This is a genomic window from Hydrogenophaga sp. IBVHS2, from assembly GCF_002127215.1.
Lineage (GTDB): Bacteria > Pseudomonadota > Gammaproteobacteria > Burkholderiales > Burkholderiaceae_C > Hydrogenophaga.
On sequence record NZ_NFUT01000001.1, the window covers coordinates 887783 to 983094 of the forward strand.

The window sequence follows — 95312 nt, forward strand, 5'->3', positions numbered from 1 at the left end:
GCCCGGTGAGATCACGGCCGGCAGGGTGCCCCACATCCCCGGACGGATGACCGTCCAGGTCGACGTGCCGCCGGTGGGATCGTGGTCGTACGCCGCCTGTTACTGGGGCCTGGCGTTGAGCAACCTCCTGACGCGTCATCGCCTGCAGGCCAGGGTGCCGCCGGTGTTCGAGGCACGGTTCGACCCCGGCGCCGACGACGGCCCTCGCTGGTGCGAGGCCCTGGGGCTCGATGACGAAGCCGTCGCGGCGCCGTTCGTGTACGCACAGTCGGTCGGCACCGTGCTGTACATGCGGGCATTCGCTGCGCTGGGCCTGAATCTGCGCCACCTTGTTCACCTCGATCACGCCTCCTGGATGGGTGCGACCGCTCGGGGACGACAGACCGTGGCCAGCGAGCTGGTCGATCTGGTGGCGCTGGGGCCGGACAAGCTGGTGCTGTCGATGGCCTCGGACGTGCGCGACGCAGCCGGCCGGTCGACCCTGAAGGTGCGCGACCGGTTCCTGGTGCGCGGGTACGGCGCGGCGCAAGTGGCCCACCTGCCGCTGGACCCCGATCTGGCGCGCGCCATACGCCTGAGGGCGCGGCGCCAGCCGGCCCTCGACACCGCCCGAGCCCAGGTCCTGCCGGTGGCGATCGCCCGCGATGCCGGCCGGCGCTACGCCCGCGTATCGGGCGATGCCGGCCCGGTGCACACCTCGTTTCTCGGAGCGCGCCTTTTCGGGTACCCGATGCCGATCCTGCAGGGCATGGCCACGCGCAACCTGGTGCTGGGGCGCCTGGCCTCGATCGGGGTGAACACCCGCCAGATCGAGCTCCAGCTGTGCCGGCCGGTGCTCTGCGGCCAGACGGCCAGGCTGGTGCGCGACGGCCCCCAGGTCGAACTGCTGGACCGCCACGGCGCGCTGCTGGCGGCCGGCCTGATCGGGACGGCGCCGGTCTGATCAGCCCTGGGCCGCCGCCTCGATCTGCTCGCTAAGCTCCAGCCAGCGCAGCTCCAGCCCGTCGAGCTCTTCCTGCACCGCCTTGAGCCGTCGGCCGGCTTCGGCGATGTCGCCGGGGCTCAAGGGTTGGGTCAGGCGTTCTTCGAGGGCGGTTTTCTCGGCGGTGAGCCGGGCCATGCGCTGATCGACCTGATCGAGTTCCTTGCGCAGCGGCTTGGTCCGGTCGGGCTGGCGCGAGGGCTTGACCGCGGCGGCCTGCTGCACCCGCTGCGCTTCGCGGGTGGCTTCCCGGCTGGCCTCGCGCTGGGCTTCGCGCGACTGTTTGGCCACATCCAGCAGGTAACGCTGGTAGTCATCGAGGTCGCCATCGAAGGGCGCGATGCCGCCGCGCGAGACCAGCCAGAACTCGTCGCACACCGCGCGCAGCAGGGCCCGGTCGTGGCTGACCAGCATCACCGTGCCTTCGAACTCGTTGAGCGCCATCGACAGCGCCTCGCGGGTGGCCAGGTCGAGGTGGTTGGTGGGTTCGTCCAGCAGCAGCAGGTTGGGACGCTGCCAGACGATCATGCACAGCACCAGCCGGGCCTTTTCGCCACCGCTCATGGTGCCCACCGCCTGCTTGACCTGGTCGCCGGTGAAGTTGAATCCGCCCAGGAAGCTGCGCAGGTCCTGCTCGCGGGTGGGCTGGCCCACCAGGGTGCCTGCGGCCATGCTGTCCTTGACCAGGCGGATCATGTGTTCCAGCGGGGTGTCGGCCGGACGCAGCACGTCGAGTTCCTGCTGCGCGAAGTAACCGATGTTCAGCCCCTTGCCTTCGGTGATCTGCCCGGCCAGCGGCGCCAGCGTGCGGGCAATGGTCTTGACCACGGTCGACTTGCCCTGGCCGTTGGCGCCCAGGATGCCGATGCGCTGCCCAGCCAGCACCGAGCGGCTGACATCCCGCACGATGGTGACGGGATCTCCGCCATCGGTGGCCGCGGGGTAGCCGAAGTCCACGTCGGCCAGCGCCAGCATGGGGTTGGGCAGGTTCTGCGGTTCGGCGAATTCGAAGTTGAAGTCGGCTTCGGCCAGCACCGGGCCGATCTTCTCCATGCGCTCCAGGGCCTTGACCCGGCTCTGCGCCTGCTTGGCCTTGCTGGCCTTGGCCTTGAAGCGGTCGATGAACTTCTGCAGGTGGGCCATCTTCTCCTGCTGTCGGGCGTAGGCCGCCTGCTGCAGGGCCATCTGCTCGGCCCGCATGTCCTCGAAGCGGCTGTAGTTGCCGCCGTAGCGGTTGAGCTTCGCGTGCTCGATGTGGACCGTGACGTTGGTGACCGCGTCCAGGAACTCGCGGTCGTGGCTGATCACCAGCATGGTGCCGGTGTAGCGCTGCAGCCAGGCCTCCAGCCAGACCAGGGCATCCAGATCCAGGTGGTTGGTCGGTTCGTCGAGCAGCAGCAGGTCGCTCGGGCACATGAGCGCGCGGGCCAGTTGCAGCCGCATGCGCCAGCCGCCCGAGAAGCTGTTGACCGGGCGCTCCAGCTCGTCGGTGCGGAAGCCCAGGCCCAGGATCAGGGCCTGCGCGCGGGCGGCGGCGTCGTGCTCGCCGGCGTCGTGCAGGGCCATGTAGGCGTGGGCCATGCGCTCGCCGTCGCCGCTGTCCTCGGCCGCCTGCACCTCGCGCCGGGCTTCGAGCAGCGGCGTGTCGCCTTCGATGACGAAGGTGGTGGCGCTCTGGTCGGTCTCGGGCATGTCCTGGGCCACCTGGGCCATGCGCCATTGGGCCGGCACGTTGAACTCGCCCTTGTCTTCGTGCAGCTGGCCATCGAGCAGGCGGAACAGGCTCGATTTGCCGGCCCCGTTGCGTCCGACCAGGCCGACCTTCTCGCCGGGGTTGATGGTGACGCTGGCCCCGTCGAGCAACACCTTGGCACCGCGTCGCAGCACCACATCGCGCAAGGTGATCATGCGGTCAGTGCCTCGCGGGTGATCAGCAGCACCTGGTCATCGCCGGCACTCACCGGCAGCCAGACCACTTCCAGGCCGGGGAAGGCGCACTCGAAATGCGCGCGCTCGTTGCCGATCTCCAGCACCAGCACGCCGTCGGGCGACAGGCAGGCCGGAGCGTCGGACAGCAACCGGCGGATGAAGTCCATGCCGTCCGCGCCGCCGGCCAGCGCCAGTTCGGGCTCGGCCCGGTATTCGGCCGGCAGGACGGCCATGCTCCGGGCGTTCACATAGGGCGGGTTGCACAGGATCAGGTCCCACGGGCCGGGGCAGGCGGCCAGGCCGTCGGATTCCAGCAGGGTGATGCGGTCCTGCAGTCCGTGGCGATCCACGTTCAGGCGGGCCACGGCCAGCGCATCGGCCGACAGGTCGGCCCCGCACACTTCGATGTCGGGCCAGGCCATGGCGGCCAGCACCGCCAGGCTGCCGTTGCCGGTGCACAGATCCAGCACCCGGTGGGTGCGGTCGCTCAACCAGGGGTCGATGCTGCCGTCGGCGATCAGCTCGGCAATGAAGCTGCGCGGCACGATGCTGCGCCGGTCGATGTGGAACGGCACGCCCTGCAGCCAGGCCTCGCCGGTGAGGTAGGCGGCCGGTTCGCGGGTGTCGATGCGGCGGTGGATGAGGGCCAGGGCACGTTCCACGGCGGCAGGGTCAAGCGTGCCGGCATGCACGTCGGGGTCGGTGTCGAGCGGCAGACCCAGCGACCACAGCACCAGCCAGGCCGCTTCATCGCGGGCATTGGTGGTGCCGTGTCCGTAGGACAAAGCGGCGGCATCGAGGCGCGCGGTGGCCTCGGTCAGCAATTGGTTCAGGTTCACGGGCGGTGCGGCGTCAGGTGCCGGGGGCGGCATGGAGCCGCTCCAGGGTGCGCCGGTAGATGTTCTTGAGGGGTTCGATGTCGGCCACGGCCACGTGCTCGTCCACCTTGTGGATGGTGGCGTTGGGCGGGCCCAGCTCGATCACCTGCGGACAGACGCGGGCGATGAAGCGCCCGTCGCTGGTGCCGCCGGTGGTGGAGAGCTCGGTGGCGAGGCCGGTCTCGTCGGCGATGGCGGCCCGCACCGCATCCACCAGCGTGCCGGGCGGGGTCAGGAAGGGCAGGCCGCCGATGGTCCAGGCGAGGTCGAAGTCCTGTCCCGGGTGCAGGCCGTGGCGTGCCAGCGTGTCCAGCACCCGCTGCTGCAGGCCTTCGGCCGTGGACTCGGTCGAGAACCGGAAGTTGAAGTCGATGACCACCGTGCCGGGGATCACGTTGCTCGCCCCGGTGCCGCCGTGGATGTTGCTGATCTGCCAGCTGGTGGGCGGGAAGAAGGCGTTACCCTCGTCCCACCGGGTGGCGGCCAGCTCGGCCAGCACCGGAGCGGCCATGTGGATCGGGTTGCGGGCCAGGTGCGGGTAGGCAATGTGGCCCTGGATGCCCTTGACGGTGAGCTTGCCGCTCATGGTGCCGCGCCGGCCGTTCTTGATCATGTCGCCGGTGCGTTCGACCGACGTGGGCTCGCCCACGATGCACCAGTCCAGCCGTTCGCCGCGCGCCCGGAGCCGCCGGCAGACCTCGACCGTGCCGTCCACCGCAGGGCCTTCCTCGTCGCTGGTGAGCAGGAAGGCGATGTCGATGGCGGGCTGCGGCTGTGCGGCCAGGAATTCTTCGCAGGCCACCACCATGGCCGCCAGCGAGGCTTTCATGTCGCTCGCGCCACGGCCGTACAGGCGACCGTCGCGGTGGGTGGGTGTGAACGGGTCGCTGGCCCAGGCATTCACCGGGCCGGTGGGCACCACATCGGTATGGCCCGCGAACACCAGGGTGGGCTGCGCCCCGCTGCCCCGGCGCGCCCAGAGGTTGCTCACCCGGAAGTCGTCCGGGCCGCTGTCGATGCGTTCGAGCCGGAAGCCCAGCGCCCCCAGCCGTTCACCGATGAGGTCGAGGCAGCCTTCGTCGCGGGGGGTGACCGAAGGGCGGGCGATGAGGGCTTCGGTGAGCAGCAGGGTGTCGGACATGGATCGGTCAGAACTTCACGTCGAGCGTGAATTCGGTGAAGGTGGCCTGGTCTTCATCCTCCTGCGTGTCCACATGCAGGTCGCCGGCCCGGCTGGCCTCGAAGTCGTTCTGCAGGCGCCACAGCAGGTTGTTGGGCGAATCGGCGTGCGAGAGGCCCTCGGCCCGGCTGACGATGCCCTCGTGGATGAGGCGGGCGATGTCCTGCTCGAAGGTCTGGGAGCCCTCCGCCAGCGACTTCTCCATGGCCTCGCGCACCCCACCGAAATCCCCCTTGTGCACCAGATCGGCCACCAGGGCGGTGTTGAGCATGACCTCCATGGCGGGCACCCGCGAACCGGTCTCGGTGCGCAGCAGACGCTGCGACACCACCGCGCGCAGCGCCGAGGAGAGGTCGCTGAGCAGGGTGGGGCGCACCTCGGCTGGGTAGAAGCTCAGGATCCGGTTGAGCGCGTGGTAGCTGTTGTTGGCATGCAGCGTGGCCAGGCAGAGGTGACCGGACTGGGCGTAGGCAATGGCGGCCGACATGGTGTCGCGGTCGCGGATCTCGCCGATGAGGATGACGTCAGGGGCCTGGCGCAGCGCGTTCTTGAGTGCCACCTGCAGCGAGGCGGTGTCCGAACCGATCTCGCGCTGGTTCACCACCGACTTCTTGTTGGCGTAGGTGTACTCGATCGGGTCCTCGATGGTGAGGATGTGGCCGGTCGCGTTCTCGTTGCGGTGGTCCAGCATGGCCGCCAGCGTGGTGCTCTTGCCGGCGCCGGTGGAGCCCACCATCAGGATCAGCCCCCGTTTTTCCATGACCAGGTCGGCCAGGATGGGCGAGACATTGATGTCGTTCAGACGCGGGATGTTGCTGGGCACGAAGCGGATCACCACCGAGTAGGTGGCCCGCTGGCGGAAGGCGCTGATGCGGAAGTTGCCCAGGCCATCGAGCGTGACGCCCATGTTGAGCTCGCCGGTCTCGACCAGCTCTTCCATGCGGGTGGGCGAGACGATCTCCGACAGGAGGTTGCGGGGCGCATCCAGCGGCAGCACCTGGCTGTTGATCGGGATGGTCTGGCCGTGGATCTTGATCATGGCCGGCGCATACGACGTGAGGTACACGTCGGATGCCTTCTTCTCGGCCATCAGGCGCAGGATGCGCTCCATCGTTCCACTGCTCATGACCGTCCTCTCGTTCTGTGCCAGGGCGTGTGTCGGTTGCTGCGGATCAGTCGCGCAGCAGGTCGTTCAGGCTGGTCTTGGCCCGGGTCTGGGCGTCGACCCGCTTGACGATGATGGCGGCGTACAGGCTGTACTTGCCACCGTCCTTGGGCAGGCTGCCGCTGATGACCACCGAGCCGGCCGGCACGCGGCCGTAGCTCACCTCGCCGGTGGCGCGGTCGTAGATGGGGGTGCTCTGGCCGATGTACACGCCCATGGAAATGACCGAGTTCTCCTCGACGATCACGCCTTCGACCACCTCGGAGCGGGCGCCGATGAAGCAGTTGTCCTCGATGATGGTCGGGTTGGCCTGCAGCGGCTCGAGCACGCCGCCCAGGCCGACGCCGCCGGAGAGGTGCACGTTCTTGCCGACCTGGGCACAGCTGCCCACGGTGGCCCAGGTGTCGACCATGGTGCCTTCGTCCACGTAGGCGCCGATGTTCACGTACGAGGGCATCAGGATGGCGCCTTTGGCGATGTAGCTGCCGCGACGGGCCACGGCCGGCGGCACCACGCGCACGCCGGTGGCCTTCATCTGTTCGGGATCGAGGTGGGCGAACTTGGTCTGTACCTTGTCGAAGAAGCCCAGATCGCCGGCGCGCATCACGGCGTTGTCCTTGAGGCGGAACGACAGCAGCACCGCCTTCTTGATCCACTGGTGGGTGGTCCACTGGCCCACCCCTTCGCGGGTGGCCACGCGCAGCCGGCCCTTGTTGAGTTCGGCGATCACATGCTCCACCGCATCCAGCACCTCTTTCGGGGCCGAGGCCGGGGACAGGGTGGCGCGCTGTTCCCAGGCGTTGTCGATGAGGGTCTGGAGCTGTTGGGTCATGGTGATTCCGGGGATTGAGGAAAAAGGAGGGCGCTTCAGGCGTGGCGCCGGGTGAATTCAACGATGCGGCGGGCCGCTTCCAGGCATTCGGCGGCTTCGGCCACCAGGGCCATGCGCACACGGCCGGTGCCCGGATTGAAGCCCAGCGCCGTGCGCGCCAGGTAGCTGCCGGGCAGCACCGTCACATTGTATTGAGCGAGCAGTTCGCGGGCGAAGGCCTCGTCCGCACACAGCCCGGGCACGGCTGTGGCCCAGCGCTCGGGCACGCCGGCCCACAGGTAGAACGACGCATCCGGCAGGGCCACGTCCAGCACCTCGGCCAGCAGGGGCGTGACCTGGGCGAACTTTTCGCGGTACTGACGGCGGTTGTCTTCCACGTGGGCCTCGTCGTTCCAGGCCGCCACGCTGGCGGCCTGCACCACCGGGCTCATGGCCCCGCCGTGGTAGGTGCGGTAGAGCAGGAAGGGCTTGATGAGGGCGGCATCGCCGGCCACGAAGCCGCTGCGCAGGCCCGGCACGTTGCTGCGCTTGGACAGGCTGGTGAAGGCGACCAGCCGGCGGAAGTCGGTGCGGCCCAGCCGGTGCGCGGCCTCCAGCCCGCCCAGGGGAGGCTCGTCGCGGAAGTAGATCTCGCTGTAGCACTCGTCCGACGCGATCACGAAGCCATGGCGGTCGCTGAGTGCGAACAGGCGCTCCCATTCCGACAGTGGCATGACCGCACCGGCCGGGTTGCCGGGCGAGCACACGTACACCAGCTGGGTCCGGGCCCAGGTGGCCTCGGGCACCCGGTCCCAGTCGGCCGCGAAGTTGCGTGCCGGATCGCTGGGCACATAGAACGGCTCGGCGCCGCTGAGGTAGGCCGCGCCCTCGTAGATCTGATAGAACGGGTTGGGGAAGACCACCGTGGCGCCTGCCTGCGTGGGGTCCACCACGGTCTGCGCGAATGCAAACAGCGCCTCGCGCGAGCCGTTGACCGGCAGCACCTGGGTGGCGGGGTCCAGCGTCACGCCGTAGCGGCGCTGCACCCAGGCGGCGCACGCCGCCCGCAGGGTCGGCTCGCCGGCGGTGGCCGGGTAGCTCGACAGCCCCTTGTCGAGCGCGCCGGCCAGGGCCTGCTTGAGGAAGTCGGGGGCCGGGTGGCGGGGTTCGCCGATGCCCAGGCTGATGGGACTGATGCCCGCCGGGGGAACGACACCGGCAAACAGGGCCCGCAGCCGCTCGAAGGGGTAGGGCTGCAGGCGGGACAACGTGGGATTCATGGGCCCGGATTATCGGGCCTCGGGCAAGACCCCGTTTAGCCGCGGCGTGCGGCGGCCGCGCGTGCGTTGAGTGCGCGGCTCATGGCACGCATCTGGCGGTGCCGCAGGTACTGGAAACCCTGGTCGAGGGACAGCATCACGGTCATGAGCACAGTGGTCACGATCACCAGCGACGGCAGGCGGAAGGAGCTGATGAAGTCATCGCCCTGCGGGATGGCCGATCGGGTGTCGGTGGTGCACACGAACTCGGCGGCCGCCATGCCGGTGTAGTGCATGGCGCACACCGCCACACCCATGGCCAGGGCAGCCAGCACGCGGCGGGACAGGGTCGGGGTGTTGAAGGCCAGCCACAGGGCCACGGTGGACGCCACCACGGCGATCAGCACCGACAGCGCCACCAGGGCCACGTCCCAGCTGATGAAGCCGTAGATCTTCAGGCCGAACATGCCCAGGTAGTGCATGACCACCACGCTCAGGCCCAGACCCGTGCCGGCCAGGACCAGGCGCGGCAGGCTGTCCGGGTTGTGGGCGGCGTATCGCACCGCCAGCGAGGCGGCCACCACGACCACCGCCAGCGACACGAAGGTCTCGGTCATGGCGTAGCTGCTGCCCACGTCCATCTGCAGGGCCAGCATGCCGATGAAGTGCATCGACCACACGCCGATGCCGCCCAGGGCCACGCCGACCGTGATCAGGTTGCTCAGGCTGATGCGCCCGTTGCGGGCCTTGACGCGGCTGGCGGCGGTCAGTGCCACAAAGGAGCCGATCACGGCGAACAGGAAGGACAGGGCGACGAGGCCGAGGTCGAATTGGGTGGTGACGGGGGTGTTCATGGTGAAACTTGCAGTATTTGGTTGAACTGTTTGGTTCAGGAAAAGACTGTTGATGCACCAATTATGTGACCACATGTAATGCGAAGGGGCCTCGTGCCCCGGAATACGGGGGTGACTGGACGGTTATTGGCCAGAAGGGTGCAATCCGTCACGCCAGCAGCATGACCGGCAGGCCCACCACCCGGCAGTTATGATTTCCGGCTGCCGTCCTTACCCCCGCTGCCGTGCGCCTCAATTCCATCAAGCTGTCCGGCTTCAAGTCGTTTGCCGAACCCACCAACTTCATGCTGCCCGGGCAGCTGGTCGGCGTCGTGGGCCCGAACGGTTGCGGCAAGTCCAACATCATGGACGCCGTGCGCTGGGTGCTCGGCGAGTCCAAGGCGTCGGAGCTGCGCGGCGAGTCCATGCAGGACGTCATCTTCAACGGCACCAACAACCGCAAGCCGGCCAGCCGGGCCAGCGTCGAGCTGGTGTTCGACAACAGCGACCACCGCGCCGGCGGCCAGTGGGGCCAGTTCGCCGAGATCGCGGTCAAGCGGGTCCTGACCCGCGACGGCAACAGCAGCTACTACATCAACAACCAGCCGGTGCGCCGGCGCGACGTGCAGGACGTGTTCCTGGGCACCGGCCTGGGCCCCAGGGCCTACGCCATCATCGGCCAGGGCACCATCAGCCGGATCATCGAGAGCAAGCCCGAGGAGCTGCGCCTGTTCCTGGAAGAAGCGGCCGGCGTGTCCAAGTACAAGGAACGTCGCCGCGAGACGGCCAACCGCCTGAACGACACGCGCGAGAACCTCACCCGGGTTGAAGACATCCTGCGGGAGCTCAACGCCAACCTCGAGAAGCTGGAGAAGCAGGCCGAGGTGGCAGCCCGCTACCACACGCTGCAGGACAGCGCCACGCTCAAGCAGCACCAGCTGTGGTTCCTCAAGCGCAGCGAGGCCGAGTCCGACCAGGCCCGCGTGCGCACCGACGCCGCCCAGGCCGCCACCGATCTGGAATCCCGCACGGCCGATCTGCGCCGCATCGAGTCCGAGCTGGAAACCATCCGCCAGGCGCACTACGCCGCGGGCGATCAGGTCAATCAGGCCCAGGGCAAGCTCTACGAGGCCAGCGCCGAGGTCGGCAAGCTCGAGGCCGAGATCCGCTTCGTGGTCGAAGGTCGCCAGCGTGTCGAGCAGCGGCTGCAACAGCTCAAGGAGCAGCTGGGCGCCTGGGGCACCCGCAGCGACGACGCACAGGCCGAGCTGGAGCAGATCGCCGAGCAGCTGGTGGCGGCCGAAGAACAGTCGATGGTGCTGGCCGCCCAGGGCGAAGACCAGTCGGGCGCCTTGCCGGCGCTGGAGGATGCCTTGCGCGCTGCCCAGGCCCGCGCCAACGAACAGCGGGCCAGCGTGGCCCAGGTGCAGCAGCAGATCCAGGTGCTGGCGGCCGAACAGCGCAGCATCGAGGAGCAGAGCCGGGGCCTGAACCAGCGCCGGGAGCGCCTGCTGGGCGACCGCAACGCACTGGCCGCACCCGACGAGGCACGCCTCAGCGGCCTGACCGCCCAGCACGAAGAAGCCCGCGAACTGGCCGAGATGGCTGCGGCCCGGTTGCAGGAACTGCAGGACAGCGTGCCGCAGCTCGATGACGAACGCCGCGCCGCGCAGCAGACCGTCAATACCGAATCGTCGAAACTGGCCGACCTGAGCGCCCGGCTGGAGGCCCTGCGGGCCCTGCAGGACAAGGTCCGCACCGACGGCAAGCTCAAGCCCTGGCTGGCCAAGCATGGCCTGGACACCCTGCAGGCGCTGTGGAGCCGCATCCACATCGAGACCGGCTGGGAAAACGCCCTGGAGGCGGCCCTGCGCGAGCGCCTGGCCGCACTCGAGGTGTCGCGGCTCGACATGGTGCGGGCCTTTGCCACCGATGCACCGCCGACGCGGCTGGCCTTCTACCACCCGCCCGCCGCGGCCGCGTCTGCCGCGGCGCCGGCAGGCTTCAAGCCCCTGGCGGCCCTGCTGCGGCTCAACGATGCCGGCCAGCAGGCCCTGCTGGCGGACTGGCTGCACGGCGCCTGGGTGGCCGACTCGCTGGAAGAGGCGCTGGCCCGCCGCAGCAAGCTGCAGCCCGGTCAGACCCTGTATGTGGCCAGCGGCCACGCGGTCACGGCCCACAGCGTGAGCTTCTACGCGCCCGACAACGAACAGGCCGGCCTGCTGGCCCGCGCGCAGGAAATCGAGAACCTGGACAAGGCGCTCAAGGCCCAGCAGCTCATCGCCGAGCAGGCCCGAGCCGCCCTGGTGCGGGCAGAAGCCGCCTACAGCGATGCCTCGCAGCGCCTGGTGGCGGCCCGCCGCGAGGCCGCCGAGACCCAGAACCGCGCCCACGAGCTGCAGGTCGAGACGCTGAGGCTGAGCCAGCTGGCCGAGCAGACCCGGTCCCGCAGCGAGCAGATCGGCCGCGACCTGGCCGAGGTCGACGCCGCGCTGGACGACCTGCAGGAGCGCCGGGTGACCGCCGAGGCGCGCTTCGAGGAACTGGACATGCAGCTGGCCGACAGCCAGGAGCGCCACGCCCAGCTCGACGACAAGGTGATCGAGGCCGAGCGGGCCTTGAACCAGGCCCGCGAGCAGCAGCGCTCGCTCGAACGCAGCGCCCAGGAAGCCGCTTTCGCCCTGCGCAGCCTGCAGGCCCGGCAGGCCGAGCTGCAACGCTCGCTGGAGACGGCGGCCAGCCAGGCCCGGTCGCTGGCCGACGAGGAGCAGCGCGCCCGCGACGAGCTCTCGCGGCTGACCGACGCTGCGGCCCAGGCCGGCCTGCAGAACGCGCTGCAGGCCAAACAGGAGCGCGAACAGGCGCTCTCCGCCCTGCGCAGCCAGTACGACGACCTCACGCTCAAGCTGCGTGCCAGCGACGAGCGTCGCCTGCAGCTCGAGCGCGAGCTGGAGCCGCTGCGCAACCGCATCACCGATTTCCAGCTCAAGGAACAGGCCGCCCGGCTCGGGGTGGAGCAGTACAGCCAGCTGCTGCAGGAAGCGCAGGCCGATCTGGCGGCTGTCGGGCAGAGCATCACCGAGGGCAATGTGCGCCTGGCCGGTCTGCAGGGCGAGATCGACCGCCTGCACCGCGAGATCCAGGCATTGGGCGCGGTCAACCTGGCGGCGCTGGACGAACTGACCGCCGCCCGCGAGCGCAAGACCTTCCTGGACGCGCAGTCGGCCGACCTGGTGGAGGCCATGACCACGCTCGAGGACGCCATCCGCAAGATCGACAACGAGACCCGCGACCTGCTGGGCAGCACCTTCGAGACCGTCAATGGCCATTTCGGCAAGATGTTCCCGGAGCTGTTCGGCGGCGGCAATGCCCGCCTGGTCATGACCGGCGAGGAGATCCTGGACGCCGGCGTGCAGGTGATGGCCCAGCCGCCGGGCAAGAAGAACCAGACCATCCACCTGCTGTCGGGCGGCGAGAAGGCGCTGACCGCGATCGCCCTGGTGTTCGCGATCTTCCAGCTCAACCCGGCCCCGTTCTGCCTGCTCGACGAGGTCGATGCCCCGCTGGACGATGCCAACACCGAACGTTATGCACGGCTGGTCACGGCCATGTCCGGCGATACCCAGTTCCTGTTCATCAGCCACAACAAGATCGCCATGGAGATGGCGCAGCAGCTCATCGGCGTGACCATGCAGGAACAAGGCGTCTCCCGCATCGTGGCGGTGGACATGGAGTCCGCCGCGGGCATGCTGCAGGCCAGCTGACACACACCCCCATGAGCAATCTTCAAATCGGACTGGCGATCATCGGAGGCCTGGTGCTGGCGGCCGTGGTCGCCTACAACGCCTGGATCACCCGCCAGAACGCGCCCCGGACCGCCCGCGAACGGCCGGCGCCCTTGCCCGTGGCCGATGCGGCCGATCCGGTGGCCGATGTCGGCGAACGCCTGGCCGATCCGCTGGCCGGGCGCATCGACCCGGTGCTCGACGCCGACCTGGCCGACACCGTGCCGGCGGCCCTGGCCGATGCCCTGCCGGATGCCGCTGCGCCGCTGCGCCGCGAACCGGTGGCAGCGGAGCGTCGCCCCGGGCTGGATGCGCTGATCGATGTCATTGCCCCCATCACGCCCGAGGCGGAGGTGTCGGGCGACGCGGTGCTGGCTGCCCTGCCGGCCACGCGCCGGGTCGGCAGCAAGCCGTTCGCGGTGGAGGGGCTGTCGGCCACCGGTGACTGGGAGCCACCCCGTCCCGGCCAACGCTACCGGCAGCTGCAGGCCGGTGTGCAGCTGGCCAACCGGGCCGGGGCGCTCAACGACATCGAGTTCTCCGAGTTCGTGGTCAAGACGCAGGCCTTTGCCGATGTGCTGTCGGCCGCCGTCGAGTTTCCCGACATGCGCGCCGAGGTGGCCCGCGCCCGCGAGCTCGACGCCTTCGCCGGTGACCACGATGCCCAGCTCGGCTTCACGCTGCGCGCGCGCCGGGCTGCCTGGAGTCCGGGTTATGTGGCCCAGAACGCTGCACGCCAGGGATTCGTGGCCGGCGCGTTGCCCGGTCGGATGGTGCTGGCCGGGAGCCAGGCCGGACAGGCCCCGGTGCTCAGCCTGACCTTCGACCCCCAGGCCGCCATGGCCGACGACCCCGAGCAGAGTGCCCTGCGCGAGGTGACCCTGTCGCTGGAAGTGACCCATGTGCCGCGCAGCGAACAGCCCTTCGTGCAGTTGCGCCAGGCGGCCAGGGCGCTGGCACAGGCCATGGACGGCGTGGTCACCGACGATGCCGGTCAGCCCCTGAGCGACGAGGCCATGGACCGCATCGGCGCCGACCTGGAGGCCCTGTACGACGCGCTGGACGCCCGCGACCTGTCGGCCGGCTCGCCCCAGGCCCGCCGCCTGTTCTCCTGACCCCATGACCACGCCCGACCTGTTTGCCGACGAACCTGCTGCCGGCGGTGGCAGCGCGCCGTCCGATCCCCAGGCCCGCCGCGCCGCCGAACTGCGGCAGCAACTGCACCACCATGCCTGGCGCTACTACACGCTGGACGATCCCGAGATCCCGGACGCCGAATACGACCGCCTGTTCCGCGAGCTGCAGGCCATCGAGGCCGAGCGCCCGGAGCTGCTCACGCCCGACTCACCGACCCAGCGCGTGGGCGGCGCCATCCTCAAGGAGCTGCTGCCGGTGCGGCATGCGGTGCCCATGCTCAGCATCCGCACCGAGACCGACACCGAAGCCAGCGGTGCCGAAGCCTTCGATGCCCGCGTGCGGCGCGAGCTGGAGCTGGGCGAGGGTGATCCGCCGGTGCGTTATGTGGCCGAGCTCAAGTTCGATGGTCTGGCCATGAGCCTGCGGTACGAGGATGGCGTGCTGGTGCGTGCCGCCACCCGGGGCGACGGCGAGACCGGCGAGGACGTCACCCACAACGTGCGCACCATCGGACAGATCCCGCTGCGGCTGCCGGCCGGCGTGCCGGCCGTGCTCGAGGTGCGCGGCGAGGTCTACATGGCCCGGGCCGATTTCGACGCCCTCAACGAACGCCAGCGCGAGAAGATCGCTGCCGGCGCCAAGGGCGAGAAGACCTTCGTCAACCCGCGCAATGCGGCGGCCGGTGCCGTGCGCCAGCTCGATTCCGCCATGGCGGCGCAGCGACCCCTGAGCTTCTTCGCCTATGGGTGGGGCGAGGTGAGCGACCCGGCCGCGCTGGGCAGCAGCCAGTTCGCCGTGCTCATGCAGCTCAAGGCCTGGGGTTTTCCGGTGGCGGTCCAGACCGCGCAGTGCCTGGGGGCCGCCGAGCTGGTGGCCTTCCACCGGCGCATCGGCGAGCAGCGCGATGCGCTGCCCTTCGACATCGACGGCGTGGTCTACAAGGTGGACGACCTGGCCCTGCAGCAGCGGCTGGGCTTCGTCACCCGCGAGCCGCGCTGGGCGGTGGCCCACAAGTACCCCGCCCAGGAGCAGGTGACCACCGTGCTGGCCATCGACGTGCAGGTGGGCCGCACCGGCAAGCTCACGCCGGTGGCCAAGCTGGCGCCGGTGTTCGTGGGCGGCGTGACGGTCACCAACGCCACACTGCACAACGAACTGGAGGCCCGCCGCAAGGACGTGCGGGTGGGCGACGCCGTGGTGGTGCGCCGCGCCGGCGACGTGATCCCCGAGGTGGTGTCGGTGCTGGTCGAACGCCGCCATGGCGAACCCGAGCCCTTCACCATGCCGGCCTGCTGTCCGGTGTGCGGGAGCGCGGCGGTGCGCGAGGAGGGCGAGGCCGACCACCGCTGCACCGGCGGCCTGTTCTGCGCCGCCCAGCGCAAGCAGGCCATCCTGCATTACGCGCAACGGCGGGCGGTGGACATCGAGGGCCTGGGCGACAAGCTGGTGGAGCAGCTGGTGGATGCCGGCCTCATCAACACCTTGCCCGATCTGTACAAGCTGGGCTTCACCGCGCTGGCCGCGCTGGAGCGCATGGCCGAGAAGTCGGCGCAGAACGTGCTCGATGCGCTGGAAAAGAGCAAGCAGACCACGCTGCCGCGCTTCCTGTTCGGCCTGGGCATCCGCCATGTGGGCGAGGCCACCGCCAAGGACCTCGCCCGGCACTTCGGCGGCATCGACCGCCTCATGGACGCCAGCGTGGACGAGCTGCTGCAGGTCAACGACGTGGGGCCGGTGGTGGCGCAGAGCATCCGCACCTTCTTCGACCAGCCGCACAACCGCGAGGTGGTGGAGCAGCTGCGCGCGGCCGGCGTGAGCTGGCCCGAAGGCGAGGGCGCGCAGAACACGCCGCAGCCGCTGCTGGGCAAGACCTTCGTGCTGACCGGTACCTTCCCCACGCTCAAGCGTGACGATGCCAAGGCCATGCTGGAGGCCGCCGGTGCCAAGGTGGCCGGTTCGGTCAGCAAGAAGACCGACTACGTGGTGGCCGGCGAAGACGCCGGCAGCAAGCTGGACAAGGCCCGCGAACTGGGCGTGGCGGTCATCGACGAGGCCGGCATGCTGGCCCTGTTGCAGTCCACCGAATCCACCCCGGGAGCCACGGCATGACCGTCCGCACCATCCTGAAAATGGGCGACCCGCGCCTGCTGCGGCATGCCCGGCCGGTCGAGCGCTTCGACACGCCCGAACTGCATGCCCTGGTGCAGGACCTGCTGGACACCATGGCCGATGCCAACGGCGCCGGTCTGGCCGCTCCGCAGATCGGCGTGGACCTGCAGGTGGTCATCTTTGGCTCGGATCAGCCCAATCCGCGTTACCCGGATGCGCCGCCGGTGCCCCGCACGGTACTGGTCAATCCGGTCATCACGCCGCTGTCGGACCAGGAAGAAGAAGGGTGGGAGGGTTGCCTGTCCGTGCCTGGCATGCGTGGCGTGGTGCCGCGCTGGCGGCGCATCCGCTACACCGGCTCCGACGCGCAGGGGCGCCGCATCGACCGGGTGGCCGAGGGATTTCATGCCCGGGTGGTGCAGCACGAATGCGACCACCTGTGGGGCACGCTGTACCCGATGCGCATCCGCGATTTCAGCCGGTTCGGGTTCACCGAGGTCCTGTTCCCGGGTCTGGACGACCGGGACGACGACTGACCCCGCCCCAGCACTGCTGCCGGACATCATGGGTTCGTGAGGATCTTCAGGCAAGGTGCCGGGACCAACCCGGACCTCAACCGCCTGGATACCACCTTGCAATCCGCATCCCGACCCGCCCGCTCCCCGGCATCGTCCGCCGCGTCCTTTCCTGCCTCCTGGACCGGCTTGGCCTTCTCGTCCGATTCCCGAACCCCGGCCCCCGAACCGGTGCTGATCCGGCAGGTCCGTTCTGCATCCCCCGGGATGCCGCCTGACGGGCACCACAGCCTGAGGCGCTGGCTCTCTGAAGTGCGCTTGCTGGATGCGCACGGGCAGGAGATCCAGGAACATCTGCTGGAGATGACCGCCAGCCGGCAGCTGCCCAACCAGATCGCGTACCTGAAGCAGCTGCCGGCACTCCATGGTGTTCGGGACCTGGGTCCGGCGGTCATCCGTCACAACCGGGAGCAGGTGGCACAGGAGGGGTGGCTGATGCACGAGGCTCGGCAGCTGCAGGCCGAATGGGAACGCCGCGTGGGCCGGCTGACGCCCAAGGTCCTGCTGCAGCAGGCCCGAACCGAGTGGGATGAGCTGGCGCACGACGCCCAGGCCGACGATGCCGAGCGCCTGAACCGGGGTGAGGACGTCGTCGGCTGTCTGGTCGAACTGGTCGATGCACTCCACCACGATCAGCCGGTGCCCGACGTCTGCTCGTGGGTGGTGAGCCGGGTCCATGACCTTGATCAGGAACGCAGGCGTCTGTCGTTCGATGACCCGCCGTTGTCACCCCGCACCTGATGCTGAGCGGCACACCCTTGGCCACCGCCGTGGCCTGCGGAGCATCAACCCGCCAGTGCTTCCAGCAGCTCGGTCTCGATCTCGATCTGGCGCTTGTTGACCTGCAGCGGCGCTCCGCTGATGAGGAAGGTGTCTTCCACCCGCTCGCCCAGGGTGGTGATCTTGGCCAGCTGCACGCTGATGTCGTGCCGGGCCAGCACCCGGGTGATGCCGTAGAGCAGGCCGGCGCGGTCGCTGGCCGAGATGGACAGCAGCCAGCGCTGGGCCTTTTCGTCCGGCCGCAGGTCCACGCGCGGTGTGACCGGAAAGTTCTTCACCCGGCGCGACAGGCGCCCCAGCGTGGGCGGCGGCAGCGGACCGCGTTCGTCGATCACCTGGGCGAGCCGGTTTTCCACCATGGCGGTCAGCTCCCGGTAGTGGTCGGCCAGTTCGGGCACAACCACCTGGAAGGTGTCCAGGGCGTGGCCGGTCTGGGTGGTGTGCACCCGGGCATCCAGGATGCTGAAGTGCGCCATGTCGAAATAGCCGCAGATCCGGGCGAACAGGTCGGGCTGGTCGGGGGCGTACACCAGCACCTGCAGGCCCTCGCCCTCGGGCGAGAGCCGCGCCCGCACGATGCTGCGCTGGCGGGCCTCGTCGGTCTGACGCTCCGGCCGGGCCAGTTCGCGGGTCAGCATGCGCGTGTGCCAGGCGATGTCGTCGGCCTCGTGGCGCATGAAGTAGCTCACCTCCAGCGTGTCCCACAGGCTCTTGTGGGCGTTGTGGGGCAGGGCGTGCAGGGCCAGCATCTGCAGGGCCTCGCGCTTGCGGCCTTCCACCTCGGCGCCGGCATCGGGCGCGCGGCCGCCCAGGGCCCTCAGCGTGTAGCGGTACAGGTCTTCCAGCAGCTTGCCCTTCCAGGCGTTCCACACCTTGGGACTGGTGCCCCGGATGTCGGCCACCGTGAGCAGGTACAGGGCGGTGAGGTAGCGCTCGTTGCCCACGCGGCGCGCGAAGGCATTGATCACGTCCGGGTCGCTCAGGTCTTCCTTCTGGGCCAGCCGGCTCATGGTGAGGTGCTCGTTCACCAGGAACTCGATCAGCCGGGCATCCTCGCGCTCGATGCCGTGCTGGCGGCAGAAGGTGCGCACGTCCTTGGCACCCAGCTCGGAATGGTCGCCACCCCGACCCTTGGCGATGTCGTGGAACAGCGCGGCGGCGTACAGGATCCAGGGTTTGTCCCAGCCGGCGGCCAGCTGCGAGCAGAACGGGTATTCGTGCGAGTGCTCGGCAATGAAGAAGCGCCGCACGTTGCGCAGCACCATCAGGATGTGCTGGTCCACCGTGTACACATGGAACAGGTCGTGCTGCATCTGCCCGACGATGTTCCGGAACACCCAGAGGTAGCGGCCCAGCACCGAGGTCTGGTTCATCAGCCGCATGGCATGGGTGATGCCCTGCGGCTCCTGCAGGATGCGGCGGAACTGCTCGCGGTTGACCGGGTCGGCCCGGAACTTGCCGTTCATGACCGACCGGGCGTTGTACAGCGCGCGCAGCGTGCGGGCCGACAGGCCCTTCACGCCCACCGTGGTCTGGTAGATGTGGAAGGTCTCCAGGATGGCGTGCGGCTGCTGCAGGTAGAGGTGGTCGCTGGCCACCTCCAGCATGCCGCCCTTCTCGAAGAAGCGGTCGTTGATCGGGCGCAGCCGCTGCACGCCGGTGTCGCTGCTGGCCAGTCGCTCCTCGATGTTGAGCAGCAGGATCTGGTTGAGCTGGGTCACGGCCTTGGCGGCCCAGTAGTAGCGCTTCATGAGCGCCTCGCTGGCCCGGCGCAGGCTGCGTGGACGGACCTCGCCCGGCGGCGGGGTCTGGTTGCTGTAGCCGAACGATTCGGCAACCGTGGTCTGCAGGTCGAACACCAGCCGGTCTTCCCGGCGGCGGGCCAGCAGGTGCAGCCGGGCGCGGATGAGGCCGAGCAAGGCCTCGTTGGCCTTGATCTGGCGCGCCTCCAGCGGTGTGGCCAGGCCCTTGCGCGCCAGTTCGTCCCAGCTGCGGCCCAGACCGGCCGCCTTGGCCACCCACAGGATGATCTGCAGGTCACGCAGGCCGCCGGGCGATTCCTTGCAGTTGGGCTCCAGCGAATAGGGCGTGTTCTCGAACTTGTGGTGGCGCTGGCGCATTTCCAGCGTCTTGGCCACGAAGAAGGCCTTGGGATCCATGGCCTCGCCCAGGCGCTGCACCAGGGTGCGAAAGGCCTTCCGGCTGCCGGCGATCGGCCGGCATTCGAGCAGCGAGGTCTGGACCGTCACGTCCTTGCCGGCCTCGGCGATGCAGTCGTCCAGGGTCCGCACGCTCGACCCGATCTCCAGACCCACATCCCAGCAGGAGCCGATGAAGGCTTCCAGCCGGGCCTTCAGGGCCGGGTCCTGTTCGGGCTGGCAGCCCTCGGGGAGCAGCACCAGCACATCGATGTCGGAGTAGGGGAACAGCTCGCCCCGGCCGTAGCCGCCCACGGCGACCAGGGCGGTGTCGACCGAGAACCCCGCGTGCTCCCAGAGCTGGGTGAGGGTGCGGTCGGTCAGGTCGGCCAGCTGGCGCAGTGCCCGGCGCACCCCCCGGGTGGACGAGCCCTGCACGCCCAGCTGGGCAAACAGGGCGGCCTTGTCGTCACGGTAGCGCTGCCGCAGCTCCGCCAGCGGTGCCATGGGCGGGGCTCCGGTCAGGCGGCCGCCGCAGCGGCTTCGCCGACGAAGGCAGGCGCAGCCGGGCTGCCGGCGGACAGGGTCAGCACCTCGTAGCCGGTGGGGGTGACTAGCACCGTGTGTTCCCACTGGGCCGACAGCGAACGGTCGCGGGTGACGATGGTCCAGCCGTCACCGGCCTCCTTGATGTCGCGCTTGCCGGCATTGATCATGGGCTCGATGGTGAAGGTCATGCCCGGCTTGAGCTCTTCCATGGTGCCCGGTCGGCCGTAGTGCAGCACCTGGGGCTCTTCATGGAAGCGCTGGCCGATGCCGTGGCCGCAGAACTCGCGCACCACCGAGAAGCCGTTGGATTCGGCATAGGTCTGGATGGCGTGGCCGATGTCGCCCAGCCGGATGCCGGGGCGCACCAGCACGATGCCCTTCCACATGGCTTCGAAGGTCACCTGGCACAGGCGGCGGGCCTGCACGCTGGCGGCGGCCTCACCCCCCACCAGGTACATGCGGCTGTTGTCGCCGAACCAGCCGTCCTTGATGACGGTCACGTCGACGTTGAGGATGTCCCCCTTCTTCAGCGGTTTGTCGTTCGGGATGCCGTGGCACACCACATGGTTGATGGAGGTGCACAGGTGGCCGGGGTAGGGCGGGTAGCCCGGCGGCTGGTAACCGATGGTGGCCGAGACCGTGCCCTGCTGCTTCATGTACTCGGCGGCCAGCCGGTCGATCTCCAGGGTGGTGACACCCGGCTGGATCAGCGGGGTGAGGTAGTCCAGAACCTCGGAGGCCAGCCGGCAGGCGGTGCGCATGCCGGCGACGCCGGCCTCGTCTTTGATGGTGATGCTCATGGGGCCGGATTATCCCACCGGCACCCGTATTTGCAGGCGCTGCAGCGGGTGGCCCGGAGGGTGCGACGGGTAAAATCCCGGGTTTTCCGCCCACCCGGTGGGTCAACGCACCTCAGGCTCCCAACGTGTCCCTGCACCTGCGCTTTTTTGACGGCGGCAATGCCGTCAGCGACTTCAAAGTCCAGCAACTCCTGCCCCGTCTGCAGGCCGTCTCCGACAAGATCACCCACCTCAGTGCCCGCTTCGTGCACCTGGCCAGCTTCGACGCCGAGCCGGATGCCGCCCTGGAGCAGCGCCTGGCCGAGCTGCTGACCTACGGCGAGCCGGTCACCGAGGCCCACCAGGCCCTGGCCGCGCAGGATGCCCCGGCGCTTCTGGTGATGCCACGCCTGGGCACGGTGTCGCCCTGGGCTTCCAAGGCCACCGACATCGCCCGCAACTGCGGCCTGGTGCTGCACCGGGTGGAGCGGCTGGTGGAGTTCCGCATCGGCCTGAAAAGCGGCCTGCTGGGCAAGGCCAGCCTCAAGCCGGAGCAGCTGCAGGCGGTGGCCGCCGTGCTGCACGACCGCATGACCGAGACCGTGGTGCTGCAGCGCGATCAGGCCCGTGCCCTGTTCACCGAACTCCAGGCGGCCCCCATGGAGCATGTGGACGTGCTGGGCGGCGGGCGCGCCGCACTGGTGCAGGCCAACACCGCCTGGGGCCTGGCCCTGGCCGAAGACGAGATCGACTACCTGGTGACGGCTTTCCAGGGCCTGGGCCGCAACCCGACCGACGTCGAGCTCATGATGTTCGCGCAAGCCAACTCCGAGCACTGCCGCCACAAGATCTTCAACGCCCAGTTCACCATCGACGGCACGCCGCAGGACAAGAGCCTGTTCGGCATGATCCGCCACACCCACCAGACCAGCCCGCAGCACACGGTGGTGGCCTATTCGGACAACGCCTCGGTCATGGAAGGCCACCCGGTGCAGCGCCTGGTGGCCCGGTTCGATGGCCAGCAGCTGCCGCGCTACCAGCTGGAGGCGGCCACCCACCATGTGCTGATGAAGGTGGAGACCCACAACCACCCGACCGCCATCTCGCCCTTTCCGGGCGCGTCCACCGGCGCTGGCGGCGAGATCCGCGACGAAGGCGCCACCGGCCGGGGCTCGCGCCCCAAGGCCGGCCTGACCGGTTTCACGGTGAGCCGCCTGTGGGGCGGCCTGAGCGACCAGCCCGGCGGCAAGCCGGAACACATTGCCAGCCCGCTGCAGATCATGACCGAGGGTCCGCTGGGCGGCGCCGCCTTCAACAACGAATTCGGCCGGCCCAACCTGCTGGGCTACTTCCGCGAGTACGAGCAGCAGGTCGACGGCGTGCAGCGCGGCTACCACAAGCCCATCATGATCGCCGGGGGTCTGGGCAGCATCGACGCCACCCAGACCCGCAAGATCGAATTCCCGGCCGGCACCCTGCTGGTGCAGCTCGGCGGTCCCGGCATGAAGATCGGCATGGGCGGCGGTGCGGCCAGCTCCATGGCCACCGGCACCAACGCGGCCGACCTGGACTTCGACTCGGTGCAGCGCGGCAACCCCGAGATCGAGCGCCGGGCGCAGGAGGTCATCAACCACTGCTGGCAGCAGGGCGAGCGCAACCCCATCCTGGCCATCCACGACGTGGGTGCCGGCGGCCTGTCGAATGCCTTCCCCGAGATCACCAACGACGCCGGGCGCGGAGCCCGCTTCGACCTGCGCGCGGTGCCGCTGGAGGAAAGCGGTCTGGCACCGAAGGAAATCTGGTGCAACGAGAGCCAGGAGCGCTATGTGCTGGCCATCGCACCGGAGTCGCTGGAGACCTTCCGCGCCTTCTGCGAGCGCGAGCGCTGCCCGTTCGCGGTGGTGGGTGTGGCCACCGAGGAACGCGAACTGAAGCTGGTGGACGAGGGCGCCGAGAGTCCCGTCGACATGCCCATGGCCGTGCTGCTGGGCAAGCCGCCGAAGATGCACCGCGATGTGAAGACCGTGGTCCGCCAGTCGCCGCCGCTGGACCTGACCGACATCGACCTGCAGAAGGCCGTCATCGACGTGCTGAGCCACCCGACCGTGGCCTCCAAACGTTTCCTGGTGACCATCGGCGACCGCACCGTGGGTGGCCTGAGCCACCGCGACCAGATGGTCGGCCCCTGGCAGGTGCCGGTGGCCGACTGCGCCGTGACCCTGGCCGACCACACCGGTTTTGCCGGCGAGGCCATGAGCATGGGGGAGCGCACCCCGCTGGCCGCCACCAGCCCGGCCGCCAGCGGCCGCATGGCGGTGGCCGAGGCCATCACCAACCTGCTGGCTGCGCCCATCGAACTGCCGCGCGTCAAGCTCTCGGCCAACTGGATGGCGGCCTGCGGCGAACCGGGCGAAGACGCCGCGCTGTACGAGACCGTCAAGGCCGTGGGCATGGAACTGTGCCCGGCGCTCGGCGTGTCCATCCCGGTGGGCAAGGACAGCCTGTCCATGCGCACCCAGTGGCAGGCCGACGGCCAGACCCGCAAGGTGACTGCACCGGTCAGCCTGATCGTCAGCGCCTTCGCCAGCCTGCCCGACGTGCGCGGCACCCTCACGCCCCAGCTGGACCGCGACACCGAGGACACCACCCTGGTGCTGGTCGACCTGGGCAAGGGCCGCCACCGCATGGGCGGCAGCATCCTGGCCCAGACCCTGAGCCATCCCGGCGGCGAGGTGCCCGACCTGGACAGCCCGCAGGACCTGATCGCGCTGGTGGATGCCGTCAACACCCTGCGTTCGCAGGGCCGTGTGCTGGCCTACCACGACCGCAGCGACGGCGGTCTGTTGGCCGCGGTGGCCGAAATGGCCTTCGCCGGCCAGGTGGGCGTGGCCCTGAATGTGGACCTGCTGGTCACCGAAGGCGACGGCATCAGCGACAGCCGCGCCGAAGTGGGTGATGCCAAGAACTGGAGCAAGCAGGTCAGCGCCCGCCGCGAGGAGCTGACCCTGCGCGCCCTGTTCAACGAGGAACTGGGCGTGGTGCTGCAGGTGCGCACCGCCGAACGCAACGAGGTCATGCAGGTGCTGCGTGAGCACGGTCTGTCGAAGTTCAGCCACTTCATCGGCAAGACCCGCCCGGCCAGCTCGCCGATGGACGCCGGCAAGGGCGAACTGCAGATCTGGCGCGACACCAAGGCGGTGTTCAGTGCCCGCATCAGCGACCTGCAGCAGGTCTGGGACAGCGTGAGCTGGAAGATCAACCAGCAGCGCGACAACCCGGCCTGCGCCGACGCCGAACACGCCGCCGCCGGTGACCCGACCGACCCCGGCCTGCACAGCCACCTCAGCTTCGACCCGGCCGAGGACGTGGCCGCGCCGTTCCTGAACCGGGCGCGTCCGCGCGTGGCCATCCTGCGGGAGCAGGGCGTCAACTCCCATGTGGAGATGGCCCATGCCTTCACCCTGGCCGGCTTCGACGCCTTCGACGTGCACATGACCGACCTGCAGTCCGGCCGCGCGAAGCTGGCCGACTTCCAGGGCGTGGTGGCCTGCGGCGGCTTCAGCTACGGCGACACGCTGGGCGCCGGCATCGGTTGGGCCCGCTCCATCACCTTCAATGCGGCGCTGGCCGACCAGTTCAAGGCCTTCTTCGCCCGCACCGACACCTTCGGCCTGGGCGTGTGCAACGGCTGCCAGATGTTTGCCGAACTGGCCGACATCATTCCCGGCGCACAGGCCTGGCCGCGCTTCACCACCAACCAGAGCGAGCGTTTCGAGGCGCGCCTGTCGCTGGTGGCGGTGCTCGATTCGCCCAGCCTGTTCCTGCAGGGCATGGCCGGCACCCGCCTGCCGATCGCGGTGGCGCATGGCGAGGGCTATGCCAACTTCCGCCACCGGGGCAACGCCGCCGAGGTGATCGGCGCCATGCGCTTCGTGGACCACACCGGGGCGGCCACCGAGCGCTACCCCTTCAACCCCAACGGCAGCCCGGGCGGCCTGACCGCCGTGACCACGGCCGACGGCCGCTTCACGGCCATGATGCCGCACCCCGAGCGGGTGTTCCGCAACATCCAGATGAGCTGGACCGACCAGGACCCGTCGGCCTACAGCGGCTGGATGCGCCTGTGGCGCAACGCCCGCCGCTGGGTGGGTTGACCCTCACACGGAGACACCATGGCCGGAACCAGTCTGCTCGCCCTGATCGACGACATCGCCACCTTGCTGGACGATGTCTCGGTCATGACCAAGGTGGCGGCCAAGAAGACCGCCGGCGTGCTGGGCGACGACCTGGCGCTCAATGCCCAGCAGGTCACCGGCGTCCACGCCGACCGTGAACTGCCGGTGGTCTGGGCGGTGGCCAAGGGCTCGGCGGTGAACAAGATGATCCTGGTGCCGGCGGCGCTGCTCATCAGCGCGTTCCTGCCGTGGCTCATCACGCCGCTGCTCATGCTGGGCGGCCTGTTCCTGTGCTTCGAGGGCGCCGAGAAGCTGCTGCACAAGTTCTTTGCCGGGTCATCGGACGCTGACGCGAAGCACCGCGCCGAACTGATTCAGGCCGTGCAGGACGAAAAGGTCGATCTGGTGGCCTTCGAGAAGGACAAGATCAAGGGCGCGGTGCGCACCGACTTCATCCTGTCGGCGGAAATCATCGTCATCTCCCTGGGCGCCGTGGCCACGGCCGGCATGGCCCAGCGGTTGGGCGTGCTGGTGGCCATCTCGGTGCTGATGACCGTGGGCGTGTACGGCCTGGTGGCCGGCATCGTCAAGCTCGACGACCTGGGCCTGTACCTGCACCGGCAGGCAGCGGCCTGGCAGCAGGCGCTGGGGCGGGGCATCCTGGCCTTCGCCCCCTGGCTCATGAAGGCCCTGTCGGTGCTGGGCACGGCCGCCATGTTCCTGGTGGGCGGCGGCATCCTGGTGCACGGCGTGCCGGCCGTGGGCCATGCCATCGAGGCCTTGGCGGCGGGGCTGGGTGCCTGGGGCGGCCTCCTGTCCAGCCTGGCCGGTGGCCTGGTGGGCCTGGCCTGCGGCGCAGTGGTGGCCGGCGTGGTGTCGATGGTGGCCCGCCTGCGCAAGCCCGCGGCTGGCGCCTGATCCATGGCGCAGCGGCCAACGGCACCGTCCGAGCACTGGCTGCGGGACGTCGGCACCGACTCGGTGGCGGTGCTCGACATTCCGGGGCTGGTGGAGCGGGCCCGGGTCTTCGATGTGGACATCACCCTGCTGGTGGACGCGCCCGCCACGCCGGGCGGTGCCTGGCACGAGCTGTCGGTGGAGTTCGACGGCCAGCGCCAGTGGTCGCGCCGCATCGACACCCGCAACCCGGGACAGACCGACGGCCTGGAGTACCACCAGCAGGTGCGCCTGGCCCCGGAGCAGGCGCTTCGGGTCAGGGCGCAGGCCCGCGTGCACGGTGCCCGGATTCGCCAGCTGCTGATCGAGGCCCGGGAAGACCGCTGACCTGTCCTCCGATCAGGCCGTCGTGACCGGCCGGGTCTTGTAGAAGCGGATGGGGCTGGTGGCCGTCTGCTGGGCGATGTCCCGCACGCTCTGGGCCACGCCGGGCTTGAGCTTGCCCACCACATGCATCTCGCAGGGCTTGCAGTCGAAGCGCAGCGTGAGCTTCTCGTTGCCATGGGTGATGGTCATGGGCTCGGCCTTGACCGTACCCTGCACGCCGGTCACGCCCTTGGCCTGCTTGGGGCACAGGCTCAGGCTGAAGCGCACGCAGTGCTTGGTGATCATCAGGCTCACTTCGCCGGTTTCCTCGTGGCTCTCGTAGGCCGAGGCGATCACCTTCACGCCGTGGCGGGCATAGAAGTCGCGCGCCTTGTGGTTGTAGACGTTGGCCAGATACGTGAGGGTGTCTTCCGGGTAGGGCACGGGCGGCTCCACCGGTACCGCGCGCGGCAGACGCGTCCAGGCGGCGGCGCGCGCAGCCTCCAGCGCAGCCACCGCGTCGCGGCGCAGCGGGTTGAGCATTGACGCCGGCACGAACCAGGGCTGCGTCAGGTCCAGCGCGATGTCGATGGGCTCGAAGATGGTCTCGCCCATGCGGCCCAGGGCCTCGCGCAGCTTGCCGTCGGCCTGTGCGGCATCCCGCGCCGGCTCCAGGGCGGCCTGCAGCGTGGCCGAGCCGGTGTGGCCGTCCTCGTCGGTCAGGTCCAGCACCAGGCCGCCCGGCACCTCCGAGAGCTTCATCCACACGCCGATGCGGCGATCGGCCGACTTGCGGTCGAGCGTGCGCACCCATTCCATGTCGCGGTTGCGGTTGATCACCGTGCCGCGCTTGAGGTGGCGCAGGCCCGCCAGCTCATCCTTGGGAAACACCCGCCAGCGGCCCTGTGCGCCGGCGGCGTCGGCGCGGTTGATCTGCAGGCCCACCAGTTCCTTGTGCAGGTCCAGATAGCACAGGCCGTCGCCGTTGTGGATGACGGTGGCCGGGTCGTCGGTCTGGATCTCGACCCAGCGGTCGCCCACCTGGGTCACCCAGCCGATGGGGCGGCCCGGGTTCTTGGGCGTGTCGAAGGCGCCGATGTCCTCCTTGCGGCCCTGCACGAAGTAATCGGTGAACTCGCGGTTGAAGTTCTGGTCCGGGTCGGGCGTGAAGCTGAAGCTGCAGCGGCCGCTGGAGGCACGGGCCAGCTCGGGGCGTTCGTCGAGGATCTCGTCGAACAGTCGGCGGTAGTGGGCGGTGATGTTCTTCACGTAGCCCAAGTCCTTGTAACGGCCCTCGATCTTGAAGCTGCGGGCGCCGGCCTCGATGAGGTCGCGCAGGTTGTCGCTCTGGTTGTTGTCCTTCATGGACAGCACATGCTTGTCGTGCGCCACGATGCGGCCCTGGCTGTCCTTGACCTCGTAGGGCAGGCGGCAGGCCTGGGAGCAGTCGCCCCGGTTGGCGCTGCGGCCGGTGTGGGCGTGGCTCACATAGCACTGGCCGCTGTAGGCCACGCACAGGGCGCCGTGGATGAAGAACTCCAGCGTGCAGCGCTCGGGGTCGGTGGCGGCGCGGATGGCCGCGATCTGCGGCAGCGTGAGTTCGCGGGCCAGCACGATCTGCGACAGCCCGGCGTCCTGCAGGAAGCGGGCCTTTTCGGGGGTGCGGATGTCGGTCTGGGTGCTGGCGTGCAGCTGGATCGGGGGCAGGTCGATCTCCAGCAGGCCCATGTCCTGGATGATGAGCGCGTCCACCCCGGCATCGAACAGCTGCCAGGCCAGTTGTCGGGCCGGCTCCAGCTCGTCGTCGCGCAGGATGGTGTTCATCGTCACGAAGATCCGGCTGCCGAAGCGGTGGGCATGGCGCACCAGGCGGGCGATGTCCTGCACGCTGTTGTCGGCCGAGGTCCGGGCACCGAAGGACGGGCCGCCAATGTAGACCGCGTCGGCGCCGTGGTTCACGGCCTCGATGCCGATGTCGGCATCGCGGGCCGGGGAGAGCAGTTCGATCTGGTGGGGCAGCATGGGCAGAATCGGAAGGTCGCGGCCGGCAGACGGCCGAAGATAACCCGATATTGTCCCGGAGAAGCCCCATGACCGCATCCCCCACCTTCGTTCTGGTCCATGGCGCCTGGCACGGCGCCTGGTGCTGGCGCCGGGTGCTGCCCCTGCTCAGGCAGGCCGGCGCCGAGGCCCATGCGGTCACCCTCACCGGCGTGGGCGAGCGGGCCCACCTCTTGACCCCGGCGGTCGACCTGCACACCCACATCCAGGACGTGATCGGCCTGATCGATGCCGAGGAGCTGAGCGATGTGGTGCTGGTGGGCCACAGCTACGCCGGCATGGTCATCACCGGCGTGGCCGACCGGCTGCAGCAGCAACGACCCGGCGCGCTGGCCCGGCTGGTCTATCTGGATGCGTCGGTGCCCGACCCCGGCACCGCCTGGAGCACGCCGCACAGCCCGGACACCCGCCAGGCCCGCAGCGCGGCGGCCGCGGCCAGCGGCGGCCTGAGCTTTCCGCCGCCGGACGCCTCGGTGTTCGGCCTGGACGGGGCCGACCGCGACTGGGTCAACCGCCGTCAGACGCCCCAGCCCTTTGCGCTGTACCACCAGCCGCTGCAGTTCGATGCCGCCCGGGTGGCGGGCCTGCCGCGCACCTTCATCGACTGTACCGCACCGGCGCTGCCCACCATCGCGCCGGCCCGCCTCAAGGTGCGGCAGGAGCCCGGCTGGCAGGTGCTGGAAATGCAAACGGGGCACGACCCGATGGTCAGTGCCCCGCTGGAACTGGCGCACCTGCTGATGCAGGTCGCGGCGGCCTGAGCCGTCTTACTGGATCTTGGCCTTCTCGCGCAGGCCTTGCTGGAACGCGTTGAGCTTCTGGCCCTGCAGCTGCTGGACGATCTGCGGCTTGACCTCGTCGAGCTTGGGCAGCTCGGCGTCGCGGATGTCGTCGACGCGGATCACGTGCCAGCCGAACTGGGTCTGCACCGGAGCGTCCGACAGCTGGCCCTTGCCCAGCTTGAGCATGGCCTGCGAGAACTCGGGCACATAGCTGGCGGCCGGGGCCCAGTCGAGGTCGCCACCGTTGGCGCCGGATCCCGGGTCCTTGGACTGCTTCTTGGCGATGTCTTCGAACTTGGCACCGCCCTTGATGGAGGCGATGATGGCCTTGGCCTCGTCTTCCTTCTCGACCAGGATGTGGCGGGCACGGAATTCCTTGCCGCTGTTGGCCGCCACGAACTTGTCGTACTCGGCCTTGACGTCGGCGTCGGTCACCGGGTTCTTCTTCTGGAAGTCGGCGAACAGCGCGCGGATCATGAGCGTCTGACGGGCCAGCTCCATCTGGGTCTTGAACTCGTCGGTGCCGGCGATGCCGCGCTTCTGGGCTTCCTGCATGAAGATCTCGCGCAGGATGACCTCTTCCTTGAGCTGGGCGCGCACGGTGTCGTCGACCGGGCGGCCGGCAGCGGCCACCTGGGCGGCCAGGGCGTCGATGCGGGAGGTCGGCACCGGCTTGCCGTTGACGATGGCGACGTTCTGGGCTGCAGCCCACGGTGCGGTGGAGATCAGCACGGCCGCGGTCAGGGCCGACAGGGACAGTTTCATGGAGTTCCTAGGGGGTTGAAATCTCGATGGCCAGCGCGTGCAGGCCCGCGTCTGTGAAGTCGCGCAGGGCATCATACACAAGGCGATGACGCGCCACGCGGGTGCGGCCGACGAACGCCGGCGCGTCGATCCGCACCCGGAAATGGGTGCCCTGGCCGCGTCCGTTGGAGCCCGCATGCCCGGCATGTGCGGCGCTCTCGTCCAGCACTTCCACATGGGTCGGATGCAGGGTCTGGCGCAAACGTTCCTCGATGGCGGCGGCGGTGATGTCCTGCATCATGATTTGCCTGCCGTTTCATCCTTGAGGTGGCGGGCGATGTAAATGCCCTGACCCACGATGAACACCACCGGGAAGATGTAGCCCCAGAGCTTGAAGTTCACCCAGTCCTCGGTGCTGTAGTAGGCCGCCACCCAGCCGTTGATGGCCGCCATGAACAGGAAGTAGCCGACCCAGGCCACGGTGAGCCGCGCCCACACGGTTGCAGGCAGGCTCAGCTGGCTGCCCAGCAGGATCTGCAGGAAGTTCTTCTTCCAGATCCACAGGGCAGCGGCCAGCACCACGGCCATGCTGGCGTACAGCACGGTGGGCTTCCACTTGATGAAGCGCTCGTCCTGCAGGAACAGGGTGAGCGCACCGAACACCAGCACCAGCACCAGCGTGACCTTGTGCAGCGTCTGCAGCTTGCGGTCGAGCAGCCATATCAGGCCGGTTTGCAGCACGGTGGCGGCCATCAGCACGGCGGTGGCCACGTAGATGCCCTGCCACTTGTAGGCGGCCACGAACAGACCGATCGGGAAAAAGTCGATGAGAAAGCGCATGGGCGGATTATCGGCCGCGCGGCATACCCTTCCCGCGCCGGGGAACTGGCGGGCCGGTCGCCGGCTCCATCGGCCATCTGTATGGAGGACCCCATGAACACCCAGGAACAGCAAGCCATCCTGACCATCGCCCTGCTGGCGGCCTTCGCCGACGGCCAGAAGGCCGACAGCGAGCGCGAGGCCATCCGCCAGATCGCCGACTCGCTGGGCCACGAACCGGGGGGTGGCGGTCTGGCCCGCCTGTATCAGGATGTTTTGCTGAAGCGGGCCACCGTGGCCGGCGCCGTGGCGGGACTGTCCGACCCGGCCCACCGCCAGCTGGCCTACGAGATGGCGGTGTGCGTCTGCGAGGCCGATGGCCAGCGCAGCGCGGCCGAGGCCACCTTCCTGTCCGACCTCAAGGCCCGGCTGGTGCCGGCCGCCGAAGCGGTGGCGCCGTTCGAGCGGCAGGAGGCCGAGCTGGTGCAGGCCACGCGCGAGCTGGTGCCGGCGGCGGCGCCGGCAGCCGCTGCGGCCGGCGCCGCCGCAGTGACCCCGGTGGTCTCGGTCGACCCTGCCCGCGACGCCGCACTGGACAAGACCATCCTCAACCATGCGCTGCTGGCCGGCGCCCTGGAGCTGCTGCCGCAGTCCTGGGCGTCCATGGCCATCATCCCGGTGCAGATCAAGCTGGTGCATGCCATCGGCGTGGCCCACGGCGTGACGCTGGACCAGGGGCACATCAAGGAATTCCTGGCCGCTGCCGGGGTGGGCATGACCTCGCAGTACCTGGAACAGTTCGGCCGCAAGCTGCTGGGCGGCCTGCTGGGCAAGGCGGCGGGGCGGACCGCCGGACGCGTCGGCGGGGCGGCCACCGGCATGGCCATGTCGTTTGCCACCACCTATGCACTGGGCCAGGTGGCCCGGCGCTACTACGCCGGGGGGCGGACCATGAACACCGCCGTGCTGCGGGACACCTTCCAGAACCTGCTGGGTCCGGCCCGCGACCTGCAGACCCGCTACCTGCCCCAGATCCGCGAGAAGGCGGCCACGCTGGATGCCGGGCAGATCATGAACCTGGTGCGCAACCCGGTGCGCTGACGTCAGCCCTCGGCGGTATCAGCCTTTGGGCTGGTGATCGATCGACGCCGAGTTCATGCAGTAGCGCAGACCGGTGGGTGCCGGGCCGTCCTCGAACACGTGCCCCAGGTGGGCGCCGCACTGGCTGCACACGGTTTCCACCCGCACCATGCCGTGGCTGCGGTCCACCCGCTCGGTGATGGCGCCGGGTATGGCCTTCCAGAAGCTCGGCCAGCCGCAGCCGGCGTCGAACTTGGTGCCGGCGTCGAACAGGTGGTTGCCGCAGCAGATGCAGTGGTAGCTGCCGTCGGCCCAGATCTGCTCGTACTTGCCGGTGAAAGGCCGCTCGGTGTAGGCCCGGCGCGTGATCTCGAAGGCCCCGGGCTCGGCGCCCTTGGCGGCCAGCAGTTCGCGCCATTCGGCATCGGATTTCTGGATGGGGAAGTCGGGGGTGTCCGGGTGTGTCATGGCAAGCCTCAGGGGTTGATCAGGATGAGCAGCTGATTTCGATGCCGGCGGCCCAGTCCGGGGGCAGGGCGGCCAGATCGTCTTCGCCTGATCGTTCGTCGAACGGCGCCTGCAAAGCTTTCAGCAGGCGCTGCACTTCGGAGAAATCGCCCTCGCGGGCACGGCGGATCGCGATTTCGGCCAGGTGGTTGCGCAGCACGATGCGCGGGTTGGTGCGCTGCATCTGCGCCCGCGTGGCGGCGGCATCGAAGCCGGGCTGGGCCTGCAGGCGCTCACGCCACCGTGCGGCCCAGGCATCGAAGGCTTCGCGCTGCAGGAACAGGTCGCGCACCGGCTCCAGCGGGCCGTCGGCGGCATCGCTCAGGCGGCGGAACAGCACGGTGAAGTCCACCGCGTCCCGGGCCATGAGCTGCATCAGGTCCTCGACCAGCACCTCGTCGCCGGGCTGCACGGTGTTCAGGCCCAGCTTGGCGCCCATGCGGCGCTGCAGGGCGGCCAGGAACAGCGTCTTGTAGGGCTCCAGGGCGTCCAGCGCCTGCTGCTGGTCGTCCATCAGCGGCAGCAGCGCCTGGCCCAGGCAGAACAGGTTCCAGTAGGCGATGTTGGGCTGGCGGTGGTGGGCGTAGCGGCCGCCGGTGTCGCTGTGGTTGCAGATGTGGCCCGGGTTGAAGGCATCCAGGAACTGGAAGGGCCCGTAGTCGATGGTCAGGCCCAGGATGCTCATGTTGTCGGTGTTCATGACCCCGTGGCAGAAGCCCACCGCCTGCCACTGGGCCAGCAGCTCGGCCGTGCGCGCGCTCACCGCCTCCAGCAGGGCCGCGTACGGGTTGCCGCCGGCTTCGCGGCAGGCCGGGTGGTGGTGGTCGATGACGAAATCGGCCAGTCGGCGCAGTTCGTCGATGCGGCCGGCCGCCGCGAAGTGCTCGAAATGCCCGAAGCGGACGAAGCTGGGCGCCACGCGGGTGACCACGGCAGCGGTCTCGACCGTCTCGCGCACCACCGGGGCGGGCGATGCGGTCAGGGCCAGCGCCCGGGTGGTGGGAATGCCCAGGCCGTGCATGGCCTCGCTGCACAGGAATTCGCGGATGGAGCTGCGCAGCACGGCGCGTCCGTCGCCCATGCGGGAATACGGCGTCAGGCCGGCGCCCTTGAGCTGGAGCTCCTGCGGGCCGGACGGGGTGTCGATCTCGCCCAGCCAGATGGCGCGACCGTCGCCCAGCTGCCCGGCCCAGTGACCGAACTGGTGGCCGCTGTACACCGTGGCGATCGGCCGGCTGCCGGGGAGCAGGCGGTTGCCGGTGAAGACCTCGGCCGCCTCGGCGCCGGCCATCCAGTCGGCCGGCAGGCCCAGTTCCTCGGCAAGTCCCGCCGACCAGGCGACCCATTGCGGATCGGGCAGCGGCGTGGGCGGGTTGTCGGTGAAGAAGGCCTCGCCCAGGTCGGCAAAGCGGTTGCGCCAGACCAGGGTCGGCGAGCGGGTGGGGACAGTCAGGCTCATCCCCCGGATTGTGCGACCCGGGGCCAGACACGCCGGTGACAGGGTTTCCCCGCCCCTGCGTGGAAGCGGCTGGCTGCACGGTAGGATCGCGGCAGCTCCCCGGGGTACCGGGCGACTTTCCCATACCGACACCAACAGGAGACTCCCCATGCTGGGACAAATGCAAAGCCAGCCGCTGCTGATTTCGGCCCTGATCGTCCATGCCGAACGCCACCATGCCAGCGGCGAGATCATTTCGCGCCGGGTCGAAGGCGACATCCACCGCAGCAGCTGGGGCCAGGTGGCCCGCCGGGCCCGCCAGGTGGCGCGGGCCATCGACGCCACCGGCCTGCCGTTCGGTTCCCGCGTGGCCACGCTGGCCTGGAACGGCTACCGCCACCTGGAGCTGTACTTCGGCGTCAGCGGCACCGGCCGGGTGCTGCACACCCTCAACCCGCGCCTGCACCCGGAGCAGCTGGTGTGGATCGTCAACCATGCCGAGGACAGCGCCCTGTGCTTCGACATGACCTTCCTGCCGCTGGTGCAGGCGGTGGCGGCCAAGTGCCCCACGGTCAAGCACTGGGTGGCCCTGTGCGATGCCGACAAGCTGCCGGCCGACAGCGGCATTCCCGGCCTGACGAGCTACGAGGCCTGGATCGGCGGCCACAGCGACGCCGCCTACAACTGGCCCGAGTTCGACGAGAACAGCGCATCGAGCATGTGCTACACCAGCGGCACCACCGGCAACCCCAAGGCCGCGCTGTATTCGCACCGCTCCACGCTGCTGCACGCCTACGGCGCGGCGCTGCCCGATGCGCTGGGCTGCTCGGCCCGCGACAGCATCCTGCCGGTGGTGCCCATGTTCCACGTCAACGCCTGGGGCCTGCCGTACTCGGCCGCCGCCGTGGGCTGCAAGCTGGTGTTCCCCGGTCCGGCGCTGGACGGCAAGTCGGTGTACGAGCTGATCGAGAACGAGAAGGTCACCATGGCCGCCGGTGTGCCCACCGTGTGGCAGATGCTGCTGGGCCACATGCAGCAGAACAACCTGCGTTTCTCGACCCTCAAGCGCACCGTGATCGGTGGCTCGGCCTGCCCGCCGGCCATGATCAATGCCTTCAACGACACCTATGGCGTCGAGGTGCTGCACGCCTGGGGCATGACCGAGATGTCGCCGCTGGGCACGGTCTGCACCCTCAAGAACGCCCAGACCCAGCTCCCGCCCGAGGAGCAGCTCAAGGTGCGCCTGAAGCAGGGCCGTGCGGTGTACGGCGTGGACATGAAGATCGTCGACGACGAAGGCCGCGAGCTCCCCTGGGATGGTAAGAGCTTCGGCGACCTGCTGGTGCGCGGCCCCTGGATCATTGCCAGCTACTACAAGGGCGAGGGCGGCGACCCGCTGCGCTACGACGAGCACGGCAAGGGCTGGTTCCCCACCGGCGACGTGGCCACCATCGACCCGGACGGCTTCATGCAGATCACCGACCGCAGCAAGGACGTGATCAAGTCCGGCGGCGAGTGGATCAGCTCCATCGACGTGGAGAACATCGCCATGGCCCACCCGGCCGTGGCCATGGCCGCCTGCATCGGCATGAAGCACCCCAAGTGGGACGAGCGCCCCATCGTGGTGGTGGTGAAGAAGCCCGGTGCCAGCGTCACTCGCGAGGAACTGCTGGCCTTCTACGAGGGCAAGACCGCCAAGTGGCAGATCCCCGATGACGTGGTGTTCGTCGATGCCATCCCGCTGGGTGCGACCGGCAAGATGCAGAAGATGACGCTGCGCCAGCAGCTCAAGGACTACGCGCTGCCCACGGCCTGATCCGTCGGCATGCAGCCAGCCTCCGCCCGCACCGAGCCGGAGTCCGCCGGGCGACGCCGCTGGCTGGCGGCGGCCGCCCTGGGTGCGGCCGGCGTGGCCTTGCCGGGCTGCGTGCGCAGCGCCGACGTGGTGCGGCTGGCCTACATCGATCCCCTGTCAGGGCCGGCCGCCGACGTGGGCCGCAACGGCCTGCGCACCTGGCAGTTCCTGGCCGCGCGCCTCAATGAGCAGGAGAACCCCGCCGGTCTGCGGTTCGAGGTGGCGGGATTCGACAACAAGGGATCGCCCCAGGAATCGCTGCATGCCCTGCGCGCGGCCATCGACCAGGGCTTCCGGGTGGTGCTGCAGGGCAATGGATCGGGCGTGGCGGCCACCCTGGTCGCCGCCATCGAACGCCACAACGAGCGTTTTCCCCAGCGGGACGTGCTGCTGCTCAACTACGCGGCCATGGACCCGGCGCTCACCCGCGAGCGCTGCAGCTTCTGGCATTTCCGCATCGACGCGGACACCGCCATGAAGACCCAGGCGCTGGTCACCTTCCTGGCCCAGGACACGCCGTGGCGCCGGGTGGCGCTGCTCAACCAGAACTATGCCCATGGTCAGCAGGTGTCGAGCTGGTTCCGTCGCAAGGCCGAGGAGACGGGGGACGGCCTGAGGGTGGTGTCCGACCAGCTGCACCCGGCCTTCATCCTGCGGGACTTCGCGCCCTGGGTGCGGCAGCTGCGCGACTCCGGCGCGCAGGTGCTGGTCACCGGCAACTGGGGCGTGGACCTGCGGCGGCTCTTCGACAGCCTCGAGGCCGAGGGCATCGACCTGCCGGTGTTCGGCTACTACACCCACCTGCCCGGCATCGCCTCCCGGCTGGTTGCCTACGGGCGGCCGATGCCGGTGTTCCAGGTGGGGTCGAGTCACACCAACCAGCCTGGACGGCTGGGCCTGCTCATGGAGGCATTCGCCAGGCAACACGAGGAGGATCTCGTGGTGAGTTCGGCCTACGACGGGCTGGTCATGCTGGCCCGGGCCATGGCCCGGGTGGGCCGAAGCTCGGCCACCGATCTGGCCCGGGAGATGAGCGGCATGCAGTTCGACGGGTTCGACGGTCCGGTGGTCCTGCGATCGGCGGACCATCAGCTGCAGAAGGGCCTCTACATCAACCGCTGGCAACGCACCGACGCGGTGCACCCGCGGGGTGCCGACGGCACCGACCACACCTTCGCACCGGTGCGCCATTTCGACGGCGTCGCCGTGAGCCAGCCGGCCCAGTGCGGCATGGTCCGCCGCTAACCGGGCAGACCGCGGAACACCGGTTGCACCCACCGCAGTCTCCAGAGTGATAGAGGGTAGGGGCATTCCCTGAGGCTCCTGCCACGTGGCCGGGATACCCTGCCGGCTCCACCCCACAACGACAGGAGACACCCCATGCATTTCGCTCTGAAGACCGTCGCTGCCGCAGGCATTGCCCTGACCATGGCCAGCGCTTTTGCCCAGAAGGGCGAGACGGTGAAGATCGCGCTGATCGACCCGCAGACCGGCCTCATGGGCCCGGTGGGTCTGAACCAGCTTCGCAGCTGGCAGTTCTTCGCCGAGAAGTTCAGCCAGTCCAACCCGGCGGGCGTCAAGTTCGAGGTGGTGGGGTTCGACAACAAGCTCAGCCCGGCCGAGAGCCTGAACAACTTCAAGGCTGCGCTGGACCAGGGCGTGCGCTACATCGCCCAGGGCAACGGCTCGTCGGTGGCCGGCGCGCTGGTCGACGCCGTCAACAAGCACAACGAGCGCAACCCGGGCAAGGAGGTGGTGTTCCTGAACTACGCGGCGGTGGACCCCGACCTCACCAACAGCAAGTGCAGCTACTGGCACTTCCGCTTTGACGCCGACACCTCCATGAAGATGGAGGCCATGACCACCTTCATGAAGGACCAGCCGGACGTCAAGAAGGTCTACCTGCTCAACCAGAACTATTCGCACGGCCAGCAGGTGGCCAAGTTCGCCAAGGAGAACCTCGCCCGCAAGCGCCCCGACATCCAGATCGTGGGTGAAGACCTGCACCCGCTGGCCCAGGTGCGCGATTTCGCGCCCTACATCGCCAAGATCAAGGCCTCGGGTGCCGACACCGTGATCACCGGCAACTGGGGCTCCGACCTGGCGCTCATGGTCAAGGCCGCCAACGAAGGTGGCTACAACGGCAAGTTCTTCACCTACTACACCGGCGTGACCGGCACGCCGTCGGCGCTGGGCACCGGTGGCGAAGGCCGCGTGTACCAGGTCTCCTACCAGCACTACAACATGGGCGGCCAGATGGGTCAGTGGACGGCCGAGTTCCAGAAGCGCTACAAGGACGACATGTACACCGGCGCCATCCCGCTGGCCTATCAGGCGGTGAGCGAGGCCATGGCCAAGGCCAAGTCGACCGATCCGGTGAAGGTGGCGGCCGCCATGGAAGGCCTGAAGTTCAAGGGCTTCAACGGCGAGGTGGAAGTGCGCAAGCTCGACCACCAGCTGCAGCAGCCGCTGTTCATGACGGTGTGGTCCAAGACCGACGCCAAGAACCCGTACAGCCCCGAGAACACCGGCATGACGCTCAAGCCGGTGAAGGAATTCCCGTCCTTCATCGCCAGCACGCCGACCAGCTGCCAGATGAAGCGGCCCTGAAACTGAGCCCACCCCCGCCGCGCTGCGCGCGACCCCCTCGAGGGGGCGGCGCGAGCGGGCCGGCGGAGCCGGTCCCGCCGCGCCCTGGGGTCTGACACCTTGCTCCGGCAAGATGGTGGGTGATCCCGCTGTCTTGCCCATCCTTTTCTCCCCCACCTCTTTCTGCCTGAAAGGCTTCCATGGAGTTCTTCATCATCTCCATGCTCAACGGCGTCAGCTATGGGCTGCTGCTGTTCATGCTCAGCTCCGGGCTGACGCTGATCTTCAGCATGATGGGCGTGCTCAACTTCGCGCACGCCAGCTTCTACATGGTGGGGGCCTATCTGGGCTTCACGCTGTCCAAATGGGTGGGCTTCTGGCCGGCGCTCATCGTGGCGCCGCTGGTGGTGGGCGCCCTGGGGGCGCTGTTCGAGCGGCTGACGCTGCGCAAGGTGCACAAGTTCGGGCATGTGCCCGAACTGCTGGTGACCTTCGGCCTGTCCTACATCATCCTGGAGCTGGTGCAGCTGATCTGGGGCCGCACCGCGGTGGAGTTCCCGCCGCCGGACATCCTCAAGGGGCCGGCCTTCACCCTGGCCCACCTGGCCGACGATTCGCTGCGCCTCTTCTGGGGCCAGGCGCCGATGGAGGTCTGCGCAGCGGCCGGCACCATCTGCTCGCCGTTCCCGGCCACGCGCGGCTTCATGATGCTGGTGGCCCTGCTGATGCTGGTGGCCCTGTGGCTGCTGCTCACCCGCACCCGCATCGGCCTGGTGATCCAGGCCGCACTCACCCACCCCGAGACGGTGGAGACCCTGGGCCACAACGTGCCGCGGGTCTTCATGCTCGTGTTCGGTGCCGGCACCGGTCTGGCCGGCCTGGCCGGCGTGATCGGCGGCAGCACCTTCGTCACCGAGCCGGCCATGGCGGCCACCGTGGGCTCGGTCATCTTCGTGGTGGTGGTGGTCGGCGGCATGGGCTCGCTCTCGGGTGCGTTCCTGGCCTCGCTGCTCATCGGCATCATCCAGACCTTTGCCGTGGCCATGGACCATTCCCTGGTCAGCGTGGCCCAGCAGCTGGGCCTGCAGCTGTCGGAGGGCCTGCGCAACAACTCGGTGCTCAAGCTGACCCTGTCGCAGGTGGCCCCGATCCTGCCGTACCTGTTCCTGGTGCTCATCCTCATCTTCCGGCCCAAGGGCCTTCTCGGCACCCGTGAAGGCTGAACTCCCATGAACACGACCGTTCGCCCGGCCCCGGGCTTCAACCGCAACCGCTGGATCATCTGGTCCTCGTTCGCCCTGCTGCTGGCGGTGGCGCCGCTGCTGTTCAGCAGCAACCTGTCCATGACCATGCTGTCGCAGATGGGCATCGCCATCATCGCCTGCCTGTCCTACAATATCCTGCTCGGGCAGGGCGGCATGCTGAGCTTCGGTCATGCCGTCTACACCGGCCTGGGCTCCTACATGGCCATGCATGCGCTCAATGCGGCGGCGGGCGGCCAGCTGGCCATTCCGGTGTCCATGATCCCGCTGGTGGGCGGCGTGGCCGGGTTGTTCTTTGCCATGCTGTTCGGCTACGTGACCACCAAGAAGGCCGGCACGCCGTTTGCCATGATCACCCTGGGCATGGCCGAGCTGGTGTTCGCCATGTCGCTCATGTTCTCCGAGTTCTTCGGGGGCGAGGCCGGCGTGTCGGGCAACCGGGTGGTGGGCGAAGCGTTCTTCGGCATCACCTTCGGGCCGCCGCGTCAGGTGTATTACCTGATCGCCGTCTACACCTTCATCTGCGTGGGCCTGATGTACGCCTTCACCCGCACGCCGCTGGGCCGCATCCTGAACGCGGTGCGCGACAACCCCGAGCGGGTGGAGTTCATCGGCTACAACACCCAGAAGGTGCGCTACCTGGCCTTCATGATCGCCGGCTTCTTTGCCGGCGTGGCGGGCGGTCTGGCCACGCTCAACTTCGAGATCGTCACCGCCGAGGTGGTGGGTGCGGCGCGCTCCGGTGCCTACCTGCTGTTCACCTTCCTGGGCGGGGCCACCTTCTTCTTCGGCCCCATCATCGGCGGGGTGCTGATGGTGCTGGCGTCCGTCCTGCTGTCCGAGCTGACCAAGGCCTGGCTGCTGTACCTGGGCCTGATCTTCCTGTTCATGGTGATGTACGCCCCGGGCGGCGTGGCCAGCCTCATCATGATGAATGTGCGGGTGGCCGCCCACGGCCTTCTGGGCCGGCTGTGGAGCAGCTATGTGGTGCTGGGTGTGCTGGGCCTGCTGATGCTGGCCGGCTTCGGCGCACTGGTGGAGATGATGTACCACCTGCAGCTCAATGCCGGCACCGGCACCGCGCTGAGCTACCTGGGCCTGCAGCTGGATGCAGGCAGCGCCGCCAGCTGGATCGCTTCCACCGCCGTGGCCCTGGTGGCCCTCGGCCTGTTCGAGTGGGTGCGCCGCCGCTTCCTCAAGGTCTGGAACGAGGTGCAGGTCATCATCGAGCAACGAACCGCCCCGAAGGAGGGCGCATGAACACGGCAACCACCCCGGCGGGCAATGTCCCGGCCATCGAACTGCGCGACCTGCGCAAGAGCTTCGGCAAGACCGACATCATCCGCGGCGCCAATCTGGTGGTGCAGCCCGGCGAGCGGGTGGCCATCATCGGCCCCAACGGCGCCGGCAAGTCCACGCTGTTCAACCTGATCTCGGGCCGGTTCGGGCCCAGCAGCGGCGAGATTCTGCTCAACGGCCAGCGCATCGACGGCATGATGCCGTTCGAGATCAACCGCATGGGCCTGTCACGCAGCTTCCAGATCACCAACATCTTTCCCAAGCTCAGCGTGTTCGAGAACCTGCGCTGCGGCGTGCTCTGGAGCCTGGGCTACCGCTACACGCTGTTCCGCTTCCTGGCCGGCCTGCACGATGCCAACGAACGCGCCGAACAGCTCATGCGCGACATCCGCCTGGACCGCAAGCGCGATGTGCTGGCCATGAACCTCACCTATGCCGAGCAGCGCGCGCTGGAGATCGGCATCACGATCGCCGGCGGTGCACAGGTGATCCTGCTGGACGAACCCACCGCCGGCATGAGCAAGAGCGAGACGGCGCGCTTCATCGAGCTCATCCGCGAGGTCACGGTGGGCAAGACGCTGCTCACGGTGGAGCACGACATGGGCGTGGTGTTCGGTCTGGCCGACCGGATTGCGGTGGTGGTGTACGGCGAGGTGATCGCCTGCGACACGCCCGATGCGGTGCGCGCCAACCCGCGCGTGCAGGAGGCCTATCTCGGCTCGGTGCTGGCCGACCAACAGGCCGCCGGCCACTGAACGGAGACACCCATGCTCGACATCCAGGACCTTCACGCCTACTACGGCAAGAGCCACGTGCTGCACGGCGTCACCCTGACGGTGAAGCCCGGCGAGATCGTGGCCCTGCTGGGCCGCAACGGCTCGGGTCGCTCCACCACGGCCAAGGCCATCATGGGCCTGGTGGAATGCCAGGGCCGCATCCGCTTCAAGAACCAGGACATCCTGGGCAAAAAACCGTTCGAGATCGCCCACCTCGGCCTGGGCCATGTGCCCGAGAACCGCGACATCTTCCCCAAGCTCACGGTGCACCAGAACCTGCTGCTGGGCCAGAAAGGCAAGGGCACCGGCTCGCGCTGGGGCTTCGACGACATGTACGCCATGTTCCCGCGCCTGAAGGAGCGGCAGCACACCGAGGCCGGCGTGCTCTCGGGCGGCGAGCAGCAGATGCTCACCCTGTGCCGCACCCTCATGGGCGACCCCGACCTCATCATCATCGACGAGCCCACCGAAGGCCTGGCGCCCAAGATCGTGGAGCTGGTGGCCGAATACCTGCAGCGCCTCAAGGCCCGGGGCATCTCGGTGCTGCTGATCGAGCAGAAGCTGACCATCGCCATGAGCATCTCGGACAGGGCGCTGGTCATGGGCCATGGCAGCATCGTGTTCGAGGGCACGCCCGAGGACCTGCGCAACGACCCGGTCACCCGAAAAGAATGGCTTGAGGTCTGACCCGCCCGCGACAGGACCGGGTTGCGTTAGACGGTTTCGTTTCTAAAATCGCACGACCGTTCGTTTTTACCGGTTTCGCTTTCCACACAGAGGAGCTTCCATGACCGCTCAGTACCAGGTCCACGGCGACGTGGCCGTCATCACGCTGAACAACCCGCCGGTCAACGGCCTGGGTCTGTCGACCCGCCAGGGCATCACCGACGGGCTGGCCCGTGCCGAGGCCGATGCGGCCGTCAAGGCGGTGGTCATCACCGGCGCCGGCAAGGCCTTCTCGGGCGGCGCCGACATCCGCGAGTTCGGCACGCCCAAGGCGCTGGCCGAGCCCAACCTGCTGTCGGTGATCCTGGCGGTGGAGAACAGCCGCAAGCCGGTGGTGGCGGCCCTGCACAGCGTGGCCATGGGCGGTGGTCTGGAGCTGGCGCTCGGCGCCCACTACCGCATCGCCGCTCCTGGCTGCAATGTGGCCCTGCCCGAGGTCAAGCTGGGCCTGATCCCGGGTGCCGGCGGCACCCAGCGCCTGCCGCGCGCGGTGGGGGTGGAGGTGGCCCTGAACATGATCGTCAGCGGCGAGCCGGTCAAGAGCGAGATGCTGGCCCAGATCCCGGGCCAGAAACTCTTCGACAAGCTGGCCGCATCGGCCGAATCGCTGATGGACGAGGCCCTGGCCCTGGCCCGTGAGGTGGCCGCGCGCCACGCCGACGGCAGCCCGCTGCCGCTGGTGCGCAACCTGCCCTGCAAGCACAAGGACGGTGACGCCTACTTCCAGTTCGCCCGCAACATGGTCAAGGGCATGGCCAAGAACTTCCCGGCCCCGGGCAAGTGCGTGGACGCGGTGGAAGCCGCCACGCAGAAGAAGTTCAATGACGGCATGGCCTTCGAGCGCGAGATCTTCATCAACCTGATGTGGACGCCCGAGTGCCGCGCGCTGCGCCACCTGTTCACCGCCGAACGCGCCGCCAGCAAGATCCCCGACGTGGCCGACGACACGCCGCAGCGCAAGATCGAGAAGGTGGCCGTCATCGGCGCCGGCACCATGGGTGGCGGCATCTCCATGAACTTCCTCAATGCCGGCATCCCGGTCACCATCCTGGAGACCAAACAGGAGGCCCTGGACCGCGGCGTGGGTGTCATGCGCGGCAACTACGAGGCGCAGGTGAAGAAGGGCAAGCTCAAGCAGGACAAGCTCGATGCCCGCATGGCGCTGCTCAAGACCACGCTGGACTACAAGGACATCGGCGACGCCGACCTGGTGATCGAGGCCGTGTTCGAGGACATGGGCGTCAAGGAAGCCGTGTTCAAGAAGCTGGATGAGGTCATGAAGCCCGGTGCCATCCTGGCCTCCAACACCTCCACGCTGGACGTGAACCAGATCGCCGCCTTCACGAAGCGCCCGCAGGACGTGGTGGGTCTGCACTTCTTCAGCCCGGCCAACGTCATGAAGCTGCTGGAGGTGGTGCGTGGCGAGAAGACCGCCAAGGACGTGATGGCCACCGTCATGACCGTGGCCAAGAAGATCAAGAAGACCGCCGTGGTCTCCGGCGTGTGCGACGGCTTCATCGGCAACCGCATGATCGAGCAGTACGGCCGCCAGGGCGGCTTCCTGCTGGACGAGGGCTGCACCCCGGCCCAGGTCGACCGCGCGATCGAGAAGTTCGGCTTTGCCATGGGCCCCTTCCGCATGGGCGACCTGGCCGGCAACGACATCGGCTGGGCGATCCGCAAGCGCCGCTATGTGGAGAAGCCGGACATGAAGTACAGCAAGACCGCCGACCTGCTGTGCGAGAAGGGCCGCTTCGGCCAGAAGGTGGGCAAGGGCTGGTACGACTATGTGTCGGGCAAGCGCGACGCCATTCCCAACGCCGAGGTGGAGCAGATGATCGCCGACCACCGCGCCGCACTCGGCATCAAGCCGCGCAAGATCTCCGACGAAGAAATCGTGCAGCGCCTGGTGTTCTCGCTGGTCAACGAGGCCGCCCACATCCTGGAAGAGGGCATTGCCAACAAGGCCAGCGACATCGATGTGGTCTACATCTTCGGCTACGGCTTCCCGGTGCACCGCGGCGGTCCGCTGAAGTACGCCGACGAGGTGGGCCTGTTCAACGTGGTCCAGGCCATGAAGCGCTTCCAGCAGAACCCGCTGGACGACGCGAAGTTCTGGGAGCCGGCCCCGCTGATCAAGCGCCTGGTGGCCGAGGGGAAAAATTTCAACGGCGCGAACTGAAGCCCGGAACCGAATCAGGAGATTTCACATGAGCAACGCCGTCATTGTTTCCACCGCCCGCACCCCCCTGGCCAAGAGCTGGAAGGGCGCCTTCAACATGACCCATGGCGCCACCCTGGGTGGCCATGCGGTGCGCCATGCCATCGAGCGCGCCGGCATCGACCCCGGCGCGGTCGAGGACGTCATCATGGGCTGCGCCAACCCCGAAGGCGCCACTGGCGCCAACATCGCGCGCCAGATCGCCCTGATGGCCGACCTGCCCATCACCGTCTCGGGCATGACCGTCAACCGCTTCTGCTCGTCCGGCCTGCAGACCATCGCCCTGGCAGCGCAACGCGTGATCGCCGGTGAAGGCGACGTGTATGTAGCCGGTGGCGTGGAGAGCATCTCCTGCGTGCAGCAGGAAATGAACCAGCACATGCTGCGCGACCTGGCGCTGGACAAGAAGAAGCCCGCCATCTACTGGAACATGCTGCAGACCGCCGAGCAGGTGGCCCAGCGCTACGGCATCGGCCGTGACGTGATGGACGAGTACGGCGCCGCCAGCCAGCAAAAAGCCTGCAAGGCCCAGGCCGACGGCCTGTTCGACGCCGAGATCGCCCCCATCACCGTGACCGCCGGCGTGGCCGACAAGGTCATGGGCCTGATGACCAAACAGGTCACGGTCAGCAAGGACGAGGGCACCCGCGAAGGCACCACCAAGGAAGGCATTGCCGGCATCAAGCCCGCCATTCCGGGCGGTGTGGTGTCGGCCGGCAACGCCAGCCAGTTCAGCGACGGCGCCGGCGCCTGCGTGGTGGTGAGCGAGCAGTACGCCAGCAGCCACAACCTCAAGCCCCTGGGCCGTTTCCTGGGCTTTGCGGTGGCCGGATGCGAGCCCGACGAGATGGGCATCGGCCCGGTGTTCGCCGTGCCCAAGGTGCTGAAAAAGCTGGGCTTGACGGTCAATGACATCGATCTGTGGGAGCTCAACGAAGCCTTCGCGGTCCAGGTGATTTACTGCCGCGACAAGCTGGGCATTCCGGCCGACCGCCTGAACGTCAACGGCGGCGCCATCGCCCTGGGTCACCCCTACGGTGTGTCGGGCCAGCGCCTGACCGGCCATGCCCTCATCGAAGGCAAGCGCCGTGGCGCCAAGCGGGTCTGCGTGACCATGTGCATCGGCGGCGGCATGGGTGCTGCCGGCGTGTTCGAAGTGCTCTGATCCGGTTTGCCGCCTGCCCGCCATGAGCCTGCGTCCCACTGTCGACTTCCTGCTGCACGACTGGCTCAAGGTCGGTTCGCTGCAGCAGCGCGAGCGTTTTGCCGACCACAGCCGCGAGACCTTCGACGCGGTGCTCGACACCTGCGAGCGCATCGCCCGCGAGAAGTACGCGCCGTTCAACCGGCTGGTGGACACCCAGGAGCCGCACTTCGACGGCGAGCGGGTGATCCTGCCGCAGGCCACGCATGACGCCCAGCGCGCCTACGCCGAGAGCGGCATGCTGAGCGCGGCGCAGGACTACGAGGTGGGCGGCATGCAGCTGCCCTACACGGTGGAGGCGGCTGCCAACGCCTTCTTTGCCATGGCATCGGTCAGCATCGGCAGCGGCATGCTGACCACCGGCAACGCCAACCTGCTGATGGCGCACGGCACCGGGCTGCAGAAGCAGGTGTTTGCGCTCAACGAGTTCAACGGCCGCTTCAGCGGCACCATGTGCCTGAGCGAGCCGCAGGCCGGCTCCAGCCTGAGCGACGTGGCCACGCGCGCCGTGCCCGACGGCGAGGGCTTCGAGACCGATCCGCTGGGCCCGCGCTACCGGCTCAAGGGCAACAAGATGTGGATCAGCGCCGGCGAGCACGAGCTGACCGAAAACATCATCCACCTGGTGCTGGCCAAGATCCCCGGGCCGGACGGGCAGCTGCCGCCGGGGGTCAAGGGCATCTCGCTGTTCATCGTGCCCAAGAAGCTGGTGGGCACCGACGGCCAGCTCACCGGCGCGCGCAACGACGTGGCGCTGGCCGGCCTCAACCACAAATGCGGCTGGCGCGGCACCACCAACACGCTGCTGAACTTCGGTGAAGGCAAATACCCGGTGGCATCGCCCGGCTCGGCGCAACCGGCGCCGGGCGCCATCGGTTACCTGGTGGGCCGGCCCGGCGAGGGCCTGCGCTGCATGTTCCACATGATGAACGAGGCCCGCATCGGCGTGGGCATGGCGGCCACCATGCTGGGCATGGCGGGCTACCACGCCAGCCTAGACTACGCCAAGAACCGGCCGCAGGGCCGGCCCATGGGGCCGGGTGGCAAGGACCCGGCCCAGCCGCAGATCCGCATCATCGAGCACGCCGATGTGAAGCGCATGCTGCTGGCCCAGAAGAGCTATTGCGAAGGCGCGCTGGCCCTGGAGCTGTACTGCGCCCGGCTGGTCGACGAGCAGCACACCGGCACGCCGCAGGCGGCCGACGAGGCCCGCCTGCTGCTCGAAGTGCTGACCCCCATTGCCAAGAGCTGGCCCAGCGAATGGTGCCTGGAGGCCAACAGCCTGGCCATCCAGGTGCACGGCGGCTACGGCTACACCCGCGACTTCCCGGTGGAGCAGTACTGGCGCGACAACCGCCTGAACATGATCCACGAAGGCACCCACGGCATCCAGGGCATGGACCTGCTGGGTCGCAAGGTGCTGATGGAAAACGGCCGCGGCCTGCAGCTGCTGGCCGGTCGCATCAATGCCACCATCGAACGCGCCATCCAGGTGCCGGAACTGGCGGTGCACGCCAACGCCCTGGGCCAGGCGCTGGCGCAGGTGGGCGCCGCCACCAAGGCCGCCTGGGCCACCGGCAACCCCAGCGATGCGCTGGCCAACGCCGTGCCCTATCTGCAGGCCTTCGGTCACACGGTGCTGGCGTGGATCTGGCTGGACGTCGCACTCACCGCACAGTCCGCACCCGACGGTGCCGCCCGCACCGGCCGGCTGGCCGCCATGCGTTTCTTCTTCCATTACGAGCTGCCCAAGATCGGCGCCTGGCTGCAGGTGGTGAGCAGCCGCGACCAGACCTGTGCGGCCCTGCCCGAGGAGGCCTTCTGATGCTGCGCCACATCGTGATGTGGACGCTGAAAGAAGAGGCCGAAGGCGCCGACCGCGCCACCAATGTGCAGCGCGCCCGCGAGCTGCTGCTGGGCTGCGCGGCCATCACGCCGGGCATCCTGCAGTTCTCGGTGGGCACTGCGACACCGGGCATGGACTGCACCGCCGACCTGGTGCTCGACAGCAGCTTCACCGATGCTGCTGCGCTGGCGGCCTACCAGAACCACCCGACCCACGTGGCGATCAAGCCGTTCATGAAGGCGGTGGTTCAGAGCCGCCACTGCATGGACTTCCACGTGCCCGACACCAACAACTGAAGGAGGAGACCCCATGACCCGCAACGTTCACCAGCTGTTCGACCTCAAGGGCCGCACCGCGCTCATCACCGGCGGCTCGCGCGGCCTGGGCCTGCAGATGGCCCATGCCCTGGGCGAGGCCGGCGCGCGCGTGCTGATCAGCTCGCGCAAGGCCGAGGACCTGGAAGCCGCCACCGCCGAGCTGCAGGCCGCCGGCATCGATGCCCGCTGGGTGGCCGCCGACTGCTCGAAGGAAGACGACATCCGCCGCCTGGCCAGCGAGACCGCCCAGCGACTGGGCGATGTGGACATCCTGGTCAACAACGCGGGTGCCGCCTGGGGCGCCCCGGCCGAAGACCACCCGGTCGAGGCCTGGGACAAGGTCATGAACCTGAACGTGCGCAGCTATTTCATCCTGAGCCAGCTCGTGGCCAAGGCCAGCATGATTCCGCGGCGCACCGGCAGCATCATCAACACCGCGTCGATTGCCGGCCTGGGCGGCAACCCGCGCGACATGAAGACCATCGCCTACAACACCTCCAAGGGCGCGGTGATCAACTTCACCCGCGCGCTGGCGGCGGAGTGGGGCGCCCACGGCATCCGCGTGAACGCCATCTGCCCGGGTTTCTTCCCCAGCAAGATGACCGCCGGCACCCTCAAGGCCATGGGCGAGGAACGCCTGGCCGCCCACGCCCCGCTGGGCCGCCTGGGCGACGACGAAGACCTCAAGGGCCTGACCCTGCTGTACGCCAGCGACGCCGGCAAGCACATCACCGGCCAGTGGCTGGCGGTGGATGGCGGTGTGAGCATCATCACGGGCGGGTGATCGTTTGGAATTCTCTGTCCGCATTCCCTTCGTCGAGCTGCTCGGCTTCGAGCTGCGCCGCATGGACGGTGGCGAGGCCGAGATCGCTTTCGATCCGGCCGCCGACCACCTGAATTCCTTCGACGTGATCCACGGCGGCGCCAGCATGACGCTGCTCGATGTGGTCATGGCGCATGCGGCCCGGTCGGTGCAGCCCGACATGGGCGCCGTCACCATCGAGATGAAGACCAGCTTCATGCGCGCCGCCCAGGGCCCGGTGGTGGCCAAGGGCCGGCTGCTGCACCGCACCGCCACCATGGCCTTCACCGAAGGCCAGGTGTTCAACGCCGCCGGGCAGCTGTGCTGCCACGCCACCGGCACCTTCAAGTTCGTGCCGCGCCTGCCCACCGGGCCGGCCAGCACGAAGGAACTCAACCGGGTGAAGACCGACTGACCCGGTCTGCCCATTTCACGCTCACCGGAGAACCCCCATGCCTGCCAACCGCCAGATCCTGCTCGACAACCGCCCCCAGGGTGAAGCCACCGTCTCCAACTTCAGGCTGGTCACCACCGACACGCCGGCCCTGGCCGACGGCCAGGTGCTGGTGCGCCACCACTTCCTCAGCCTGGACCCCTACATGCGCGGCCGCATGAACGACAGCAAGAGCTACGCCGCGTCGCAGCCGCTGGGCGAGGTCATGATCGGCGGCACCGTGGGCGAGGTGGTCGAATCGAAGCACCCGAAGTACAAGGTGGGCGACCAGGTGGTCGGCATGGGCGGCTGGCAGGAGTACAGCGTGGTCGATGCCAACCAGCCTGGCGCGCTGCGCAAGGTGGACACCACCCATGTGCCCCTGAGCCACTACCTGGGCGCGGTCGGCATGCCCGGCGTGACCGCCTGGTACGGCCTGGTGAAGATCATCGAACCCAAGGCCGGCGAGACGGTGGTGGTGAGTGCGGCCACCGGTGCCGTGGGCAGCGCCTTCGCCGCCCTGGCCAAGGCCCGTGGCTGCCGCGTGGTCGGCATTGCCGGCGGCCCGGACAAATGCGCCTATGCCGTCAACGAACTGCACTTCGACGCCTGCATCGACTACAAGCTGCACAAGGACATGTACTCGCTGGCCAAGGCCCTGAAAGAGGCCTGCCCGAACGGCATCGACGGCTACTTCGAGAACGTGGGCGGCATGGTGCTCGATGCCGTGCTGCTGCGCATGAACGCCTTCGGCCGCATCGCCGTGTGCGGCATGATCGCCGGCTACGACGGTGCGCCCCTGCCCATGGCCAACCCGGCCCTGATCCTGGTCAACCGCCTGAAGGTGCAGGGCTTCATCGTCAGCGAGCACATGGAAGTCTGGCCCGAGGCCCTGACCGAACTCGGCACCCTGGTGGCCACCGGCAAGCTCCGCCCGCGCGAGACCGTGGCCCAGGGCATCGAATCGGCACCGGAAGCCTTCATGGGCCTGCTGCGCGGCCGCAATTTCGGCAAGCAGCTGGTCAAGCTGATCTGAGGTCGGCGGTGTCGGCCACGCACGAGGTCTTCAACCAGCCTGCGCCGCTGCAGGATGTGAACCTGTTCGACATCCAGCGGCCGCTGCAGTCGGCCCTGCGGCTGCACGCGCCCGACCTTGATGTGGCCCCGCTGCGCGCGCTGGGCCTGCTCGCCGGCAGTGCGGACATGCAGCAGCACGCCCGGCTGGCCAACACCCACCCGCCGCAGCTGCACACCCACAGCCGCTTCGGCCACCGCATCGACGAGGTGGAATTCCACCCCTCGTACCACGCGCTCATGGCGGCCGCCACCGGCGCCGGCCTGCACGGCAGCGCCTTCGGCGCCGAGGCCCAGGCCACCGGCCATGCCCACCTGCGGCGAGCCGCCGGTTTCATGCTGTTCACCGAGCTAGAACCCTCCATCCTGTGCCCCGTCTCGATGACCTATGCGGTCACGCCGGCGCTGCAGTCCAACGCGGCGGTTTATGCCGACTGGGGACCGGGACTGACCTCGCGGGCCTACGACCCGGTGCTCAAGCCCTGGCATGCCAAGGCCGGCCTGACCATGGGCATGGGCATGACCGAGAAGCAGGGCGGCTCGGACGTGCGGGCCAACACCACCCGGGCCGAACCCGACGGATCGGACGCCTGGGGCGAGCGCTGGCGCATCACCGGCCACAAGTGGTTCTTCTCGGCCCCGATGTGCGACGCCTTCCTGGTGCTGGCGCAGACGCCGGGCGGGCTGTCCTGCTTCTTCCTGCCCCGGGTGCTCCCCGAATGGGCCGGGGGCGGCCTGAATGCGCTGCGCATCCAGCGCCTCAAGGACAAGCTGGGCAACCAGGCCAACGCCAGCTCCGAGGTGGAGTTCGTGGGTGCCACCGCCTGGCTGGTGGGCGAGGAGGGCCGGGGCATCCCGCAGATCCTGGCCATGGGCACGCTGACCCGGCTCGACTGCGCGCTGGGCACCGCCGGCCTGATGCGCCAGGCGCTCAGCCTGGCCCTGCACCACACCACCCAGCGCAAGGCCTTCGGCAAGTTCCTGATCGACCAGCCGCTCATGCAGAACGTACTGGCCGACCTGGCGCTCGAATCCGAGGCCGCCACCGCCCTGGCCCTGCGGCTGGCCCACAGCTTCGACCGGCCCCACGACCCGCATGAGCAGGTGATGTCCCGGCTGCTCACGCCGGTGGCCAAGTTCTGGGTCTGCAAGCGCGGCAGCCACTTCGCGCAGGAGGCCATGGAATGCCTGGGCGGCAACGGCTATGTGGAGGAGGGTGGGCAGGGCGTCATGGCCCGCATCTACCGCGAGATGCCGCTCAACTCCATCTGGGAAGGCGCCGGCAACATCATGGCGCTCGATCTGCTGCGCGCCCTGCGCAAGGCCGATGCGGCCGCCGCACTGGCCCATGAACTGGCGCCGGCCCGCGGCATGCACCCGGCGCTCGACCGGCTGGCCGCCCAGCTGCCGCTGCGGGTGGAGGCCATGGCCACCGAGATGGAGGCCCGCCGGCTGGCGCAGGACGTGGCCCTGGCGGTGCAGGCCGCGCTGCTGGCGCGCACCGCGCCGCTGGCGGTGTTTGCGGCCTTCTGCGATTCGCGCATCGGCGGTCACTGGGGCTACAGCTTCGGCTCGCTGAACGCCGCCACCGATTTCGGGGCGATCATCGATCGCGCCCGCCCACACTGACATTCACGCCGGAGAGCACCATGGCCGACCTGATCCTGCACCACTACCCCACGTCCCCGTTCTCCGAAAAGGTGCGCCTCATCCTCGGCCACAAGGGGCTGGCCTGGAAGAGCGTGCACATTCCGCGCATCATGCCCAAGCCGGACGTGCTGGCACTCACCGGCGGCTACCGCCGCACGCCCTTCCTGCAGATCGGCGCCGACATCTGGTGCGACACCGCGCTCATCGCCGAGGTGCTGGACCATCACCAGCCCGAGCCGCCGCTGTACCCGGCCCATGCCCGGGGCCTGTCCCGCGTGCTGGCGCAGTGGGCTGATGGCACCCTGTTCTGGGCCGCCATGGGCCACAACCTCAGCCCCAAGGGCGCTGCCGCCCTGTTCGCCGGTCAGCCGCCCGAGGCGGCGGCCGCCTTTGCCGCCGACCGGGGTGCCATGCGCACCAACATGACCGTGCTGCGCCCGGCCGACGCCACCTCGGCCTACCGCAGCTACCTGCGGCGGCTCTCCAGCATGCTGGACGACCAGCCCTTCCTGCTGGGCGAAATCCCCTGCATTGCCGACTTCGCCGCCTACCACCCGCTGTGGTTCAGCCGGGTGGTCAACCCGGCCATGGCCGGCGTGCTGGAGGCCACCCCCGACGTGCTGGAGTGGATGGACCGCATGGCCGCCATCGGCCATGGTCGGTCCGAGGCCCTGTCGTCGGCCGACGCCATCGCGGTGGCCCGCAGCAGCCAGCCGGCCGCCCTGTCCGACGAGGTCTTCCAGGACGACCACGGCATCGCCCTGGGCAGCCGGGTGACGGTGGCGCCCGAGGCCTTCGGCACCGAGCCCACCGAGGGCATCCTGCGGGCCGCCACCCGCACCCGGTACACGCTGGAACGCACCGACGAGCGCGCCGGCACGCTGCATGTGCATTTCCCGCGCGTGGGCTTCGTGCTGAGGGAAGTCAAGGCTTGAGCCGTCCCGACCCCACCGGCCTGCACTGGCGCTGCCTGCCCTTCGGTGCCCTGCAGCCAGCCACGCTCTACGGCATGCTGCGGCTGCGCAGCGAGGTGTTCGTGGTGGAGCAGCGCTGCCTCTTCCAGGACATGGACGGGGCGGATGCCGACTGCATGCACCTGCTGGGCGAACAACCCGCCCACGGCGCCGGCACGCCGACCCTGCACGCCTATGCCCGCCTGGTGCCGGCCGGCCTGAAGTTCACCGAAGCCAGCATCGGCCGGGTCGTGAGCGACCCCGCGCTGCGGGGCACCGGCCTGGGCCATGTGCTGATGGCGCAAGCGGTGCAGACGCTGATGGCGCTGTGGGGGCCCCAGCCCATCCGCATCGGTGCCCAGGCCCACCTGCAAGGCTTCTACCGCCGCCACGGCTTCGAGACCGCCGGCCCGATCTACGACGAAGACGGCATCGACCATGTCGAGATGCTGCGCCCCTGACCCCCACAACCCAGAAGGAGACATTCCATGATTCAGGACTTTGCGGGCCGCACGGCCGTGCTCACCGGCGCCGGTTCCGGTTTCGGCCTTGAATGCGCCCGCATCGGCGCGCAGCGCGGCATGAAGCTGGTGCTGGTGGACGTGCAGCAGGACGCGCTGGACCGCGCCGCCGCCGAACTCACGGCCGCCGGTGCCGAGGTCATGGCGCGCCGGGTCGATGTGTCCAGCGCCGACGAGATGGAGGCCCTGGCCAACGACGTGGTCGCCCGTTTCGGCGCGCCGCATTTCGTGTTCAACAACGCGGGTGTCGGTTCGGGCGGCCTCATCTGGGAAAACTCGGTGCGCGACTGGGAGTGGGTGCTGGGCGTGAACCTGTGGGGCGTGGTGCATGGTGTGCGCCTGTTCACCCCGCACATGCTGGCCGCCGCCGAGGCCGATCCCGCATGGCGTGGCCACATCGTCAACACCGCGAGCATGGCCGGCCTGCTCACCCCGCCCAACATGGGCATCTACAACGTGAGCAAGCACGCGGTGGTGAGCCTGACCGAAACCCTCTACCAGGACCTGCGCCTGGTCACCGATCAGGTCGGCGCCAGCGTGCTCTGCCCGTACTTCGTGCCCACCGGCATCAGCCAGAGCCACCGCAACCGGCCCGGCGACATGGCCACCGAGAAACCCACCCGCAGCCAGCTCATCGGCCAGGCCATGAGCGACAAGGCGGTGAGCTCGGGCAAGGTGACGGCCGCCGAGGTGGCCGCCCTGGTGTTCGACGCCATCGCCGCCGACCGCTTCTACATCTTCAGCCACCCCCGCGCGCTGGGCAACGTGCGCACGCGCATGGAAGGCATCGTCAACGCCACCAATCCGGTCGATCCGTTCCTGGAGCGGCCCGAGATCGGCGAGCAGCTGCGGGCCGCCTTGCGCAAGGGCTGACGCCCCGCCGCGCGGTCAGGGGCCGGTGGTCTGACCGCGCCAGCGCGGCGGCACCAGATCGCTCAATGGCGTGGGCTCGCGCTGCCACGGGCTGGTGGCCGATGCCCGCGCCGTGCCCACACCGGCGGTGCCGGGTTCGATCTGGCTGAGCTGGCGCATCCAGGTGAAGTCGACCTGGCCTTCGGCCGTGGGGCGGGAGTAGATCAGCGCCAGCATCTGGCGCGCGGCGGTGTTGCCCTGGGCCTCGGCCTGCCGGTACAGACGGATCGCTTCGCTGTAATTGGCCGGCACGCCATTGCCCTGGTGGAAGCGGCGGGCCAGCGCATAGGCCTCGTCGGCGCCCACCGTGCGGCCCGGCAGCACGATGGTGTTGTCCATGCCGAGCAGGGTGACGCCGTTGCCCGGCTGGGCCGGCTCGGCCGCCACGGTCGGCGCGGGACCGGCGCGCAACCGGTCCTCCAGCACGCGGACATTGGCGGCTGCAGCCGGCAGGATCGGGGCAAGCGCCTTCAGGCCTGCCAGGGCGTCGCTCTCGCGGCCGGCTCCGGCCTGCTCGAGCGCGATTTCCAGGCGCGCGTGCGAATTGCCGGCGCGCGCGGCGCGCTGCAGCAGATCGCGGGAGACGGCTTCGGCCTGCGCGCCGGCCGCACCGTCCAGCACGGGCGCACGCTGGCGCAGCAGCCACTCCAGATGGGCCGCACGGCCCGGGTCGGTGCGGCGGAGGATCGCGATGGCCTCGCGGGCCTGCTGGGGATCGGCCGTGCTGCCGCAGCCGTCGATGGCGCACCAGGCCACGGCGGCCGGGGCGAGCCGGGCGCCCAGTTGACGGGCCCGCTCGAACCAGAAGCGGGCCTGTGCGTCGTCGCGCGGCAGCGTGGCGCCGTGCAGGGACAGCAGCCCGAGCAGCCAGGCCGCCTCGGCGGCGTCGGCCCGGGACTTGCCCCGAAGGCTGGCCACCGGTTGCGATGCCTGGGCCTGCACGCGCGCCAGCTCGGCACTCTGGTCCGGACGTGATCCGGGCACAGGGCTGGCCAGCGCCGGTTCGCTCACCGGAGCCGGGTCGAACACGGGCGCTCCGGCGGCCCGGGTCTGGGCCAGCGTGGTGGTGCAGCCCCAGGCCAGCACGACCGCCAGCAGCGCCCCCGGCGCCCGGGCGTGACGGACCGGCGCGTCGGCGCTCATCGGGTGGGCGCTGCAGCGGCGGGTGCAGCCGGGGCAGGGGCGGGAGCAGGGGCCGCAGCCGGGGCAGGTGCCGCAGCCGGGGCAGGTGCCGGACGGCGCGGACCGACGGTCCAGTTCACCCGACCCAGGCTCACTGCCTCGGCCCCCACGGCGTCGGTGTAGGCCTTGGCCACGGCATCCAGACCACGAACCTCGGGCATGGGCTTGAGGGCAGCGCCCTGCAGCGGTGCCGGCAGCCGGGCCATCACGTCCTCGCCGGTGGCGGCGCAGAGCACGCCTTCCTGGCCCGGCGCGGTGGTCGCCAGCACGAAGCCGGGGTTGGGGCTCATCCAGTCCGGGATGCGCACCGCCTGGTTGCCGGGCACCACGGCCTGGGTGGCGATCGGGTTGGGGATCAGGCGCATCACGTTGCCGGCCGAGTCCGACAGGTAGCACGACAGGTGGGACGCCTGTGAAACCGTGGCCGACAGGAAGACCTGCTCACCCACCTCGAACACGGTGCGGCCGAGCAGCACGTTCTCGATCTGCAGGTCGATGCTGCGGGTCGGCGTGCGCTGGCCGTAGGCCAGCCCGGAAGAGGGCACCGGCTGGTCGGGACCTTCTGCCGGCTGGACCGGGGTGGGGTCCTGGCTCATCCAGCCGTAACGGGTGAGCTGGCCGTTGGCGTCCAGGGCCACGAAGTCGCGCAGCACCCGCTCGTAGGTGGGGAAGTTCACCGTGCCGGTCACGACCATGCGCTGGTCGGCCTGGAAGCGGGCCAGGGCGCGGCGGAAGGCCAGGCTGTTGACCGGCGGGGTGGCGTCGCCCCCCGGCAGGTAGCCCTTGGCCACCAGCGATCGGCGCACCAGACCCTGGTGGACCTTGTCGCCGCCCTCGTCGTACCAGTCGCGCAGCTGGCGCTGGAAGTCGGGGTGGTTCTGTTCCAGGGTGAGGCACTGCCAGTAGGGCACACGGGCCCACTTGCCCACCAGCTCGATCATGGCCAGCTCGACCAGGGTGCGGATGGCCGCACCCGTGCCCTGGGCGTAATCGCGCCCGACGTTGAACTGCAGGCCGTAGTCGCCGATGCGGCCGGCCACGTCCAGGCCCTGGCCGCCGGTGCCGATGATCACCTCGTTGGCCGAGTCCATGCCGGGAATGAGCGTGCGCGAGCGGAAATCGCCCAGGTGCAGCTCCAGGCCCACCACGGTGACGTTGCGATCGCGGCTGTAGCCGGTTTCCAGGCGGGAGCCCGAGGTGCCGGCATCGAAGCGGTTGCTCAGCACGTTCTGGTCGACGAAGGCCACGGCCCCCGAGATGTAGAGCGAGGGTCGCTGCAGCTGGATCTGGTTGTTGTTGAGCAGGATGGTGGTGAGGTTCTGCACCGTGTCCTGCCGGGCGATGTCGACCTCGTAGTCGACATAGCGGAAGGCATTGCTCAGGCGCGACATCTGCGAGAGCGCCGTGATGATCATCTCCTTGGTGGCCACCGGCACGCGCAGGGAGGCATCGGGGATGAGCTTGCTGGTCACCAGGGTGGTGGTGATGTTGGCCTCGCGCAGCATCTGGTCCATGCACATCAGCGAGTCCGAGAAACTGGAGACCGAGCGCACCGGGCGCACGGTGGGCCGGGAGGCGGCGTTGCCGTAGCTCTGGTACTGGGCGTCCTTGCGCGGGTCCATGGGGGTTGCGCAGCCGGCGAGCACCAGCACGGTCGACAGGCAGGCCATGCCGAGCCAGCGGCTCAGGGGTTGGCGGGGAGCGGGCGAGGCAGGGGCGGTCATGGCTGGCTCAGTTGCAGATGTTCACCAGGTCGCCACGCAGCACGACGATCTGGTCCTGGGCTGGGGCGCCAAAGCGGTTGGCGGCGTTGGTGGTCTGCGTGGCGATTTCCTGGGTGCAGGAGCGACGGAAACCATCGGTGGTGGCGGTGGTGACCACGTCGGCGTCGGTGTAGATGCCGTCGGTGTTGGCCGAGTAGGCCTTGGCGGTGTACCGCGACACCTTGGCCCGCATCCAGGCGGGCATCTGGGAGGATTGATCCAGGCCGGTCGATCTGGGCTGGTTGTTCAGCGGCAGGCCGGTGGGCGCCACCCGCTTGGTCAGCACCAGGGGGTCCTCGCCGGGGGCCGACTGGGCCCAGGCCGATGCGCCCAGGGCGCACAAAAGACCGACGGCCAGCGCGCGCAGCGGGGCGGCCGGCCGGCAGGAGAAAAGGGTGGCTGGGGCCATGGTGGATCGCGGCATGACTTTCTCCAGATCGACGGTGATTGCGCGAAACAAAACCCACCGGGCCGCTGCCGTCGGCAGCCGCACCGGTGGGTCGGACCGATCAGCGGCAGGTCGAGCAGCTGGTGTTGGTCGACACGTTCTGCACGGCGGTGGCGCCGAAGGCAGCCTTGTTGATCAGGGCCGACTTGGAAGCGGCCACGATCTGCAGGGAAGCGGCGTCGATTTCCACGTTGCCGACGTTGGAGGCCAGGTTCTGGCGGGCTTCGCCACCCAGGGCGGCGTTCATCACCAGGCTGCGCTCGGCGGCCACCAGCTGCAGCTGCTTGCCGCCCACGTCGACGTTGCCGGCGTTGGTGGCGATGTTCTGCACGGCGGTGCCGGCGACAGCGGCGTTGATCACGGCGGTGTTCACCAGCACCGTGGCCTGGATGGAGGGATCGTTGATTTCCGGACCCTGGCTGCTCGAGGAGTTGCTCGGCGGGGTGGCGAAGGCGGCGCTGGCGCTGAAGGCGAGGGCGATGAGGGCGATCTTTTTCATGGTGACTCCTGGGTTGGTCTGTTCAAGGACCGGTCCGGGCACCATGCCCGTCCGGCAGGCCTTTTGGCATTCCGCCCCGGTGCGGTATCGCGTTCGGTGCGGGGCTGTCTGGCCTGGGAAGAAGTGTGACTTTTTGTTCAAATGTGTCCAATCGTTGCGGCCGCGTAGTCAGATCGAACTAGCTTGCCGCCGTTCCTATGGATACTTCGGTACGCATCCACGCCCGCTGGCGGTTGCAGAAACGCTATTCAATCAATAGCTGAATCGGCGACTTTGGCGAGTAGTTACTGGATGTAACTTTGCAATCCGTTTGAAACATTCTTCTGCAAAATACATGCTTCGGTACGAAAAAGCCCCCCTGAATACGGGCAAACTCGATCGAAATTAATCCCAACGTACGCATGACCCGTGCGCGATGGACTACCGAAGCGCAGAACGACACGAGGAGACCCGCCATGCATCCCGCCGACGAAGCCGTCCCTGCCGCCACCCTTCCCGCCACGCCCTCGGCGCCCTGGCCCGGCCATCTGGTGGGGCAGTCGGAGCGCCCGGTGCGGGTGCTCCTGGTGGACGACGACGCCCACCTGCGCCGGGTGGTGGCCGGCGAGCTGCTGGCCGACCACCGCATCGAGCTGGTGGGGCAGGCCCAGAGCCTGCGGGAGGCGCGGTTGATGGCCTCCCGCCATGCCTTCGATGTGCTGCTGGTCGACCTGAACCTGGGCGACGGCAGCGGTTTCAGCCTGATCGAGCAGGTCCGGCACAAGAACCCGATGGTGGAGGTGGTGGTGATCTCCGCGCTGGCGGACGACCAGCATGCGCTGCACGCCTTTGAACTCGGTGCCATGGGCTACCTCATCAAGCACGACTGCTTCGGCAACTTTGCCCAGGCCGTGCTGCAGGTGGTCAATGGCGGCGCTGCCATCACGCCGGCGCTGGCCCGACGCCTCATCCAGCGGCTGGATGCCAGGCCGGCGGGCGTGTCCGGACAGCTGGCGGCCTGCGAATCGCTGTCGGATCGGGAGCGCGAGGTGCTCAAGATGGTGGCCGCCGGCTACACCAACCCCGAGATCGGCGAGCGTCTGGCCATCAGCGGGCTCACGGTCAATGCGCACATCCGCAACATCAACCGCAAGCTGCAGGTGCGGTCCCGGGCACAGGCCGTGAGCCGTGCCATGGAGCGTGGACTGCTCTGATGGCACTGCGTTTGCCCAAGCCTGCCGGCAGCGGCTGGCCAGGCGCGCAGACCTGGTTGCTGGCCTTCACCGGCCTGCTGGTGGTGCTGACCGGGCTGCGGGTGGTGCACTGGCGCTGGACGACGACGCTGCGCAACGTCGAGGAGGTGGCGCTGGACCTTGCGCTGGCCTTCACCGTCATTGCCTGCCTGTCGTTCGGCACCTTCACCCGGGGGCTGGAGCGTTGGGCGCCGGCCGAAGACCGGCCCGATGTGCGCCGGCGCACCATGGACCGGAGTTTTGCGGCGCTGCTGCTGGTGGTGCTGTCCTTCAGCCTGCTGCTGCGCTGGTGGCCCGTCGACCCACCCGTGCCGGCCCGGGTGGTCACCGCCGTGGCCTACCAGCTGCTGCAGCTGGCGGCGTGCCTGTTCCTGCTCCTGTCCACCCGGCTGTTGTTGCCGGGCGCGGTCGGCATCGCCGTGGGCCACTGGGTGCTGGGCAGCCTGCTCGCCGTGCTCGGTCTGCTCGATCCGTCCATCCACGACAACAGCCTGGCCGCCTGGCGTCTGGTCAATGCCGTGCTGCTGGGTCTGCAGTTCGGGCTGCTGGCGCGGCACGTGTTCCGGCATTTCGACCTGTCGGGCGGGCTGGTGCTGGTGGTGGGGCTGATCGGCCTGGGCGTGGCGCTGAACGATCTGCTGCACCCGGATCTGCTGCTGCTCAGGATCGGCCTGACCCATTGCATGCTCGGCGGCTGCATGGGCATGTTGTGGATGTTCGCCACCGGCCGGGTGCGGCTGCCGGCGTCGACGCCGCCTGCAGCACCGGCACCGGTGGGTGAGGCACTGGTCGATCAGGAACGCAAGCGGCTGGCCCGCGAACTGCATGATGGGGTCGGGGCCCATCTCGTCAACATCCTCTCAGGACTGGACCGGTCACGGCCCGAGCAGCAGGCATTGGCCCATGCGCTGGAGGAGTGCCTGTTCGAGGTGAAGAACGTGGTGGACGTGATGGACGCATCGAACGAGTCGGTGATCGACGGGCTGGCCCAGCTTCGCTGGCGTCTGCGCCCCACGCTGGAGCGTCTGGGTGTCGAGCTGGGCTGGTCGGTCGACATCGACGGCCCCCTGTCCGAGGTGCGCGGCGAGGTGCGCCACGAGGTGCTCCGCATTGCCCACGAGGCGCTGGCCAACGCCATCAAGCACGCCGGTGCGCGCCGGATCGAGCTGGCTTGCCGCTTCGACGGTGTGGCCCGTGCGCTGATGCTGGAGGTCCGGGACGACGGGCGCGGGTTTGTCACCACCCGATCCGTGCTGCGCGGCAAGGGCGTGAGCGGCATGCGCCGACGCGCGGCGGGCATCGGTGGGCGCCTGCGCCTGGCCGCCGATCCGGGCGCCGGCACCCGGGTCGTGCTGACCGTTCCGATGGCGAAGCCGCTGGCGACCTGAGTTCCTATCTTCTTGTTACAAGCGGGGCCCTTCGGGGCCCTTTTTTTTCGTTCTTGTAGTACCTGGGTGGTAGGGCAATTACATAACGTTACAAAAGCAACAAATACAGATGTTCAGAGATGATTTGCTTCAACTGACGCGGCTTAAGCCTTGATTCATTGAAGTTTTTGATTCGTACCAACGTATGCATGCGTGGAAAACGTCACTCGAACGGGGGGGGTCTGAGTAGTCATTGGGTAACAAATCACGGTATTGCCGTAGGCCTTGAGTAGTAACGACACTGCGGCCCAACGCGAAACAAATAGACACAGAACCCCTTCGCGTGCGTCCAGCCCGTGACCGAACTTACCCAGGAGCCCGCCATGTCCTTCCATCTGAACCTTGACGACATCACCCGCATCCTTTCGCACATCCAGATCGCCGAGCGGCATGTGCAGTCCAACTACGGTGCTCTGACCGATGCACAGGGCAACCCGCTGGGCAACCTGGTGCCGTTCGGACTGCGCACCGTCAGCGGCCAGTACAACAACCTGGTCAACACGATGTACGGCTCGTCGGACCAGATCATGCCGCGCCTGCTGCGTCCGGATTTCGACGTGGCCGAGATGTCCCCGGGCCGTACGCTGCCCAACGGCACCTACATCCCGCCGGCCCAGACTTCGTACGCACAGACCGCTGGCAGCGTGTACGACTCCCAGCCCCGGATCATCAGCAACCTGATCTCCGACCAGACCGACAACAACCCGGCCGCCATCATCGCGGCCTTCACCGCGCTGGGGTCCACCGATCCGTACGGCGACGCCCAGAAGTACATGGACGCCCGTGACGCTGCAGCCGATGCCGCCGCAGCCCTGCGCACCCTGCAGCAGTCGGGTGGTGCGAACGTGGACCTGGTCGCTCTCCAGGCCGCAGCCGCCGAGGCCGCCACGGCCGCCGCCCAGGCCCAGGCTGCCGCCGACACGGCCCGTGCCACCGCCAACCAGCTGGCTGCAGCCGCCGCTGCCGAAGGCACCGACCTGGCCAGCGCCCAGGCCCGCGTGAATGCGGCACGCACCGCCGAAGCCAACGCCGACGCCGCCTCGGATGCCGCCTTCAACGCCGACCGCACCGCCGACCTCAACGCAGCCACCAAGCTGACCGCCTACAACACCGCCAACACCACGCGGACCACCACGCTGGAGGCCTACATCGATGCGGCACTGGAGGTGGGCGGTCTGCGGGCCGACATCACCGCTCAGCAGCGCCAGATCGATTCGCTGCCGCTGGGCGATTCGCGCCGCCAGCCCCTGGAGGACCACCTGGCCGACCTGCAGGAGGCCCTGGCGATTGCCGAGGGCGTCCTGGCTGCCGCCACCGCCGCGTTCGGTGCCGCTTCCGCCGCCGCCCAGACCGCCTACGCCGATCTGGTCACCGCCCAGGCCAACGCCGCCGCCACCCAGGCCGCCCTGGATGCGGCGCTGGCCACCGAGAGCGCCGCCAAGGCCGAACTGGCAGCGGCCGAGGCCGCCTTGCTGACCGCCCAGTCGGACCAGAGCGCTGCCCAGACGGCAGCCACCCAGGCCGACGCCACCGCGGACGCCCTGGAAGCCACCGCCGCCACGCAACAGAGCGCTGCTGCCGCCGCCCAGACCGCCCTGACCAACGCCGAGAACGCGGTGGAAGGCAGCGCGGATGCACTGGCTGCCGCCCAGGCCCTGGCCGCCAGCACCCAGGCGGCCTTCGAAGCCCTGCCGGGCCAGCTCGGCCTGGACTTCGACGTGGTGCAGAACAACACCGTGTTCAGCGACGAAGCACCGATCCTCATCCCCAACGTCATGCCCGATCTGGGCGACACCGCGCCGTACAACAGCTTCCTGACCCTGTTCGGCCAGTTCTTCGACCACGGTCTGGACCTGACCACCAAGGGCGGCAGCGGCACGGTGTACATCCCGATCCAGCCGGACGATCCGCTGTATGTGCCGGGCAGCCCGACCAACTTCATGGTGCTGACCCGCGCCACCAACCAGCCTGGCGCGGACGGCATCCTGGGCACCGCCGACGACATCCGTGAACACACCAACGAGACCACGCCCTGGATCGACCTGAACCAGGTCTACACCTCGCACGAGTCGCACCAGGTGTTCCTGCGCGAATACACCCGCGTGCCGGACGGCAATGGCGGCTTCAAGACCGTCGCCACCGGCCACATGCTCGAAGGCCAGAACGGTGGCCCGCCGACCTGGGCCGACATCAAGGCCCAGGCCAAGGAGATGCTGGGCATCACCCTGACCGACATGGATGTGCACCGTGTGCCGCTGGTGGCGGCCGACCTGTACGGCAACCTGATCCTGGGTGCCAACGGCTACGCCCAGCTGGTGACCACGGTCGACAACGCCAACGACCAGCGTGGCACCACCCAGGGCCTGACGCTGATCAGCGGCACCGCCGACAACCCGGTGGCGGCTTCGCTGGCCATCGGTGCCGGCCGTGCGTTCCTGAACGACATCGCGCACAACGCCACCCCGTCGGGTCCGATCGATCACGACCGTGATCCGACCACGGCCATGGTGGCCGTCACCGCCGACACCGACTCCGTGGCCGGCAACACCATCGTTCCGAACCGGTTCGGTTTCAACCTGACCTACGACAACGAACTGCTCGACGCCCACTATGTGGTGGGTGACGGCCGCGGCAACGAGAACATCGGCCTGACCGCCGTGCACCACGTGTTCCACAGCGAGCACAACCTGCGCGTGGACCAGATCAAGGAAGAGATCCTGCACAGCAAGGACCTGGCCTTCATCAACCAGTGGCTGCATGTGGCCGTGACCGAGGTGCCCACCGACCCGGCCGGTCTGCTGTGGAACGGCGACCGCCTGTTCCAGGCCGCCCGCTTCAGCACCGAGATGGTCTACCAGCACCTGGTGTTCGAGGAATTCGCGCGCCTGGTCTCGCCGGACGTGGACCCCTTCCTGTTCTCCAACACGGTCGACATCGACCCGGCCATCATGGCCGAGTTCGCCCACGTGGTGTACCGCTTCGGCCACTCCATGCTCAACGAGTCGGTCGACCGCATCGCGGCCAACGGTCAGACCACCGACCACATCGGCCTGATCGATGCCTTCCTCAACCCGATCGAGTACCAGGCCAGCGGCGCCGACTCCGACGTGGCGGCCGGCGCCATCCTGCGCGGCATGACCCGCCAGGTGGGCAACGAGATCGACGAGTTCCTGACCGAGGCGCTGCGCAACAACCTGGTGGGTCTGCCGCTGGACCTGGGCGCGATCAACATCGCCCGCGGCCGCGATACCGGCGTGCCTTCCCTCAACGAAGCCCGTCGCCAGTTCTTCGAGGCCACCAACGACTCCATCCTCAAGCCCTACGACAGCTGGTACGACTTCGCCACCAACATCAAGCACCCGGCGTCCATCATCAACTTCATCGCGGCCTACGGCACGCACGCCAGCATCCTGGCCGAGACCACGGTCGAAGGCAAACGCGACGCGGCCACCAAGATCGTCATGGGTGGTCCTGGTGCACCGGCCGACCGCCTGGACTTCCTGAATGCCACCGGCGCGTATGCCGGCGGCAGCCTGGGCGGTCTGAACAATGTGGACTTCTGGATCGGCGGTCTGGCCGAGAAGAAGATCGCCTTCGGCGGCCTGCTGGGCACCACCTTCAACTTCGTGTTCGAAGTGCAGATGGAAAAGCTGCAGGACGGTGACCGCTTCTACTACCTCAGCCGCACCCAGGGCATGAACCTGCTCAACCAGCTGGAGGCCGATTCGTTCGCCGAGCTGGTGATGCGCAACACCGACCTGGGCAACCCCAACGCCACCGCGCTGCCCAGCTCGCTGTTCCTGACGCCCGACTACATCCTGGAACTCAACAAGAAGATCCAGAAGGGGGACGATCCGACCCACACCGATCCGATCCTGCAAGCAGCAGGCAAGCTGGTCATCCGCCAGGACCTGGACGGCGACGGCGTCGACGAGAACCTGCGCTACATGGGTGGTGACCACATCGTCATCGGCGGCACCGACAAGGACAACATCATCATCGCCGGCGAAGGCGACGACACCGTCTGGGGCAAGGGCGGCAACGACCGCATCGAAGGCGGCAAGGGTGTGGACCACCTGTTCGGCGGTGACGGCGACGACATCATCACCGACAGCGGCACCGATTCGGGTGCGGCCGACGTGATCCACGGTGACGCCGGCAACGACGTCATCAACGGCGGCAACGGCCTGGACCTGATCTTTGGCGGCAGCGGCCAGGACTTCATTTTCGGCGGCGTGGACAGCAAGACCTACACCGCCGGCGAGGGCAACGACTTCGTGCGCGGCGCCGACGGCCTGAACTTCATTGCCGGCAACGAGGGCGACGACTGGCTGGAGGGCGGCGACAGCTTCGACACCCTGGCCGGCGAGAACTCGGAGCTGTTCTTCAACAGCCCCATCATCGGCCACGACGTGCTCAACGGCCGTGGCAACGACAACGACTACGACGCCGAGTCGGGCGACGACATCATGTTCCAGGGCCTGGGTATCCAGCGCAACAACGGCATGGCCGGCTTCGACTGGGCCATCCACAAGGGCGAGGCGCAGGGCGCCGACTCCGATCTGGGCATTCCGATCTTCGTCAACCAGCAGGCCAACATCCTGCGCGACCGTTTCGACCTGGTCGAAGGCCTGTCGGGCTGGAAGCACAACGACAAGCTGACCGGCCGTGACGTGGTCATCGGCGCCTACGACGAGGAAGCGCAGGCGGCCGCGCAGTTCGACCCGACGTCCAAGTTCGAGTCGTATTCCAACGCGCTGCTGGAAGAGGGCGTGGCCCGCGTGGCGGGTCTGGGCGAACTGGTGGCCCACCTGGGTCGCGCCACCTTCACCGTGGCCGGCAAGACCCACACCGCCGTGGTGTTCGACGAGGCCGCGCTGCAGCGCAACGGCGACGGCACCGTCCGCACCATGTTCGACACGTCGGCCGACATCCTGCTGGGTGGTGGCGGTGACGACACCATCCAGGGCAATGCCGGCAACGACATCATCGACGGCGACCGCTGGCTCAACGTGCGCATCGGCATCAAGGACGCCAATGGCAACCTGATGGCCTGGACCGACGACATGTCCGGCAAGGTGTACGCCGCCTCGGTGGACCCGCAGAACGCTGCCGCCGCGACCCCGCTGTACAACGGCCGCACGCTCGACAGCCTGATGTTCGACCGCACCCTCAACCCGGGTCAGCTGTTCATCATCCGCGAGGTGCTCGACGGCGATGCCGGCAACACCGGTGTGGACACCGCCGTGTTCAGGGGCAACTTTGCCGAGTACGACATCGAATACAACGACGACGGCTCGGCCACCGTGACCCATGCCCGCCCGAACGTGGACCTGCGCTTCGACGACGGCACCGACCGCGTGTTCAACGTGGAGTTCCTGCAGTTCGCCGACCGCCGCGTCAGCACCGCTGCCGTGGACATCATCGGTACCGGTGGCCCCGACGTGCTGATCGGTGACGGCCGTGCCGACCGCATCTTCGGTCTGGCTGGCGCCGACACGCTGCAGGGCCTGGGTGGCAACGACTACCTCGACGGCGGTGCCGGCAACGACATCCTGCAGGGTGGTGCGGGCAACGACACCATGCTGGGTGGCACCGGCAACGACGTGTACGTCGGCGTGGACGCCGGCGACACCATCACCGAGCTGGCCGGGCAGGGCACCGACCGGGTGGAGACCGCACTGTCGGCCTACACCCTGGCGGCCAACGTGGAGAACCTGACCTACACCGGCACCGGCAACTTCGCCGGCACCGGCAACGTGCTGAACAACGCCATCATCGGTGGCGCCGGCAACGATGTGCTGGACGGTGGCCTGGGCAACGACACCATGACCGGTGGTGCCGGCAACGACACCTACCGCCTCGACGTGGCCACCGACCGGGTGGTGGAGCTGGCCGGCGGCGGCACCGACACCGTCATCTACAGCGGCAGCACCAACTACACGCTGGCGGCCAACGTGGAGAACCTGGTGTACACCGGCACGGGGCCGGTCGTGCTGACCGGCAACGTCCTGGCCAACGAGATCACCGGCGGTGCCGGCGACGACGACATCCTGGGCGGTGGCGGCAACGACACCCTCAAGGGTGGCGCCGGCAGCGACGAGCTCAACGGTGGCCTGGGTGACGACCGCCTGGATGGCGGCACCGGCAACGATGCGCTGACCGGTGCGGCCGGCAACGATGTGTTCGTGTTCGGCAACAACTTCGGCAGCGACGTTGTCCAGGGCTTCGATGCCATCGCCACCGACGGCCAGGACCTGATCGACCTGACCGCCTTCGGGATTGCAGCCGATCAGTTCAGCAACCGGGTGACCATCCAGGCCATTGGCACCAGCGTCACCCAGGTGACGGTGTCCGACGGTGTGGATGCCAGCGGCAACGCGATGGTGGGTGGCCAGATCATGCTGATCGGGGCTCGCTCCACCAACGTGACCGCCGAAGACTTCCTGCTGTAACCACGAGGTCCGACGCCATGGCATCCACCCCGACCCCCGGCAGCCGGCCGAGCGAAGGCCGTTGGTCCGGCTTCCGCCTGCCCAACGACGAGATCGGCCAGACCCTGCGCGAGTTTCGCCAGGCCTTCCGCAACGTGGGCATCTTCAGCGCCATCATCAACCTGATGATGCTGGTGCCGTCGCTGTACATGCTCCAGGTCTATGACCGGGTGCTGGCCAGCGGCAACCAGACCACGCTGCTGATGCTCACGCTGATGGTGGTCGGTGCCTTCGTGCTCATGCACGGGCTGGAGCTGATCCGCAGCTTCCTGATGATCCGGGTGGGTGCGCAGCTCGACCTCAAGCTCAACCAGCGGGTCTACACCGCCTCGTTCGAGCAGAACCTCAAGCGGGCCGGGGGCAACGCCGGCCAGGCGCTCAACGACCTGACCACGGTGCGCCAGTTCGTCACCGGCAACGGGCTGTTCGCCTTTTTCGATGCCCCCTGGTTCCCGGTGTACCTGGCCGTGATCTTCATGTTCGACTGGATCCTGGGCGCGTTCGCCGTGGCCGGCACGGCAGTGCTGATCGCGCTGGCCTGGGCCAACGAGGTGGTGTCGCGCAAGCCCCTGGGCGAGGCCAACTCGCTGTCGGTGGCCTCCGGCAACCTGGCCACCAACAACCTGCGCAACGCCGAGGTCATCGAGGCCATGGGCATGCTGCCCAACCTCATGACCCGCTGGCACCGCATGCACCGCCGCTTCCTGAAGCTGCAGGGCGAGGCCAGCGAGAAGTCGGGCATGGTCTCGGCGCTCAGCAAGTTCGCGCGCATCACGCTGCAGTCGCTGATCCTGGGTCTGGGTGCGCTGCTGGCCCTGGAGAACCGCATCACCCCCGGCATGATGATCGTGGGCTCCATCCTCATGGGCCGCGCGCTGGCCCCGGTGGACCAGCTGATCAACATCTGGAAGGGCTGGTCGGCCACCCAGAGCGCCTACCGCCGCCTGGCCGAGCTGCTGAGCAACAACCCGCCCCGCGTGCGCGGCATGGCGCTGCCCCGGCCGCAGGGTCACCTGTCGCTGGAAGCGGTGACCGCCATGCCTCCCGGCTCGCCGGTACCGGCCCTGCGCAACGTGAACCTGCAACTGCCCGCCGGCGAGGTGCTGGGCGTGATCGGACCCAGCGGCTCGGGCAAGTCCACCCTGGCGCGGCTGCTGGTGGGCGTGTGGCCCGCCACCGCCGGCAAGGTGCGGCTGGACGGTTCCGACGTATACCAGTGGAACAAGGACGAACTGGGCCCGCACCTGGGCTACCTGCCGCAGGACATCGAACTGTTCGGCGGCACGGTGAGCGAGAACATCGCGCGCTTCGGCATGGTCGACGCCGAGAAGGTGATCGCAGCCGCCAAGCTGGCCGGCGTGCACGACATGATCCTGCATTTCCCGCAGGGCTACGACACGGTGCTGGGTGACGGTGGTGCCGGGCTGTCGGGCGGCCAGAAGCAGCGCATCGGCCTGGCCCGCGCGCTGTACGACGACCCGTCGCTCATCGTGCTGGACGAGCCCAACTCCAACCTGGACGACAGCGGCGAACAGGCCTTGCTGGGTGCCATCCAGCAGCTGCGCCAGCGCGGCCGCACCATCGTGGTGGTGTCCCACCGCACCAGCATCCTGCAGGTCACCACCCGCCTGCTGCTGCTGCGCCAGGGCACAGTGCAGGCTTTCGGCCCGACCCGCGCCGTACTGGCCGAACTGGCCAAGGCGGCCCAGCCCCAGCTCGGCGCACAGGCCGCCGCAGCGGGCAAGCCCCAAGGCGCTGCGCCGGCCGCGGCCAGCGTCCCCGCCGCTCCCGCCGCTGCTGCCGCCGCCGTCGAAGCTTCGTCCGAAGCCGCCAAGCCCAAGGCCCCGCGGGCCCGCAAGCCCAAGGCGGTCATGCCCGCCGACGGTTCTGCGCCGGCGCCGGTGCGCAAGCCGCGTGCCCGCAAGGCGGCGGCTGCCGAGCCGGCCGCTCCGACCGCCGAGTCCCCATCCGAATCCGCTGCCGAATCCTCGGTGGCCTGACCCCCCGTTACCCGCCCCGACCCTTCCGTCCTCCGGAGTCCGCCATGACCACCCATCCCAAATCCGCCTACAACGTCGATCTGGACGTGTCCGATTACATGCCCCTGAAGACCGATTCGGTCAAGCACACCCGGCTGGGCTGGTGGATCGTGCTGGCCGGGCTCGGCAGCTTCATGGTCTGGGCCGTGATGGCGCCGCTGGACAAGGGCGTTCCGGTCACCGGCTCGGTCACCGTGGCCGGCAACAAGAAGGCGGTGCAGCACCAGACCGGCGGCACGGTCGAGGCCATCCTGGTGCGCGAAGGCGACGAGGTGAAGGCGGGTCAGCCGCTGGTCCGCATGAACGCGGTGCAGGCCGGCGCCAATGCAGCGGTCATCCGGGTGCAGTACCACACCGCCCGCAGCACCGAGGCCCGTCTGCTGGCCGAGCGCGACGGCAAGGCCGCCATCAGCTTCCCGGCCGATGTGGAAGCCGCCCGGGTCGACCCCCGCGTGGCAGCGACCATGGCCGTGCAGCAGCAGCTGTTCGCCTCGCGCCGCTCCTCGCTGCAGGCCGAACTGGCCGCGCTGGACGAGCAGGTGGCCGGCATCGAGGCCTACAACAAGGGCCTGACCGAAGCGCGCCTGGGCAAGCAGGAACAGCTCAAGTTCATGAAGGAGCAGCTCGACGGCATGCGTGAGCTCGCCCGCGACGGCTTCATCCCGCGCAACCGCCTGCTGGACCTGGAGCGCACCTACGCGCAGCTGGCGTCGTCGATGTCGGAAGACCTGGGCAACATCGCCCGCGGCCAGCGCCAGATGAGCGAGCTCAAGCTGCGCCGCCTGCAACGCGCGCAGGAGTTCCAGATGGAAGTCCGCACCCAGCTGGCCGAAGTGCAGAAAGAAGCCGAGGCCCTGCGCAACCAGCTGGCCGGCCTGGACTACGAGCTGGCCAACGCCGTGGTCAAGGCGCCGGTGGACGGCACGGTGGCCGAGGTGAGCATCTTCACCGAAGGCGGCGTGGTCGCCCCCGGCTTCCGCATGATGGACGTGGTGCCGGCCAACGAGCCGCTGATCGTGGAAGGCCGGCTGCCGGTGCACCTGGTGGATTCGGTGCAACCCGGTCTGCCGGTGGAGCTGATCTTCTCGGCCTTCAACCAGAACACCACCCCGCGCATTCCCGGCGTGGTGACCCAGGTGTCGGCCGACAAGCTGGTGGACGAGAAGACCGGCATGCCCTACTACCGCATGCGCGGCGAGGTGACGGCCGAGGGCCGTGCCGAGCTGGCCAGGCTGCCGGTGCGTCCCGGCATGCCGGTGGAGCTGTTCGTCAAGACGGGCGAGCGCACCCTGGCCAACTACCTGCTCCGTCCGATCAAGGACAACTTCAAGATGGCGCTGACCGAAGAATGATCGCCATCCGCGTCGCGTCTGCAAACCGGGATTCACACAACAACGAGGGAGGCCGCATGGGCAAGGGCCGTTGGAACGAGAAGGCACAGGGCATGGTGGTGCCGGCATTGGCGGTGGGGCTGACCCTGGCGCTGGCCCTGTTCATGAGCGGGGCGGCGAGGGCAGCGGAGCCGGCCCTGGACCTGATGAAGGCCTACGAGGCCGCCCGCAAGAACGACCCTGCCTACAAGGGCGCTGTGGCCGAACGCGATGCCGGGCGGGAATTCGAGGAGATCGGCCGGGCCCGGCTGCTGCCCAGCGTCAATGCCGTGAGCACCTCCAACCGCAACAACGCCAAGGTGACCACCGCCGGCGGCCCCACCCAGGACCGGGGCCAGTACAGCAGCAGCAGCACCAGCCTGCAGCTGCGCCAGCCGCTGTACAACCGGGAAGCCTGGGCGTCGAGCGCCCAGGGACAGGCCCGCACGGCCGCCAGCGATGCGGCCTTCCGGGCCCGCGATCAGGAACTGATCGTGCGCGTGTTCGATGCCTATGCCAAGGCGGTCGTGGCCCAGGAGCAGGTGGAGCTGGTGCAGGCCCAGCTCAAGGCACTGGACGAGCAGCTGCGGGCCAACGAACAGCGGTTCACCCGGGGTGAAGGCACCCGCACCGACGTGCTGGAGACCGGTGCCAAGCGGGCGCTGGTGCAGGCCCGGCTGATCGAGGCCCAGGACGCCGACCAGAATGCCCGCAACGCCCTGCAGGCGGTCATCGGCATGCCGGTGCAGCGCGTGGGCCGGCTCAAGGTGGCTGGTCGGGCCGCCGCCGCCGAGATGGAGCCGCTGGACGCCTGGCGTTCCCGTGTGACCGATACCAACGGCGAGATCGAGAGCCTGCGCCAGGCGGTGGAGGTGGCCCGGCAGGAACTGCGGCGGGCCGAAGGCGGTCATCACCCCAAGCTGGATCTGGTGATGTCCACCGGGCGCACGCAATCCGACACCACCGCCACCTTCCAGCAGACCACCCGCAACCGCAGCGTGGGCCTGGAACTGACGGTGCCCATCTATGCCGGGGGCGCGATCTCGGCCCAGGCCCGCCAGGCCGCAGCGCAACTCACCAAGGCCGAGGCCGACCTCGAGGCCCGCACCGGCGAGCTGATGGTCGAACTGCACCGGCAGTACGCCCTGCAGCGCAACAGCACCAGCCGCATTGCCGCGCTGCAGTCGGCGGTGGAGAGCAGCTCGGTGCTGATCGAGGCCACCCGCAAGAGCGTGGTCGGCGGCGAGCGGACCAACATCGATGTGCTCGATGCCCAGGAGCGTCTGGCCCAGGCCGAACGCGACCTGATCGAGGCCCGCAACCAGCAGCTGCTGGCCGGTCTGCGGCTGCGCAGCCTGGCCGGTGTGCTGCAGGAAGCCGACCTGCAGGTGGTGGCGCGGGAGTTCGACGCCGCCAAGTAATACTTTTCAAGGAAAAACCCGGAAAAATCCGTGCGGTTTTCCGCTGATTGATGACTTCTGTGTTCTGGTTCTGACATATCTCGTTACAGACGCTGGCATTTTCAGACACTTCGAGATACCTTCACGGGTACCCGTTCAGATCAGGTTCATTTAAGGAACTTTCTGGGCGTCCAGCAGCCGTCGCGCATCCCCGTGGCGGCTTGTTCGGGGAGACATCCTGTGAAGAGCGCCACGCCTGTCCGCGACACCATCGACAACCTGTTCGGACTGACCACCCGGTCGAGCCAGCCACCCGAAACCCGCCACTCGCATGCGTCGATGTGGCCGGACTTCCTCACCACCGAGCCGGGCCGGCTGGTGCGTGTGATCCTGATCGACGACGACCCCCACATCCGCTGCGTCATCGCCGGCGAGCTGGTGTCGGACATGCGCATCGATCTGGTCGGTCAGGCCGACTGTGCCCGCAGCGGCAAGCGGCTGATCTCCAGCACCGAATTCGACGTGATGATCGTCGACCTCAACCTGGGCGACGGCTCCGGGTTCGAGCTGATCGAGCACATGAAGCGGGTGCGCAACCATGCCGAGGCGATCGTGGTGTCCATCATGGACGACGAACAACGCGCCATCCGGGCGTTCGAGCTGGGCGCCACGGGCTACCTGGTGAAGAACTCCTGGTTCGGCAGCTTTGCGCAGGCGGTGCTTCAGGTGTGCAACGGCGGGGCGTCCATCACGCCCAACCTGGCGCGTCGCCTGCTGCAGAAGTTCGAGACCCCGGCCTCCGGCGCCGGCATGGCGGCCCGCGCTCCGGCACCGTCGAGTGCGGCGGGCGGCCCGTCCGGCCACACCCTGTCCGAGCGCGAATGCGAAGTGCTCCGCCTGGTGGCCCTGGGCCACACCAGCCCCGAGATCGCCCAGCAGCTCACCTTGAGCGTGCAGACGGTCAACACGCACATCCGCAACATCTACCGCAAGCTGCAGGTGAAGTCGCGGGCGCAGGCGGTGTCGATGGCCGCTCACCAGCGCATCATCTGAATGCCCCGGCCGTCCCGGCCGCCCCGCACCTTGCCCTGAACAACCCATGGACCCGGTCGCTCACCAGTTCGGACCCCTGGCCGGACTGGTGGCCATTTTCCTGACCGTGTCGGTGCTGGCGGTCGCGGGCCGTCAGCGCGAGCAGCGCGGGCTCGACCTCGTCATGGCGCTGGGCTTGCTGGCCTGGATGGTTTTCCTGGTGTGGCAACCCCGCTTTGCGCCGACGCCGCCGGGGCCGGTGGACGAGTTCGTCGAGCACATGGGATTCCAGCTCTGTGTGTCGGCCGCCTGCGGCCTGGCCCTGACCGGCGCCCGGGTCCAGGGCCATCTGCCCTGGCTGGTCTGGACCTACCAGCTGGTGGGCGGGGGCGGCATCCTGCTCATCTGGACCATCAGCGGGTTGCCGTACTGGTTCGATTTCTGGGAGGCCACCAACTGGATCGTGGTGGGCGGGGTGCTGGCCGTGCTGGCCCAGCACTGGGCCCGCCGGCGCGAGCAGCGCACCATGGGCATCCTGCTGCTGTCGGTGGTGCTGCTGGTGTACGGGCTGCTGGCCGATGTCTGGCACCACCCCACCTCGCGGGTGGCCATCGCCGGCATGTTCATCTACCCCGCGGCACTGGTCGGCCTGTGGTCGCTGGTGTCCGCACAGGTGCGGTCCGACATGGCCGTGCACCGCGACGGTCAGCGTGAACTGCAGCGCCAGCGCATCGCCCAGGACGTGCACGATGGCGTCGGGTCGCAGCTGGTGGCCATCCTGTCCTCGCTCGACCTGCGCCAGCCCGACCAGAAGGCGCTGGCCATCGCGCTGGAGCAGTGCCTGCTCGACCTGAAGATCACGGTGGACAGCCTGCAGCAGGAGACCCCCAGCCTGCTTGACGGACTCGCCATGCTGCGCTACCGCATCCAGCCCAGCCTGACCCGGCTGGGCGTGGAACTGGCCTGGCAACTGCAGGACCATGAGGCCATCCGGCGCTTGCCGTCGCTGCGCGTCACCCACAGCCTGCGGATCGCCCAGGAAGCGGTGGCCAACGTGCTGCGCCATTCCGATGCCGGCTGCATGACGGTGATCTGCCGTTACCTGCCCGATGTGCACGAGGTGGAGCTGGTGGTGCGGGATGACGGGCGGGGTCTGCCCCTGGCGTCCGACGAGCGAGGGCGGGTGGGCCGGGGCCTGACCGGCATGCGGCGCAGGGCCCAGGAAGCCGGTCTGCGGCTGGAGATCCGGAGCCAGCCGACGCTGGGCACCACGGTGGAGCTGCGCATTCCGGGCCCGGACCGGCCCCACGAGCCGGCCCAGCCCGAGCGCCTGGGATACGCCTCGGTGTGACGCCCCGCGACCCGGGTCGCCCGGTGCCGGATCGGGCCGGGCGGCCAGCGGCCCTATGGCAAACTGCGCGGTTTTTTGCGGGCTGCAGCCCGCGCGACCGGAACACCGAGCATGCATCACATCGTCGCGCAGATCGCGCAGGAAATCCGGGTACAGGTTCACCAGGTGCAGGCCGCTGTCGACCTGCTGGATGGTGGCGCAACCGTGCCCTTCATCGCCCGCTACCGCAAGGAAGCCACCGGCGGACTCGATGACGTGCAGCTGCGCGAACTGGAATACCGCCTGGGCTACCTGCGCGAGCTCACCGAACGGCGCGAGGCCATCCTGCGCAGCATCAACGAGCAGGGCAAGCTCACCCCCGAGCTGCAGGCGGCCATCGACGCTGCGGCCACCAAGCAGGAGCTGGAAGACCTGTACCTGCCCTACAAGCCGCGCCGCCGCACCAAGGGCATGATCGCCCGCGAGGCCGGCATCGAACCGCTGGCCGATGCGCTCTGGGCAGACCCCACGCTCGATCCGGCCACCGCTGCGGCCGCTCACGTCAGGCCCGAGAAGGGCGAGGACGGCTCCGACTTCACCACCACCGCCGCCGTGCTCGATGGCGTGCGCGACATCCTCAGCGAGCGCTGGGCCGAGGACGCCGCCCTGGTGCAGAACCTGCGCGAGTGGCTGTGGCAGGAAGGGCTGTTCACCAGCAAGCTGGTGGCCGGGAAGGACGAGAACCAGCCCGACGTGGCCAAGTTCCGGGACTACTTCGACTACAGCGAACCCATCGGCAAGGTGCCCTCGCACCGCGCGCTGGCGGTGTTCCGGGGCCGGCAGCTGGAGCTGCTCGATGCGAAGCTGGTGTTGCCGGGCGCGGTCGAGCCGGGCGTGCCCAGCCTGGCCGAAGGCCGCATCGCGCTGCACCTGGGCTGGCGCCACCAGGGCAGGGCGGCCGACGACCTGCTGCGCAAGTGCGTGGCCTGGACCTGGCGCGTCAAGCTCAGCCTCTCCAGCGAGCGGGACCTGTTCACCCGACTGCGCGAAAACGCCGAGGCGGTGGCCATCAAGGTGTTTGCCGACAACCTGCGCGACCTGCTGCTGGCCGCGCCCGCGGGCCCGAAGGTGGTCATGGGCCTGGACCCCGGCATCCGCACCGGCGTGAAGGTGGCGGTGGTCGATGCCACCGGCAAGCTGGTGGACACCGCCACCGTGTACCCCCATGAACCCCGGCGCGACTGGGACGGCTCGCTGCACGTGCTGGGCCAGCTCTGCCAGAAGCACGGCGTGCAGCTGATCGCCATCGGCAACGGCACCGCCAGCCGCGAGACCGACAAGCTCGCCGCCGACCTGATCAAGCGCCATCCCGGCATCCAGAAGGTGGTGGTGAGCGAAGCGGGGGCCTCGGTCTATTCCGCCAGCGAGTTCGCCAGCCAGGAAATGCCCGACGTGGACGTAAGCCTGCGGGGCGCGGCCAGCATCGCCCGCCGTCTGCAGGACCCACTGGCCGAGCTGGTGAAGATCGACCCCAAGAGCATCGGCGTGGGCCAGTACCAGCACGATGTGAATCAGAGCGAGCTGGCCCGCACCCTGGATGCGGTGGTGGAGGACTGCGTCAACGGCGTCGGCGTGGACCTCAACACCGCCAGCGTGCCGCTGCTCTCGCGGGTGTCCGGCCTGTCCGGGGCGGTGGCCAAGGCGGTGGTGCGGTGGCGCGATGCCCACGGCGCGTTCCGCAACCGACAGCAACTCATGGACGTGGCGGGCCTGGGCGCCAAGACCTTCGAGCAGAGTGCCGGTTTCCTGCGCATCCGGGGCGGCGACAACCCGCTGGACATGACCGGCGTGCACCCGGAGTCCTATCCGGTCGTGCAGGCCATCGTCACCCGCGCCGGACAGCCGGTGGAGCAGATCATGGGCCGACCCGAGGCGCTGCGTTCGCTCAAGCCCGAGCAGTTCGTGCAGGACGGTGTGGGTCTGCTGACCGTGCGCGACATCCTGGTCGAGCTGGAGAAGCCCGGTCGCGACCCGCGGCCGGACTTCCAGGTGGCCCGGTTCAACGAGGGGGTGGAAGACATAAAGGACCTGCGCGAAGGCATGGTGCTCGAGGGCACGGTCAGCAACGTCGCCCAGTTCGGTGCATTCGTGGACCTGGGTGTCCACCAGGACGGTCTGGTGCATGTCAGCCAGCTCAGCCACAAGTTCGTCAACGATGCCCGCGAGGTGGTCAAGACCGGCGACATCGTCAAGGTGAAGGTGGTGGAGGTGGATGTGGCTCGCCAGCGCATCGGATTGACCATGAAGCTCGATGCGCCCACCGGCCGGCGCGAGGGCGGGCCGCGCGACAACCGTTTCGAGCCGTCCCGGGCGGGCCGCGGGGGCGGCCGGCAGGAGGCCGGAGCGCCATCGGCCATGGCCAGCGCCTTCGCGCGGCTGCAAGGGCAGCAGAAGCGCTGAAACCGGGCCGGAGGGCTCAAGTCGGGGCGGCAGATGCCGATACATTTCGTAGCAGCTACCCGTACACCACGACCGCACCCTCCACGAACCCCTTTCTGGCTGCACCATGGAACTCGACGCCCTCCTGAATTACCCCCGGGCCCTGCCGGCGATGTCACGCACCGTGACCGACCTGCTGACCGAGATGAACAAGGAAGATCCCAGCCCCAAGCGGGTGGCCGAGCTGGTGGGGCAGGACCCGTCGCTCACCACCCGGGTGCTGCGGCTGTCCAACTCCGCCTTCTTCCGATCCAGCCGTCGCATCGGCAATGCCCAGGAGGCGGTGGCCTTGCTGGGCATGACCCATGTGCGTTCGCTGGTGATGGCCGCAGCCCTGGGCGCCAGCTTCAAGGATGTGCCGGGCGTGAACCTGGCCCAGTTCTGGCGTTACAGCCTGCGGGTGGCCGAAATCTCGAAATCGCTGGCCGGGGTGCTGCGCCAGAACGAATCGAATGCCTACACCGCGGGCCTGATCCACTGCATCGGGGATCTGGTCATGCACATCGCCATGCCCGACGAAGTGGGTCCGCTGGACATGGTGGTGCCGCCGCTGGACCTGCAGCGGGCCGGTGCCGAGCGGGTCCGCTTCGGCTACACCTATGCCGAGGTGGGCGCGGGCATGGTGGAACGCTGGCACTTCCCGGCCGAGATCGTCAGTGCGCTGCGCTTCCAGGCCGAGCCCTTCGAAGGCGACAACTACGACACCCTGGGCGGCATCCTGCACCTGGCCTCGTGGCGGGCTCGCGCCGAAGAAATCCAGATGGACGACGCCGGGCTGGTGAGCACGTTCCCGGACCTGGTGGGCCTGACGCTGGGACTGGATCTGGAGAGTGTCCTGGGCAAGGACCCCGAGGAGTGGTCCTTCAGCCAGGCGCTGTCCGCCTTCATCGACTGAGGGCCCGCTGGGCCGGGTGCTCAAGTCCGCGCCGAAGCCGCCGATACATCGGTCACAAGACGCCCGGACATCCCCACCAACAGGCAGACCCGCGATGCACCTCGACAAACTTCTCAAACAGCCCAACGCGCTGCCCTCGGCGCCCAAGGTGGTGCGCAAGCTGATCGAGTCCTTCGATCAGGACGAGGTCGATCCGATGCGCATCGCCGCCCTCATCGAGGACGATCCGGTGCTCACCGCCCGGCTGCTCAAGACCGCCAACTCGGCCTTCTTCGGGCTGACGCGCAACGTCACCAATGCCCGGGAGGCCATGAGCGTGCTCGGCCTGATCAAGGTCCGTGCCCTGGTGATCGCAGCCTCGCTGGGCGAGGGCTTCCACGCCGTGGCGGGCGTCAACCTCAACCAGTTCTGGCGCTACAGCCTCAACACGGCCAATCTGTCCCGCTACATCGCGCTGCCCATCCGCATCGACGAGAACACGGCCTTCACCTCCGGCCTGATCCACGGCATCGGCGAGCTGGTGATGCACGCCGGCATGCCCGAAGCCATGCTGGAACTCGACCGCAGCGTGCCCCTGCTTGACCTCAAGCGCTCCAAGGCCGAACGGGGTCTGTTCGGCTACAGCTATGCGGAGGTCGGCGCTGCGCTGGCCAAGGAATGGAACTTCCCCAAACGCATGATCGACGCCATTCACCACCAGACGGCGCCGTTCGAGAACGATGTCTATGAGCCCATCGCCGGCGTGGTGCACATCGGCTCGTGGCGCGCCCGGGCCGAAGAGCAGTCCATGCGCAGCGAACTGCTGATCAACACCTACCCCGACCCGGTGGGTCTGGTGCTGGGCATCGACCCGGACACGGTGGTGGCCGAAGAGATCCCGTCCATCTCGCGCCATGCCGACCTGGTGGGCGGCTCCGACGACGACGAAGGCGCCTGAGGCCGCCAGGCCGGTGCCGGGCAACCGGCACAATCGCGGCATGCAAGCGCTGCGACTCTATGCCGGCCCGGCCGCCCTTCGGCACATCCGGGCCAACGGCCTGAAACCCTCCGACATCGGCGCCATCCCGGCCGCTGCCGGTGGTCCCAAAGGGCTGATCCTGCTGGGCCTGGACCGGTTCCTGTTCGGTCAATGGCTGGCACCCACCACCCACCGCATCGAGCTGATCGGCGCGTCCATCGGCGCCTGGCGCATGGCCACGGCCTGTCTGGCCGATCCGGTGCCGGCGTTTCGACGGCTGGAGCACGACTACATCCACCAGCATTACGAGGTACCGCCGGGCCGCAGCCGCCCGCCAGCGCGGCAGGTCAGCGAATCGTTCCGCGCCAGCCTGGACCTGTTATATGGCGGCAGGATCGACCAGGTGCTCACCCATCCCCGGTGGCGCCTGCACATCGTCACGTCCCGGGGCAAGGGCCTGCTGTCCCGCGACGGAGCAGTCCGTACCCCGGTGGGCTATGCGGCGGCTTACATGGCCAACCTGGCAGGACGGCGGAACCTGGGCCGCTGGCTCGATCGTGTGGTGTTTTCCAGCGGCACCCCCGAGCTGCCTTTTGCCACCCATGACCTGCCCACCGCATCGGTGGGGCTGAACGGCGACAACTTCATGCAGGCCCTGCAGGCCAGCTGCTCCATTCCCTTTGTTCTCGAGCCGGTGGCGGGCATTCCGGGCGCCCCCTCCGGGGCCTACTGGGATGGCGGCATCACCGACTACCACCTGCACCTGCACTACCAGCTGCCGCCGACTTCGCCCATCGTCCTGTACCCGCACTTTCAGCAATCGGTGATTCCCGGCTGGCTCGACAAGGCGCTCAAGCGCCGTCATGGCAGCACCGCAGCGCTGGACTCCATGCTGGTGCTGGCGCCGGCGCCCGAGTGGGTGCAGCGGCTGCCGGGCGGCAAGCTGCCCGACCGCACCGATTTCACCCGCTACGGTCCCGACCTGGCAGGCCGGGTGGCCGCATGGACCGCCGCCACCGCCGCGAGCGAGCAGCTGGTGGACGAATGGCAGGCCTGGCTGGCCCGACCCGACCTCTCCGTCGTCCGCCCGCTGTGAGCGTGGACGGGATAATCGAAGACATGGCCCGATACGTCACCGCCGCCCTGTACCTGTTCACCGATCTGCCCGACCACGCCCGGATGCGCGACCCGCTGCTGGCGGTCTGCGAAGCGCACGGCGTGCGCGGCACGCTGCTGCTGGCCGGAGAAGGCATCAATGGCACCATCGCCAGCCTGGACGACGGCCCGGGGCAGGGCGTTCACGCCGTGCTGGCCCATCTGCGCGCCGACAGCCGGCTGGCGCGCCTGCAATGCAAGCTGTCCTGGAGCGACAAACCGCCGTTCCATCGCATGAAGGTGCGGATCAAGAAGGAAATCGTGACGCTGCGGGTGCCCGGTCTCGACCCCAACCGCACGGTCGGCACCTATGTGAAGCCGGCCGACTGGAACGCGCTGATCAGCGATCCCGAGGTGCTGCTCATCGACACCCGCAACGACTACGAGGTGGCGATCGGGACATTCGAACAGGCGGTCAATCCCGGCATCCGCACGTTCACCGAACTGCCCGACTGGCTGGAGCAACAGCCTGCCTTGCAAGGGGAGGCCGGGCGCAAGACCCGGGTGGCCATGTTCTGCACCGGGGGCATCCGTTGCGAGAAATCGACCGCCCTGCTCAAGATGCGTGGCTTCGAGGAGGTCTACCACCTTGAGGGCGGCATCCTGAAGTACCTGGAAGAGGTTCCGGCGGAGCAGAGCCGCTGGCGTGGCGAGTGCTTCGTGTTCGACGAACGCGTCAGCGTGGGTCATGGCCTGGTGCAGGGCCCCCACGAGCTCTGTCGTTCATGCCGGTGGCCACTGACGCCCGAGGATCGTGCGTCGTCCCTGTTCGTCAGGGGGGTGAGCTGCCCCCACTGCCACGACCGACGCACGCCGGAAGAGAAAGCCCAGCTGGCCGAGCGTCAGCGGCAGGTGGAGCTGGCGGAAGCCAGGGGCACGACCCATGTGGGTCATGTGCCGGGCCCGCATTGAAAAATTCAGCAGCGCAGCAGCGGAGCGATCTCCCCGGCGGCCTGGAGGGCCAGTTCCACCGGCGATCCACCCTGGGCCGTGCCCATGAACTCCTCGCTGGCCAGTTGCAGCTGCCAGTCGAACCGGTACACATCGTTGTCCAGCCGGAGCCGGCTGGTGACGATGCCGGCGGCCTCTCCGCGGGTGGACCCTGCATCCAGCCGCACAGTGCCACTGGCCACCGGGTGTTCGGCGGCCTCCGGGGCAGCCGGATCGAGCTGAAACACGGAAATGCCCTGGCTGCGCAACACATGGGCGGCGACAGGCAGCAGACCGGTCTTGACCCAGGACAGGGATTCCTGGTCGGCCGGCGGCTCGGTGGGCAGCCAGATGACCTGTGGTCCTGCCTCGGTGCCTTCGGTGCCGGCCTCGACACTCTGTTCGGGGCGGGCCCCCTCGCGCTTGACCGGAAGACCGACCCGGTAGCCCACCCGGTGCACGGTCTTGATGACCCGGGCGGTCTGGCCGTCGTCACCGAGCGCCTTGCGCACTTTCATGATGCATTGGGCAATGACCGAATCACAAACGAAGTGGTTGAACCAGACCTTCTCCAGCAGTTCGCCTTTGGTCACCACCCGACCTTCCTGGTGGAGCAGGTAGGCCAGCAGGTCGAAGGCCCTTCGCTCCAGCCGGATGAGCTCTCCGTGGCGGGTGGCCTCGCGCGTGCCGCAATGCAGTGTGAACTCGCCGAAATGAAAGACGGCGCGCGAGTCGGCGGAAAAGGATGGGGAAAAATGGACGGGTGATTCGTCGTTCATGGGACCTCCGGCTGGATGAGCGGTTGGAACGGACCTGTCGGATGTGTTGGCATGTGCCGGATCGGCCACGCAAATCCATCGCAATTAAAATTAAAGCATTACAAAAAGGCCAGTTATGACCCTTCCCTGTCAGTCCTGACAGGTCTCACCGTTCCGTCACGCCCACCCCCCGGGGGCGGTCACATCGATGCCGACAGCATCTGCTCGTAATCATCCCGCGAGGCCAGCCTCGGATTGGTCTTGTGGCAGTGGTCGGCCATGGCGCCATCGATGATCCGGCCGAACTGCGCTGCCTCCACGCCCATCGCGGCCAGACCGGCGGGCAGCCCGAGCCGTGCGTTCATCTCGGCAATCGCCGGTCCGATGTCGCTGCCCGAGGCCAGTCCCATGGCGTGGGCCATCCGCTCCAGGCGCCGCTCCGACTGCACCGAAGGGGCGGCCGCATTGAACGCCACCACCGCCGGCAGGAACACCGCATTGAGGGTGCCGTGGTGCAGGCGGGGATTCACGCCGCCCAGGCTGTGGCTGAGGCTGTGCACGCAGCCCAGCCCCTTCTGGAACGCCATGGCGCCCTGCATGGATGCGCTCATCATCTGAAGCCGCGCATCCCGGTCCTGACCGTGGCGGGTGGCGCGCTCGATGTGGGCCCAGCCCCGCGCCAGACCATCCAGCGCGATGCCGTCGGCGGGCGGATTGAATGCCGCGGCCATGAAGGTTTCCATGCAATGCGCAATCGCGTCCATGCCGGTGGCGGCCGTGAGCGATGGCGGAAGTCCCAGGGTGAGCTCCGGATCGAGGAGGGCGGTACGAGGCACCAGGTGCCAGCTGTGGAAACCCAGCTTGCGCCCGTCGTCGACGATCACGATGGCGCCCCGGGCGACCTCGCTGCCGGTGCCCGCAGTGGTGGGGATGGCGATCAGGGGCGGGACGGCGGTGGTGATGCGGGGCGAACCGCCTTCGATGGTCGCGTACGTCTTGAGCGGTCCGGGATGGGTCGCGGCGATGGCCACGCCCTTGGCGCAGTCGATGGCGCTGCCGCCGCCCAGGGCGATCAGTCCGTCGCAACCTTGCTGGCGGTAGAGGTCGGCCGCCGCACGCACGGCGGCTTCGGTCGGGTTGGAGGGCGTCTGGTCGAACACCGGCGCGCCAGCGTCTCCGAGGGCCGCCAGCGCCTTGTCGACCAGGCCGGCCTGCCGGATGCCGGCGTCGGTGACCACCAGAGGACGGGTGATGCCGCAGCGTTCGCACTCCGCCCGCAGCTGGGCCAGCACGCCGAAGTCGATGAGGATGTTTGTCACGTACAGGATCTGGGCCACGCTGCGTCTCCGGTTATGGTGATGGGTTGTGAAAACTATACGGAGGCGGACCGGGAGTGCGGTCCCCGATAGGACAACAGGTCCATGGCCCATTCCCACCTTGCTGCTGCCCGTCAACGCCTGACACCCGCCATGCGCGGGGTGCTCGACCGGATCGATCGGGCCGGTCATCCCCCCATGCACACGCTGGAACCCGACCAGGCCCGAGCGGCCTACGAGGCGGGTGCCGGCGTGCTCGATGTGCCCCTGGCACCGCTGGACCGGGTCGAGGACCTGTCCGTGCCGACCCGCGACGGGCAAACCCTCAGGGCCCGTCTCTTTTCACCCTCTGCGACACCCGGCCTGCCGGTTCTGCTGTACCTGCACGGGGGCGGCTTCACCGTGGGCAGTGTGGCCACCCACGAAGCCCTGTGCCGTCAGCTGGCCGCACTGGCCGGCTGCGCCGTGGTGTCGGTGGATTACCGGCTGGCGCCGCAATGGAAGTTCCCGACCGCCGTGCACGATGCCTGGGACAGCCTGCAGTGGCTGCACCGCTCGGCCCCCGGACTCGGGCTGGACGCTACCCGGCTGGCCGTGGGCGGCGACAGCGCCGGCGGCACCTTGTCGCTGGTGACGGCGCTCACCGCCCGCGATGCCGGCCTGCCGCTGGCGCTTCAGCTGCTGTTCTATCCGGGCTGTGCCGGTCATCAGGACACCGGCAGCCACCGCGCATTCGCCCAGGGCTTTCTGCTGGAGAAGGCGCACATCGACTACTTCTTCGGGCATTACCTGCGCACGCCCGCAGACCGCGATGACTGGCGGTTCGCCCCGCTGGATGGCGTGGATGCCGATGGCAACGCCCCGGAACTGGAGGGCGTGGCACCGGTCTGGATGGGGCTGGCGGAGTGCGATCCGCTCACCGACGAGTGCATCGCAATGGCCGACCGCCTGCGCATGGCCGGCGTGGCGGTGGACCTGGAGATCTACCACGGCATGGTCCACGGATTCATCCAGTTCGGGCGCGCCATCCCCCAGGCCCTGGACGCCCACCGACACGCGGCCCAGGCCCTGCGACAAGCCTTTCAGACCCCCTGACCGGAGCATTCCATGGCCTTGCAACGATCCGATTTCCGATTCTTTCACCGCCTGCGGGTGCGCTGGGCCGAGGTGGACATGCAGCGCATCGTCTTCAACGCCCACTACCTGATGTATTTCGACACCGCCATCTCCGACTATTGGCGGGCGCTGGCGCTGCCGTACACCGAGGCCATGGAACATCTGGAAGGCGATCTGTACGTGGTCAAGGCCACCATCGAATTCCATGCCTCGGCTGGCCTGGACGACCAGATCGATGTGGCGTTGCGCTGCACCCGCATCGGCAGTTCGTCCATCACCTTCAGCGGGGCCATCTTCCGGGGCGATCGGCACCTGATCAGCAGCGAGATCGTCTATGTGTTTGCCGATCCGGCCACCCAGACCTCGCGCCCGGTGCCGCAGGCGCTGCGCGACATCCTGCTGGGTTTCGAGGCCGGCGAGCCCGTCGTTCAGCTGGCGGTGGGCCGGTGGGTCGACCTGCGGCCCGCGGCCGCCGCGCTGCGTTCACGGGTGTTCATCGAGGAGCAGGGCATCGATCCGGCCATCGAGCTCGATGCGCTCGATGACGGCGCGGTGCACGCCGTGCTGACCAACCGTCTGGGTCAGCCGGTGGCCACCGGCCGCCTGCTGGTGCACGAACCCGGCGTCGGCCGGATCGGCCGCATGGCGGTGCATCGGGTGCTGCGGGGCGGCCGGTTCGGGCAGCAGGTGCTGGACGCGCTCATGGCAGCCGCCCGCGAGCGTGGGGACCGTCAGGTCGTGCTGCACGCGCAGCGCAGCGCAGAGGGCTTCTACCGGCGCCTGGGCTTTCAGCCCTGCGGCGAACCGTTCGAGGAGGCCGGCATCGCCCACACCGAGATGATCAAGGGGCTCTGAGGCGTTCGATCAGCTCGCAGCGATGCCGCTGCGGGTCGAGCCTGGGAACGGGCTCGTCCATTCGGTGCTGCCATTCGTCCAGCCGTGCACCCAGCCCTCCGGCCTGGCGCCGGATGCGCAACAGGGTGGTGCTGCGGGTGCCGTAGTCGCTGTCCGGAATGCGGACGAACGGGCTGGACAGTGCCCGTTCGAGTGCCATCGGCACGCCGGTGCGGGGCAGATCGGTCTCCGGCGCCGGATGGTGGTCGGTCAGGGCATCTTGCAGCGTCGGATGAACCGGATCGTCGGCGTCCATCGGGACGGCGGATGCTTGAAGGGCCGCGCACAGCTTGAGGGTCTTCGGCCACGGGGTGTCCAGGCTGGCGTTCGACAGGCCATACAGCCCGGGCCCCAGAGGCCGCTGGTGACGCTGCGGTGTCTGCGCGGCGTGCGGATCGGCCGGATGGCGGTTGCTGACCCAATGCCAGCGGCCGGCGCCGAGGTCACCCAGCACGAGGTTGAAGCCGCCGTAGGCCTGGGGCTGGAGCGTCTGCACGAAACCGGCCAGGTCGTCCTGGCCTGCCAGCCAGCGCGACACCAGCTCCCCCCGGCTGCGCTCGGCGCGCTCGGGCGTGGCCTGGCGCACGTTGGTCAGCCACGCCACTCGACCGGCGGGGCTCAGCCCCAGCCAGGTGCCGCCGTCACGCAGGTCGCGACCGGCCACCACCTCGGCACCGGTTTCGGAGCGCCAGCGGTGCAGCGGCTCCGTCGGCCGATCGAAGGACTCGTCCCGGTTGGAGGCCAGCCACAGCGGCATGTCCGGGTGGAGGCCGATGGCAAAGGCGATCAGGCACATGCCGCCGGTTCAGATGTCTTCCAGCAGGGGGTAGGGCAGGGGAAGCAGGCTCAGGACCCGGCCGTCGATCTGCAGCGTGCCGGTCGCCATGGCGCTGGTCTGCAACGAGGCGATGGCATCGAAGCCGCCATTCGGGTTCGGTGCTGCCTGGGCGATGACCCCGCATGGCTGGGAGGGGTCGCTGTCGTGGAACACCTCCTGGCCTGCCGCCATGGGCGCGCTGGCGTGAACCAGCGCACCGCGCCGCTTCAGGGTGCCCCGGAACTGGCTGCGTGCCACGACCTCCTGGCCCGGGTAGCAGCCCTTCTTGAAGTTCACGCCGCCCACCGACTCGTAGTTGAGCATCTGGGGCACGAAGGCCTCGAACACCGGCTGGCTCAGGGTGGCCACGCCGCTGCGCACGTCCAGCCACGACCAGAGGGAGGCATCCAGTGCCGGACCCTCGGCGATCGCCTTGTCGACCGGCGCGATCTGGAGGGCACGCCCCGTTCCCTCGGCCGGGTACAGCCGCACGGTGCTGATGCCGTCGTGCTGCCGATGGCTCCAGGGCGCGGGCGGCAGATCGGCCGGAACCGAGTCGCCGCTCAGGCCCGACAACTGGAACTCGGCCGTTGCGTCGGTGAGCTTGACCTTGGCGCGCAGCACGAACATCGACAGGCGCTTGAGCGTGGCGGGCAGCAGATCGCGCGAACAGACCAGCAGGATGTCGTCATGGGCACGCTTGAAACCCACGAAGCTGGCCTGCATGCGGCCTTTGGCCGAACAGAATGCGGCCAGGCGGGCTTCGGACAGGCCGAGCAGCGAGAAGTCCTGGGTCAGCTGCCCGTGCAGGAATGGGGCGGCGTCGTCGCCGCGGGCCCGGATGATGCCGAGGTGGTCGAGCGGGGTGCGTCCGTGGAATGTCATGGCGTGGCGGTGAGGGGAAGGCGCAAAGCCCTGGATTATCATGGCCGACCACCCCGGGCGAGGTCCCGCCCCGCCATCACCCTGACGCCGTCCTGCCCGTGTTCCGACTCCTGAAACGTCTCGTGTCCGCCGTGCTGCTGGCCCTGGTTGTCGCCGGCGGACTCGGCTGGTGGTGGCTGGACCGTCCTCTGCCTCTGAGCGGCGAAGCCCCGTTGCTGGTGGAGGTTCCGCCGGGCTCCTCTGCACGGGGCGTGGCCCAGCGGCTCAGCCGGGCCGGGGTGGGGCTTCCGCCCCTGGCGCTGGAGGCCTGGTTCCGCCTGTCCGGGCAGGCGCAGGACATCAAGGCCGGTGTGTACGAGGTGCCGGCCGGCTTCACCCCGAACCAGCTGTTGCGGCGCCTGGTGTCGGGCGATCAGGCCCTGTTCAGCGTGGCCATCATCGAGGGCTGGACCTACCGGCAGGTGTTCGATGCGCTGCGCCGCCATCCCGACCTGACGCCGGATCTGCAGGGCCTGAGCGATGCGCAGGTCATGGGCCTGATCGGCAAGCCTGGCGTGCACCCCGAAGGCCGCTTCTTCCCGGATACCTATCGGGTGGCGCGCAAGGCGCCGGCCTCCAGCGTGCTGCGGCAGGCCGCTGCCGCCATGGACGACCAGCTGGCCCGCGCCTGGGCCCGACGCTCGCCGGAAACGCCCCTGCGCACGCCCGAGGAGGCGCTGATCCTGGCCAGCATCGTCGAAAAGGAAACCGGGCTGGCAAGCGACCGGCCCGAGATTGCCGGCGTGTTTGCCAACCGGCTGCGCATCGGCATGCGCCTGCAGACCGACCCGACCATCATCTACGGCCTGGGAGAGCGGTTCGACGGCAACCTGCGCAGGGTGCACCTGGAAACCGACGGACCCTACAACACCTACACCCGCTCCGGACTGCCCCCGACACCGATCGCCCTGCCCGGACAGGCCTCGCTGCTGGCTGCGGTCCAGCCCAAACGCACCAGCGCCCTGTACTTCGTGGCCCGGGGCGACGGCTCCAGCCAGTTCAGCGCCACCCTGGACGAACACAACGCTGCAGTGCGGCGTTTCATCCTCAACCGCTGAAGGCAATTGCGCTCATGCAGCCCGGTCTATTCATCACGTTCGAAGGCATCGACGGTGCCGGCAAGTCCACCCATATCGGTGCGGTGGCCGATGCATTCCGGCGCCACGGCCGCTCTGTCCGCCTGACCCGTGAGCCCGGGGGCACGCCCCTGGCCGAAAAGCTGCGCGGGCTGGTCCTCAACGACCCGATGGACCCGCTGACCGAAGCCCTGCTGATGTTCGCCGCCCGCCGCGATCACCTGCAGCAGGTGATCGAACCGGCACTGGCAGCCGGCGAGGTGGTGCTGTGCGACCGCTTCACCGACGCCACGTTCGCCTACCAGGGGTACGGCCGGGGCTTCGATCTGCCGGTGCTGTCGTTGCTGGAGGCCTGGGTGCAGGCCACGCCGCAGGACACGGTCCGCCAGCCCGACATGACGCTCTGGTTCGACCTGCCGGCCGAGGTGGCTGCATCCCGCCTGGCTTCGGCTCGCGTGCCGGACCGGTTCGAAGCCCAGCCGCAGGTGTTCTTCGAGCGGGTCTCGGCCGGTTACGCCGCGCGGGCCGAGGCCGCGCCGGGCCGCTTTGCCCGCGTCGATGCCCACCAGCCTGTGGAGCATGTCGCCGCACAGGTACGCGCGGCGCTGGCAGCGCGGGGCTGGCTGCCGGGGGCGCAGGCATGACGGCGCCGCCAGCCTTGCCGCCGTGGCTGCAGCGCCAGCTGGAGGCGCTGCTCGCCCAGCGTGGCCACGCGATCCTGCTCACGGGCCCGAGCGGTCTCGGGCAGTACGAACTGGGGCTGGCGCTGGTGCGGGCATGGTTGTGCGAGCGCCCATCGCCTTCAGGCGCCTGCGGTGCCTGCGGCAGCTGCCACGCCGTCGACGTGCGAACCCACGCCGACCTTCGGGTGCTCATGCCCGAGACCTTGTGCCTGGAGCACGGCTGGCCGCTGGACGAGTCCACCCAGAAAGACCTGGACGAGAAGAAGCGAAAGCCCAGCCGCTGGATCCGAGTCGATGCGGCGCGGGACGCGGTCGGATTCGGCCAGACCACCCGGTCGCGCGGAAGGACCAAGGCGGTGCTGGTGTTCCCGGCCGACCGCCTGAACACCGAATCGGCCAATGCCCTGCTCAAGACACTGGAGGAGCCGGCGGGTGATCTGCGCTTCCTGCTGGCCACCGAAGCAGCCGACCAGCTGCTGCCCACGGTGCGCAGCCGGTGCCAGACCCATGCGCTGGCCTGGCCCGACGAAGAAGAGGCGCTGGCCTGGCTTCAGGCCCAGGCCGGGCAGGGTGGCGACCGCTCGACCGCGCAGGTCTGGTGGCGCGCATCGGGTGGCCGACCGGCCGATGCGCTGGCCTGGTCGACCCTCGGGCTCACCGAAGCCGCCTGGCGATCGATCCCGCGGGCGGTTGCCAGAGGCGACTGGTCGGTCCTGTACGACTGGGGCCCGGCGCGCCAGTTGTCGGTGCTGCAGAAGCTCTGCCACGACCTGATGACCCACGCCGCAGGGGCGCCGACCCGCTATTTCCGCCCCGACGACCTGCCCGCACCGCCGCCATGGCGGACGCTGGCGAACTGGTCACGCGAGCTGAGCGAGGCGGTGCGCACGGTCGAGCACCCCTTCAACGCCGGCCTCATGCAGGAAGCCTGGGCCGCCCGGGCCCGTCAGGTGCTGGGCAAAGGGGCCGTTTCTGTGGCGGGACGGACTCAGTCATTCAGGGCTACCGTATGAGTCGGCGGCGCTTGCCGCTACACTGCGCCCCATGAGCACCAACCCGTCTTCGTCGGCCGCCCGGCCGAGCGTGATCCAGCTCTCCATCAAGGAAAAGGCGGCGCTGTACGCGGCCTACATCCCCTTGTTCGCAGACGGCGGCATCTTCATCCCCTCGGCGCGCGACTACAAGCTGGGCGACGATGTGTATGTGCTCCTGAGCCTGCCGGACGATCCGCAGCGCTACCCGGTGGCCGGCAAGGTGGCCTGGGTGACCCCCGCCAAGGCCCAGGGTGGCCGCACCCAGGGCGTGGGCATCCGGTTTCCGGCCGACGACAAGTCGCGGCAGCTCAAGCTCAAGATCGAGGAGATCCTGGGCGCCTCCATCGGCTCCGACCGGGCGACCCAGACCATCTGAGCCGGTCTGCTCCCGACCTGCGACACCGCCACGGGCGGTGTCTTCATTTGGCGAACCGACATGTTCATCGACTCCCATTGCCACCTGAGCTTTCCCGAACTCCGGGAACGCCTGCCCGAGATCCTCCAGGCCATGGCCGATGCCCAGGTCGGTCAGGCGCTGTGCATCTGCACCACGCTGGAGGAGTTCGATGCGGTGCATGCGCTGACCAAGCAGCCTCAGCTCTGGGCCACCGTCGGTGTGCATCCGGACAACGAAGGCGTGCGGGAGCCCACGCTCGACGATCTGCTGGCCGGCGCTGCCCGGCCGCGGGTGGTGGGCATCGGCGAGACGGGGCTGGACTACTACCGACTCGAAGGGCGCTCGCTGGCCGACATGGAGTGGCAGCGGGAACGGTTCCGGACCCACATCCGCGCAGCCCGACAGACCGACCTGCCGCTGGTGATCCACACCCGGTCGGCATCGGACGACACGCTGGCCATCCTGAGGGAGGAGGGCGGGTTTGCCGGCCAGGCAGCGGGCGGCGACGTGGCCCGCGGCGTGTTCCACTGCTTCACCGAGACCGAGGCCGTGGCGCGTGCCGCGCTGGACCTGGGCTTCTACATCTCGCTCTCCGGTATCCTGACGTTCCGCAACGCCGCCGACCTGCGCGATGTGGCGCGCTTCGTGCCCATGGACCGGCTGCTGATCGAGACCGACAGCCCTTACCTGGCGCCGGTGCCGTTCCGGGGGAAGACCAACACCCCGGCACTGGTGCCTTGGGTGGCCCGCCAGCTGGCAGAGCTGCGAGGCATGACGGTCGAGGAGGTGGCACAGGCCACCAGCGCCAATTTCCACACCCTGTTCAACCGGGTGCCGGCCCATCCTGAACCTCAAGCATCACTTCAATAAAATGAAAAAACGCCTTGTTTTGAAGGGATTTTTTCTTGCGGCGGTATCGCCTTCCATGGTGCTGGCCGATTCCTTCGAGCGTTTTTTCTCGGCGATCCAGCGCGACGATGCCGACACCCTGCAGGGCCTGGCGGCCCGAGGGTTCGACCTCAACACCGTGAATGCGCAGGGCGAGCATCCGCTGTTTCTGGCGCTCAAGGCCGAGGCCTGGCGGGCGGCTGCATTTCTGGTGTCGCGGCCGGAGGTCCGGGTCGAGACCCGGTCGGCCACCGGTGAAACGCCGTTGATGATCGCCGCCCTCAAGGGCCGGATCGAGCTGGCCCGGCGCCTCATCGAACGGGGCGCCGAGGTGAACAAGCCCGGCTGGACCCCGCTGCACTACGCTGCCACCTTTCCCGGCCCGGTGGCGCCCGAGATGACCCGGCTGATGCTGGAGCATCACGCGTACATCGATGCCGAATCGCCCAATGGGTCCACGCCGCTCATGATGGCGGCCCAGTACGGCAACACCACCGTGGTCAAGCTGCTGCTGGAGGAGGGGGCCGATCCTTTGCTCAGGAACCAGCTGGGCCTGACCGCCATCGACTTCGCCCAGCGCGCCAACCGGGCGGAAGCGGCCGAGATCATTGCGGCCTTCGTGCGCGCCCGGCAACCCCGCGGCACCTGGTGAGGGCCCGGGGCTTGTCCCCTGAGTAGGTGTAACCCACATTTCCCCGGTGTTGCGCAGACCGGACAATCCCGGCCAACTGCCACCTGAGGAGACTTCGTGAAGTTAGCCAGTCAAAAAGATTTCCTGTCCGGATTGATGTTCACCATCGTGGGCATTTCGTTTGCCCTCGGCGCCCGCGAGTACGAGGTGGGCGCTGCCGCCCGCATGGGCCCCGGCTACTTTCCCATGATGCTGGGCATCCTGCTCACGGTGCTCGGCGTGAGCATCACCATCCAGTCGTTCCGCAAGGGCGGGGCGGATGGCGATCCGGTCGGCGCCATCGCCTGGCGCCCTCTGTGCTTCGTGCTGGGCGCCAACCTGTTGTTCGGCGCCCTGCTGGTGGGAGTGCCTGCGCTGGGCATCCCGGCCTTCGGCCTGATCGTGGCGCTGTACGTGCTGGTGGTGGTGGCCGGCTTCGCCCAGCCGGGCAGCAAGATCAAGCATTCGCTGGTGCTCGCCACGGTGCTGGCGGTGGGCAGCTACGGCGCCTTCGTCTACATGCTCAACCTGCAGTTCCCGGTGTGGCCTGCGTTCCTGACCGCCTGACCCGGAGACCCCTGCCATGGATCTGATCAACAACCTCTCGCTGGGATTCGGTGTCGCGTTCACCTTCCAGAACCTGCTGTATGCCTTCGTCGGCTGCCTGCTGGGGACCCTGATCGGGGTTCTGCCGGGCATCGGCCCGCTGGCCACCATCGCGATGCTGCTGCCGGCCACCTACGGCCTGGAGCCGGTGTCGGCGCTCATCATGCTGGCCGGCATCTACTACGGCGCGCAATACGGTGGCTCCACCACCGCCATCCTGGTGAACCTGCCGGGGGAATCGTCGTCGGTGGTGACCGTGATCGACGGCTACCAGATGGCGCGCAAGGGCAGGGCAGGCCCTGCGCTGGCGGCCGCCGGCCTGGGCTCCTTCTTCGCGGGCTGCGTCGGCACCCTGGTGCTGGCTGCTTTTGCACCACCGCTGACCGAGGTGGCCCTGAGCTTCGGTCCGTCCGAGTACTTCGCGCTGATGGTGCTGGGCCTGATCGGCGCCGTGGTGCTGGCCTCGGGTTCGCTGATCAAGGCGCTGGCCATGATCGTGCTGGGTCTGCTGGTCGGCCTGGTGGGTACCGACGTGAACTCCGGTGTGGCGCGCTACACCTTCGACATCCCGGAACTCACCGACGGCATCAACTTCGTGGTGATCGCCATGGGTGTGTTCGGTTACGGCGAAATCATCAGCAACCTCTCCCATTCGGAAGAGAAGCGCGAGGTCTTCACCGGCAAGGTGACCGGCATCATGCCCACGGCCGAGGACTTCAAGAACATGCTGCCGGCGGTGATCCGCGGCACGTCGCTCGGTGCGGTGCTGGGCATCCTGCCGGGCGGCGGGGCGCTGCTGTCGTCGTTTGCGGCCTACACGATCGAGAAGAAGACCAAGCTCAAGCCGGGCGAGGTTCCTTTCGGCCAGGGCAACATCCGCGGTGTGGCGGCCCCCGAGTCGGCCAACAACGCGGGCTCGCAGACCTCCTTCATCCCGCTGCTGACGCTGGGCATCCCGCCCAACGCCGTGATGGCGCTGATGGTGGGTGCCATGACCATCCACAACATCCAGCCGGGCCCGCAGGTGATGAGCAGCAACCCGGAACTGTTCTGGGGCCTGATTGCGTCCATGTGGATCGGCAACGCCATGCTGGTGATCCTGAACCTGCCGCTGATCGGCATCTGGATCAAGCTGCTGACCGTGCCTTACCGCTGGCTGTTCCCGGCCATCATCCTGTTCTGCGCCATCGGCGTGTACTCGACGAACAACAACAACTTCGACATCTGGATGGTGGCGCTGTTCGGCCTGATCGGCTATGGCTTCATCAAGCTGGGCTGTGAGCCGGCGCCGCTGCTGCTGGGCTTCATCCTGGGTCCGATGATGGAGGAATACCTGCGCCGCGCGCTGTTGATTTCCCGCGGCGACTGGAGCGTGTTCGTGACCCGGCCGATCTCGGCGTCGCTGCTGGTCGCGGCGCTGGTGTTGCTGGCCATCGTGCTGCTGCCATCCATCAAGAAGAAGCGCGAAGAAGCGTTCGTCGAGGACTGAGGACCCGCCAGGTGATGGCCGTGAAGACCGTGGCTGGCTAAGGTAATCAACTCCTGCAGTGGTTTCAGGAACTTCGTTGATTTCGTTGACTTTTCTTCGGGTGCGCGTTTTGATTTACCTGCCCTCGATGCAAGCCAATTCTGGTCAGCTGACAGCCAGAGAAGGCCGGTTCAGCCGCCCGTAGCCATGGCTGGTGAGACTGGCCTTCCTGCAGCCAGCGGGCTCGCTGAATTGCAGTGCAGCTGCACCAGCCGCAAGGTCGGATGTCTGAGCGTTCGTGCCTGGCGAGTTTTTTGCGGACTGGTCGACTTAGAAACAGGCGTCAACATCACGAGCCACGAGGCGTAATTCCATGTGGTCCTATGCCTTCATAGGTGCGTCAAAAATCGTTGCGGATGGCTCTATGCGTCGCAGCGGCAGGCTGCTTCTGCATAACCGGGCGATGTAGCGCGGTGAGTGACCGAGCGCAGCTAGGCACATAGCCTTTTTCTGCAGGTTCTTACAGACCCCTGGCTGCTGGTTTTCGGCTTGGTACGCTAGAAAGCCTCAACCGTTCTCATTTCAGATTTCGGATTGCGGCATGTCCTGGAGTCTGTGTAGAGAACGCATACGCTCGGAGCACTCGATGGGAAAAGCACAACGGCTCTTCAATGGTTCGGCAACCCATACCCTGTACGGGCGGATCACTCCAACGCCTGAGCAGTTGGACTTCCTCCAAGAGCAGTGGAACGCACTCGCGAGCTACCTATGTGAGCGTCTTTCGGTGTGGGGGTACCCGGTTTCAACTCTTCTCCAAGGTTCGTATCGGTATGGGACTCTCATAAAGCCTCTACATAGGGGCGAAAGCTATGACGTCGATGTGGGCGTGTATTTTTCGTGGGACAAAACCTCCAACCAGGCTAGTCCAACAGCCAAGCAACTGCGAGCTTGGGTTCAGAGCGAGCTACAGCAGTACGTTTCCCACGCGGGAGAGACGGTGGATGTGGTCGACCCTCCGAAAGAGCGGTGCTCGCGGGCGATCTACAGCCAGCAGTTTCACATCGATACCCCCACGTACCACCTTGATTCTGCATCTGACCAGAGGCGCCTGGCGTGCTTGTCCGGCAAGTGGGAAGAGAGCGATCCCAAGCCATTGCACAAGTGGTTTCGGGACGTAGTCGATCACGAGCACAGAGACCAGTTAAGGCGACTGGTCAGGTACCTCAAAGCCTGGGCGGCGATCGAGTTCCAAGATGCAGCATCCGCTCGCCCGAGCTCAGTACTACTAACCATTCTGGCTGCGGAAGCCTGCCGTGAGATGTGGGCGGAGCGCTTTTGGGGGATCTCGGACGACACAGCCCTCGGTCTTGTTGTAGGGAAGCTCTATGAACGCCTTGCGAATGACCGCAGAGTCCCGAATCCGGTAGACGCCGAAGAGGACCTCAACCGAATACCACAAGAAGCTTGGGAGGCCTTTCTCACGCGGTTGGCGGCGCTGAACGACGCAGCTCAGTTGGCCGAAAGTGCAGAAGACGAAGCATCAGCAGCGCTGGCCTGGGAAGGCGCCTTCCAGTTCCTCATGCCGCTACCGGAAACTGATGAGGTCGAGATCATCGAGGAGAGTTCTTCAAAGGCTCTCATGCAGGTCCCTGATGTCGTTATCCATGTGTACGACAGACCCGGAGGTGCTCTTCTGTCTACGTGTCGCAACGAAGTTGAAGTCCCCTCGATTTCCTGAGCCAGTCAGAAGTAGAGGTTGGGGAACAGTTTGACACGGTACTCGACCGGAGGGATTCGGCCGAGAGCTTCATGGG

The 95312-nt window shown here is 68.4% G+C and carries 76 protein-coding genes; 53 read left to right on the top strand and 23 right to left on the bottom strand.

Annotation, left to right across the window (positions count from 1 at the left end):
• Positions 1–46 precede the first annotated feature (46 nt).
• Positions 47–943 carry a MaoC/PaaZ C-terminal domain-containing protein gene (locus CAP38_RS04345; RefSeq protein WP_086119611.1) on the top strand — a complete coding sequence of 299 codons (897 nt, stop codon included), beginning with the start codon at positions 47–49 and terminating at the stop codon, positions 941–943.
• Here the strand turns inward: CAP38_RS04345 and CAP38_RS04350 are convergent, their stop codons facing one another.
• Genes CAP38_RS04350 through CAP38_RS04380 form a run of 7 tightly spaced genes read right to left on the bottom strand, consistent with a single transcriptional unit; the run spans position 944 to position 9058 of the window.
• Positions 944–2890 carry an ABC-F family ATP-binding cassette domain-containing protein gene (locus tag CAP38_RS04350; RefSeq protein ID WP_086119612.1) on the bottom strand — a complete coding sequence of 649 codons (1947 nt, stop codon included), beginning with the start codon at positions 2888–2890 and terminating at the stop codon, positions 944–946.
• Entirely contained in the window at positions 2887–3750 is an 864-nt protein-coding gene (gene prmB / locus CAP38_RS04355; protein WP_256924258.1) for a 50S ribosomal protein L3 N(5)-glutamine methyltransferase, read from the bottom strand. The genes CAP38_RS04350 and prmB overlap by 4 nt, the downstream gene beginning before the upstream one ends.
• A gap of 13 nt (positions 3751–3763) precedes the next feature.
• Entirely contained in the window at positions 3764–4930 is a 1167-nt protein-coding gene (dapE, locus tag CAP38_RS04360) for a succinyl-diaminopimelate desuccinylase (protein ID WP_086119614.1), read from the bottom strand.
• Positions 4931–4937: 7 nt separating this feature from the next.
• Entirely contained in the window at positions 4938–6095 is a 1158-nt protein-coding gene (locus CAP38_RS04365) for a PilT/PilU family type 4a pilus ATPase (RefSeq protein ID WP_086119615.1), read from the bottom strand.
• A 46-nt stretch (positions 6096–6141) separates the two neighbouring features.
• Complete coding sequence (gene dapD / locus CAP38_RS04370; RefSeq protein WP_086119616.1) at positions 6142–6966, bottom strand: 2,3,4,5-tetrahydropyridine-2,6-dicarboxylate N-succinyltransferase; 825 nt, start codon at positions 6964–6966, stop codon at positions 6142–6144.
• A gap of 35 nt (positions 6967–7001) precedes the next feature.
• Positions 7002–8225 carry a succinyldiaminopimelate transaminase gene (gene dapC / locus CAP38_RS04375; protein ID WP_086119617.1) on the bottom strand — a complete coding sequence of 408 codons (1224 nt, stop codon included), beginning with the start codon at positions 8223–8225 and terminating at the stop codon, positions 7002–7004.
• 35 nt (positions 8226–8260) lie between these two features.
• A complete protein-coding gene (locus CAP38_RS04380; RefSeq protein ID WP_086119618.1) occupies positions 8261–9058 on the bottom strand; it encodes an MHYT domain-containing protein in 798 nt (265 codons plus the stop codon).
• 224 nt (positions 9059–9282) lie between these two features.
• On the opposite strand from CAP38_RS04380, the gene smc reads away from it, so the two are divergent.
• The 5 genes from smc (at position 9283) to CAP38_RS04405 (ending at position 17384) form a co-directional block, all read left to right on the top strand.
• Positions 9283–12801, top strand: coding sequence for a chromosome segregation protein SMC (gene smc / locus CAP38_RS04385; protein ID WP_086119619.1), 3519 nt, complete (start codon positions 9283–9285; stop codon positions 12799–12801).
• Between the two features lie 11 nt (positions 12802–12812).
• On the top strand, positions 12813–13937 hold the full coding sequence (locus CAP38_RS04390; RefSeq protein WP_086119620.1) for a cell division protein ZipA C-terminal FtsZ-binding domain-containing protein: 1125 nt from the start codon (positions 12813–12815) through the stop codon (positions 13935–13937).
• A 4-nt stretch (positions 13938–13941) separates the two neighbouring features.
• Positions 13942–16068, top strand: a complete 2127-nt coding sequence (ligA, locus tag CAP38_RS04395; protein ID WP_086119621.1) for an NAD-dependent DNA ligase LigA — start codon at positions 13942–13944, stop codon at positions 16066–16068.
• Positions 16065–16604: a peptide deformylase gene (def, locus tag CAP38_RS04400; protein ID WP_086119622.1), complete on the top strand. Its 540-nt coding sequence runs from the start codon at positions 16065–16067 to the stop codon at positions 16602–16604. The genes ligA and def overlap by 4 nt, the downstream gene beginning before the upstream one ends.
• A gap of 246 nt (positions 16605–16850) precedes the next feature.
• Complete coding sequence (locus tag CAP38_RS04405; RefSeq protein ID WP_143435749.1) at positions 16851–17384, top strand: hypothetical protein; 534 nt, start codon at positions 16851–16853, stop codon at positions 17382–17384.
• 44 nt (positions 17385–17428) lie between these two features.
• On the opposite strand, the gene CAP38_RS04410 is transcribed toward CAP38_RS04405, so the two are convergent.
• Together CAP38_RS04410 and map are read right to left on the bottom strand one after the other, a co-directional pair.
• The gene (locus CAP38_RS04410) at positions 17429–20068 is read right to left on the bottom strand and encodes a [protein-PII] uridylyltransferase (protein ID WP_086119624.1); all 2640 of its coding nucleotides are present in this window, start codon (positions 20066–20068) and stop codon (positions 17429–17431) included.
• Between the two features lie 14 nt (positions 20069–20082).
• Complete coding sequence (gene map / locus CAP38_RS04415) at positions 20083–20910, bottom strand: type I methionyl aminopeptidase (protein WP_086119625.1); 828 nt, start codon at positions 20908–20910, stop codon at positions 20083–20085.
• A gap of 125 nt (positions 20911–21035) precedes the next feature.
• On the opposite strand from map, the gene purL reads away from it, so the two are divergent.
• From purL to CAP38_RS04430, 3 genes are read left to right on the top strand one after another with little or no spacing between them, the layout of a single operon-like run.
• On the top strand, positions 21036–25043 hold the full coding sequence (purL, locus tag CAP38_RS04420) for a phosphoribosylformylglycinamidine synthase (protein ID WP_086119626.1): 4008 nt from the start codon (positions 21036–21038) through the stop codon (positions 25041–25043).
• A gap of 18 nt (positions 25044–25061) precedes the next feature.
• Entirely contained in the window at positions 25062–25982 is a 921-nt protein-coding gene (locus tag CAP38_RS04425; RefSeq protein ID WP_086119627.1) for a DUF808 domain-containing protein, read from the top strand.
• A gap of 3 nt (positions 25983–25985) precedes the next feature.
• Positions 25986–26348, top strand: a complete 363-nt coding sequence (locus CAP38_RS04430; protein WP_086119628.1) for a hypothetical protein — start codon at positions 25986–25988, stop codon at positions 26346–26348.
• Positions 26349–26360: 12 nt separating this feature from the next.
• On the opposite strand, the gene CAP38_RS04435 is transcribed toward CAP38_RS04430, so the two are convergent.
• On the bottom strand, positions 26361–28355 hold the full coding sequence (locus CAP38_RS04435) for a U32 family peptidase (RefSeq protein ID WP_086119770.1): 1995 nt from the start codon (positions 28353–28355) through the stop codon (positions 26361–26363).
• A 62-nt stretch (positions 28356–28417) separates the two neighbouring features.
• Between CAP38_RS04435 and CAP38_RS04440 the strand changes: the two genes are divergently transcribed.
• The gene (locus tag CAP38_RS04440) at positions 28418–29149 is read left to right on the top strand and encodes an alpha/beta hydrolase family protein (protein ID WP_086119629.1); all 732 of its coding nucleotides are present in this window, start codon (positions 28418–28420) and stop codon (positions 29147–29149) included.
• 6 nt (positions 29150–29155) lie between these two features.
• On the opposite strand, the gene CAP38_RS04445 is transcribed toward CAP38_RS04440, so the two are convergent.
• Genes CAP38_RS04445 through CAP38_RS04455 form a run of 3 tightly spaced genes read right to left on the bottom strand, consistent with a single transcriptional unit; the run spans position 29156 to position 30754 of the window.
• Positions 29156–29935 (bottom strand): peptidylprolyl isomerase, encoded by a 780-nt coding sequence (locus CAP38_RS04445; RefSeq protein WP_086119630.1) that lies wholly within the window; start codon positions 29933–29935, stop codon positions 29156–29158.
• Between the two features lie 7 nt (positions 29936–29942).
• Complete coding sequence (locus CAP38_RS04450) at positions 29943–30215, bottom strand: BolA family transcriptional regulator (RefSeq protein WP_086119631.1); 273 nt, start codon at positions 30213–30215, stop codon at positions 29943–29945.
• On the bottom strand, positions 30212–30754 hold the full coding sequence (locus CAP38_RS04455) for a septation protein A (protein WP_086119632.1): 543 nt from the start codon (positions 30752–30754) through the stop codon (positions 30212–30214). Before CAP38_RS04455 ends, CAP38_RS04450 begins: the two co-directional genes overlap by 4 nt.
• Before the next feature lie 93 nt (positions 30755–30847).
• Between CAP38_RS04455 and CAP38_RS04460 the strand changes: the two genes are divergently transcribed.
• Entirely contained in the window at positions 30848–31834 is a 987-nt protein-coding gene (locus tag CAP38_RS04460; RefSeq protein WP_086119633.1) for a YcjF family protein, read from the top strand.
• An 18-nt stretch (positions 31835–31852) separates the two neighbouring features.
• Here CAP38_RS04460 and msrB read toward each other — a convergent pair whose 3' ends face one another.
• Complete coding sequence (msrB, locus tag CAP38_RS04465) at positions 31853–32281, bottom strand: peptide-methionine (R)-S-oxide reductase MsrB (protein ID WP_086119634.1); 429 nt, start codon at positions 32279–32281, stop codon at positions 31853–31855.
• 19 nt (positions 32282–32300) lie between these two features.
• On the bottom strand, positions 32301–33779 hold the full coding sequence (locus tag CAP38_RS04470) for a YdiU family protein (protein ID WP_086119635.1): 1479 nt from the start codon (positions 33777–33779) through the stop codon (positions 32301–32303).
• Between the two features lie 148 nt (positions 33780–33927).
• Here CAP38_RS04470 and CAP38_RS04475 point away from each other — a divergent pair, with 148 nt between their 5' ends.
• The 18 genes from CAP38_RS04475 to CAP38_RS04560 all read left to right on the top strand — a co-directional run bounded on the left by CAP38_RS04475 (position 33928) and on the right by CAP38_RS04560 (position 54159).
• The gene (locus tag CAP38_RS04475; protein WP_086119636.1) at positions 33928–35574 is read left to right on the top strand and encodes a 3-(methylthio)propionyl-CoA ligase; all 1647 of its coding nucleotides are present in this window, start codon (positions 33928–33930) and stop codon (positions 35572–35574) included.
• Positions 35575–35583: 9 nt separating this feature from the next.
• Positions 35584–36858 carry an ABC transporter substrate-binding protein gene (locus CAP38_RS04480; protein ID WP_086119637.1) on the top strand — a complete coding sequence of 425 codons (1275 nt, stop codon included), beginning with the start codon at positions 35584–35586 and terminating at the stop codon, positions 36856–36858.
• Between the two features lie 135 nt (positions 36859–36993).
• Entirely contained in the window at positions 36994–38223 is a 1230-nt protein-coding gene (locus tag CAP38_RS04485) for a branched-chain amino acid ABC transporter substrate-binding protein (protein WP_086119638.1), read from the top strand.
• A gap of 179 nt (positions 38224–38402) precedes the next feature.
• Complete coding sequence (locus CAP38_RS04490; RefSeq protein ID WP_086119639.1) at positions 38403–39425, top strand: branched-chain amino acid ABC transporter permease; 1023 nt, start codon at positions 38403–38405, stop codon at positions 39423–39425.
• Between the two features lie 6 nt (positions 39426–39431).
• Positions 39432–40724 (top strand): branched-chain amino acid ABC transporter permease, encoded by a 1293-nt coding sequence (locus tag CAP38_RS04495; RefSeq protein ID WP_086119640.1) that lies wholly within the window; start codon positions 39432–39434, stop codon positions 40722–40724.
• Positions 40721–41518: an ABC transporter ATP-binding protein gene (locus CAP38_RS04500; protein WP_086119641.1), complete on the top strand. Its 798-nt coding sequence runs from the start codon at positions 40721–40723 to the stop codon at positions 41516–41518. The genes CAP38_RS04495 and CAP38_RS04500 overlap by 4 nt, the downstream gene beginning before the upstream one ends.
• Positions 41519–41530: 12 nt before the next feature.
• Complete coding sequence (locus CAP38_RS04505) at positions 41531–42226, top strand: ABC transporter ATP-binding protein (protein ID WP_086119642.1); 696 nt, start codon at positions 41531–41533, stop codon at positions 42224–42226.
• Between the two features lie 100 nt (positions 42227–42326).
• Positions 42327–44447 carry a 3-hydroxyacyl-CoA dehydrogenase NAD-binding domain-containing protein gene (locus CAP38_RS04510; protein WP_086119643.1) on the top strand — a complete coding sequence of 707 codons (2121 nt, stop codon included), beginning with the start codon at positions 42327–42329 and terminating at the stop codon, positions 44445–44447.
• A gap of 28 nt (positions 44448–44475) precedes the next feature.
• Positions 44476–45651, top strand: coding sequence for an acetyl-CoA C-acyltransferase (locus CAP38_RS04515; protein WP_086119644.1), 1176 nt, complete (start codon positions 44476–44478; stop codon positions 45649–45651).
• A 22-nt stretch (positions 45652–45673) separates the two neighbouring features.
• Entirely contained in the window at positions 45674–47515 is a 1842-nt protein-coding gene (locus CAP38_RS04520) for an acyl-CoA dehydrogenase (protein WP_086119645.1), read from the top strand.
• Positions 47515–47832 carry a Dabb family protein gene (locus CAP38_RS04525; RefSeq protein WP_086119646.1) on the top strand — a complete coding sequence of 106 codons (318 nt, stop codon included), beginning with the start codon at positions 47515–47517 and terminating at the stop codon, positions 47830–47832. The genes CAP38_RS04520 and CAP38_RS04525 overlap by 1 nt, the downstream gene beginning before the upstream one ends.
• A gap of 13 nt (positions 47833–47845) precedes the next feature.
• Entirely contained in the window at positions 47846–48637 is a 792-nt protein-coding gene (locus tag CAP38_RS04530; protein ID WP_086119647.1) for an SDR family oxidoreductase, read from the top strand.
• Positions 48638–48641: 4 nt separating this feature from the next.
• On the top strand, positions 48642–49070 hold the full coding sequence (locus CAP38_RS04535; RefSeq protein WP_086119648.1) for a PaaI family thioesterase: 429 nt from the start codon (positions 48642–48644) through the stop codon (positions 49068–49070).
• A gap of 37 nt (positions 49071–49107) precedes the next feature.
• Positions 49108–50124: an NADP-dependent oxidoreductase gene (locus CAP38_RS04540; protein ID WP_086119649.1), complete on the top strand. Its 1017-nt coding sequence runs from the start codon at positions 49108–49110 to the stop codon at positions 50122–50124.
• An 8-nt stretch (positions 50125–50132) separates the two neighbouring features.
• A complete protein-coding gene (locus CAP38_RS04545) occupies positions 50133–51791 on the top strand; it encodes an isovaleryl-CoA dehydrogenase (protein WP_086119650.1) in 1659 nt (552 codons plus the stop codon).
• Between the two features lie 20 nt (positions 51792–51811).
• Positions 51812–52747: a glutathione S-transferase family protein gene (locus tag CAP38_RS04550; protein WP_086119651.1), complete on the top strand. Its 936-nt coding sequence runs from the start codon at positions 51812–51814 to the stop codon at positions 52745–52747.
• A complete protein-coding gene (locus tag CAP38_RS04555) occupies positions 52744–53226 on the top strand; it encodes a GNAT family N-acetyltransferase (protein WP_256924259.1) in 483 nt (160 codons plus the stop codon). The genes CAP38_RS04550 and CAP38_RS04555 overlap by 4 nt, the downstream gene beginning before the upstream one ends.
• Before the next feature lie 27 nt (positions 53227–53253).
• Positions 53254–54159 (top strand): SDR family oxidoreductase, encoded by a 906-nt coding sequence (locus tag CAP38_RS04560; protein ID WP_086119652.1) that lies wholly within the window; start codon positions 53254–53256, stop codon positions 54157–54159.
• Positions 54160–54174: 15 nt separating this feature from the next.
• On the opposite strand, the gene CAP38_RS04565 is transcribed toward CAP38_RS04560, so the two are convergent.
• The 4 genes from CAP38_RS04565 to CAP38_RS04580 all read right to left on the bottom strand — a co-directional run bounded on the left by CAP38_RS04565 (position 54175) and on the right by CAP38_RS04580 (position 58090).
• Positions 54175–55341 carry an SEL1-like repeat protein gene (locus CAP38_RS04565; protein WP_086119653.1) on the bottom strand — a complete coding sequence of 389 codons (1167 nt, stop codon included), beginning with the start codon at positions 55339–55341 and terminating at the stop codon, positions 54175–54177.
• On the bottom strand, positions 55338–57104 hold the full coding sequence (locus CAP38_RS04570; protein ID WP_086119654.1) for a DUF4384 domain-containing protein: 1767 nt from the start codon (positions 57102–57104) through the stop codon (positions 55338–55340). The genes CAP38_RS04565 and CAP38_RS04570 overlap by 4 nt, the downstream gene beginning before the upstream one ends.
• 7 nt (positions 57105–57111) lie before the next feature.
• A complete protein-coding gene (locus CAP38_RS04575) occupies positions 57112–57567 on the bottom strand; it encodes a hypothetical protein (RefSeq protein ID WP_256924260.1) in 456 nt (151 codons plus the stop codon).
• Positions 57568–57652: 85 nt separating this feature from the next.
• Positions 57653–58090: a hypothetical protein gene (locus CAP38_RS04580; RefSeq protein ID WP_086119655.1), complete on the bottom strand. Its 438-nt coding sequence runs from the start codon at positions 58088–58090 to the stop codon at positions 57653–57655.
• A 455-nt stretch (positions 58091–58545) separates the two neighbouring features.
• Here CAP38_RS04580 and CAP38_RS04585 point away from each other — a divergent pair, with 455 nt between their 5' ends.
• The 13 genes from CAP38_RS04585 to CAP38_RS04645 all read left to right on the top strand — a co-directional run bounded on the left by CAP38_RS04585 (position 58546) and on the right by CAP38_RS04645 (position 80833).
• Positions 58546–59283 (top strand): response regulator transcription factor, encoded by a 738-nt coding sequence (locus tag CAP38_RS04585; RefSeq protein ID WP_086119656.1) that lies wholly within the window; start codon positions 58546–58548, stop codon positions 59281–59283.
• A complete protein-coding gene (locus tag CAP38_RS04590) occupies positions 59283–60710 on the top strand; it encodes a sensor histidine kinase (RefSeq protein ID WP_086119657.1) in 1428 nt (475 codons plus the stop codon). The genes CAP38_RS04585 and CAP38_RS04590 overlap by 1 nt, the downstream gene beginning before the upstream one ends.
• A 362-nt stretch (positions 60711–61072) precedes the next feature.
• Positions 61073–67204, top strand: a complete 6132-nt coding sequence (locus CAP38_RS04595; RefSeq protein ID WP_218776551.1) for a peroxidase family protein — start codon at positions 61073–61075, stop codon at positions 67202–67204.
• Positions 67205–67221: 17 nt separating this feature from the next.
• Positions 67222–69243, top strand: coding sequence for a type I secretion system permease/ATPase (locus CAP38_RS04600; RefSeq protein WP_086119658.1), 2022 nt, complete (start codon positions 67222–67224; stop codon positions 69241–69243).
• Between the two features lie 44 nt (positions 69244–69287).
• Entirely contained in the window at positions 69288–70634 is a 1347-nt protein-coding gene (locus tag CAP38_RS04605; RefSeq protein WP_086119659.1) for an HlyD family type I secretion periplasmic adaptor subunit, read from the top strand.
• Between the two features lie 56 nt (positions 70635–70690).
• Positions 70691–72073 carry a TolC family outer membrane protein gene (locus CAP38_RS04610; RefSeq protein WP_179188445.1) on the top strand — a complete coding sequence of 461 codons (1383 nt, stop codon included), beginning with the start codon at positions 70691–70693 and terminating at the stop codon, positions 72071–72073.
• Between the two features lie 219 nt (positions 72074–72292).
• Complete coding sequence (locus tag CAP38_RS04615; RefSeq protein ID WP_306297694.1) at positions 72293–73105, top strand: LuxR C-terminal-related transcriptional regulator; 813 nt, start codon at positions 72293–72295, stop codon at positions 73103–73105.
• 46 nt (positions 73106–73151) lie between these two features.
• On the top strand, positions 73152–74435 hold the full coding sequence (locus CAP38_RS04620) for a sensor histidine kinase (RefSeq protein ID WP_086119661.1): 1284 nt from the start codon (positions 73152–73154) through the stop codon (positions 74433–74435).
• A gap of 111 nt (positions 74436–74546) precedes the next feature.
• Complete coding sequence (locus tag CAP38_RS04625) at positions 74547–76874, top strand: Tex family protein (RefSeq protein WP_086119662.1); 2328 nt, start codon at positions 74547–74549, stop codon at positions 76872–76874.
• Between the two features lie 106 nt (positions 76875–76980).
• Positions 76981–77808, top strand: coding sequence for an HDOD domain-containing protein (locus CAP38_RS04630; protein ID WP_086119663.1), 828 nt, complete (start codon positions 76981–76983; stop codon positions 77806–77808).
• A gap of 94 nt (positions 77809–77902) precedes the next feature.
• The gene (locus CAP38_RS04635; RefSeq protein WP_086119664.1) at positions 77903–78745 is read left to right on the top strand and encodes an HDOD domain-containing protein; all 843 of its coding nucleotides are present in this window, start codon (positions 77903–77905) and stop codon (positions 78743–78745) included.
• Between the two features lie 40 nt (positions 78746–78785).
• Complete coding sequence (locus CAP38_RS04640; RefSeq protein WP_086119665.1) at positions 78786–79862, top strand: patatin-like phospholipase family protein; 1077 nt, start codon at positions 78786–78788, stop codon at positions 79860–79862.
• Positions 79863–79885: 23 nt separating this feature from the next.
• Complete coding sequence (locus CAP38_RS04645; protein ID WP_086119666.1) at positions 79886–80833, top strand: rhodanese-related sulfurtransferase; 948 nt, start codon at positions 79886–79888, stop codon at positions 80831–80833.
• 5 nt (positions 80834–80838) lie between these two features.
• Here CAP38_RS04645 and CAP38_RS04650 read toward each other — a convergent pair whose 3' ends face one another.
• Together CAP38_RS04650 and CAP38_RS04655 are read right to left on the bottom strand one after the other, a co-directional pair.
• Positions 80839–81630, bottom strand: coding sequence for a winged helix-turn-helix domain-containing protein (locus CAP38_RS04650; RefSeq protein WP_086119667.1), 792 nt, complete (start codon positions 81628–81630; stop codon positions 80839–80841).
• A 179-nt stretch (positions 81631–81809) separates the two neighbouring features.
• Positions 81810–82946 (bottom strand): iron-containing alcohol dehydrogenase, encoded by a 1137-nt coding sequence (locus tag CAP38_RS04655; RefSeq protein ID WP_086119668.1) that lies wholly within the window; start codon positions 82944–82946, stop codon positions 81810–81812.
• Between the two features lie 84 nt (positions 82947–83030).
• On the opposite strand from CAP38_RS04655, the gene CAP38_RS04660 reads away from it, so the two are divergent.
• Positions 83031–84020, top strand: coding sequence for an alpha/beta hydrolase (locus tag CAP38_RS04660; protein WP_256924262.1), 990 nt, complete (start codon positions 83031–83033; stop codon positions 84018–84020).
• A gap of 12 nt (positions 84021–84032) precedes the next feature.
• A complete protein-coding gene (locus CAP38_RS04665) occupies positions 84033–84896 on the top strand; it encodes a YbgC/FadM family acyl-CoA thioesterase (protein ID WP_086119670.1) in 864 nt (287 codons plus the stop codon).
• Here CAP38_RS04665 and CAP38_RS04670 read toward each other — a convergent pair.
• Positions 84883–85731, bottom strand: a complete 849-nt coding sequence (locus CAP38_RS04670; protein WP_086119671.1) for an NRDE family protein — start codon at positions 85729–85731, stop codon at positions 84883–84885. The genes CAP38_RS04665 and CAP38_RS04670 overlap by 14 nt on opposite strands.
• Before the next feature lie 9 nt (positions 85732–85740).
• The gene (locus CAP38_RS04675) at positions 85741–86637 is read right to left on the bottom strand and encodes a folate-binding protein YgfZ (protein WP_086119672.1); all 897 of its coding nucleotides are present in this window, start codon (positions 86635–86637) and stop codon (positions 85741–85743) included.
• Positions 86638–86759: 122 nt separating this feature from the next.
• On the opposite strand from CAP38_RS04675, the gene mltG reads away from it, so the two are divergent.
• The 9 genes from mltG to CAP38_RS04720 all read left to right on the top strand — a co-directional run bounded on the left by mltG (position 86760) and on the right by CAP38_RS04720 (position 95236).
• Positions 86760–87734, top strand: a complete 975-nt coding sequence (gene mltG / locus CAP38_RS04680; protein WP_256924263.1) for an endolytic transglycosylase MltG — start codon at positions 86760–86762, stop codon at positions 87732–87734.
• A gap of 14 nt (positions 87735–87748) precedes the next feature.
• The gene (gene tmk, locus CAP38_RS04685; RefSeq protein WP_086119674.1) at positions 87749–88396 is read left to right on the top strand and encodes a dTMP kinase; all 648 of its coding nucleotides are present in this window, start codon (positions 87749–87751) and stop codon (positions 88394–88396) included.
• Entirely contained in the window at positions 88393–89448 is a 1056-nt protein-coding gene (locus tag CAP38_RS04690) for a DNA polymerase III subunit delta' (protein ID WP_086119675.1), read from the top strand. The genes tmk and CAP38_RS04690 overlap by 4 nt, the downstream gene beginning before the upstream one ends.
• A gap of 31 nt (positions 89449–89479) precedes the next feature.
• Complete coding sequence (locus tag CAP38_RS04695; protein WP_086119676.1) at positions 89480–89845, top strand: PilZ domain-containing protein; 366 nt, start codon at positions 89480–89482, stop codon at positions 89843–89845.
• A 60-nt stretch (positions 89846–89905) separates the two neighbouring features.
• Positions 89906–90736, top strand: coding sequence for a TatD family hydrolase (locus CAP38_RS04700; RefSeq protein WP_086119677.1), 831 nt, complete (start codon positions 89906–89908; stop codon positions 90734–90736).
• A gap of 55 nt (positions 90737–90791) precedes the next feature.
• Entirely contained in the window at positions 90792–91406 is a 615-nt protein-coding gene (locus tag CAP38_RS04705; protein WP_256924264.1) for an ankyrin repeat domain-containing protein, read from the top strand.
• A 96-nt stretch (positions 91407–91502) separates the two neighbouring features.
• Positions 91503–91991, top strand: coding sequence for a tripartite tricarboxylate transporter TctB family protein (locus CAP38_RS04710; protein ID WP_086119679.1), 489 nt, complete (start codon positions 91503–91505; stop codon positions 91989–91991).
• A gap of 16 nt (positions 91992–92007) precedes the next feature.
• Entirely contained in the window at positions 92008–93519 is a 1512-nt protein-coding gene (locus tag CAP38_RS04715) for a tripartite tricarboxylate transporter permease (protein ID WP_086119680.1), read from the top strand.
• Positions 93520–94144: 625 nt separating this feature from the next.
• Positions 94145–95236, top strand: coding sequence for a cyclic GMP-AMP synthase DncV-like nucleotidyltransferase (locus tag CAP38_RS04720; RefSeq protein ID WP_143435750.1), 1092 nt, complete (start codon positions 94145–94147; stop codon positions 95234–95236).
• The last annotated feature ends 76 nt before the right edge of the window (positions 95237–95312 follow it).

Excerpts from the sequence above, each read along its gene's own strand:
- CAP38_RS04345 (WP_086119611.1), top strand. The coding sequence starts at position 47 with ATGACCGTCCAGGTCGACGTGCCGCCGGTGGGATCGTGGTCGTACGCC.
- CAP38_RS04350 (WP_086119612.1), bottom strand. The coding sequence starts at position 2,890 with ATGATCACCTTGCGCGATGTGGTGCTGCGACGCGGTGCCAAGGTGTTG.
- dapE (WP_086119614.1), bottom strand. The coding sequence starts at position 4,930 with ATGTCCGACACCCTGCTGCTCACCGAAGCCCTCATCGCCCGCCCTTCG.
- CAP38_RS04365 (WP_086119615.1), bottom strand. The coding sequence starts at position 6,095 with ATGAGCAGTGGAACGATGGAGCGCATCCTGCGCCTGATGGCCGAGAAG.
- dapD (WP_086119616.1), bottom strand. The coding sequence starts at position 6,966 with ATGACCCAACAGCTCCAGACCCTCATCGACAACGCCTGGGAACAGCGC.
- dapC (WP_086119617.1), bottom strand. The coding sequence starts at position 8,225 with ATGAATCCCACGTTGTCCCGCCTGCAGCCCTACCCCTTCGAGCGGCTG.
- CAP38_RS04380 (WP_086119618.1), bottom strand. The coding sequence starts at position 9,058 with ATGAACACCCCCGTCACCACCCAATTCGACCTCGGCCTCGTCGCCCTG.
- CAP38_RS04390 (WP_086119620.1), top strand. The coding sequence starts at position 12,813 with ATGAGCAATCTTCAAATCGGACTGGCGATCATCGGAGGCCTGGTGCTG.
- ligA (WP_086119621.1), top strand. The coding sequence starts at position 13,942 with ATGACCACGCCCGACCTGTTTGCCGACGAACCTGCTGCCGGCGGTGGC.
- def (WP_086119622.1), top strand. The coding sequence starts at position 16,065 with ATGACCGTCCGCACCATCCTGAAAATGGGCGACCCGCGCCTGCTGCGG.
- CAP38_RS04405 (WP_143435749.1), top strand. The coding sequence starts at position 16,851 with ATGCCGCCTGACGGGCACCACAGCCTGAGGCGCTGGCTCTCTGAAGTG.
- CAP38_RS04410 (WP_086119624.1), bottom strand. The coding sequence starts at position 20,068 with ATGGCACCGCTGGCGGAGCTGCGGCAGCGCTACCGTGACGACAAGGCC.
- map (WP_086119625.1), bottom strand. The coding sequence starts at position 20,910 with ATGAGCATCACCATCAAAGACGAGGCCGGCGTCGCCGGCATGCGCACC.
- CAP38_RS04425 (WP_086119627.1), top strand. The coding sequence starts at position 25,062 with ATGGCCGGAACCAGTCTGCTCGCCCTGATCGACGACATCGCCACCTTG.
- CAP38_RS04430 (WP_086119628.1), top strand. The coding sequence starts at position 25,986 with ATGGCGCAGCGGCCAACGGCACCGTCCGAGCACTGGCTGCGGGACGTC.
- CAP38_RS04440 (WP_086119629.1), top strand. The coding sequence starts at position 28,418 with ATGACCGCATCCCCCACCTTCGTTCTGGTCCATGGCGCCTGGCACGGC.
- CAP38_RS04445 (WP_086119630.1), bottom strand. The coding sequence starts at position 29,935 with ATGAAACTGTCCCTGTCGGCCCTGACCGCGGCCGTGCTGATCTCCACC.
- CAP38_RS04450 (WP_086119631.1), bottom strand. The coding sequence starts at position 30,215 with ATGATGCAGGACATCACCGCCGCCGCCATCGAGGAACGTTTGCGCCAG.
- CAP38_RS04455 (WP_086119632.1), bottom strand. The coding sequence starts at position 30,754 with ATGCGCTTTCTCATCGACTTTTTCCCGATCGGTCTGTTCGTGGCCGCC.
- CAP38_RS04460 (WP_086119633.1), top strand. The coding sequence starts at position 30,848 with ATGAACACCCAGGAACAGCAAGCCATCCTGACCATCGCCCTGCTGGCG.
- msrB (WP_086119634.1), bottom strand. The coding sequence starts at position 32,281 with ATGACACACCCGGACACCCCCGACTTCCCCATCCAGAAATCCGATGCC.
- CAP38_RS04470 (WP_086119635.1), bottom strand. The coding sequence starts at position 33,779 with ATGAGCCTGACTGTCCCCACCCGCTCGCCGACCCTGGTCTGGCGCAAC.
- CAP38_RS04475 (WP_086119636.1), top strand. The coding sequence starts at position 33,928 with ATGCTGGGACAAATGCAAAGCCAGCCGCTGCTGATTTCGGCCCTGATC.
- CAP38_RS04480 (WP_086119637.1), top strand. The coding sequence starts at position 35,584 with ATGCAGCCAGCCTCCGCCCGCACCGAGCCGGAGTCCGCCGGGCGACGC.
- CAP38_RS04485 (WP_086119638.1), top strand. The coding sequence starts at position 36,994 with ATGCATTTCGCTCTGAAGACCGTCGCTGCCGCAGGCATTGCCCTGACC.
- CAP38_RS04490 (WP_086119639.1), top strand. The coding sequence starts at position 38,403 with ATGGAGTTCTTCATCATCTCCATGCTCAACGGCGTCAGCTATGGGCTG.
- CAP38_RS04495 (WP_086119640.1), top strand. The coding sequence starts at position 39,432 with ATGAACACGACCGTTCGCCCGGCCCCGGGCTTCAACCGCAACCGCTGG.
- CAP38_RS04500 (WP_086119641.1), top strand. The coding sequence starts at position 40,721 with ATGAACACGGCAACCACCCCGGCGGGCAATGTCCCGGCCATCGAACTG.
- CAP38_RS04505 (WP_086119642.1), top strand. The coding sequence starts at position 41,531 with ATGCTCGACATCCAGGACCTTCACGCCTACTACGGCAAGAGCCACGTG.
- CAP38_RS04510 (WP_086119643.1), top strand. The coding sequence starts at position 42,327 with ATGACCGCTCAGTACCAGGTCCACGGCGACGTGGCCGTCATCACGCTG.
- CAP38_RS04515 (WP_086119644.1), top strand. The coding sequence starts at position 44,476 with ATGAGCAACGCCGTCATTGTTTCCACCGCCCGCACCCCCCTGGCCAAG.
- CAP38_RS04520 (WP_086119645.1), top strand. The coding sequence starts at position 45,674 with ATGAGCCTGCGTCCCACTGTCGACTTCCTGCTGCACGACTGGCTCAAG.
- CAP38_RS04525 (WP_086119646.1), top strand. The coding sequence starts at position 47,515 with ATGCTGCGCCACATCGTGATGTGGACGCTGAAAGAAGAGGCCGAAGGC.
- CAP38_RS04530 (WP_086119647.1), top strand. The coding sequence starts at position 47,846 with ATGACCCGCAACGTTCACCAGCTGTTCGACCTCAAGGGCCGCACCGCG.
- CAP38_RS04540 (WP_086119649.1), top strand. The coding sequence starts at position 49,108 with ATGCCTGCCAACCGCCAGATCCTGCTCGACAACCGCCCCCAGGGTGAA.
- CAP38_RS04550 (WP_086119651.1), top strand. The coding sequence starts at position 51,812 with ATGGCCGACCTGATCCTGCACCACTACCCCACGTCCCCGTTCTCCGAA.
- CAP38_RS04560 (WP_086119652.1), top strand. The coding sequence starts at position 53,254 with ATGATTCAGGACTTTGCGGGCCGCACGGCCGTGCTCACCGGCGCCGGT.
- CAP38_RS04565 (WP_086119653.1), bottom strand. The coding sequence starts at position 55,341 with ATGAGCGCCGACGCGCCGGTCCGTCACGCCCGGGCGCCGGGGGCGCTG.
- CAP38_RS04570 (WP_086119654.1), bottom strand. The coding sequence starts at position 57,104 with ATGACCGCCCCTGCCTCGCCCGCTCCCCGCCAACCCCTGAGCCGCTGG.
- CAP38_RS04575 (WP_256924260.1), bottom strand. The coding sequence starts at position 57,567 with ATGCCGCGATCCACCATGGCCCCAGCCACCCTTTTCTCCTGCCGGCCG.
- CAP38_RS04580 (WP_086119655.1), bottom strand. The coding sequence starts at position 58,090 with ATGAAAAAGATCGCCCTCATCGCCCTCGCCTTCAGCGCCAGCGCCGCC.
- CAP38_RS04585 (WP_086119656.1), top strand. The coding sequence starts at position 58,546 with ATGCATCCCGCCGACGAAGCCGTCCCTGCCGCCACCCTTCCCGCCACG.
- CAP38_RS04590 (WP_086119657.1), top strand. The coding sequence starts at position 59,283 with ATGGCACTGCGTTTGCCCAAGCCTGCCGGCAGCGGCTGGCCAGGCGCG.
- CAP38_RS04595 (WP_218776551.1), top strand. The coding sequence starts at position 61,073 with ATGTCCTTCCATCTGAACCTTGACGACATCACCCGCATCCTTTCGCAC.
- CAP38_RS04600 (WP_086119658.1), top strand. The coding sequence starts at position 67,222 with ATGGCATCCACCCCGACCCCCGGCAGCCGGCCGAGCGAAGGCCGTTGG.
- CAP38_RS04605 (WP_086119659.1), top strand. The coding sequence starts at position 69,288 with ATGACCACCCATCCCAAATCCGCCTACAACGTCGATCTGGACGTGTCC.
- CAP38_RS04610 (WP_179188445.1), top strand. The coding sequence starts at position 70,691 with ATGGGCAAGGGCCGTTGGAACGAGAAGGCACAGGGCATGGTGGTGCCG.
- CAP38_RS04620 (WP_086119661.1), top strand. The coding sequence starts at position 73,152 with ATGGACCCGGTCGCTCACCAGTTCGGACCCCTGGCCGGACTGGTGGCC.
- CAP38_RS04625 (WP_086119662.1), top strand. The coding sequence starts at position 74,547 with ATGCATCACATCGTCGCGCAGATCGCGCAGGAAATCCGGGTACAGGTT.
- CAP38_RS04630 (WP_086119663.1), top strand. The coding sequence starts at position 76,981 with ATGGAACTCGACGCCCTCCTGAATTACCCCCGGGCCCTGCCGGCGATG.
- CAP38_RS04635 (WP_086119664.1), top strand. The coding sequence starts at position 77,903 with ATGCACCTCGACAAACTTCTCAAACAGCCCAACGCGCTGCCCTCGGCG.
- CAP38_RS04640 (WP_086119665.1), top strand. The coding sequence starts at position 78,786 with ATGCAAGCGCTGCGACTCTATGCCGGCCCGGCCGCCCTTCGGCACATC.
- CAP38_RS04645 (WP_086119666.1), top strand. The coding sequence starts at position 79,886 with ATGGCCCGATACGTCACCGCCGCCCTGTACCTGTTCACCGATCTGCCC.
- CAP38_RS04650 (WP_086119667.1), bottom strand. The coding sequence starts at position 81,630 with ATGAACGACGAATCACCCGTCCATTTTTCCCCATCCTTTTCCGCCGAC.
- CAP38_RS04660 (WP_256924262.1), top strand. The coding sequence starts at position 83,031 with ATGGCCCATTCCCACCTTGCTGCTGCCCGTCAACGCCTGACACCCGCC.
- CAP38_RS04665 (WP_086119670.1), top strand. The coding sequence starts at position 84,033 with ATGGCCTTGCAACGATCCGATTTCCGATTCTTTCACCGCCTGCGGGTG.
- CAP38_RS04670 (WP_086119671.1), bottom strand. The coding sequence starts at position 85,731 with ATGTGCCTGATCGCCTTTGCCATCGGCCTCCACCCGGACATGCCGCTG.
- CAP38_RS04675 (WP_086119672.1), bottom strand. The coding sequence starts at position 86,637 with ATGACATTCCACGGACGCACCCCGCTCGACCACCTCGGCATCATCCGG.
- tmk (WP_086119674.1), top strand. The coding sequence starts at position 87,749 with ATGCAGCCCGGTCTATTCATCACGTTCGAAGGCATCGACGGTGCCGGC.
- CAP38_RS04690 (WP_086119675.1), top strand. The coding sequence starts at position 88,393 with ATGACGGCGCCGCCAGCCTTGCCGCCGTGGCTGCAGCGCCAGCTGGAG.
- CAP38_RS04695 (WP_086119676.1), top strand. The coding sequence starts at position 89,480 with ATGAGCACCAACCCGTCTTCGTCGGCCGCCCGGCCGAGCGTGATCCAG.
- CAP38_RS04700 (WP_086119677.1), top strand. The coding sequence starts at position 89,906 with ATGTTCATCGACTCCCATTGCCACCTGAGCTTTCCCGAACTCCGGGAA.
- CAP38_RS04705 (WP_256924264.1), top strand. The coding sequence starts at position 90,792 with ATGGTGCTGGCCGATTCCTTCGAGCGTTTTTTCTCGGCGATCCAGCGC.
- CAP38_RS04715 (WP_086119680.1), top strand. The coding sequence starts at position 92,008 with ATGGATCTGATCAACAACCTCTCGCTGGGATTCGGTGTCGCGTTCACC.
- CAP38_RS04720 (WP_143435750.1), top strand. The coding sequence starts at position 94,145 with ATGGGAAAAGCACAACGGCTCTTCAATGGTTCGGCAACCCATACCCTG.